Below are 115343 nucleotides of genomic sequence, written 5' to 3' on the forward strand. Positions count from 1 at the left end.
TGGGCGACCAGCAGCTTCATGAAGGTGTCCTTGTCGCCAAGATCCTTCTTGCTGGATGCCTGTTTCGTGGCTTCGGCCTTCTGGGCCGCGGCGGCTGCCTGCGCGGCGTCCGACGAGGCGCCGGAACCGCCGATTCCAGAGGTCGTCATTGACTTCTCCTGTCCCTTGGCAAGCTCAATCTAAGCTTCGGCCCGGGCGCGACATTGCTTAGCCACAAATTTGCGGGCCCGCCGATACCGGCGGGCCCGCAAGGAACAATCTTCGATTTTTTCGCGCCCGAACGCCAACCCTCAGGGCGCCAGCGACAGGCTGAGCTTGCCCTTGCCGTACCGGTTGACCTCGACCATCAGGTCCAGCCGGCGGCCGAGGGCGAGCAGCACCGCGCGGGCGTCGCCCGGCAGTTCCATGCCCGGGTAGATCACCTGGTAGAGCTTGACGTGCGGCGCGCCCTCCTTGTTGAGCAGGCTGGTGAAGATGTTGCACAGCTCGAAGACGTTCTCCGCCAGGTTCGGGAAGAGCTGCTTCTCGTCGATGCTGTCCTCCGCCGCACCGGCCGGCAGCAGGCCGAGCGCGGCACCGGCGTTCGCCGCCAGGCTCAGCTGCATGCCCATGGCCGCATAGATCTTCTGACCGGCGTCGGTGAAGATCGCGACCGTGGCGGTCCGGATCTCCTCCGCGCTGAGCGGGTCACCGGGGCTGACGGTCACCTCACGGCCGAGGAGGTCCTCGAACAGGTTGCGTACGGCTAAAGAGCCAGGAAGAACCGAGACGTCAGACATGTCGCAATCATCCCAAAATAGGAGCGAAAACTTCGTCGAATCGCTCAGCGGTGAAGGGCTTGACGATGAAGAACGCCGAGCCGGAGGCTTCGGCGGCCGTCTTCATCTCGGGCGTGCACTCCGAGGTGACGAAACCGAATTTGACGTTGTTACCGGCCGCCCGGAGCTGCCGTAGCACCTCGATACCGGTCATACCGGGCATATTCCAGTCAGAGATGACCAGATCCGGCTTCTCCGCCGTGGTCTTGTCGAAGGCCTCCTGGCCATCGGCCGCCTCGACCAGGTCATGGTCGCCGAACCCGGCCTGCCGCAGGGTACGGACAACGATCTGCCGCATCACCCGGCTGTCATCGGCGATGAGGATCTTCATGCACCCTCCTCCTTCGTGTCGGTGCTGCTCTGCCACATCGAAATGGACACCGGCTCGCCTTCCCAGAGTCCATAGACGCCGCTGATGCGTTCGGTGTTCGGATAACGCGCCGAGCTCTCCGGCGCGAGCACCACTTGCGGGAGCGACAACTGCGCTCCCGCCGGAAGCATCGCCTTGACGTTGCCGCCCACGATGTTCGCCAGTTCGCCCAGGGTGTCGGAGATGTCCTCCTCGCTGACCTCCTCCAGCTCCATGGCCAGGAAGGCGGCCGCGGCGCGCTTGGCGGCGGCCCGGGAGGACGCGTACACGACGTGCCCGCTCCACGACCCGGTGATCGACACTGACGAATGCACCTCGGAGGGCTGATTCTCGTCGTACGTCTGCATCAGGGGGCTGACACCCTCCGGGTCGAGGTACGCCTCCCAAACCTGCTCCACCATCTCAGCGAGGTCGTTCTCGTCCACCTCGACTTCGACACTCATGAGTTCGCTCCGGTCGGCACGAGGCCCAGCAGGGCCAGTTTTTCGATCATGGCGCCCTCGGTGAAGGGCTTGATCACATATTCGTGAGCGCCCGCGGCGAGCGCCCGGACGATCTGGCTCTGTTCGCTCTCGGTAGTGACCATCACCAGGGTCATCTCCCGCAGCCGGGGTTCCGCCCGGACCTTCATGACGAACTCGAGCCCGTTCATGTTGGGCATGTTCCAGTCGATGAGGGCCAGCGCGGGCACCTCGGTCATGTCAGCGAGCAGGTCGAGCGCCTCCTTGCCGTCACCGGCCTCCACCGCCTCGAAGTTGAGCTTCGTGACGATGCGCTTGAGGATCATGCGCATCGCGCGCGAATCGTCGATCACCATGGCGCGCATCGGCGTCATCCCCTCCTTCCGGCGCCCGCGGGCACCGCGTTACGGACTCGGTAGGCGGACGTGCGGCCCGCGGCCACCCGCTCGTAGTTGTCGTCGATCCCGATCGTGGTCTCGGCCGCGCCGAGGAAGAGCCAGCCGTCCGGCCGCAGGATCTTCGCGGCGTTCTGCAGCACCTGCCGCTTGGTGGCGACGTCGAAATAGATCAGGACATTGCGCAGGAAGATCACGTCGAACGGCTGCATCGGCGGGAACGGCGCGGTCAGGCTCATGTGCTTGAACGAGACGCTCTTGCGCAGTGCCGGGATGACCCGCCAGTGCGCACCGGCCCGCTCGAAGTACTGCACCAGCTGGGTGGCCGGCAGACCGCGGTTCACCTCGACCTGGCTGTACTCGGCCTTCTGCGCCCGCTCGACCATCGCGGTGGAGATGTCGGTGCCCTGGATCTCGTACGACCAACCGGCCGGCAGCGCCTCCTGCAGCGTGATCGCCAGACTGTACGCCTCCTGGCCGCTGGAGCTGGCCGCCGACCAGAAGCGCAGCTTGCGGGCGCTGGCCCGGGACTTGATTAGCTCCGGCAGCACCACGTCGGTGAGCGCCGAGAACGGCTCCCGGTCCCGGAAGAACGAGGTCTCGTTGGTGGTGAGCGCGTCGATGATCTTCCGCTGGTGCTGCGGGTTCGGGCGCTTCTGCAGATCCGCGATGAAGTCGTTGACGTTCGGCGCCCCGACCGCGCGTGCCACCGGGATCAACCGGGCCTCGACCAGGTATTCCTTGCCGGGCGCCAGCACGATGGACGCCTCTCGCCGCACCAGGTTGGCGACGAACGTGAACTCCGCCTGGGACAGGGTCATCGGACCACCGCCGCGGACCGGCCCATCCGTACCCGGTTCAACAGCGCACCGGCGATCCGGTCCAGCGGCAGCACCTCGTCCGCCAGACCCGCGCCGACCACGGCGCCGGGCATGCCCCAGACCACCGAACTCGCCTCGTCCTGCGCCAGGATCTCGCAGCCCGCGTCGCGTAGCACTTTCGCACCACCCCGTCCGTCTTGTCCCATTCCAGTGAGCACCGCGGCGAAAGCGGTGCTGCCGTACAGCGCCGCCACCGACCGGAACATCACGTCCACGGCGGGGCGGCAGGAGTTCTCTTGCGGTGCGTTGCTGAGCTGGGTCAGCGTCGAGGTACCGCGCCGGTTGAAGACCAGATGCCGGTCACCAGGGGCGATGTAGACCGTGCCGGCGGCGAGCTCCATCCCGTCACCGGCCTCCACCACCTTCAGCGGGATGCTGCGGTCCAGCCGCTCGGCGAACATCTTGGTGAAGACCGGGGGCATGTGCTGGGTGATCACCACCGGCACCGGCAGGTCGCCCGGGAGACCGAGCAGCACCTTGGTGAGCGCGTCCGGGCCGCCGGTGGACGAGCCGATCGCCAGGATGTCGATCCGGCCCTGCGGACCGCGGCGGGCCGGCACCGGGGGGCGGGCCGGGACCGGGCCGGCGGTGGCCGGGCGGGCGAGGCCGGCCGGCGGCAGTCCGGGGCGTCCCGGCACCGGACCCGCGCCGGGCCGCAGACCGGCCGCCGGAGCGGGACCCCGGGGCGGCGCGCCCGGTGGCGGGCGGCGGCGACCGCCGAGCGCCTGGATCTTCGGTACGAGCTGCTCCCGCACCGCCGCTATCGACTCCTTCACCGACCCGACGTTGCTCGGCTTGGTGACGTAGTCGGTGGCACCCGCGGAGAGCGCCTCGAGGGTCGCCGTGGCACCCGCGGCGGACAGCGTGCTGAACATGATCACCGGCAGCTGGGCGTGCCGTTTCCGCAGCTCACGAACGGCTTCGATACCGTCCATCTCCGGCATCTCGATGTCCATGGTGATCACGTCGGGCTTGAGCTGGTCGATCTTGGCCTGCGCCAGCAGGCCGTTCGCCGCGGTGCCGACCACCTGGATGCCCGGCGCCTCCCCGAGAGCGTCGACGATCAGCCGACGGACCACCACGGAATCGTCGACGACGAGAACCGAGATCATTCGACCACTCCCTTCAACCGAGCCAGGCCGGACCGAGCGCCGCCACGACCGGTGCGAGCAACCGGTGCGCCGTCGCGGTGTCCAGCAGATCGCGGACGACCAGCGCCTGAACGGCGCCGCTGAGCATGTTCCAGACCCCACCGGCCCGATCGGCCAGCGGAATCCCGGCCGTGTCCACCGCCTGCACCAGCAGCATCTGCGCTGCGGCGGCGGTGCGGACCCGGTCCGACAGGTACGCCGCCCAGGACGCCGAGTGCACGGCGGGCGACCATCCGGCGGTGTTGCGCCGGGCGTCGTCGGCTGCCGTCGAAACCCGCTCCCGATCCTCCGGACGCAGCGTGCGCAGCCGGTCGAGCAGGGCGGAGACGGTGTAGTGGTGCGGGCCCAGATCGATCGGGGCACCCGCTGGCAACTTCTTCATCGCCGACACCCAGCCGGCGCCGAGGCGCCGGCGGCTGTCGTCGTCCAGCACCTCACGCAGGTAGCAGCCGACCGCCGCGTCGCAGAGCAGCGCGGTGGCGGAGGCCGCCTCCTCGGTCTGCCGCGCCTCGCGGCCGGTGCCCTCCCAGGTCCACGACATCACGTCGTAGCGCAGGCAGGTGAGCAGCGCGTCGACCGAGCCGATCGGCGCGCGCTCGACAAGGGCCAGATTGCCCGCCGGGTCGTCCTTCGACATGCCCTTGAGGTTGGGCATCCGGCGCGCGGCGCTCTCCACCTCCACCCAGAGCGGGCCCCGGACACCCTCGTCCGGGAGCCGCTCGGCGAGCACGGGCAGATCGGCGCGCTGCAGGCGCAGCCCGCGCAGCAGGACGTCGGCCGCCGCCGACCCGCCCTGCAGGCGGGTCAGGTCGAAGCCCAGGACGGGGGCACTGACCAGGCTGTACATCAGTTCGTGGCGCGGTACGTGTCGACCGCCTGATTGACGTCGAGAGCCAGCATCAGGCGCCCGTCCAGCTTGAACGTGCCGACCACCAGCTCCCGGGTCGGCCCGCTGAGCGTGTCCGGCGGTGGCTCGAAGGTCTCGTCGTCCAGATCGACCACCTCTCCGATCTTGTCCACCAGCAGGGACACCGGTTCCCCGTCGCCGCGCAGGATCACGTTCATCACCGGACCCTGCAGCGCCTGCCGGGCCAGCCCCAGCTGGACCCGCAGGTCGACCGCCGCGATCACCTGGCCGCGCAGGTTGAACAGGCCACCGACGGCCGGCGGCGCGAGCGGCACCGGGGTGTACTCGTTGTACGAGAGCACCTCCTGCACCGTGTGCACCTCCACCCCGAAGAGCTGGCCGTCCACCTCGAAGGTGGCGAACTGGCGACTCGCCATGTCAGGCCTCCACCAACATCTCGTCGGACGCGTCGGTGTAGAAGTTCGGGTCGGCCGCCAGGATGGCCCGGCGCACGTCGAGCAGCTCGGTGACCCGTTGCTGGATCACCGCGGTGCCGACCAGGCCGTCCTCCTCGGCGTCCCGGCGGGCCGTCGTCGAGTTCTCGGCGATGTCCACGATCCGGTCGACCACCAGCGCCACGCTCCGTCCGCCCTCGCTGTAGACGACCACCGACACGGTGTCGCCCTCCAGCTCCTCGCCGTACGCCCCGAGCAGGTGCGACAAGCGCACCAGCGGGAGGATCTGCCCGCGGTACTGGACCACCTCGCGGGAGCCGGCGTGCTCGATCCGGTCCCGCGGGAACTCCTCGAGCCGGGTCACGGTGTCCAGCGGGATCGCCACCCGGCGCTCGCCGACGGCGGTGACCAGCAGGCGTTCGGTGCTGCCGGTGCCGGCGCCGCGCTTCTCCGCGACGTTCTCGCGTTCCGAGTCGACGGCCAGGTGCGAGCGGCGGGCCAGCGAGGAGACGTCCAGGATCAGGCCCACCTTGCCGTCGCCCAGGATGGTCGCGCCGGCGTACAGGCCGATGTCCTTGAACCTGGTGTTCAGGGCCTTGACCACGACCTCCTCGGTGTTCAGCACCCGGTCCACGACCAGGCCGAACCGCCGGCCGTCGGCCTGCAGCACCATGATGTAGACGCCCTGGTCGCCGCCGACCTCCAGGCCGAGCGCGCGGTCCAGGCGGACCAGCGGGAGCAGCTTGCCGCGCAGCCGGTAGACCGGCGCGCCCGAGGCGTACTCGACCTTGGTGGTCTGCCCGTCCACGAAGACCAGCTCGAGCACCGCGACCTGGGGGACCACGTACCGCTGGTCGCCGCAGTCGACGGTGAGCGCCTGGATGATGGCCAGGGTCAGCGGGATGGTGAGGCGCCAGACAGTGCCCTCGCCGGGCGTCGAGTCGACGCTCACCGCGCCACCGATGTTCTCGATGTTGGTCTTCACCACGTCCATGCCGACGCCGCGGCCGGAGACGTTGGTGACCTTGGCGGCGGTGGAGAAGCCGGGCTGGAAGACCATCGCCATGATGTCGCGCTTGTCCATGTTCGGCACCTGCTCCGGCCGGAGCAGCCCGTTCTCCACGGCCTTCTGCGCGATCCGCTCCACGTTCAGGCCGGCGCCGTCGTCGGCCACCTCGACCGCGACGTGCCCACCCTCGTGGTACGCGCGCAGCGTCAGGGTGCCCTCCGGGTTCTTGCCCGCGGCGATCCGGCGCTCCGGGTCCTCGATGCCGTGGTCGACAGCGTTGCGCACCAGGTGGGTCAGCGGGTCCTTGACCGCCTCCAGCAGGCTCCGGTCGAGCTCGGTCTCCTTGCCCTCCATCACCAGCTGGACCTGCTTGCCGAGCGAGTTGCTCAGGTCCCGGATGACTCGGGGCAGCTTGGACCAGATGTGCTCGATGGGCTGCATCCGGGTCTTCATGATGCCCTCTTGCAGCTCACTGGTGATCATGCCGAGCCGCTGGGCGCTGCGCACCAGACCGGAGTCACCGATCTCCATCACGCCGCGGACCAGCTGGTTACGGGCCAGGACCAGCTCACCGACCATGTTCATCAGGGTGTCCAGCAGGTCGACGTCGACCCGGATGGCGCTGTCCGCGATGCTCCGCTTCGGGGCCTGCGACTGCAGCGCCTCGTTGACCGCGGCCGGCTGCGTCTTGCCCTCCTCGAGCAGGATCGTGCCGAGCTTGCGCTCGTCGCCCTCGATCTGCTGCTGCAGCGCCGAGGTGACGTCGCCGGGCTGTGCCGCGCCGGCCTCGACCAGGATCTGGCCGAGCGGCTGCCGCTGCTCGGCGACCGGCTCCGGGGCCGGTCGGGTGGCGGCCGGCGCCTCCTCGACGGAGACCGGCGCCTCGGCCTCGGCGGCCGGTGCCTCGGCCGCCGGGGCGGCGGCCGGAGCGGGCGCGGCGGCGCCGTCGGCCGGCGCGTCCATCTGCGCCTTGATCCGGACGATCATGCTCTCGATGTCGACCTCGTCCTCGGTGCCCTTCTCCTCGATCGAGGAGAGCAGCGAGCGGACGCCGTCGATGCAGAGCAACAGAACGGTGATGGTCTCCGGGGTGACCGGCTGGACGCCGTCCCGCAACCGGGACAGCAGCGACTCACCGGCGTGGGCCAGCTTCTCCAGCCGGGAGAAGGCCAGGAACCCGCTGGTGCCCTTGATCGTGTGAATCGCCCGGAAGATACGCGAGATCAGGTCGCGTGAGCCCGGCTCCTGCTCGAGGCTCACGAGGTCCCGGTCGATCTGGTCCAGGTTCTCGTGGGACTCCATGAGGAATTCGCCGACGATCTCGCCAAGGTCTTCCACGTCAAATCCTCCTGCTCGGCTTCACAGCCCTCATCGACCCCTCCGCGCGCCAACTGAGAAAGACTCGCCCGGTACGCCGGGATGAACCCTTTTTCCGACCCGGTCCCGTGGTGCGCGGGTTAGCCGGTGTTGCGGAATCCGGCCGAGTGCGGGGCGAGGTCCAGGGTGTGGCCGGCATCGGTCGCGAGACGTCCGCACACCGGTGTCGCAGGTGGGCGGCTCGCGGACGCCGCCACCCACACCCTGGGCCAGGCCGCGGCGCCGGTCGGGTTCCGAAACACGGGCTAGGCCTCTCCGCCCGGGCGCCGGTAGCGGTAGCCGAAGCCGCGGACCGACTCGATGGGCGACTCGTCCGGATCGGACCAGCCGAGCTTGCGCCGCAGCCGCAGCACCGCGAACTTGACCCGTTCCTGACCGATGCCTGTCGGGTCGTCCCAGGCCTGGGTCAGCAGCTGGTTCGGCGAGAGCACCGCGCCGGCATGCCGCACCAGCGCGTTGAGCAGGCGGAATTCGGTCGGCGTGAGCCGCTTCTCCTCGCCCTTGACATAGACGCGACGCTTCGTCGGGTCCAGGTGCACCAGTCCGTCGTCGTAGATCTGGCTGGCCCAGCTGTTCTGGCCGCTGGACGACCGGCGCAGCAGTGCCTCCACCCGGGCCAGCAGCTCGTTGTTGGCGAACGGTTTGGTCAGGTAGTCGTCGGCGCCGCCGCGCAGGCCGCGGACCTTCTCGGCCTCCTGGCCGTGCGCGGTGAGCACCAGCACCGGCACGTCGGAGACGTCCCGGAGCCGTTCCAGCACCTGCCAGCCGTCCATCTCCGGCAGGCCGACGTCGAGCACCACCAGGTCGGGATGCTCGGCGTACGCCTCCTTGAGGCCGGAACGGCCGTCCGCGGCATGCGCGACCTCGTACCCGGCCCGGCTGAACAGCAGCCGCAGAGCGAGTGCGATGTCCGGGTCGTCCTCGACCACGAGTAGGCGACTCATCGTGTGCTCACCCTGCCCCCAACCCGTGCTCGCACCCGATTTCGGGCACGGTCGATCCCCACGCGCGACGACGCGCCGGGAAGTCGATGTCTTGCCTGGCACCGCCCACGCGACCGCGGACGGGAGAAATTCAACGGCGCAAAAACACCATAGCGTGATGTCATCGCCTATTTACGGACAGTGACAGTTTAGCGGGCAAAGGCCCGGCACACCGGCGGGTCCACAAGGATCAGCGGGCAAGATCCGCAGGCCGCCGCCGGGCCGCCATCCCTTCAGCTTGTCATTTCCGGTACGGCATTTCCGCCGTTCCGGGAAAGATGTGACACGGCGCGAAGTAAGGGGTCCGATATCCCTGGTGGACGAATCGCGTCCACCCGGATCCGAGAGGAAACCCGTGTTCGACAAGGTGGTACGCCGTGCGTCCGTGCTCGCGGCCGCGCCCGCGCTGCTCGCCCTGCCCGCCGCGCTGTTCGCACTCCCGCACGCGGTGCACGCCCAGGGACCGGTGATCCCCGGCCGGCCCGCCCCGGCGGTGATCCGTACCCATCCGGCGCCGCCGGCCACGTCACCCGGTCCGGCGACGGCACCGGGCACCCCGGCCGGGCGGATCACCCCGAACATCGCCGCGGCACCCGCCGGCGCGGCCACCCCGGATCCGGAGAAGGCCCGCGCCCGCACGCTGATGCATCAGGTCATCCGGCTGACCAACCGGGAGCGGGCACGGAACGGCTGTCCCCGCCTCGGGGTCGACCACGAGCTGATCCTGGCGTCGGTGGCACAGTCCTACTACATGGCCCGGACCCGGCTGTTCAGCCATGTCTGGCGGGACGGCTCGACGTTCGCGATGCGCGCCCAGCGGGCCGGTTACCGGGCACCGGCCGGGGAGAACATCGCCTGGGGATACCCGACCGCGGGCGAGGTGATGGCCGCCTGGATGGCCAGCCCCGGGCACCGGGCCAACATCCTCAACTGCGGGGCGAAGTCGATCGGCGCGGCCATCGTCTACGCCGCCGACGGCACGCCGTACTACACCCAGGTGTTCGGCTGGCGCTGAACCGGTTCGCCGGTCAGAGCGCGCAGCCGATCAGCACCGGCTCCGGATGCAGCTCGACGCCGAACCGGTCACGCACCCCGTCCCGGATGGTCCGGGCCAGGTCCAGCAGCGCGGCGGTGTCGCCGGTGCCGCGGTTGGTCAGCGCCAGCGTGTGCTTGCCGGAGATGGCCACCCCGTCGCCGGCGAAGCCTTTCGGGAAGCCGGCGTGCTCGATCAGCCAGGCCGCCGGGATCTTCACCGTCCCGTCCGTGCCCGGCCAGTGCGGCAGCTCGCCGCGGGCCGCTGTCAGCTCGGCGAAGAAGGCCGCCGAGACCACCGGGTTGGTGAAGAACGAGCCGACCGACCAGGTGTCCCGGTCCTCCGGGTCGAGCACCATGCCCTTGCCGGCGCGCAGCTTGAGCACCGTCTGCCGGGCCTGCTCGACGGGCACCCGGTCACCGGTCTCGACGCCCAGCTGGCGGGCCAGCTCGGCGTACCGGATCGGGGCCGACAACCCGTCCACGGCCAGCCGGAAGTCGACGGCGGTGACCAGGTAGCGGTCGTTGTGCTTGAACACGCTCGAGCGATACCCGAACCGGCACTCGTGCGGGGTCATCACGAGTTGCTCGTCCTCGATCCGGTCGTACGCGTGCACCGCCTCGATGGTGTGCGCGACCTCCTGGCCGTAGGCGCCGACGTTCTGGATCGGGGTGGCGCCGGCCGCTCCCGGGATACCGGACAGGCACTCGACGCCGGACCAGCCGCGCTCCACGGCGTACCCGACGAACTGGTCCCAGGGCTCGCCGGAGGCGACCCTGACCAGCACCTCGCCGGCCTCCTCGGCGACCACCTCGATCCCGCCGTTGCGCAGCAGCAGGACCTCGCCGGCGAAGCCGGCATCACCGATCACCACGTTGCTGCCGCCGGCCAGGACCAGCAGCGGGCGCCCCTGCGCGGTGGCTCGCCGCACCGCGGCGACCGCCTCGCCGGTGTCGGCAGCGGTGGTCACCGTGCCGGCCGGCCCGCCGAGGCGTAGCGTCGTGTACGCCGCCAGCATTCGGTCCGCGATCGGGGATGTGTCAGTCACGACGTTCACCCTAAGCTCATCGGGCAGAGTGATTCACCGGCGGTCCGGCCGAGCGGGAGACGACTGCGATGAACAGGTTGCACGCGACGAAGGACTTCTGGCTGGCGGCGCTGCGCGCCGACGGCCCGGCCCTGTGGGACGCCGTCGCCGAGACCGGCCCAGCCGTCCCGGTGCCGGGCATCCCCGACTGGACCACCGCCGACCTGGCCCACCACGTCACCGGCACGCTGCGCTGGGTGCGCGCCACGGTGGCCCGCGGGGTGACAGCCGTCCCCGACGTGGCGCCCGGCGACGACGCCCGGCCAGACTGGGACGAGGCGCTCGATCAGCTGCGGCGCGAGCTGACCGGCACCATCGAGACCCTGGAGGCGCTCGATCCGGACTTCCCGGCGTGGAACTGGGCGCCGCAACCGAAACGCGCGGTGTTCTGGGACCGGCGGATCGCGCACGAGATCTCGGTGCACCGGTGGGACGCCGAGGCGGCGGCCGGCCGGCCCACCCCGATCGAGACCAAGCTGGCCACCGACGGGGTGGCCGAGATCCTGGACACCTGGCTGCCGGCCGGCAAGCGGCTGGGGCCGACCGACCTGCACGGCGTGGTGCACCTGGTCGGGACCGACGCCGAGACCGAGTGGTTCGTCCGGCTCCGCGGCGCGGGGATCGCGCTGCTGGACACCGGCACGATCCTGGACACCGACGATCACCATGCCCGCGCCAAGGCGATGGGCACGGCGAGTGACCTGCAGTTGGCCCTGATGGGACGGAAACGCCCGGACCAGTTGGCGATCAGCGGCGATCCACGCCTGATCCAGGCTCTACGAACCGGTTAACACCCGCTCGTAACTCCACACCTCCGCGATGTGCCGCCGATGGGCGGGCAGGCGATTTCTCGACGCCCGTGGTTTTCGCGGGGACCGAGAGATCGCCTGTCCGCCCATCGGCCACAAGGCAAATCGCCACGGAGCGAAGCGGAGCCAATCGGTATAGTGAACCGGTTAAGTTCACGGATCAAGGAAGCGGTGAAGACATGACGGCAACCGTCACGTCCACGTCGGCGCAGCCGGCGCGCGCGGGGATCACCTTCCCCGACGGCTTCGTCTGGGGCGCGGCCACGGCCTCGTACCAGATCGAGGGGGCGGCTCGGGAGGACGGTCGCGGCCCGTCCATCTGGGACACCTTCAGCCGTACGCCCGGGAAGGTGTACGCCGGCCACACCGGTGACATCGCGTGCGACCACTACCACCGGTACGTCGAGGACGTGGCGCTGATGGCCGACCTCGGCCTGGCGTCGTACCGATTCTCGGTCGCCTGGCCGCGCGTCCGCCCGGACGGCACCGGCCCGGTCAACCTCAAGGGCCTCGACTTCTACGACCGGCTCACCGACGAGCTGCTCGGCAAGGGCATCGACCCGGTCGTCACCCTCTACCACTGGGACCTCCCGCAGACGCTCGAGGACCGGGGCGGCTGGGCCAGCCGGGAGACCGCCGAGGCGTTCGGCGAGTACGCCGAGATCGTCTACCGCAAGCTGGGTGACCGGGTGGGCACCTGGACCACCCTGAACGAGCCGTGGTGCTCGGCCTACCTCGGTTACGGCTCCGGCATCCACGCCCCCGGCGTGCAGGACCCGGCGAAGGCCCTGGCCGCCGTGCACCACCTGAACCTCGGCCACGGCCTGGCGGTGCAGGCGCTGCGGGCGGCCGGCGCGCAGCGGGTCAGCATCACGCTGAACCCGTGCGAGGTCTACCCGGTGGACCCGGACAGCCCGGCCGACCGGGACGCCGCCCGGCTGATCGACGGGCTGGCCAACCGGATCTTCTTCGACCCGCTGCTGCGCGGCGAGTACCCGGCCGACGTCCTCGAGCACATCGCCCGGCTGACCGACCTGTCCTACCTCAAGGACGGCGACCTGGCAATCATCAACCAGCCGATCGACGTGCTGGGCATCAACTTCTACAACCCGGCGTACGTCTCGGCGAAGCCCGGCGCGCCCGGCGACCTGTCCTACCCGGGCAGCGAGGGCATCGCGTTCCGCCCGCCGGTCGGCCCGGTCACCGACATGAACTGGCCGATCGAGCCGGCCAGCCTCACCCGGCTGCTCACCCGCATCCACCGCGACTACCCGGGCACCCCGCTGATGATCACCGAGAACGGCGCGGCGTTCCCGGACGGCCCGGGCCCGACCGGCGAGGTGGCCGACACCCGCCGGATCGACTACGTGGACGGCCACCTGCGGGCCTGCCACGACGCGCTGGCCGCCGGAGTCGATCTGCGGGGATACTTCCTCTGGTCACTGATGGACAACTTCGAATGGGCCGAGGGCTACGCGAAGCGTTTCGGTATCGTGCACGTCGACTACACGACGCAGCAGCGGGTGCTCAAGAACAGCGCGAAGTGGTACCGCGAGGTGATCAAGCGCAACGGGCTTTCGTAAGGAGCGATTTGTGACGACGCGGGAGCGGCCCACCCTGGAAGCGGTGGCCCGGCGCGCCGGGGTGTCCCGGGCAACCGTCTCCCGCGTCGTCAACGGTTCCACGACGGTGGCCGCCACCATCCGGGAGGCGGTCAACCGGGCCGTCGACGAGCTGGGTTACGTGCCCAATCAGGCCGCCCGCAGCCTGGTCACCCAGCGGACCGACTCGGTCGCGCTGATCCTGCCGGAGACGGCGAACCGGGTCTTCTCCGACGACCTGTTCTTCCCGGCCATCATCCGCGGCGTCGGCATGGAGCTGGAGGCGGCCGACAAGCAGCTGGTCCTGATGATGACCGGCTCGGAGGCCGGCCACCACCGGGTGGAGCGCTACGCGGTCGCCGGCCACGTCGACGGCGTCGTGTTCGCCTCGATCCACGGCGCCGACCCGCTGCCCGGCACCCTGGCCCGCCGCGGCATCCCGGTGATCTGCAGCGGCCGCCCGATGACCGCCGAGCCCCCGGTCCCCTACGTCGACGTCGACCACGCCGGCGGTGTCGCGGCCGCGGTCCGCCACCTGATCGCCACCGGCCGCCGCCGGATCGCCACCATCGCCGGCCCGCAGGACATGGTCGCCGGCATCGAGCGCCTCGCCGGCTACACCGCCACCCTGCGCGCCGCCGGCCTCCCCGAGCTGGTCGTCACCGGCGACTTCACCCGCGAGTCGGGCATCACCGGCATGCGCGCCCTGCTGGCACGGGACCCGTCCCTGGACGCGGTCTTCGTCGCCTCCGACCTGATGGCCCACGGCGCGCTGATGGCCCTGCGCGAGGCCGGCCGGGAGGTCCCCGCCGACGTCGCGGTCATCGGCTTCGACGACTTCGAGATCAGCCGTTACAGCGACCCGCCGCTGACCACGGTCCGCCAGCCGATCGGCGAGATGGGCCGCACCCTGGCCCGCCAGATGCTGCTCCTGATCACCGGCGACGAGATCCCGGAGTCGGTGGTCCTCCCCACCGAGCTGATCGTCCGCGACTCCGCCTGACCCCGCTCGCTCGCGGCGCCGCACTCCGGCCGCGGTCGCTCTCCCCGAGGTCCGCTTCACCCTCACGGCCCGCTTCGCACCCCTTCCGGTACGCCCGGATCGCCCCGCCTAACCCACCCGCTCGATCAGTGTTGCCGCCAACGCGGCAGGCACCCCGTCAACCGAGCTGATCCGTCGACGCCCCGAGCCGTCGCAGCGATCTCGACCCGCGGGCAGAGCCATTCCGGCCGCGGGTTAACCGGCTGAAACGAGTGCCTGCCAGCCCACGACTGACGGGTGTGAACTTGGGTTTCGGTGACCACCCGCGGACCGTGCAGGGGCCGGTGATCGTTCTGGACGCGCAGCGGCCAGATCGCCGGCCCCGGCCCGCGCGGGAGCATGCGATCCGTACCCGAGCGGACGCGCGTAAATGAAGATCTTGAAGTTGATCCTCAGCACCCCGGGCAGGTCGGACGCGGCCGGATCAAAGGGATGCTGTCGTGGTGATTTCGATGGGTTTGCCGAGGGCGCGGCGGGCCAGCAACGTGGCGCCGGCGATCGCGGCGGGCATCAGGAAGATCGCGCCGAGCGGGATCAGGAACGCGCAGAAGACCGCGCCACCGAATCCCAGCGTCAGCGGAACGTTGGCGGCCAGGACCGCGCGGCGGTGCCGGAGGCGCCGGCCACGGCGCTGGAACGGGACGCCGGTGAGCTCCAGGGCGAGCAGCCAGCCGCCGACGGCGCCGGCCAGCACCGGGACGACGGTCTGGCCGACGACCGGGACGAAGCCGAGCAGGAAGAGCGGCACGCCGGCCAGGATGCTGAGGCCGATCAGCCGCAGCGAGTCGGCCAGGCTGCGGCGCAACGAGCTCCAGAACCCGACCTCGACGGCCTCCGGGACGCCGCCGAAGCGGTCCTCGACCAGCTCGGAGATCTTCTCGTAGAACGGGTCGCCGATCAGCAGGGTGACGGCGGTGAAGGTGAGGATGCCCAGCAGCAGGGTCAGCCCGAGCAGCCCGGCGCCGGCCAGCACCTCGACGAAGTCACGCCAGAAGCCGGACCAGTCGTCGGCGAACCAGGTGACCCGCTCGGCGAGGCTCGGCAGGAAGCGGATCAGGACGACCAGCCCGATCGTGTAGAGCACGCCGGCGAGCAGCGCCGGGAGCAGGCCCAGGCCGAGCAGTCGGGGGCTGCGCAGCACCAGGCCGAGGCCGCGGCCGAGCAGGCCCACCCCGGCGGCGAACTGGCGAACCGCGCTCAGCGGCCGCTTCGGATCTTCCGTCACGCTCCGGCAGCTTAGTCGTGCCCGTCGATCAGGGGGCCGGGGGTGCGCTCGACGCCGACGTGGTGTCGGTGCTCGGCGGGACGCTGTCCGACGGGGTCGGGGTGGGTTCCGGCGGGCCGGTGATCTGGGTCGGGGTGGGCACCGGCGGGGTGCTCAGGATCGGCGGCGGCGACGAGGTCGCGGCGGCGGCCGAGGGCGTCGCGGAGGCGGGCACCGTGACCGTCTGGGTGATCACGGTGCTGCTGACGACCACGATCGAGGACGGCGCACCGCCCGCGGGCCGGGCCGGGTGGCCGTCCGGGGACTGCCTGGTGTGCGGCGGGGCCACGCCGAGCGCGTCGCTGCCGCCGGTGCCGCCGATCTCCGCGGACGCGACGCTGTGCGCCTTGGGGGTGCCCAGCGCCCAGCCGACCACGACGGCGAAGGGCAGGCCGACCGCGAGAACCCCGATAAAAACGGATTTAGGAGACAACAGCACGCCGAGAACACCGCACCACAGCGGAAAAAGTTACGGCTTTCGGACATAAAGGCCTTCTTTGCGTACGCCATGAGCACCCGCCCGTCCGCCGCCGGCCCAGCGGGGTCACGTCCAGCGGTCGCTCCCGGTCTCGCTGTCCGGCGCCTGCTCGCGGCCCGTCGTCAGCGGGGTGGTTCGAGCCGGGAGGCGGGGTGGTTCGGATCCGGGAGGCGGGGTAGTTCGGACCCGGGACGCGGGGCTGTGCAAGCCGGGAGGCGGGGCTGTGCAAGCCGGGAGGCGGGCTGTGCAAGCCATCAGCGCGTCGTGCGAATCAGCCCTCAGCCGGTCCACTCGGCCCTCAGCCGGTCCACTCGGCCCTCAGACCGTCCACTCGACCTCAGCCCGTCAATTGCCGCCCAACCCTCAGCCCATCGGCTCTCAGCCAGCCAGCCAGGCCGGGACGAGCCATCAAGCGAGGCCACGCGCGCGACCGAAACCCCTGGCAGCCGCCGCTCCCGATATCCACAGTCACGCGTTGTCCACAGCGCCCTCCGCCAACCCCTCCGCTTTCCCGGCACACTGCTCAGCGGAGGCCTGCCCCCAGGGAGGGCGGGGCCGTGCGAGCGGCGGGACCGCGTGGATTCAGCCGTTCAGGAAGGTGGAGACCCGGTCGCGGAGTTCGTTGCGGTTGGTCCACAGCACGGCCGGGCGGTCGTAGATCTCCAGTTCGGCGCCGAGGAGATCGGCCAGCCGCTCGGCCCACGCCGCCGGGTGGATCTCGTCGCCCTGGCAGCCGAGCACCAGGGCGCGGCCGCGGAACGCCTTGAGCAGCGACTCGTCGGGCACCGCTGGGCTGGACCAGAGGCTGCCCAGTTCGGCGGCGAGGCCGTCGCGCTGCAGCTGGTCGACCCGCTGGCGCAGGTAGCTCCAACCGGCCGGGGTGTTGCGCACCGAGGGGGGCAACTCCGCCTCGACGGCGTCGGCGATCATCGCGGCCTCGCCGGACTCGACCGAGGCGAGCAGCCGGTCCAGGCGCTGGGCAGCGGCCGGCGGGCGACGGCCGTCCAGCGGGGCGGGCAGATAGAGCACGACTCGTTCGAAGCGGTCCGGGGTCTCGGTGAGCAGCCGGCACAGCGCGCCGGCGCCCATGCTGACCCCGACGGCCCGGGTCGCGCCGGCCAGGTCGGCCACGCCGCGCAGGTCGCCCGCCAGGTCGCCGAAGTGCCACGGGCCGGGTGGCGCGTCGGAGCGGCCGTGGCCGCGGAACTGGAAGAACACCCGGCGGCCGGCCACCCCGCTGCCGAGCGGGCGGGTACCGGCGATGTCCCCGGCCAGGCCGTGGGCGAACACTGTCATCGGCTCACCGGCGCCGGTGATCAGCTGCTCCACGCGTACGCCGGAAGGGAGAGTGACCAGCTCGGTCGCCGGACCCGGCAGCGTCGGGCGACCGGACCGCGGCCCGGTCCGATCGACGCGCTGCAGGCGCGGCCCGCCGTCCGGCGGGGGCGGCCCGAAGCGAGCCCTCACCAAAAGCCCTTGCCGTCCGCGATGTCCTTGAGGCCGGGCCGCACGTCGAGCAGGTAGATCAGTGCCGCACCGATCCCGATCAGGCCGAAGATGCCCAGGCCGAGAGTGCTGTGGGTCAGGTAGGTGAGCACGATGCACACGCCGAGGACCGCGGCCCAGGCGCCCTTGGGCAGGGTGCCGAGTGCCTGGAAGCCCGCGCCACGCTGGGTCAGGCAGTGCACGAAGGCGACCGTTTCCAGGATCAGGGCGATCAGCAGGATCGCGATCTGGACGTAGGTCTGGACGAGGAAGGCGAAGATCGGCGCGGAGAGTGCCATGCCGGAGAGTCTATGCCGCGGGCCCCGGCGTCGCCGGGGCCCGCGGATCATGTCGGGACGCTTACTCGGCCGGCTTCGGGGCCGGGACGGCCTTGGCCCGCTTGCGCGGCTTCGGCGCCGGGGTGGCCTCGACCGCCTTGGCCTCCTCGACCGTCGCCTCCGCGGCCTCCACGGCCTTCGGCGCCTCGGTGGTCTCGATGTCCGCGTTCACCACATCGGCGGACTCGACGATGCCGGTGCCGACGACCTTCTCGCCGCGGGCGACCAGGGCGACGTACGCCGCGACGGCGCGCTCCTGGGCGACCTGGGCGAGCGCGGTGGCGGCGGTCTGCGCGTTGCTGCGGATCGCGGCGAAGTCCGCGGTGGCCGCCTTGCTCTGCAGCTCGGTGGCCCGCTCGGCGGCCTTCTTCTGCAGCTCGCCGGCCTGCACGTTGGCGGTGCGCAGCGAGGCGACAGCGCGGTCGCTCAGCTCGGTCAGCACGGCCGGCAGCTTGCGCAGCTGCTGGTAGGCGAGGTCGCCGGCGCCGGCGGCGGCGTAGAGGGGGGCCGGGATCTTGGTCTTGGTCTGCTCGGTCATTTCGTCTCCTCGGCGATCGGGGCGGTCCGGGGCGCGCCGCTTTCTTCCGCGGGCGCGGGCTCCTCAACAACAGCGTTCCGAGCGTTCTCATTGCGGAACGTCTCGTAGATCTGCGACAGGGACTGCTTCTGCGCGATCGTGAGTTCCGGGTCGACCGCGATGGCGGCCAGCACACCCTGCTGGCCCTCGCCGTCGAGCAGTCCGGCCCGCAGGTACATCGCGGGCGTCGACACACGCAAGGCGCTGGCGATCTGCTGCAGCACCTCGGCGCTCGGCTTGCGGAGGCCACGCTCGATCTGGCTCAGGTAGGGGTTGCTCACCCCGGCCTTGTCGGCGAGCTGCCGCAGCGAGATCTTCGCGGTCTGCCTCAGGTCGCGGATGAACGTCCCGATGTCCTGCGGCAGATCCTTCGGTGTGGCCATGTCTCGAAGTTAGCGCGGGGTGCTAGCTCTTGCAAGCAAAACGCTTGCAAGAGCTAGCGTGAAACGCGTCACCAGACCGCGCGTACCTCGCCGACCTGGCGTCCGCCGCCGAGGATCGGCTCCTCCAGCACCGGTGGTTCGACGCCCAGCTTCCGCAGGGCGGACAGCAGCACCGGCACCCGGGCGCGGATCGCGCCGTCGGAGATCTTCACCGCGACGCCGCCGGCGCCCGGCAGCGCCGCCGCCGTCACCCCGTCCGCGCCCCGCTTCACCAGCAGGCCCGGCACCGCCCGCATCAGGATGGTGTCCTCCGACGCGGGACCCGCCACCAGCTCGGGATGGGCCCGCATCGCGTCCGCCACCCGGCGTTCCGGGGTGCCCGGCGCCGCCTCGACGAGCCGCAGGAACGCCCGGGCCAGCGCGACCGGCGAGATGGCCAGCACCGGCGCGCCGCAGCCGTCCACCCCGGCCGCCGCGATCGGCTCGCCGGCCAGGTCGCTGATCGTTTCGGCGAGCGCCACCTGCAGCGGATGCTTGGGATCGAGGTACGACTCCAGGTCCCACCCGTTCGCCACACAGGTCGCCAGCATCGCGGCGTGCTTGCCCGAGCAGTTCATCAGGATCGGCTCCGGCTCGCCGCCGGCCCGCAGGTACGCGTACCGCGCCGTCTCGCCCAGCGGCAGGTCGGCCGGGCAGCGCAGCGCCTCCGGGCCGAGCCCGGCCGCGGCCAGCATGGCGCGCACCCGATCCACGTGGAACGGCTCACCGTCGTGGCTGGCACCGGCCATGGCGAGGTCCGCGACCTCGCGCGGGACCAGTCCACTGCGCAGCATGCCGACGGCCTGCAGCGGCTTGTTCGACGACCGGGGGAAGATCGGGCTGACGGTGTCGCCCACGCCCGGCCGGTCGGAGAACGCGACGACGCCGTGGTGCACGCTCTCCACGAAACCGGAGCGCACCACCTCCGCGACGACAGTCACCGGGCCGGCACCCCCAGCAGCTCACGCGCCCGCACCGGGGTCAGCGGGGGTCGCTGGGCGAGCTGGGCGAAGCCGACGGCGCGGGCCACCAGCTGCATGTTCGACTCGACGGGACGACCCTTCGCGTACGTGACGGTGTCCTCCATGCCGACCCGCAGGTGCCCACCGGTCGACAGCGACGCCAGCATCACCGGGATGGTGGCCCGCCCGATCCCGGTCGCCGAGAACGTGGTGCCGGCCGGCAGATCGCGGATCACCTGCTCGCAGGCGACCAGTGCGGCCGCCGTACCGGGCATCCCGCCGGGCACGCCCATCACCAGGTCCAGGTGCACGTGCCCGCCGAACGGCAGCCCGTGCTTGCTGAGCAGCCGCTGCAGCGTGGTGAGCTGACCCAGGTCGAAGATCTCGTACTCCGGGACGATGCCCCGCTCCTGCATCCGCGTGTGCAGGTCGACGATGAAGTCCCAGCGGTTCAGGAACACGTCGTCACCGAAGTTGACGGTGCCCATGGTGCAGGAGGCCATCTCCGGGCCGGCGTCGAGCACGGCCAGCCGGTCGGCCTCCGGGTCGGTCACCGCGCCGCCCGAGGAGAGCTGAACGATCAGCCCGGTCGACTCGCGCAACGCGGCAACGGTGGCCCGCAGCCGCCCCTGATCCAGGGTCGGCCGGGCATCCGCGTCCCGGATGTGCACATGGATGATCGAAGCGCCCAGCGCCTCGCACTCTTTCGCGGTCACGACCAGCTCGTCCAGGGTCACTGGCAGAGCCGGAACGTCCGCCTTGCTGCTCTCCGCGCCGGTCGGGGCGACGGTGATCAAGGTCCCGGTCATGCCAGCATCCTGCCACGCCCCGGGCCGCGACTCCCGACGCGGAAAAAACCCGTTTCCGGTACGGCGGAAGCCGGCGCTCAGGCCTCGATCGCCGCCGCCGACTCCCCCACCGTCAGCCGGGCGTCGTCAGCCACGTTCCGCTTCAGCACCGCGAGCGCGATCATTCCCAGCTCGTGATGCCGCACCGCCGTCCCGACGAACCCGACCGCCCGCCCGTCCAGCTCGACCGGCGTGCCCCGCACCGGCGGATGATCGGTGGCGATGCCGTCCAGGTGCAGCAGCACCAGCCGGCGCGGCGGCCGCCCCAGGTGGTGCACCCGGGCGACGGTCTCCTGCCCGCGGTAGCAGCCCTTGTCCAGGTGCACCGCGGCGGCCATGAACTCGGCCTCGGCGGGGATGGTCTTGTGATCCGTCTCGTAGCCCAGGCGCGGCACCCGGGCGGCCACCCGGATCGCCTCGTAGGCCCAGAGCCCGGCCCGGGGCACGCCGAGTTTCTCGATCACCGACGTCTTCGCGTGCCGGGGCACCAGCAGGTCCACGCCGAGCGGGACGCGGCGCGCCAGGCCACCCTCGAACGGGCGTACCGAATAGATCGCCGTGGCCTCGGGCGGCACCGACCCGGCGGCGAACTTCGGACCCGGCACCGCGCCGATCCGGGGTGCCGCGAGATCCGGGAAGAGGTCCGCGGCTGCCGGGCCGACCACTGACAGCACGGCGATCTCCGAGGTCGCGTCGCGCGGCTCGACCCGGGTGAAGAAGCGCATCATCTCCAGGTACTTCAGCAGGCCCGCGCCGGCTCCAGGCTCGGTGTCCAGCCAGGCCGTCGTCCCGTCCTCGGTGACGAACGCGTGCTGCTCGACGTGGCCGTGCGGAGACAGCACCAGCAACTCACTGCCCTGGTTGGCGGCGAGGTCGGAGAGGTGCTGGGTGGTCAGCGTGTGCAACCAGCTGGCACGCTCCTCGCCCGGGACCGCGAGCACCTCCCGGTTCGACCGGTCGACCAGGCCGGCCGCCGTCTCCAGGAGCCGCTGCTCCTTCATCGGGTCACCGAAATGCGCGGGCACGCCCGCGTCGGCGGAACTCGGGTCGAGATCCTCGACCATGATCACGGTCACTCCGACTCCTTGCACTTGCCGCAGACCCCGAACAGCGAGACGTGCCCGACGTCGACCCGGAAATCCCGCTCGTCGCGCAGCCGGTCGCAGACCGGCAGCAGCACCGCCGGGTCCATCTCCTCGATCGAACCGCAGGAGCGGCAGACCAGGTGCACATGCTGGTCCTCGCCGGCCGGATGGTAGGTCGGCGATCCGTGCGAGAGATGGGTGTGGTTGACCAGGCCGAGCTCCTCGAGCAGCTCGAGTGTCCGGTACACGGTGGTGATGTTGACGCCGGCCACCCGCTCGCGAACCGCGTTGTGCACCGTCTCGGGGGTGGCGTGGCCGAGCTCGTGCACCGCCTCCAGGATCAGCTGGCGCTGCGGGGTGAGCCGCAGGCCGCGCTCGCGGAGCATGGCGGCAAGCGAAGTGGCGGACACCCCCCGAGCATAGTTCGCTACTTTCACGTTGATGAACGAGCGGATCCTGGTGTCCCCGGCCGATCTGATGGGCGACGGGGTGTTCGAGACGCTGCACCTGCGAGAGTCCGGGCCGTGGCTGCTCGACCAGCACCTCGACCGGCTGGCCCGGTCGGCCGCCCTGCTCGGCCTGCCACCACCGCCACCGGTCACACCCCCGGCCGGGCAGACCGGTGTGATGCGAATCATCTATACCCGCAACCTGTTCCACGTCGGCGTCTCCCCGATCCCGGACCAGGTGCTGCGCGAACGCCGGGACGGGATCCGGGTGCTCAGCGCCGGCCTCGGCGTGTCCGCCGGCCGGCAGCCCCCGTGGTCGCTGGCCACCGCCAAGTCACTGTCCTACGCGAGCAACTTCGCGGCCCGCCGCTGGGCCGCGCGGCAGGGCGCGGACGACGTCATCTGGACCTCGATCGAGGGGTACGCCCTGGAGGCCCCGACCGCCTCGATCGTCTGGCTGGCCGGCGAGGAACTGGGCACGGTCCCGTGGGAGCGGGCCGGCATCCTGCCCGGCATCACCGCGGCACACCTGCTGTCGCTGGCGCCGTCGGTGGGCCTGCGCCCGGCACCCCGCATGATCACGCTGCCGGAACTGGCCGAGGCCGACGCGATCTGGCTGGCGTCGTCGGTCCGCGGGCTCGCGGAGGTGGTCACGCTCGACGGCACGGTCCGCCCCCGGTCACCGTGGACCCCCCGGCTGCTGACCTTGCTCGGCTTCTGAACGCCGCTCGCGGCCGCCCTCCAAGACCCGAGCTGGCACTCACGGCCCTATCCCGCCCCCGGACACCACCACCACGACCAGCCCCGCGACCCGAGCTGGCACTCACAACCCCATCCCGACCCCGCACACCACCACCACAACCAGCCCCGCGACCCGAGCTGGCACTCACAACCCCATCCCGACCCCGCACACCACCACCACAACCAGCCCCGCGACCCGAGCTGGCACACACGACCCCATCCCGACCCCGCACACCACCACCACAACCAGCCGGGGTGGGTGTGCGGCGGGACCGGCGGGACCGGGCAGTGGGCGTACCGGAAATGTCGGACTGCAGCCGAAAGCGGATTGCGGACCGGGACCCGGCGCATATCCGATTCGACCGGGCCGCCCGCAGACCGTTACCGGCGGCCGCGACCGTGACCAGCGACCCCCTGGCCTGGCATCCAGACCGCGACCGACCGCGGACCCCTACCGGCCGGCTGGGCAGTAACCAGGCGACTCCCTCGGGAGTGAACGCACTGGGAAGACCGCGGGGAGCCAGGCTCCCCGCGGAAACGCCAAACACGGAACTACAAAACCGCGGACGCGAACCGCCGGAACTCAGCCGCCGACGCGCAACAACCGCGCCGACATGTGCGGCGTCAACGGGCTGTTGTCGATCGAGATCTCGTGCGCGTACAGCAGCGCCGCGTCCACGATCCCGAACAACCGATGCCCGCCCGTCACATGCAGCCCGGACGGCGTGTACGCCACCGCGTCCGTGCCCATCTCCAACCGGGTCGTCGCCGCCTTGCCCAGGTACAGCTCGGCGACCCCGTCCGGCCGGATCATCGTGGCTTCCATCTCGTCGCCCGGCCGCCCGTCGACCAGCACCGGCCGCCAGAAGCCCGACTCGGTCAGCGCCTGCCCGAGCGGCTGCGACTCGTCGTCGAGCAGCCAGGCCCGCGACTCGTAGCGCAAGAAGTCCCGCCCGTCGTGGCTGATCCGGATCTCCTGCGCGAAGTTGAAGTCCTCCTCCGCCGGGAATCCGCCCTGGCCCCGGCCCCGCCACAGACCGACGAACGGCAGCAGCCCGAGCAGCGACGGGTGCAGGTCGGGGCCGACCCGCAGGTCGTGGGTGTCCTCGTAGGGGTAGGGGTCGACCGGCGGGGCGTTCAGCCACGGCGGCGGGCCCAGTGGGTTGTCCTGCTCGCCGCTCACCAGCGCCCCCTCGAAATACGCATTGCCAAATAGCCGAAACCGCCCGCCAGCGCGCCCATCGCGGCGACCAGCAGGCTCACGAACCCGATCTCCGTAACCATGACCGGCCCATCTTATGCTGGCCGGTATGGCACGCTTGCTGGTCGTCAAGGCCACCGCCGGAGCCGACGCCCCGGAACGCTGCAACCAGGCGTTCAACGTGGCGACCACGGCCGCGACCGCCGGGGTCGACGTGTCGCTCTGGCTGACCGGCGAGTCCACCTGGTTCGCCCTGCCCGGCCGGGCCGCCGAGTTCGAGCTGCCGCACGCCGCGCCGCTGCCCGATCTGATCGAGGTGCTGCTGGAGGCCGGCCGGATCACCGCCTGCACGCAGTGCGCCGCCCGCCGCGGCATCGGCCCGGGTGACGTCCTGCCGGGCATCCGGATCGCCGGCGCCGCGGTCTTCGTCGAGGAGATCATGTCCGAGGGCGCCCAGGCCCTCGTCTACTGACGCTGCGCGTCAGGCACGGCACGGGGTGGTCACGCTGACTTGCAACCGCTCACCGCTCGCGTCCACCACGACCGATGCCGGCCCTTTCCGGTACGCCCATCCGGCCGCCCCCGACCACACCGGCGTCACCCCGTCGGGCACCCCGCGCGGCCGGCCCCCGCTCGCGCCGGCGGCCGCCCGGTAGGTGGCCGCCGTCCCGCCCGCCGGACATCCGATCTCCTGTACCGACACGCCGCTCCCGGCCACCCCGCCGAGCGCCGCCACGGTCTCCCCCAGCAGGGCCGGCACCGCCCCCGCCGGAGCCACCGGCGCCGCCGATGTCCCGGTCCGGTCCGGTTTCCCCGGGCGGCATCCGGTGTCCACCGACAGCGTCAGCACCTGGTCCGCCGCCTGTGCCTGCGCCTCGATGGCGATGAAGGCCCCGGCATCCGCGAGGAGTGACAGCCGCGTCCCGGCGCGCGTCGGCACCACGGCGGCCCGGTAACGCTCCGGCAGTGCCGCCGCCACCTCGTTCAGCGCGGTCCTGGCCTGTCCCTCGGGCACGTAGAGGAAGATGTCCTGCCCCGCGTCCGTCCCGTCCCGGACCGGCGTCAGCTCACAGGTCTCGGCGCGCGGCGCCCCGAGCCGGACCGCCCACGGCCCGTCCCCCGCCGCGGCCAGCAGCGTCCCGGTCGCCGCCCGCAGCGCCGGCATCGCCTCACCCAGGTCCTGCTGCTCCGGCACGGTCGCCGGGTCGTGACGCACCGACCACCAGGAGATCCCCGCCAGTACGACGATCCACCCGGCCACCACGGCAGCCGGCCACCGTCGTCTCCGCTTCCGCCCGGGCACGGTCACCGGCACCCCTGCGAAGTCCTCCGGCACCGTCACGGCAGCCATCGTGACACGCCCCCTCCCGCCCGCCTGAGCCGAGCGCTCCGGCCACCGGGAACCCCGGGGCGGCCGTGCCGTCGAAGCGGCCGTCGGGTCAGGCCGCGCCGGCCACCGTCGCGCGGTACTCGGGCGACTCCAGGAACCGCGCGATCACCTCGGCCGAACCGGGCGTGAACGGCCGCCCGAGCACCTCGTCCGCCGGCACGAAGACCATCGCCGCGCCCTCCCCGAGCACCACGTCCGCCTGGGTAGCCGTGGTCCGCCCGAAGAAGTAGTGCTTGATCCGCCCCTGCGCCGGCAACTCCTGCCGCTCGAAGAGCCTCAGCTCCCCCACCGCCCGGACCTGGGCCTCCTCCCACAGCTCCCGAGCCGCCGCCTGGACAGCCGTCTCCCCGTCCTCGATCGCCCCGCCGGGCAGCCCCCACACGCCGGGGTAGTACGGCGCCTTGTCATCCCGCAACTGCAGCAGCAGCGCCCCACCCGCCCCGACCAGGAACGTGCACGCGACCCGCATCACGCCGTCTCCTCGGCTTTCGCGAGACGGGTGAGGGCGCCCAGGGCGACCTCGGACCGCGTCGTGTACCAGAACGGCGGCAGTGACCTGCGCAGGAACGTGCCGTAGCTGCGGGCCGTCTCCAGCCTGGAGTCCAGGACCGCGACCACCCCCTTGTCCCCGGTCGAGCGGATCAGCCGGCCCACCCCCTGGGCGAGCCGCACCGCCGCGATCGGCACGCTCACCGAGGCGAAGCCGGAGCCCGGCCGGGCCGCGTCAGCCGCGGCGGCCCGGGCGGCGGCCAGCGGCTCGTCGGGGCGGGGGAACGGCAGCCGGTCGATCACCACGAGCTGGCAGGCGTCGCCGGGCACGTCGACGCCCTGCCAGAGCGACATCACGCCGAACAGGCAGCTGGACTTGTCCTCCCGGAACTTGCGGACCAGGATCGGCAGCGTCTCGTCGCCCTGCAGCAGGATCGGCAGGTCGGTCTTGGCGCGCAGCAGCTCGGCCGCCTGGCTTGCCGCTTTCCGTGAGGAGAACAGCCCGAGCGTGCGACCGCCGAGCGCCCGCACCAACTGGAGCAGCTCCTCGCCCGCCGCGTCGGGCAGCCCGGAGGCCATCGGGCGCGGCAGGTGCGCCGCGACGTACAGAATCCCTTGTTTCGGATAGTCGAAGGGGGAGCCGACGTCGAGCGACGTCCAGCCGTCGCCGGAGGCGGCCTCGGCGGCGGCGACCGGCAGGCCCAGCGAGCGGGCGACGGTGTCGAATCGGCCACCCAGGGTCAGCGTCGCCGAGGCGGCCACCACCGTGCGGTCCGAGTAGAGCGCCTGGGAGAGCGTGCCGTGCACGGACAGCGGGGCGACCACGAGCGCCCGCCGGCCGGCGCCGAGGTCGGATTTCTCCACCCAGGCGACGTCGAAGTCGTCCTCCTCCAGCAGCCGCTGGGCGGTCGTGGAGAGCTCGTCGAGGACCGCTTTGGCCTGCTGCTTGCGCACCGGGTCGGGGTCGTCGGACTTGATGTCGCCGATCGCGGTGAGCCCGGCCCGGGTGGCCGACTCGAGCAGGGTGACCGCCTGCCGGAGCGGGTCGGGCAGGCCGTCGGTGAGCCGGCCGGCCGGCACGTCGGCGAGGGCGACGGTGAGCGCGTCGGCCGCCTCGGCGAGTGACTCGGCGGCGGCCGGCGGGACCAGGGTGCGGGCGCGGCGGCCGGCCCGCTCGATCGCGTCCGGGGTGAGCTCGGCCTGCGAGGCGGACGAGACCCGCTCGGCCAGCTCGTGCGCCTCGTCGACGACCAGCAGCTTGTGCGGCGGGATGATGTGCCGCTCGGCGAGCATGTCGACGGCGAGCAGGCTGTGGTTGGTGACCACGATGTCGGCCTCGCGGGCGCGCACCCGGGACGCCTCGGCGAAGCACTCCTGCCCGTACGGACACTTGGCGGCGCCGACGCAGTCCCGGGCCGGCATGGAGACCGCCCGCCACGCGTTGTCGTCGACGCCCGGGTCGAGCTCGTCGCGGTCGCCGGTCTGGGTCTTGTCGGCCCACTTGCGGATCCGGACGACCTGCTTGCCGAGCCGGCCGGCCTCGCCCAGCCATTGGCCCGCCTTGGGCGCCGACGCGTCGTCGAAGAGCGTGTCGGTGGGCGCCTCGGCGTCGGCGTGCTCCAGCTTGGCCATGCAGAGGTAGTGGTGCCGGCCCTTGAGGACGGCGAAGGTCGGCTTGCGCCCGAGGACCGGCTCGACAGCGGCGGCCAGCCGGGGCAGGTCGTGCTCGACCAGCTGGTTCTGCAGGGCGAGGGTGGCCGTGGAGACCACCACGGGACCCTCCACGAGCAGCGCGGGGGTCAGGTAGCCGAGGCTCTTGCCGGTGCCCGTGCCGGCCTGGATCAGCAGGTGCGTCCGGTCCTTGATGGCCTTGTCGATCGCCTCGACCATGGCCTCCTGCCCCGGGCGGGAGGAACCCCCGGGAACGGCGCCGACCGCGGCGGCGAGAAGCTGTCCGGCGGTCGCCTTCTTCTTGGTAGCTGCGGGCACCCAGGAACCGTACCCGGCACCACCGACAGAACCGGTGCAACGTTAGGGTGCACCCATGCCGAGCGAGATGGTCCGGGTCATCTACACGAAGTACGACGGTTCGGCTCATCGTGACTATCCGGCCCGCCGACTGGCCGAGGACGACCTGGGCGTCTGGGTCGGCGTGACGCAGGGTACCGCGTCGGTCTACCACGGCCGCCCGTCCGTCGAGCAGATCCCGTTCGTCCTGCTCGTGCCGCATCACGCCTGGTGGACGGGCATGTTCAACCCGCCGCCGCGGACCAGCGAGGTCTACTGCGACATCACCACCCCGGCCCGCTGGGAGGGTGACACGGTGCACATCGTCGACCTGGACCTGGACGTGGTCCGCCGCCGCGAGACCGGCCTTGTCGAACTACGCGACGAGGACGAGTTCGACGAGCACCGGACCCTGTTCGGTTACCCGGAGGATCTGGTCGGCCATGCCAACGCGGCCGCCCGGCTGCTGATGGACCAGCTCGGCGACGGTACCGAGCCGTTCGCCACGCATTACCGCAAGCACCTGCTAGAGGTCACGCAGTAACACCTTCGCCGGGTTCTGCTGGGTGAAGACCCCGGTGATCCGCCCGCCGTCGACGGCGACGGTGACCACCGAGCACACCGGGGCGCCGCCCAGCCGCGCCCGCAGCAGCATCGCCGCGCCACCCTCGACGGTCACCGGCTCCACCATGACGTCGGTCATCTCGGCCATCCGATGGGTGAGCAGGCCGTGGAAGAGCCGGCCCACCTTCTCCGCCCCGAAGATCGGCCGCAACGCGCTGCGGACCACCCCGCCGCCGTCGCTGATCGCGACGACATCGGGGGCCAGGACCGCCGCCAGCGTACGGAAATCGCCGCTCTGTGCCGCCGTCAGGAACGCGGTCAGCACCCGCCGCTGCTCGGCCGGCCCGGCGGTGTGCCGGATCCCGCCGTCGGCCGCGGCCCGCCGGCCCCGCGAGGCGTGCTGCCGGGCCGCCGCCGGCGTGGTGTCCAGCACCGCCGCCACCTCCTCGAACGGCAGCCCGAACGCGTCGTGCAGCACGAACGCCACCCGCTGCTCGGGGGTGAGCCGTTCCAGGACGACGAGCAGCGCCATGCTGACCTGGTCGGCCTGCTCGGCGTGGACGGCCGGGTCGGCGTCCGGGTCGACGGCGAAGACCGGGAGCCACTCACCGGGGTAGGCGGTACGGCGTACCCGAGCCGAGTTGAGCTGGTCCAGGCAGATCCGTGAGGTGACAGTGGTCAGCCAGCCGCGCGCGTCCCGGATGCCGGGCTGCTGCGCGAAGCGCAGCCACGCCTCCTGCACGGCGTCCTCCGCCTCGGCCCGGTTGCCGAGGATCCGGAAGGCGACGGCCGTCAGGTACGACCGATGTGCCTCGAACTCGGGCGCGGCAGGCAACGGCATGGTCATATTCTGCGCGGCTTGCCCGGGCTCGGGTATCAGCTGTGCCACAGTATGAAACGGGATATTTCCGGTAAATAGGGTGGTGAGCGCACGTGCAGGACATGGCGACTCTCGCGGGCAGCCTGGCCGGACTCGCCGGTGCCGGCGGCGCGATGTCGATCGCCCTGGCCCGCCGGCCCCGACCCTGCCTGACCGCCGGGCACGCGCTGGTCCCGGACCGGCTCATCGATCCGCTGCCGATGGTGCTGCGGCTCGGGCTGGGCGGGATGACCGTCCGGGTCACCCCCGGCCCGCACGGCGAGCTGTTCCTCGGCCCCGGCGACCCGCAGCCCGGCCGCACCCTGCGCCGGCTCGTGCTGGCGCCGCTGTTCACCCGCGCACAGGCCAGCGCCGGCCGGCTGTGGAGCGACCAGCGGGCGCCGTTCCAGCTGGTGGTCGAGTTCGCCGGGCGCGGCCGGGACACCGAGTCGCTGCTGCGCGCGTACCGGATGCTGGACCAGCAGCTGCGTGACCACGCGCCGCTGCTCAGCCGCAGCGCCGGCGGGGAGCTGACGCCGGGCGTGGTGACGGTCACGGTGACCGGCATCGCCAACGCGCGGGAGTTGCTCGCCGCCCAGCCGGTGCGCCACGCGTTCGCCGAGGGCTCCTTCGACGACCTGACCACCGGCCCGGTCCCGCTGGAGCTCGTGCCGGTGCTCGCCGAGCCGTGGGCGTACCGGTTCGGCTGGGACGGCCGCGAGGCGATCACCGCCGAGGAGCGCCATCTGCTGCACGCGCTGGTCCAGGCCGCGCACGATCAGGGCCACCTGGTCCGGATCGGCGGCCTGCCGGGCGCGTCCCGGCGGGCCCGGCAGGCGATCTGGTCGGAACTGATCCACGCCGGGGTCGACGTGATCGCCGACGCCGACATCGCCGGACTGGCGAAGCATCTTCGCCGGTTTGGGACGGTGTCGAACGGGTGAACACCCGTGGACCGATAGCATGCCTGCGGAGATCAAGCGAGAAAAACCCGTCGATCGAGGTCCGTGCCGTGAAGTTCTCATTCCGCCCCGTCGAGGGCGTCTTCTACGACCTCTTCACCAAGGCCTCGTTGAACCTGGTGAAGGGCACCGAGCTGCTCAACGAGCTGGCTCTGCCCGGCGTCGACGTGCAGTCGGTCAGTGAACGGCTGAGCGATGTGGAGCACGACAGCGACGCGATCACCCACGAGCTGTACAAAAAGATCAACTCCACCTTCATCACGCCGTTCGACAGGGCCGACATCTATTCGCTCGGCTCGCAGCTGGACGACGTGATGGACCACCTGGAGGCGGTCGGCAACCTGCTCTACCTCTACGGGCTGACCGAGCTGCCGTCGCTGCCCCGGGAGATGCACGAGCTGATCAACGTGCTCGACCAGCAGGCGAAAATCACCTCCGAGGCGATGCCGCGGCTGCGCTCGATGAAGGGTCTCGAGGAGTACTGGATCGAGATCAACCGGCTGGAGAACGACGGCGACCGCGCCTACCGGATGCTGCTGGTCCGGCTCTTCTCCGGGGAGTACGACGCACTGACCGTCCTGAAGATGAAGGAGGTCGCCGACGAGCTGGAGGCGGCCTGCGACGCGTTCGAGCACGTGGCGAACACGGTCGAGACCATCGCGGTCAAGGAGTCGTAGGAACTTGTCTGCCGAACTCGTCGCCGTCCTGGCGGTGATCACCGCCGCGATGGTGTTCGACTACACCAACGGCTTCCACGACGCGGCCAACGCGATCGCGACCAGTGTCAGCACCCGCGCGCTCACCCCGCGGGTCGCGCTCGCGATGGCCGCCGTCGGCAACTTCATCGGCGCGCACCTGGGCACCAAGGTCGCCCAGACCGTCGGTGAGGGCCTGGTCAAGCTGCCGGTCGGCGTCCCCAGCCTGGGCATCGTCTTCGCCGGCGTGCTCGGCGCGATCGCCTGGAACCTGATCACCTGGTACTTCGGCCTGCCGTCCAGCTCGTCACACGCGCTCTTCGGCGGCCTGGTCGGCGCGACGACGGTGGCCAGCATCGGCACCGTCCAGTGGGCGAACATCGCGCACAAGGTCCTGATCCCGATGGTGCTCTCCCCGGTGGTCGGGCTGGTCCTCGGCTTCGTCGCGATGGTCGCGCTGATGTGGACGTTCCGGCGCGGCCACCCGGGCAAGCTGAACCGCGGGTTCCGCATGGCCCAGACCGTCTCCGCGGCGTTCATGGCGGTCGGGCACGGCACCCAGGACGCCGCGAAGACCATGGGCATCGTGGTCCTGGCGCTCTACACCGGCGGCTACCAGAGCACCACCACGGAGATACCGCAGTGGGTCTACTGGGCCTCGGCCACCATGCTGGCGGCCGGCACCTACACCGGCGGCTGGCGGATCATCCGCACGCTGGGCCGCAAAATCATCGACCTGGGTCCGTCCGAGGGCTTCGCCGCCGAGATGGTGGCCAGCTCGGTGCTCTACTTCAACGCCTGGGTTCTGAAGGCGCCGATCTCCACCACACACACCATCACCTCAGCGATCATGGGCGTCGGTGCCACCAAACGCCTCAGCGCGGTCCGCTGGAACGTGGCCGGCAACATCGTCATCGCCTGGGTCACGACGTTCCCCGCCGCGGCCTTCATCGCCTGCCTCCTGTACTTCGTGACCAGGCCGCTCTTCACCTAGCCCGGCCGCCGGTAACCGGTCGGCACCCTCAAGAGCTCGCTGACTCGGATCCGCGCTGATCACTGATCGTCGCTCCCGCCAGGGACCCTTCCGGGCCGGGCAGGACGCTGGCGCGTCCCGGACGCCCGGCCCGCAAGGGCGACGCCCGCGGGTGGCCCCGACCGCCAACCCCGAACCCGACCCCGCCCACCCCGGGGCTGGTCATGGTGGTGGCATCACCGCGCCGCACAGCACCACCACGGCCGGGCGGGATCGAGGCGGTGGATCAAGCGGGGTAGTAGACGCCCACCTGTTCGCGGATGGAGTCGAGGAGGTTCATGACCTCCAGCGTGGTGTTCTGCGAGACCAGCGGGCTCTCCAGCTCGCCGGCGGCCAGGCAGCGCTGGACCTCGGCCGCCTCGAACTGGTAGCCGCTGCCCGGGAAGTCGAACGCGAACGTCTCCGGCGCCTTGTCCGGGCGGCTGAGCGTGAACGAGCGGGGCACCATGAAGCCCGGCGGGATGTCGATCCGGCCGTCGGTGCCGGTGATCGAGGCGGCGTTGCGGCTGGCGCCGTTGATGCTGCAGGTCAGCGCGGCGACCGCGCCGGACTGGTAGCCGAGCAGCACGCCGGTGTGCTCGTCCACCCGCTCCGGGGTGAGGTGCGCCCAGGCCTGCACCGAGATCGGCAGCCCGAGGAAGAGATGGGCCAGGTGGATCGGGTAGACGCCGAGGTCGAGCAGTGCCCCGCCGCCCAGCTCCGGGGCACGCAGCCGGTGCTCGGCGGCGAACGGGCCCTGCAGCCCGAAGTCCGCGTGCACCGCGCTCACCCAGCCGATGGCGCCCTCCTCGACCAGTTCGGCGGCCTTGCGGATGGCCGGGTTGCAGCGCATCCACATGGCCTCCATGAGGAACACCCCGCGGGTCCGGGCGGCCGCGATCAGCTGGGCCGCTGACGCCAGGTCGAGCGTGATGGGCTTCTCCACCAGCACCGCCTTGCCGGCCTCGACGCACTCCAGCGCGCCGGCCAGGTGGAAGGCGTGCGGGGTGGCGACGTAGACCACGTCCACCTCGTCGTCGGCGGCCAGCGCGGTGTACGAACCGTGTGCGCGGGCGAACCCGAAGCGCTCCGCGAAGGCGTCGGCGGTGGCCTGGTTGCGGGAGCCGACCGCGGCCAGCTCGGCACCGGGCACCAGCGGGAGGTCGGCGGCGAAGGTGGCGGCGATTCCGCCGGGCCCGAGGATGCCCCAGCGAACGTTCTGTCCGGTCATGATCCATACGCTATCGCCCATCCGGTCCCCGGGGAGCCGCCTGAACGACCCGGACGGCGCCAGGACCGGCACGCGACCGAGCCGACGCCTGCCCCGAGACCCGCCCGAACGACCCGGAAGGTGGCACGATCGACCGGTGACCGAGCCGATGCCGCTACCACCCGCCATGATGAAGAGGGCCCGGGAGTTCACCGGCCCGCCCGCGCCGGCCCGCCCGGCCGCCACGGTAGTCCTGCTGAGACCGGCCGGCGCCGCCTTCCAGGTGTACGTGCTGCGCCGGAGGACCTCGATGGCGTTCGGTGGGGTGTACGCCTTCCCGGGCGGCGCCGTCGACCCGTCGGACCGGCCGGAGACGCTGCGCGACGACTGGGCCACCCGGCTCGGCCTGCCCGAGGAGCAGGCCCGGGCGGTGGTCGGCGCGGCGGCCCGGGAGCTGTTCGAGGAGGCCGGCGTGGTGCTGGCCGGCCCGGCCGCGGAACCGGACCGCACGGTGGCCGACGCCGACGACCCGACCTGGGAGTCGGACCGGGCCGCGGTGCTGCGCCGCGAGCTGACCATGGCCGACCTGCTGGCGCGCCGGGGCCTGCGGCTGCGCGACGACCTGCTGCTGCCGTGGGCCCGGTGGATCACCCCGGAGTTCGAGCCGAAAAGGTTCGACACCTGGTTCTTCGTGGCGCTGCTGCCGCAGTCGCAGGAGGCCCGGGACGTGTCCGGCGAGGCCGACCGCACCGCCTGGATCGATCCGCTGGACTCGGCCGGCCTGCCGATGCTGCCACCGACCCGGCACACCCTGAACCAGATCGCCGCGGCTGGCACCATCCCCGGCGTGGTGGCCGCCGCCGAGCACCGGGACGCCGCCAACCCGGTGATGCCCCGCATCGACGTCGCCCCGGACGGCACCGCCACGCTGAGTCTGTGACGCGGCGGAGCGCCGATCCCCGTACCGGAATCGGCGCTCCCGCCCAGCTCAGCCGAAGCGGCCGGTGATGTAGTCCTCGGTCTTCTTCTGGCTGGGGTTGCTGAAGATCTTCTGGGTGTCGTCGTACTCGATGAGGCGGCCGGGCTCGCCGGTCTTGTCGATCGAGAAGAACCCGGTCTTGTCGCTGACCCGGGCGGCCTGCTGCATGTTGTGCGTGACGATGATGATCGTGAAGCGGTCCTTCAGCTTGAACATCAGGTCCTCGATCGCCAGCGTCGAGATCGGGTCGAGCGCGGAGCACGGCTCGTCCATCAGCACGACCTGCGGCTCCACGGCGATCGTCCGGGCGATGCAGAGACGCTGCTGCTGACCGCCGGAGAGGCCGGCACCCGGCCGGGCCAGCCGGTCCTTGACCTCGTCCCAGAGGTTCGCCGCGCGCAGCGACTTCTCCGCGGCGTCGTCCAGGATCGACTTCTTCTTCACGCCGTTGAGCTTGAGGCCGGCGACGGTGTTCTCGTAGATCGACATGGTCGGGAACGGGTTCGGCCGCTGGAAGACCATGCCGATCATGCGACGCACGGCGGTGATGTCCACGTCCGGGTCGTAGATGTTCTGGTCGTCGATGGTGAGGCGCCCCTCGATCCGGGCGTTCGGCAGGACCTCGTGCATGCGGTTGATCGACCGGAGGAAGGTCGACTTGCCGCAGCCGGACGGGCCGATCAGGGCGGTGATGGTCTTCGGCTCCACGACCATCGAGACGTTGTCGATCGCCTTGAAGGAACCGTAGTAGGAGGAGACGTTGCTCGCCTCGATGCGCTTGGCCATGGTGGGGGAACCTCTTTTACCGGGTCAGTTTGTTGCGGCGGGCGAGCAGCTTGGCGCCGACGGTGAAGATCAGCACGAGCGCGACAAGCGTCAGCGCGGCGGTCCAGGCGCGAGCCGGCGCGAACTTCGAGGCGTCGCCGGCCTGCTGGAAGACGTAGAGCGCCAGCGAGGACTGGCCCCCGGAGAACGGGTTGGGGTTCTTCCGGGCGAGACCACCCGCCACCAGCAGCACCGGGGCCGTCTCGCCGGCCGCGCGGGCGATGGCGAGCATGACGCCGGTGACGATGCCGGGCGCCGCGGTCGGCAGAACGATCTTGAGGATCGTCTTCCACTGTGGGACGCCCAGCGCGTACGCGCCCTCCCGCAGTGGACCGGGCACCAGGCGCAGCATCTCCTCGGTGGACCGGACGATGGTCGGCAGCATCAGCACGGTCAGCGCCAGCGCGGCCGCGAACCCGGAGTACTCCGGGTTCCCGTCGTTGAACCACGGGCTGACGATCAGGACCCAGAAGGAGAGGATGAACAGGCCGGCGACGATCGACGGGATACCCGTCATCACGTCGACGAAGAACCGGACCGTGGTGGCGAACCGGCCGCGGCCGTACTCGACCAGGTAGATCGCGCCGAGCACGCCGAGCGGCACGGCGAGCAGGGTGGCGATGCCGACCTGCTCCAGGGTGCCGACGATGGCGTGGTAAGCGCCGCCGTTCGGGTCCCGGGCGCCGATGTTGGCCATCGTGGTGAAGAAGAAGTCGCTGTCGAGGCGCTCCACGCCCTTGGACAGCAGCGTCCAGACCACCGAGGCGAGCGGCAGGACCGCCAGCACGCAGGCGGTGTAGATGAGCGCCTGCCAGGTCCGGTTGCGGGCGGCCCGCCGGCCCTCCACCCGGCTGGCGGCCACGTTGAGCCCGACCAGGTAGAAGACACCGCCGAGGACGACGACCAGCACCCAGTTCCCGATGCCGGTGCCGAGCACCACGGCCGCCGACACCACGAGCGCGGCCACCGCGACCAGCACGTTGGACAGGACGGGGAAGGTCCGGCTGCGGATGTTGTCGGGCGTCATCACGACGTCCGGCATCTCACGGTCCAAAAGGCTCATGCGGCACTGTCCCGGAACTCACGGCGACGGTAGATGATCGCCCGCGCGGTCATGTTGACGACGAGCGTGATCGAGAACAGCACCAGGCCGGAGGCGATCAGGGCGCCCCGGCCGATGTCGGTCGCCTCGCCGAAGGAGTTGGCGATGTTCGCGGCGACCGAGTTGCCGCCGGTCTCGATCAGGTTGAACGAGATGTTCCAGGTGATGCCGAGGGTCAGCGCCAGCGCGATGGTCTCGCCGAGCGCGCGGCCCAGGCCGAGCATCACGGCGGCGATCACGCCGGGCTTGCCGTACGGCAGGACCGCGGTGCGGATCATCTCCCACTTGGTCGCGCCCAGGGCCAGCGCGGCCTCCTCGTTCATCCCCGGGGTCTGCTGGAAGACCTCGCGGGACAGGGAGGTCACGATGGGCAGCACCATGATCGCGAGGACCAGGCCACCGAGCATGATCGACTGCCCGAACGGGCCCTCGCCGCCGAAGATCGGCAACCAGCCGAAGTAGTGGTTGAGCCAGACCGAGAAGTCCCGTACCGGCTCCTGGAAGACGTCGCGGCCCCAGAGGCCGAAGACCACACTGGGCACCGCGGCGAGCAGGTCGATCGCGAAGCCCAGCGGGGTGGCCAGCCGCTTCGGCGCGTAGTGCGAGAGGAAGAGGGCGATGCCCAGCGCGATCGGCACCGCGACGACGAGCGCGATGATCGACGACAGCAGGGTGCCGAAGGCCAGGACCGAGATACCGAAGGCCGGGTTCGCCTCGTTCGGGGTCCAGCGGTTGTAGGTCAGAAAGTTCTCGGTGTTGGCCTGCAGGGCCGGAACCGCCTTGGAGACCAGGAAGACCGCGATCGCGACGATGATGACCAGCACCATCGCGCCGGCGGCCACCGAGAGGCCACGGAAACCGGTCTCCATGGAGAACCGGGCCTTCTTGGAGAGGGCACCGCCACCGCCGAAGGGGGGCTCTTCGTAACGGCCCGGTGACATGCCGGAACCGGCGCCCCGAGCGTGACGTCCAGTCACACCCAGGTCGCCGGCGGTGGCGTTCACCGAGCGAGAGGGAATGTCACCCATCTACGCGCTCGCTGTCGTCTCGGAGGGATTAACGAACCGGGGGGTTCAGGACAGCTTGTCGACCGACGCGGCGACCTTGGCGCGCACCGTCTCGGGCAGCGGCGCGTAGCCCAGGCTGCCGAGCTTCTGCTGGCCCTCGGCGCTGGCGGTGTACTTCAGGAAGCCCTGCACGGCCTTGCCCTTGGCGGCGTCCGCGTACTTGGTGCAGACGATCTCGTAGGTCGCCAGGACGATCGGGTAGGCGCCCGCCGTCTTGGTGTTGTAGTCGATGTCCAGCTTCAGGTCGTCGCCGGTGCCCTTGACGGTCGCGCCCTCGATCGCCTTGCCGGCGGCCTCGGGGGTCAGCTCGGTGTACTCACCGGCGCCGTTCTTGACCTTGGCCTTCTGCAGGCTGCTGTTCTCCGCGAAGGACAGCTCGACGTACGAGATGGTGTTCGGGGTGCTCTTGATCTTGGCCGCGACACCGTCCGACTTCGGCGCGCCGGTGCCACCCTTGGTGGCCGGCCACACCTTGGAGTGGTCGAAGGTCCAGTCCTTCTCGGCGGCCTTGCTGAGGTACTTGGTGAAGTTGTCGGTGGTGCCGGACTCGTCCGAGCGGTGCACCGCCTCGATGGTGGCGGACGGCAGCTTGGCGTCGGCGTTCTCCGCCTTGATCGCCGGGTCGTCCCACTTGGTGATGGTGCCGGCGAAGATCTTCGCGATGGTGGCGGCCGACAGCTGCAGGCCGTCGACGCCCTGCACGTTGTAGACCACCGCGATCGGGCCGGTGACCATCGGGAGGTTGAGCGCCGGCGAGGCGCACTTGGCGTCGGCCTGCGGCTGCTCGTCGTCCTTGAGGGCCGAGTCGGAACCGGCGAAGTCGGCGAGGCCGGAGATGAAGGCCTTCACGCCGGCGCCGGAGCCGGTGCCCTGGTAGTCGATCTTGGCGTCGGCGCACGCGGCGGTGTACGCCTTGATCCACTCGTCCATGGCGTTCTTCTGAGCGCTGGAGCCCTGAGCCGACAGGGTACCGCCGGCGCAGGTGCCCGCCGACGGAGCGGCGGCGCCCGTGTCCGACTTGGTGTCGGTGTTGTCGGAGCCGCACGCGGTGAGCGCGATGGTCGCAGTCAGAGCAATGCCGGCAACGAGACCGGACCGCTGGAACTTCACGGTTGTTGTCCCCTTCGGGTTTCAGTGCAGCCGGTCGCTCACCGGCCCGAAGGGAAAACTAAGAGTGCGAAGTGACCTGCGAACCGGTCGCAAATGAACTGGGAGTGAACACGTCTGGCCGTCGAGATGGCCGAGCACTGATTGCCAGTTGTCCGTTAAGTGAACCGCGCTCCCGCCATCCGATATGTCGGATAGGTATGCCCGGTCGTGACCTCAGCGAGATACCGGCTTGTCCTGGGCGTTACCAAGGGTGTGCGCGCCGCCACCATGAAGCACCGCCCGCCCTCACGATCGAGGACTGGCGGCGGGAGCGTTACGCCAGGGTTACCGACGGTAGTTGATGTCCGCCTGGTAGATCTCGAAGCCCAGCCGCCGGTACAGCGCCACGGCCGCCGAGTTCGACTCGTCGACATACAGCCCGGCCACGGTCAGCCCGGCGGCGGCCAGATACCGCAGCCCGGCCACGCTCAGCGCGGCACCGAGCCCGCGCCGGTGCCCGGACGGGTCCACCCCGAGCACGTAGATCTCGCCGAGCGCCGGGTCCGTGCCGGTCGCCGGGTGCACCTTGGTCCAGTGGAAGCCGAGCACGGTGTCCGCGATGTCCACGGCGAGCAGGAAACCGGCCGGGTCGAACCATGGCTCCGCCTCGCGCAGCCGCAGATCCTCGATCGTCCAGCGGCCCTGCTCCGGATGCTCGGCGAAGGCCTTCGCGTTCACCGCGAGCCAGTCCTGCTCGTCGGAGCCGGGCCGGAACCCGCGCACGGTGACGCCGTCCGGCAGCGGGATGTCGGGCAGCGGCTCGAGCAGGGACCGGCGCATCTGCCAGAGCACCCGCGCCCGGGTGAAGCCGTGCCGCTCGGCGAACGCGCGGGCGCCCGGGTCGTCCCCGTGCGCCCAGAAGCCGCGCGCCGCACCGCCGGCCGCGGCCAGCAGCGCGCTGCCGTGGCCCTGCCGCCGGTACGCCGGATGCACGACCAGCTCGCCGGCGCCGTCCTCGACGAACGCGTAGCCGGCGAGCGTGCCGTCCGGCGCGTGGGCGAACAGGTGCCGGCCGCCGCCGTTACGGACGCGCAGCTCCACGTCCTCGGACAGCGGGTACCGCGCGGCCTCGGCCAGCGCCAGGACGGCGGTGGCCTCGGCGGCGGACGGCCGCTCCGTCTCCCTGAGCAACGGATCTAGACCGGGAGTGAGACCGGGTTGTTGTCCGGCAGCTGGCGGCCGGACGGCGGGACCACGAACTTGTAGCCCACCTGGCGCACGGTGCCGATCATCGACTCGTACTCCGAGCCGAGTTTGGCCCGCAGGCGCCGCACGTGCACGTCGACGGTCCGGGTGCCGCCGAAGTAGTCGTAGCCCCAGACCTCGCGGAGCAGCTGGTCGCGGGTGAAGACCCGGCCCGGGTGCTGGGCGAGGAACTTGAGCAGCTCGAACTCCTTGTACGTCAGGTCGAGCGGCCGGCCCTTGAGCTTGGCGGCGTAGGTGTCCGGGTCGATGTTGAGCTCGCCGGCCCGGATCGAGCCACCGGCCCCGGCCGTCGCGTTGTTCAGCCGGCCGACGCTGAGCCGCAGCCGGGCCTCGACCTCGGCGGGACCCGCGCTGGCCAGGATCACGTCGTCGACGCCCCAGTCCGCGTTCAGCGCGATCAGGCCGGCCTCGGTGACCACCGCGATCAGCGGCACACCGATACCGGTGGCGTGCAGCATGCGGCAGGTGGCACGCGCCTCGGAGAGCTCGGATCGGGCGTCGACGAGCACCGCGTCGGGGCTCGGCCCGGACACCAGAGTGCGAACGTCGCGCGGAGCGGTACGAACCGAGTGGGGCAGCAGGTCCAGGGCGGGCAACACGGCGGAAGGCTCACCGGCACGTGCCGTCACCAACAGAAGGATCTCCACACTCACCTCCGTCCTCGCGGCTCGAAGGCCGCTCGGGTGACCCGGTCTGCGCAGCTCAGAGCTCCGCCACCGGAGAGACTGGGCCCGGCGTCACCGACGGGTGGGTTGCGGTTACCTTAACCGATACATCGGCACTCGCCACGGCTTCGCACCACCCAAGTGACGTAGTGAACCCCTGCTGGGTGGCTACGTAACGCGCCTTTTACAAAGTTGGGGCGCCAGGCGGGATTCTGGCACGATCGCTGTCGTGTTCCCCTCCATGCCGCAGGACGACCCCTGGGACGCCGACGCCTCCCGTGACGTCGCGCGCCTGCACCCGGGCCGGCCCAAAGCCGGCATGTACGGGGCCGTGCCGGACGACGAGCCCGAAGAGCGGCCCACCTCGGCGGATCCGGAGACGGACGACGAGGAGGAGTTCGAGGAGATCGAGGTCGTCCCGGTCCGGCCCAAGCTGTCGATGGCGATCGGCGGTTTCGGGGCGCTGGTCGGCGCGGCGCTGATCGCCGGGACGCTGACCACCGGGCCGGACAACCGGTCGGCGTACGCGATCATCCTCTTCGGTGTCCAGCTCCTCGGCCTGCTCGCCTGGACCATGGCGCTGAACCCGCCGGCCCGCTCGGCGACCGCCGCGATCAGCGGCGCCACCGGCCTGGTCGCGTGCTACGTCGCGGCCACCACCGCCGAGGCCGCGCTGCTGCCACTGCTCTACGTGGCGCTGGCCGGTTTCGTGGTGGCGCTGGGCGGCCAGCTGTTCCGGGCCGAGGACCGGCACCGGGTCGGCGACTCGTGGCGGACCACCCTGCTGATCGTGCTGGGTGTGGTGGCCTACGCGCTCCCGATCGTGCTGACCCGGCAGTCGCTCGGCTCGCAGGCCATCCTGGTCTGCGGCACCGGCGCCGGGCTGGCGCTGCTGATCTCCCGGCTGACCGACGCGGTGTTCCCGAAACCGCGGATCGCCGCCCAGGTGCCCCGCGGCGCGGCCGGCATCGTGCTGGGCGCGATGATCGGCACCTTCGTCACCGCGTGGCTGGGCAGTCAGCTGGTGTTCCCGTTCACCCCGGCCAAGGGTGCGGTGGCCGGCCTGATCGCGGCGGTCGCGGCGATCCTGGTCGACCTGGCGGTGAACTTCGGCGAGGCGGGTCGCCGGCTCGCCGGTGAGGCGCCGACGTTCTGGCTGGCCCGGCACATGACCGGTCCGCTCGGTGGGTTCGCGCTCACCTTCGCCGCGGCGTACCTCCTGCTGCACCTCTATCTCACCTGAACCTCTCGTTTCCCGGAGCCGTGGACGTGGGCATGTACGGTCCTCAACAGTCCACGAACCGGGAGGGCCCGTGACCGAGGAGCACCGCACCGACCAGCGCCCGCGCCGCCGCCGGGGCCGGGGCCTCCTGATCTTCGTCGGGGTGCTGCTGCTCCTGCTGCTGGCCGGCCTGGTGGTCGTCGACAGGTACGGCGCCTCGTACGCCGAGGGGGTCATCGGGGACAAGGTCGCCGAGCAGGTCCGCGCCCGCAAGGCCAGCAGCGACACCCCCGAGGTGGACATCAAGGGCGTCCCGTTCCTCACCCAGGTGGTGCGCGGCGAGTACCAGGAGATCCAGATCCAGCTGCCGAACTTCGCCGGCCCGACCGGCACCGGCGACCAGATCCACATGGACCTGCTGGACATCCACGCCAAGGACGTCCGGGCCCCGCTGGACGCCCTGCGCAGCGGCCAGGGCGACGTGGTGGCCGGCACCCTGACCGGCACCGGCACCATCGACTACCCCCAGCTGATCGACCTGATCGGGCAGAAGGGCCTGAAGCTCGCGGAGAAGGACGGCAACCTGGTCGGCTCGGCCACCGTGGCCGTGCTCGGGCAGCAGCTCGACCTGGCCGGCACCGCCAAGCTGTCGGTGGCCGACGGCGGCATCCGGGTCCGTTTCGCGAACGTGAAGGCGACGAATCTGCCGGACCTGCCCGGGATCCAGAGCGCCATCGACGCCTACGCCGGCCGGCTCGGCCTCGATCTGCCCGCACCGGAGCTCCCGCTGCAGCTCAAGGTCCGTTCGGTGAGCCCGGAGAAGGACGGCCTGCGGGTCACCTTCGGGGCCAACGAGGTGAACATCAACGCCGGGGGACTGTGACCCCCGCCTCGTCCCGGATCGTGGTCGGTACTGTTCCGGGCTCTGGAACCGCTGGTAGGGTCCGTTCCATGAGCCCGTTGCTCACGAAAAGGCGCGCGATCGACCTGTGTCGCGTGGCCGCGTGCCTGTGTCGCTCCGTCTGACTGACGGAGCCATGCGGTGCTGAGCACCCTCTCTCATTAGCCCAGGGCATCTCTCTGTCCGGCAGTGGCGCCGTCGCACAAACCAGCCCGTGATCCCACCAATTCTGGGTCCGCGCGGGGTGCGACCACACCTCCGTGCGCTGACTCACCCAATCACCCACACAGGGAGTGAAACGATGAGTCGCGACAACGCACTCGTATCGGCCGACTGGGCCGAGAAGAACCTGGACACCCCCGGCATCGTCTTCGTCGAGGTGGACGAGGACACCAGCGCTTACGACGGCGGCCACATCCCGGGCGCCATCAAGATCGACTGGAAGCGGGACCTGCAGGACCCGGTCCGCCGCGACTTCGTCAACCAGGAGCAGTTCTCCACGCTGCTGTCCGAGCGCGGGATCAGCAACGACGACACGGTGATCCTGTACGGCGGCAACAACAACTGGTTCGCGGCGTACGCGTACTGGTACTTCAAGCTCTACGGCCACGAGTCGGTCAAGCTGCTCGACGGTGGCCGCAAGAAGTGGGAGCTGGACGCTCGCGTCTACACCAAGGACGTGCCGGCCCGGGCCACGACCTCCTACCAGGCCAAGGCGCCGAACCTGGCGATCCGCGCGTTCCGCGACGAGGTCGTGCAGGCCATCGGCGTGCAGAACCTGGTCGACGTGCGCAGCCCCGACGAGTACGCCGGCCGCCTGCTCGCCCCCGCGCACCTGCCGCAGGAGCAGTCGCAGCGCGCCGGTCACATCCCGACCGCGATCAGCGTGCCGTGGAGCAAGGCCGCCAACGAGGACGGCACGTTCAAGTCCGACGAGGAACTCGCCAAGATCTACGGCGACGCGGGCCTGGACGGCAGCAAGGACACCATCGCGTACTGCCGGATCGGCGAGCGCTCCTCGCACACCTGGTTCGTGCTCAAGGAGCTGCTCGGCCAGGAGAACGTGAAGAACTACGACGGTTCCTGGACTGAGTACGGCTCGCTCATCGGCGTGCCGATCGCCCTCGGCGACGAGCCCGGAAAGGCCTGATCATCATGACTGTTCCCACCGCGAACGCCGCGGCCGCCGCCAACATCGCCGGTTGCGCTGCTCCCGACCAGTCCGCTCCCCTCCCCGCGAGCGTCGACCTGGAGAAGGAGACCGTCATCACCGGCCTGGTGCGGACCGCCGAGGGTGAGGCAGTGGGCGGCGCCTACGTCCGCCTGCTGGACGGCTCCGGCGAGTTCACCGCCGAGGTCGTCACCTCGCCGGAGGGCGTGTTCCGCTTCTTCGCCGCCCCGGGTTCCTGGACCCTGCGCGCCCTGAGCCGCTTCGGCAACGGCGAACTCGCCGTGGACGCCACCCGCGGCGTCAACGAGGTGGCCCTCAGCGTCGCCGCCGCCTGACCCACGCTCTGTCGCATCGGGGCGGGACTCCTCCGGGAGTCCCGCCCCTCGTGCTCTGCCCCGCCGGTCTCAGCCGCTGCTGCCGGCGGTGACCACCACCGCGTCCGGCGGGATCTCCGGGCGACGGCGGGACAGCCGCCGGACACCCGTGTTCATCACCGCGATCAGCGGCACCGCCACCAGCGCGCCGACGATCCCGGCCAGCACCACCCCGCAGGCGATCCCGATGATCACCGCCAGCGGATGGATCGCCACCGCCCGGCCCATGATCAGCGGTTGCAGCACGTGGCCCTCCAGCTGCTGCACCAGGATCACCGCGCCGAGCGTGATCAGCGCGACCACCCAGCCCTGGGTGACCAGCGCGACGAGCACCGCCACCGAGCCGGAGACGGCGGCCCCGACGATCGGGATGAACGCCCCCAGGAAGACCAGCGCGGCCAGCGGGAACGGGAACTGCACGTGCAGGATCACCAGCGCCAGCCCGATGCCGAGCGCGTCGATGAAGGCCACCAGCACGGTGGCCCGCACGTACGCCCCGAGCGTCGCCCAGGACGCGTCGCCGGCGTCCGCCATCGACCAGCGCGCGTTCACCGGGAACAGCCGGACGATGAACCGCCAGATCTTCCGCCCGTCCCGGAGGAAGAAGAACGTCGCGAACAGCACTAGCAGCAGCCCGGTGAGCAGCTCGAAGACGGTGGCGGCGGTGGAGATGCCGGTCGATGTGAGCGACGAGGTGTTGTCGTTCACCCAGTCCTGCGCGGAGTCGATGGCCTGGTCGACCTGCTTGTCGGAGAGGTGCAGCGGGCCGGTCCGCGCCCAGTCCTGGATCTGCCGGACACCGGCGCTGGCCTTCTCGGTCAGCTGCGGCACCCCGTCGATGAACTGGTTGACCACCAGGGTCAGCGTCCCGACCACCGCGCCCAGCCCGCCGACCAGCACCAGGAAGGTGGCCGCCGAGCGGGGCACGCGCAGCTTGAGCAGCCAGCCGACCGCCGGGCCGAGCAGCGCGGTGAGCAGCAGCGCGATGGCCAGCGGGACGACCACCACGTCGACCATGCCGATGAACTTCAGCCCGGCGTAACCGACCAGGCCGACGACGATCAGCCGCCAGCTCCAGGCCGCGGCGATCCGCAGCGAGTGCGGTACGTCCTCGTCGTCCAGGCTGCTGGTCGAGCCGTGCACCACGGCCGGCTCGGGCGGCGGCGGAGCGTACTCGTCCTCATCCGGCTCCGGCTCCCGTGGCGGCCGGGCGATACGCGCCATCCGGACCGTCTCCCGTCCCGTGTCGTAGGCCCTCTGCAGGTTTTCCCGGACACGTTGCAAGCGGTTCAACCGCCTACCCCCTCGCCCCTTCGGTTACGCCCCATCACGGTAGTCCGGTGCCGTTCCCGCCGTGCGCCCGCGACTCACCGGTCGCGATCGGGACCACGCGGAACGCCGTGCCGCGCGGCGGCGTACCGTCTGCATTCGTGAGTGCCGACACCGCCCGTACCGAGACCGGACTTCCGATCCGGATGCTGCACGACCGCGTCCTCGTCCGCCAGGACGGTGGGGAGGGCGAGCGCCGCTCCACCGCCGGCATCGTCATCCCGGCCACCGCCTCGATGGGACGGCGGCTGTCCTGGGCCACCGCTGTCGGCGTCGGGCCGAACGTCCGGTCGATAGTGGTGGGCGACCGGGTCCTGTTCGACCCGGACGACCGTTCCGAGGTCGAGCTGCACGGCAAGGAGTACGTGCTGCTCCGCGAGCGGGACGTGCACGCCGTCGCGGCCACCCGCGTCGAGTCGGACGGCACCGGCCTCTACTTGTAGGGCGGCGGCATCGGCGCGAACGGCGGCGGCCCGTAACCAGGCCCCTGGCCGGGCCCGTAACCCGGGCCGTAACCGGGACCGTAACCGCCCGGGTAGACCGGCATCGGCGGTGGCAGCCGCACCGGCACCGGCATCACCGGCTCGGCCGGCGGCGCCACGGCGCGCACCACCCCGTCCGGGAACGTGATCCGGTAACTCTGCCCGTCCCACCAGGCCGGCGGGGTCTGCGGGTCGCGCCCGGCGAAGACCGAGCGGTACCCGGTGACCGCCCCGAGCAGCTCCCGCTCCTCGGCCGCGGCCTTCGCCATCTCCACCTGGTCGCCGGCCAGCCCGCGCTGCATGCCGTCGCGGAGCAGCGCCAGCCGGGTCGCGGCGAACTGGAAGTTGCGCATCGCCTTGCCGCCGGGCGGGCCGGCCACCCGCTTGGCCCACTGCCGGGCCGAGTGCCGCCGGCCCAGGCTGCCCAGGGCGGCCACCTCCGGCGGCGCGAACCAGCCGGTGTGCACGTACTGGAACAGCACCCGCTCGGCGAGCCGGCCCTCCCAGCTGCGCAGCGCGATGGCGAAACCGACGACGGCGAAGAAGAACGGCACCATGAAGCCGAGATAGCCGTACAGCATGATCAGCGACTCGCCGGTGGCCGCGGAGAGCGTCGGCAGCAGGTTGAACGTGCCGTGCAGGATCATCGCCAGCAGCAGCCCGCCGATCGGAGCCAGCCAGCGCACGTTGCGGTCCGCGGAGCGCGCCGCGATGCCCAGGCCGATGCCGGTCATCGAGGTGAACAGCGGGTGCGCGAAGCCGGTGAACAGGATCCGGACGATGAAGATGGCGAACACGTTGGTCAGGCCGGTGGCCGGTCCGTATTCACTGGCGCCCGCGGCGTAACCGTGACCGCCCAGGTACAACACGTTCTCCACCATGGCGAAACCGAGCGCGGAGAGGCCGCAGTAGACGATGCCGTCGGTGATGCCGGACCACTCGGCGCGGCGCTTCCAGAACAGCAGGACCGGGCCGAGCGCTTTCATCGACTCCTCGATGAACGGCGCGACCAGCACCGCGACCAGCGCGTCCGGCAGGCCGATCTTGTCGAACAGCCAGGCCGCGCCGGTGTTGACGGCGAGCGCCGCGGCGGTCGCCACCGCGGCACCCCAGGCGAAACAGAAGATCAGGTACTTCACCGGCTCCGGCTCGTACCGATCCAGCCAGGCGAACGCGCTGGCCAGCAGCGGGACCGGCAGGATCGCCGCGGTCAGGCCGACGGCCAGGCCGGCCAGGCCGATGTTGTAACCCAGGAAGATCAGCATGCCGATGGCGGCCAGGGCGATCAGCGCGATCACCGAGGCGACCGGCAGCCAGCGGCGCCAGCCGGCCCGGCGGCCGGGAACCGGCGCCACGTGCCGCGTCGTCTCGGTCGGGAACGGCGGCACCGCGTCCGGCGAGACGGCCTCGGCGGTCACGTTGACCGGCGTGTACGCGGGCGCCACCCCGTCGGCCGGCCAGGACTGCGCCTCCGGAGGGGAGCTGGGGCGATTGACCGGGTCGGGTGACCCGGTCGGCGAGACGTCGGCCATGCCCGCCAGCGTAGTCACCACGAGCCTGCCCGGCGCCCCCGAGGACCGCCGATGCGATCACGTGGTCATCGATCAGCCGGCGTCCGCCTCCGGTGACGGACCGGGCGGCGGGCCGGGCGGCGGTGCCGGTGGCCGGGATCGGGCGGTGCGGTTCCGGGCGCCGCGCGGCCGTCCGCGCCAGCCCACGGCGTTCCGCACCTGCCGGGTGGCCTCGGCGTACTCCACCCCGGTGGCACGCAACAGGTCGGCCACCGAGGTACGGATCTGGGCCACCACCACGCCACCGGAGTAACCGACCCCGGTGTCGTACGCCCGCCCCGACTCGGCCGCCGCCCGCAACGCCCGCTCCCGGGTGGCCACCGGCTCGACCCCGCGCGCCCACTCCTGCCGCAGCAGGTCCACCGCGTCGCCCAGGTGCCGGACCGAGGCGGGCAGCACCTCGGGCACGCGTTCCCGGTCGCTCAGCGCGGTCTGCGCCCGGCGGATCATCACCCGCACGTTCCGCAGCGCGTAGGTCAACTGGGGAGCGCCGGCCACGTACTGCGCCAGGGCGCCCCGGCTGCGCCAGCGAGCGGGCGCGAACGCCACGTTCTCCCGGGCCGCGTCGATCGCCGTACGAAAGGCCTCGAACGTCCCCTCGGCGGACCGCAACCTGGTCAGCGCCGCCTCGATGACGTCCGGATCGCCCTCGGCGAGCCCCAGCGCCGCCTCGTGCAGCCCGGCGGTGAAGGCGCGCAGCGCCGGATCGGCGGCCCGGCGCACCACGCTGAGCGGGTTGATCGGCAGCAGCACGGTCATCACCGCCAGGCCGATCCCGCCGCCCACCAGCGCGTCGAAGAACCTGGTCCAGGGATGCCCGGTCTGCACCGTCAGCGTGGCGACCAGCACCGCCGAGGAGGCGGACTGCACGATCAGCGGCGGGCCACCGCCGACCGCCGTCGCCACCAGCACGGCCAACAGCACGATCAGCCCGATCTGCACCGGCCCGGTGCCGATCAGCAGGATGATCCCGTCGCCCAGACCGATACCGACGGCGACCCCGGCGACCAGCTCGGCCGTCCGCCGCATCCGCTGGCCGACCGAGGAGGCCAGCGTGATCACCGCGGCGATCGGGGCGAAGAACGGCGCCGGGCGGCCGATCAGATCATGTGCGACATACCACGCCAGGCCCGCGGCCAGGCCCGCTTGCAGGGCAAGCATCAGCCCGGCCCGGGCCCGCATGGCCACCGCGTCGGCCCGATCCTTCGCGACGCCGATCATGCGTGCTACCTCCGTGCCAGGATGGCCATCGTGACATCTTTGCCCGACCGATTCCGGGCGGCGGCGCGGGGCGCCGGCGCCACCGCGACCGACACCGATCTGGACTCCGCCGCAAACTACCTGCTCAGTCGCTGGACCGAGCCGCAACGCCACTATCACGACGTGACCCACCTGTCCGCGGTGCTGGACGTGGTGGACAAGTTCGCCGGACTGGCCCCGAACCCGGACCGGGTGCGGCTGGCCGCCTGGATGCACGACGCGGTCTACGACCCGCGGGCGCTGGGCGACGCGAACGAACGGGACAGCGCCGAGTTCGCCCACGGCCTGCTGCTCGAACTGGGCACGCCGGAAGAGGTCGCGGCCGAGGTAGCCCGCCTGGTCGGCCTGACCGCCGGGCACGCCACCGAGGAGAACGACCCGGACGGCGAGTTGCTCTGCGACGCCGACCTGGCGATCCTGGCCGCCGACGAGGACCGCTACGCCCGCTACACGATGGCGATCCGCCGCGAATACGCCCACGTCCCGGACGGCGACTTCCGCGCCGCGCGCTCCCGGGTCCTCCAGGAACTGCTGAAACTGCCGTCGATCTACCGCCTCGCCCCGATCCGCGACGAGTGGGAGACAGCCGCGCAGCGCAACCTCCAGGCGGAGTTGGAGCTGCTCGCGTAGCGGTCCCGTGCTGCTCGGTCGGCAGCGCCGCCGATCCACCTCCGAAAGGCCCGCACTCCAGCGATCAGAACCGGCCCGCGATCCGGCGTCAGCTCGATCAAGATCTTCCTGACTCGGATCCGCGCTGATCACCGATCGTCGCTCCCGCCAGGGACCCTTCCGGGCTTCGCAGGGCGCTGGCGCGCCCAGAACGCGAAACCCGGAAGGGCGACGTCCGCGGCCGCTCACGACCGCCAACCCAACCCCGAACCCCGCCCACTCCAGCCAGCCGGAAGCCCGGACCACGCCCCGTGACAACCCGAGCCGGCCCCACGGCGGCCTCCTGGCCCTCAGACACCACCACCACAACCAGCCACAACCAACGGCCTGGCACCCACGGTGGCCTCCCGAGCCCGAAGACCACCGTCACGACCAGCCAAGCCCAACGGGCTGGCACTCAGGGTCGTCTCCCGAGCCCGCACACCACCACCAATACCAGCCAAGCCCGACGAGACCGGATCAGCTGGCGCTCACGGTGGTATCAGCAGCCCGGACACCACCGCTCCGACCAGCCACGATCGACGAGACCGACCGGCTGGCACTCACGGTGGTATCCCGGCCCTGGAGAGCACCGTCACAACCAGCCAAGCCTGACGGGCTGGCACTCACGGTGGTATCAGAAGCCCGGACACCACCATCACGACCAGCCACGATCGACGAGACCGACCGGCTGGCACTCACGGTGGCATCCCGGCCCTGGAGAGCACCGTCACAACCAGCCAAGCCTGACGGGCTGGCACTCACGGTGGTATCAGAAGCCCGGACACCACCATCACGACCAGCCACGATCGACGGGACCGACCGGCTGGCACTCACGGTGGCATCCCGAGGCCGGACACCACCGTCACAACCAGCCGCGATCAACGGGCTGGGGCTCAGGGTGGCATCCCGACCGGGAGAGCACCGTCACGACCAGCCGCGACCGACGGGCTGGCGCTCAGGGTGGCATCCCGCGGCCGGAGAGCACCGTCACGACCAGCCAAGCGCGACGGGCTGGCGCTCAGGGTGGTATCCCGACGCCCGACACCACCGTCACGACCAGCCAAGCCCGACGGGCTGGCGCTCAGGGTGGCATCCCGAGGCCGGAGACCACCGTGACGACCAGCCGACGGGGTTGGGGGTTTGGGCGGGCTGCCGGTAGGGGCAGTTCGGCCCGGATGCGGCCTCGCGGTCGTGAGGTGACGGCGGCCTGGCGTCGAGGCACGGGACGGGGCTGTGCGGGTGGGGGCGGGGAGGGCGTACCGGAAAGGGTTTGAATCAGCTGGCGATCTTGCGTCGGGTCAGGTGTTTGGGGCGGCGGAGGCCGGCGGCTCGGAGGCGGGCGGTGAGTTCGCGGGAGGGCACCAGCGTGGCGCCGAGCCAGAGGGCGCTGCGGAAGCGGTGGGCCGGGATGTCGTAGTGGTCGCGGTCGAAGGCGCGACGGGGCGAGCCGAGCATTTCGGCGAAGGCGTGCAGCTCGGCCAGGGAGACGTCGCTGACCAGGTGTGACCAGAGGTGGCCACGGCCCGGCCAGCGAGGCTCGTCGACGAGGATCAAAGGTCGATCTCGAGGAGGTCGGAACTTCGGTCGCCGGGCGGATCGGAGTCGGGGTGCCGGTCGCCGAGGTCGGAGCCTCGGTCGCCCGCGCCTTCCCGCCGGTCGCCCGAGCCGGAGCGGCGGTCGCCCGAGCCGGAGCGGCGGTCGCTCGGGTCGGAACGGCGGTCGCTGGCCAGGCCGCGGACGTCTGGGGCGCCGACTCGGGCGGCGTCGGCCGTGCGGTCGTCGGGCATGGTCTGGGACTCGCGTTCGGCGGTGACGCGGGCCAGGTAGTGCTCGACCTCGCGGGTGCGGACGGTGTCGTCCCAGTCCAGCACTCGGCCCATGACGCGGGCGGCGTGCTCGGCCGACGCGGAGCCGCGGTGTGCCGTCTCGATCGAGATGCGGGTCCGGCGGGTCAGCACGTCGTCGAGGTGCAGGGCGCCCTCGGCGAGCGCGGCGTAGGCCACCTCGACGGCCAGGTACTCCGGGGCGCCGTCGAGCGGGACGGCCAGCTCCGGATCGGCGGCCATCATGGCGAGCAGGTGGACGGTCAGCGTGCCGTAACGCTCCAGCAGGTGCTCGACCACGCCGGTGGTGACGCCGTGCCGGCGGGCCGTGTCCTGCCGGTCGCGCCAGGCGGCGGCGTAACCGTCGGCGCCGAGCAGCGGCAGTTGGTCGGTGCGGGACTCGCGGAACGGGCCGCCCAGCCGGCGCACCGCGCGGTCGATCACGTCGGCGGCCATCACCCGGTAGGTGGTGTACTTGCCGCCGGCCACCAGCATCAGGCCGAGCATCGGCTCGACCACCGCGTGCTCGCGGGAGAGTTTGGAGGTGCTATCCGCCTCGCCGGAGAGCAGCGGCCGCAGCCCGGCGTAGACGCCCTCGATGTCGTCGGTGGTCAGCGGCCGGTCGAGCACCGTGTTCACCTGGTCGAGCAGGTAGCTGATGTCGCGCGCGGAGGCGGCCGGGTGGGACCGGTCGAGCTGCCAGTCGGTGTCCGTGGTGCCGATGATCCAGTGACCGCCCCAGGGCAGCACGAACAGCACCGAGGTCGCGGTACGCAGGATCAGCCCGGCCTCGCCGGTGATCGCCGAGCGGGGCACCACCAGGTGCACCCCCTTGGACGCGCGCACCTGGAAGCCGGGACGGACGCCGACGTCGTGCAGCATCTGCGACATGTCGTCGCTCCACACACCTGTCGCGGCGACCACCGTCCGGGCGCGGACCTCGAACTCCTCCGACCCGGGCGCCTCCAGATCCTTGACCCGGACGCCGACCACCTCGCGGGCCTCGCGCAAGAACCCGGTGACCCGGGCACTGGTCACCACGGCGGCGCCCTGGGCGGCCGCGGTACGGGCCAGGTTGACCACCAGGCGGGCGTCGTCCATCTGGCCGTCGTAGTACCGGATCGCGCCGGCGATCTTGTCGGCGCGCAGGCTGGGGAAGATGTGCCGGGCGCCGTCCCGGCTCAGGTGCCGGTGCAGCGGCATGCCCCGGCCGCCGCCGAAGACGCCGGCGAAGGCGTCGTACGCCGCCACCCCGAGCCCGTAGTAACCCCGCTGCCAGACTCGCTGGGCCGGGTTGCTGGCCGGCAGCGGCACCAGGATCGGCACCGGGCGGACCAGGTGCGGGGCGATCCGGGTGGCGAGCAGGCCGCGCTCGGTCAGCGCCTCGTGCACCAGGTGCAGCTCGAGCTGCTCCAGGTAACGCAGGCCGCCGTGGATCAGCTTGCTGGAGCGGCTGGAGGTGCCGGCGGCGAAGTCGCGCGCCTCGACCAGGGCCACCTTGAGCCCGCGGGAGGCGGCGTCGACCGCCGCGCCGGCGCCGGTGACCCCGCCACCGATCACCAGGACGTCGAACTGTTCGTCACGCAGGCGCCGCAGGTCGGCGGTCCGCCGGATCGGGGAGAGCCGGCCGGCCGAGTAGCGGGAGACGGAGGGATCACGCACCCGTCCCAGGTTAGACCCCGCCGGTGTCACCCCGGCGGAGGAATGTGGCCCGCCCCACACACGTCACTTCGCCACCCGTCCGGCGAGGGCGGTCAGCATCTCGTCGACCGAGGCGGCCGGGTCGGTGACCGGGAACTGGATCTCCCGGATCGTGCCGGCCGGATCGACCAGCATGGTGAGGCGCTTGAGCCGGTCGGTCCCGGCAGCCCGGAAGGTGGGCAGCCGGAGCGCCGTGGCGAGCCGGCCGTCGGCGTCGGAGAGCAGCTCGTACGGCAGCCCGGCGTGCGCGGCGAAGGCGCTCAGCTGGTCGGTGCGCTGGGTGCTGACACCGCGGATCCGGGCACCGGCCCGCGCGAACCGCTCGTGGCGGGCGGCGTAGGTGGTCGCCTCCAGGGTGCAGCCGCGGGTGCCCGGGATGTCCGCCCAGTGCGGCGGATAGCCCTGTGACTCCGGGGCGAAGGCGCCCGGGAAGCAGAACAGCACGGTCCAGGCGCCCGGCTCGGCGGGCGGCACCGGGACGTCGTCCTGCCGGGGCAGGGTGATCTCCGGCAGGGCCCGGCCGCGCAGGGCGTGGGCGCGGCGGTGCTCGGCGGTGCCGGCCGCCGCGGTGGCGGTGAGCGAGCCGTCGCCGAGCACGTAGCGGTCACCCCACTCCTGCAGGGAGAGCAACACCGGGAGCAGTCCCTCGCCCTTGGCGGTGAGCAGGTAGTCGTGGCGCGGCGGACGGTCGGTGTACCGCCTGCGGTGCAGGACGCCGTGCTCGACCAGGGCGGCGAGGCGCTCGGCCAGGGCGCGACGGCTCATCCCCAGCTCTTTCTGCAGCGCGTCGAAGCGGGTCACGCCACCGGCCACGTCCCGCACGATCAGGAACGTCCACCAGTCGGTCAGGACACCGAGGGCCTGGGTGATTCCGCAGTCCACGTCCTGCGGGTCGACTCGCCTCACGATCACCAACTATAGTGCGTTCCATTATGAAACTGACTACCTTCTGGCGCTGGTGGACCGCGGGGGCGACGAGTCAGCTGGGCTCGGCGGTGGGCTCGATCGCACTCCCGCTGACCGCGCTGACAGTGCTGCACGCGTCCGCCTTCCAGATGGGTCTGATCACCGCCGCGACCTACCTGGCCTACCTGCTGATCAGCCTGCCGGCCGGCGTGATCGTGAATCGCCTGCCGTTGCGCGGCGTCCAGGTCACCGCCGATCTGACCCGGGCGCTCGCGGTGGCCTCCATCCCGCTCGCCTGGTGGCGGGGCGCGCTCACGGTGCCCCAGCTGATCGTGGTCGCCCTGGTGGTCGGCTTCGCGGACGTGCTCTTCGACGTCGCCAACCAGACGTTCCTGCCGACGATCGTGCCCGCCGGCCAGTTGCAGGCGCGGAACAGCCTGAACTCCGGCACGCACGCGACCACCCAGCTCGGTGGCTCGGCACTGGGCGGGCTCGCGGTCCAGCTGCTCGGCCCGGTGCCGACGCTGTTCCTCGACGCGGTCAGCTACCTGTTCTCCGGCGCGCTGCTGGGCTCGCTTCCGGCGCGGCGCACCGAGGCCCCGGGCGGTGCTCGCACGCCGATGGCCGAGCTGATCCGCGAGGGGTGGCGCTACGTCATCCGGCACCCGATCATCGGCCCCGGCATGTGGGTGGCGACCTCGATCAACTTCGTCTGCGGCGGGCAGCTGGCGTTGTTCGCCTTCTACCTGGTCCGCGACCTGCACGCGCCGCCCGGCGTGGTCGGGGTGCTGCTGGCCGCCGAGGGGCTGGGCACCGTGGCCGGGGCGGCACTGACCACCCGCTTCACCACCCGCTTCGGGACCGCTCGCGGGCTGATCGTCGCCGGCTTCACCGGGGTGGCCGGCGCCCTGCTCATCCCGCTGGGCACCGGGACGGCCGGGTACCTGGCCTTCGCGGCCGGAAGTCTGATCTTCGCCGGCTCGGTGGTGGTGCTCAGCGTGACCACCCGGACCTACCGGATGGTGCACAGCCCGCCCGAGCTGCTCTCCCGGGTGATCGCCACGGTGAAGTTCGTGTCCTGGGGCGCGATCCCGATCGGCGGCCTGCTGGCCGGCGCGCTGGCCGGGCCGCTGGGCGCCCGGACCACCCTGCTGGTCTTCGGCGTGCTCACCCTCGGCTCGCCGCTGATCTTCTGGTTCTCCCCGGTGCGCGGCCTGCGTGACCTCACCGACGCCGGCCGGGAGAGGCAACCGGCCTGAGACACGGATCGGGCGGGCCGCTCTCGCGACCCGCCCGATCCGGTTTGTTACGGCTGGACTCAGAAGTCCATGTCGCCGCCGCCGGGGGCGCCGGCCGGGGCCGGGTTCTTCTCCGGCTTGTCGGCCACGACGGCCTCGGTGGTGAGGAACAGCGCGGCGATCGACGCGGCGTTCTGCAGCGCCGAGCGGGTCACCTTGGCCGGGTCGATGATGCCCGCGGCCAGCAGGTCGACGTACTCACCGTTCGCGGCGTTGAGGCCGTGACCGGGCTCCAGGTTGCGCACCTTCTCCACCACGACGCCGCCCTCGAGGCCGGCGTTCACGGCGATCTGACGCAGCGGGGCGTCGAGCGCGACCTTGACGATGTTGGCACCGGTGGCCTCGTCGCCGGACAGGTCCAGCTTGTCGAACGCGGTCTTGCCGGCCTGCACCAGCGCGACGCCACCACCCGGGACGATGCCCTCCTCGACGGCCGCCTTCGCGTTGCGAACGGCGTCCTCGATGCGGTGCTTGCGCTCCTTGAGCTCGACCTCGGTGGCCGCGCCGACCTTGATCACCGCAACACCGCCGGCCAGCTTGGCCAGGCGCTCCTGCAGCTTCTCACGGTCGTAGTCGGAGTCCGAGCGCTCGATCTCGGCGCGGATCTGGTTGACCCGGCCCTGGATCTGCTCGGCGTTACCGGCACCGTCGACGATGGTGGTCTCGTCCTTGGTGATGACGACCTTGCGGGCCTGGCCCAGCAGGGACAGGTCGGCGGCGTCCAGCTTGAGGCCGACCTCCTCGCTGATGACCGCGCCACCGGTGAGGATGGCGATGTCCTCCAGCATGGCCTTGCGACGGTCACCGAAGCCGGGGGCCTTGACGGCGACCGACTTGAAGGTGCCGCGGACCTTGTTGACGACCAGGGTGGCCAGGGCCTCACCCTCGACGTCCTCGGCGATGATGACCAGCGGCTTGCCGGACTGCATGACCTTCTCCAGGACCGGCAGCAGGTCCTTGACCGCGGAGATCTTGCTGTTCGCGATCAGGATGTAGGGGTCGTCGAAGACGGCCTCCATGCGCTCGGCGTCGGTCATGAAGTACGCCGAGATGTAGCCCTTGTCGAAGCGCATACCCTCGGTGAGCTCGAGCTCCAGGCCGAAGGTGTTGCTCTCCTCGACGGTGATGACGCCTTCCTTGCCGACCTTGTCCATGGCCTCGGCGATGATCTCGCCGACCGTGGTGTCACCGGCGGAGATGGACGCGGTGGAGGCGATCTGCTCCTTGGTCTCCACGTCCTTGGCGATCTGCGAGAGACCCTCGGAGACGCTGGCCACGGCCGCCTCGATGCCCCGCTTCAGGGCCATCGGGTTGGCACCGGCGGCCACGTTGCGCAGACCCTCGCGAACCAGGGCCTGGGCCAGGACGGTCGCCGTCGTCGTACCGTCACCGGCGACGTCGTCGGTCTTCTTGGCGACCTCCTTGACCAGCTCGGCGCCGATCTTCTCGTACGGGTCCTCGAGCTCGATCTCCTTGGCGATGGATACACCATCGTTGGTGATCGTGGGGGCGCCCCACTTCTTCTCGAGGACGACGTTGCGGCCCTTCGGGCCGAGGGTCACCTTGACCGCGTCGGCGAGCTGGTTCATGCCGCGCTCGAGGCCCCGACGAGCCTCCTCGTCGAATGCGATGATCTTGGCCATACGGCGTTGTCCTCCCGGACATCCGCGGTTCCGAGCCGGATGGGCCCGTCCCCGCACACTGAGGAAGTCTGTGGACGTCACCACCTGGCGATGTGACGTCCTCAGGCCGAGCCGGATAGCCCGCGACGACCGGTTTCGTGCCGCGGCGCCGATGGCGGCGACGCGACCGGAACCCCACCGTCCCGACCTGCTGGCACTCACGGGTCGCGAGTGCCAATCACTTGTTTAGCACTCTCCGGTACCGAGTGCAAGAAACCCCATCTTCCCGCGAAACCCCCGGGCCCGGCCCGGAATCCGGCTAAAGATCTTCATGTGCAGCTCAGGACGGTTTTGCGGCAAGACGGTTGCCGGTGCCCGCCGCTGCGAGTAATGAGGACGCATGGAGAACTGGACCGTGCGCCGGGTCACGCCCGGGGACGCCGGCCGGATGCGCGCCCTGCGACTCGAGATGCTCGCGGACAGCCCCCTCGCGTTCCTGGAGACCCTCGCCCAGGCCGCCGCCCGCCCGCACGAGGGCTACGCGCAGCGCCTGAGCATGTCGGCCGAGGGCCCGGAGCTGTCCCAGTTCATCGTCGACCCGGGTGACGGGCCGCTGCTGGGGCACGCCGGTGGCACCGCGATCCCGGACGAGCCGCTGGTCACGGTGGTCTTCTCGGTCTACCTGACCCCGGCGAGCCGCGGCGGCAAGCTGCTCGCCCAGCTGGTCGAGGCGGTGGCCGACTGGTCCACCGCAGCCGGGCGGCACGAGCTGATGCTCGAGGTGGTGGCGGGCAACGGGCGGGCGGTACGGGCGTACGAAAAACTGGGTTTCGAGGACACCGGGTTGCGTCTGCCGCATCCGACGGTGCCGGTCCTCACCCAGCTGCAGATGCGCCGGCGGATCTGATGTCACCCCGGCGCTGGCATGTCACCCGGACGGTGCTCACCGCCGCGAACGGGACCACCGGCGCCGGGCTGCTGCTCGCCCTCGCCACCCGCACCAGGATCCGCCGGGGCCGGGACGGCGTGCTGATCGCCGAGGGGTGGCGACTGCCGATGCCGCCGGCGTCCTGCTTCACGGTCGGCTCGGTGATCATCACCCGGCGCTCGGCGGAGTGGCTGCTGGCCGGGGAACGCGCCGCGCTGCTGGCGCACGAGAGCCGGCACGCCGGGCAGTACGCCGTGCTCGGCCCACTCTTCTGGCCGGCGTACTGGGTCGCTTGTGGCTGGTCCTACGTGGCGACCGGATCGTTCGGCGTGCGGAACTGGTTCGAACGCCATGCCGGGCTGCGCGACGGCGGTTATCCGGAAGATCTGCCGCTGCGCCCGTGGCTGCAACGGTTTCGCCGGTGAGGTTTGGTCGGGAGGACGGACGCACAACGCCTCCGGCATGAAGCCACTGGGTCAGCGTTGGGTCGTTGGGTCCCTCGGAGATTGTCGCCAAGCTCAGGTGAGGGGCCACTTACGGCGTCGCGTCCTCCCGCGACAAGCATCCTGCCGATCGGGAGATCGGCGCGCAAGTCCTCGGAGGAAGGAATATTCGACAACCGGCAGACTCGCGGTTACTTTCCGCTATCCCAGCAGGCCGGCTTCCCGCGCACCGCGCAGCGACGGCTTGATCCGGTGGGTCGGGCCGACCTCGGAGGCCACCGCGTCGAGCGTCTTCAGGCCCTCACCGGTGTTGTAGACGACGGTCTCCTTGGCCGGGTCCAGCCTGCCGCTGTCCACCAGTTTCTTGAGCACCGCGACGGTGGTGCCGCCGGCGGTCTCGGCGAAGACGCCGGTGGTCTCGGCGAGCAGCCGGATGCCGGCCCGGATCTCCTCGTCGTTCGCGTAGTCCATCCAGCCGCCGGTGCGGCGGACCGCCTCGATCGCGTACGGCCCGGCCGCCGGGTCACCGATGTTCAGCGACTTGGCGATGCCGGTGGGCTTCACCGGGGTGATCACGTCGGTGTCGTTGTGCAGCGCCACGGCGATCGGGTTGCAGCCCTGCGACTGCGCGCCGAACACGGTCCAGCCACCCTCGGGCGCCTCGGCCAGGCCGATCTCGACCAGCTCGCTGAACGCCTTGTCCACCTTGGTGAGCAGCTCGCCGGAGGCCATCGGGATGACCACCTGGGCCGGAATCCGCCAGCCGAGCTGCTCGGCGACCTCGTAACCCAGGGTCTTGGAGCCCTCGGCGTAGAACGGCCGCACGTTCACGTTCACGAACGCGGTGTCCTCGAACTCGTCGGTCTCCACCAGTTCGCTGCACAGCCGGTTGACGTCGTCGTAGGAGCCCTCGATGGCGACCAGCTCACCACCGTAGACCGCGGTGGTGACGACCTTGCCCTGCTCCAGGTCGGACGGGATGAAGACGATGCTCGGCACGCCGGCCCGGGCCGCGTGCGCGGCGACCGAGTTGGCCAGGTTGCCGGTGGAGGCGCAGGAGAACCGCTTGAAGCCCAGCTCCTTGGCCGCGGTCAGGGCCACCGAGACGACCCGGTCCTTGAACGAGTGGGTCGGGTTCTGCGAGTCGTCCTTGACCCAGAGCGGGGCGGTGATGCCCAGCCGCTCGGCCAGCGCCGGCGCGCTGACCAGGGGGGTCAGGCCGGGGTCGAGGGTCACCCGGGTGGCCGGGTCCTGGCCGGCCGGGAGCAGCGCGGCGTAGCGCCAGATGTTCTGCGGGCCCGCCTCGATCTCGGCCCGGGTCACCCGCGCGAGCGCCGCCTCGTCGTAGGCCACCTCGAGCGGGCCGAAACACTCGTAACAGGCGTGCTGCGCGGCCAGCGGGTACTCAGCGGAACACGCGCGGCAGATCAGGCCACGGGCGGGCGAGGTGGAGGTCGTGTTTCCGGGTGCGGTGACGGCAGACGTCATCGAGGCCTTCCTCTCATCTTTCCCCGGCGGCGACCTGCCGCTATGCGGGGACGGAATTAGCACCTGCCGCGCGCGGCCTCGTCCTCGAGACATACGCGGTGGTTGCCGGGGCTTCATCGGGCCGTTCCCTCTGCCCCTCTGGATGAGGTATTCAGTTGTTTCCCGAAGCTTACGACGAGATCGCGCAATCTCCACAGCGAGTTCCCGAGGTGTGAGCGACCTCCTTTGCCGCGCGCCCCTCTCATCGGCTTCGTCGGCTTCTTCGGCGCTTCGTCGGTTTCCTCATCGGCCGGGGTCGCCGTCAGACTCCTCATCCGCCTCGTCATCGGCCGGGATTGCGGACGACCTCCCCATCGACCTCGTCATCGACCTCCTCATCGGCCTCCTCATCGACCTCCTCATCGACCTCCTCATCGGCCGGGATTGTGGTCGGCTTTGAAGATCAACATCAGAATCCTGACTCGGGTCCGCGCTGATCACAGATCGTCGCTCCCGCCAGGGACCCTTCCGGGCTGAGCTGGCCGCTGCGCGTCCAGAACGCTCAGCCCGAAAGGGCGGCGTCCGTGGGTGGGGAAGACCTCGGCAGCACCAGTCAGCCGAGCGGGCCGACGCAGGAGAACTGGGTGGCGACCGGGCGGTAGCCGAGCCGGGTGTTGACCGCGAGCATCGGCAGGTTGGTCTCGTCGTTGCTGGTGAAGGCCCGGGCGACGCCGGCTGCCGCGGCGCGGGTGAGGGCGACGGTCTTGACCAGGCGGGCCAGGCCCCGGCCGCGGTGCGCCGGTGCGGTGGCGGTCATGTCCGACCAGACGCGGTCGCCGTCGCGGACCAGCAGGGAGAACGCGACGATCTCACCGGCGATCAGGGCGGCCGTGCTGATCTCGTGGTCCAGGCCCGGGTTCTGCCAGACGTCGTAGCACCACGTGGTGAAGGAGGGTGGCTGCGGCGGGACGTCGCCTGGCTCGTCGGCGGCGGCAGCGACGTCGGCGGCGTACAGGACTTCCGGGGTCGTCTCGCGGAGCGAGATCAAGCGGACGTCATCCAGCGTCGCGTCGGCTTTGCCAGGAGTCGGTCCGCGCGAGGCGTCCGGCGCCGGCGGATCGGCTCGTTCGGAAGCGGCCGCACCCGGTCCGGCGGGGGCTGCCAGATCGCCTCGCCTGGAAGCGGCCGCACCCAGTCCGACGGGCGCCGGTGGATCGACTCGTTCGGAAGCAGCCGCACCCAGTCCGGCGCGCGCTGCGAGATCGGCTCGTTCGGAAGCGGCCGCGCCCGGCCCGGCGGGCGGTGCCAGGTCGAGGACGGAGTAGCGCAGTTCGCGGAGCGGTTCGAAGCCGCGGCGCCGGGCGAACGGCAGTGCCTCCGGAGTGGCGGTCGCCGCCGCTCGACGGATCCCGGCCGCGCGCAGGTGTCCGGCTGCCGCGGCGAAGAGCGCGCTGCCGATGCCCCGCCCGCGCGCCGCCGGGTGCACCTGGAGCAGCGAGATCTGGCCGAAATCCGGTTCGGCCGTGCGCGCGTTGCGATAGGCCGAGACCCATCCGGCCACCTTGCCGTCCCGCTCGGCGACGAAGGCAGCCCAGTCCTCCCCCGGCGGCGGCTCGGCGATCATGAGCCTGGTGCGGGCCACGCCGCGCACCAGATAGGGATGGACCGTCGCGCTGAGGGCGACCACGGCAGCGGCGTCGTCCGGCTCCGCGGGTCGGATGCTGAAGTCGGCCATCAGCAGATCCTTCAAGCGCGAACCCGGCCGGTCAACGCCATTTCTGCGCGTCCCCGCCCTCGCTCCGCCCGCCCCCACGCTCTGCGCGTCCCCGCCTTCGCTCCACCCGCCCTCACCCCCGCCCTCGCTCTGCCAGACCCCGCGCTCTGCCCGTCCCCGCGCTCGAAAAGATCTTGTCGCGGGTGACAACCCCGGACGAGATCCACTCCGTCTCAGGGGCAGGACGCGCGAACACGGACGGGTCAGGAGGTGACGTCCTTGCGGGTGAAGCGATAGAAGGCGACCCCCCAGAAGACGACCGCGTAGAGGATGGCGGAGATCGCGCCCTTGGCCAGGTCCTCGGTCTGGACCGGGGTGGAGAGCAGCCCCAGCCACGCGTCGCTGTAGTGGGTGGGCAGGGCGTCGCGGATCGATCCGAGCGCGGTGATCTGGTCCAGGATGCTCGACAGGATCCAGAGCAGCACGGCACCGCCGACAGCGCCCAGCGCGGCGTCGGTCAGGACCGAGAGGAGGAAGGCGAGACCGGCCACCACCAGCAGCACCACCGCTAGGTAGGCGAGGATGCCGAGCAGCCGCAGCACGCCCTGGCCCGGCGGGATCTGAGCCGCGACGGTGCTGCCCAGCGGATGCCAGCCGTAACGCAGTGTCCCGACCAGCAGACCCGTGCCGGCCAGCAGGAACAGGGCGAGGAAGGAGTATCCCAGCGCCACGGCCAGCTTGACCGCGAGCAGCCGCGCCCGCGGGACCGGGATCGCCAACAGGTAGCGCAGGCTGCCCCAGCTCGCCTCGCTGGCCACGGTGTCCCCCGCGAACAGGGCGAAGACCACCACGAGCAGGAAGCCGGCCGAGACCGCCAGGCAGAACAGCGCGAAGTTCAGGCCGCCGGAGGTGGCCAGGTCGACGAGGCTGCTGAAGGCTCCGCCGCCGTTGCCGTTGTCGTCGTCACCGCCACCGCCGAACTCGAAGGCGGCCAGGATGATCAGCGGCAGCAGCACCATGAAGCCGAGGGCCAGCTGAGTGCGCCGGCGGGACGCCTGGCGACGGATCTCGGCGACGAGCGGCATCGTCCGCGACGGCCGATACCCCGCCGCCGCGTCGGTGCGCTTCGGCTCGGCGGGGGCTGGGCCGGCTTGGTGCGGGGCTGGCGTGCTCATCGGTCTCCACTTCCCCGGGAGTTGTCGCCCACCAGGGCCAGGAAGGCGTCCTCCAGGCGGCGGCGGGGCACCACCCGGTCGACGCCGACGCCGGCGCGGACCAGGGAGGCGACCACCTCGGCGCGTGGGGTGCCGTTCATGTCGACGATCAGGCCGGTGGCGCCGTCCGGGGTGACCGAGCGGACGCCCAGGCCGGTGAGGATCTCGGTGGCGACCGGGACGTCGGTGACGTCGATCGCCACCGACGGCGACTCACCGACGATCTCCTCGACCGGGCCCGCGGCGACGATGCGGCCCTTGTTCACCACCACGGCGTGCGTGCAGGTCTGCTCCACCTCGGCGAGCAGGTGGCTGGAGACCAGCACCGCGCGGCCGTCGGTGGCGTACCGCTGGAGCACCCGGCGCATCTCGGCGATCTGCGGCGGGTCGAGGCCGTCCGTCGGCTCGTCCAGCACCAGCAGCTCGGGCAGGCCGAGCATGGCCTGGGCGATGGCGAGCCGCTGGCGCATGCCGTGGCTGTAGTTCTTGGTCCGGCGGTGCACCGAGTCGCCCAGCCCGGCGATCTCCAGCGCCTCGTCGAAGCGGGCGTCGGCCCACGGGCGGCCGGTCGCTCGCCAGTACGCCCGCAGGTTCTCGTAACCGGACAGGTGTGGCAGGAAGCCGGGCCCCTCGACCAGCGCCCCGACCCGGGAGAGGATCTGCGCTCCGGGGACCAGCCGGTGCCCGAAGACGTGGATCTCGCCGGCCGTCGGGGTGGTCAGGCCCATCAGCACCCGCAGCGTGGTGGTCTTGCCGGCGCCGTTCGGGCCGAGCAGGCCGACGACCTGGCCGCGCTCGACGGTGAAGCCGATCTCCTCGACCGCCACGAACCCGTCCTGGTACGCCTTGCGCAGCCCGCTCACCACCAACGGCGTGTCCACCAGCTCGGCGTTCACCGTGGTGACCCGGCGACGGCGGCGCGCTCGGCGGACGAGCAGCAGGACGGCGAGGCCGAGCGCGAGCACCAGGATCAGCCCGCCCAGCGCGTACCAGTAAAGCGCCGCGGGCGACGCGATCGCCGTGCCCACCAGGGTCGGCAGCGTCAGCTGCCCGTCGATCGCCACGGTGTAGGTGGCCGGGGCGGCGGGGGTGAGGAACGCCTGGTCCGAGGTGGCCACCACGACCTGGAGCGTGTGCCCGGCCTCGAACTGCCTGACGATCGCCGGGAGGGTGACGGTCACCGGCCGCGCCTGGGCGATGTCTTTCGGCAGGCCGGTCAGCCGGACCGGGGCGACCAGGCCGGCGCTGAGCGTCGGCGCGCCGCTCTGGTCGAGGTCGTAGAGCTTGACGAAGACCACCGCCTCGCCGGTCGGTGAGGCGGCGCGCAGCCGGACGGTCGGCGCGCCGGCCACGTCGATCGAGCCGGCCAGCGGCGTGCTGGTGAAGGTGGCGTGCTGGCCCGGGACGTCGGTGGCGACGTTGCCGCTGAGCAGCGAACTGAGCCGGCCGCCGAGCCCGGGCAGCGAGGAGATCGCCGCCGGGTTGCCGTTCGGCGGGTTGGCGATCGGCTGGGCCGCGCCGCTGAGGGCGACGGTGGTGCCGCCGGTGCCGCCGAGGCCCGGGTACGCCCCGGTCGAGTACCCGTTGGTCACCAGGTCCCGGTCCATCGCGCTGAACCCGGCCACCCGCGACCAGGTGAAGTCGTCGCCGGGCGCGCTCCCCTCGCCCTTCACGTAGCGGTCGAGCCACTGCACCGTGAGGTACTCGACCCGGTCCTGATCGTTGCCGGGGCCGGCGCCGCCGTCGTGCCCGCCGGTGAACCAGGCGACCCGGACGGGCGTGCCGGTGGCGGCGATGCCCCGCGCGTTGGCGTCCGCCTCGGAGAGCGGGAAGAGCGTGTCGACAGCGCCCTGGATCAGCAGCGACGGCGCCTTGATCTGGTCCAGCACGGTGGCCGGGCTGGACTCGCGCAGCAGGGCGAGGGTGGTCGCGTCCGGCACGCCGGTGGTGGCCATCGACAGGTAGGCCCGGCAGACGTCGGCGGCGAACCGCCCGCAGGCCGGGTTGTCGCCGCCCGCGCTGGAGCCGAAGAAGGCGCCGGCCCAGCCCTTCTTGAACACCCCGGTGGCGCCGGTGGCGGCGGCCTGCGGGAGGAACGCGGCGGCCAGGTCGTGCCAGGTGATCGACGGGACGATCGCGTCGACCCGCGGGTCCCGCCCGGCCAGCAGCAGGGCGAGCGCGCCGCCGTAGGAGCCGCCGACCACGCCGACCCGGGGATCGCCGGCCGCGTCGGTGCGCACCTCGGGGCGCTCGGCCAGCCAGTCGAGCAGCCGCTGAGCGTCCTTGACCTCGTAGTCCGGGCTGTCCAGGTGGATCTCGCCGGTGCTGCGGCCGAAGCCCTGCGCGGTCCAGGTGAGCACCGCGTACCCCCGGGCGGCGAGGGACTCGGCGTCCGACCGTACCGAATCCTTGGACCCGCCGAAGCCGTGGGCGAGCAGCACCGCGGGCACCTTGCCGGAGCGCTCGCGCGGCAGCAGGAAACGCGCGTCCAGGTCGACCGGCTGGTCGCCGGCGGGGCCGGTGCGGACCGTGATCCGCAGGTCCCGGGCGGTCCAGGCGGCCCGCTCCGGCAGCACCGCCCAGATGGTCGCGGCGGCGAGCAGCACGAGCACCACCGCGGCGGTGACCGCCCGGCGCCGGGTCACCCGGGGTAACGCAGACATGGCGCCCAACCTAGCCGGGCGCTGCTGAGCAGCACCTGTGAAACCCGATCCGCCGCCGGGACGGCTAGCGTTGACGGTCTACGGTCCGTCCTGTCGATCAATCGGAGGCTTCCGCGGTGGCAGATGAGCTCACGCTGACCGTGACCCTGCGGCCGGCGGCCCTGGATGCCCGCCGCGGCATCGTCCGGCTGCACCCGGAGGTGATGGCCGCTCTCGCCCTGCGCCCGGGCGACCCGGTGCGGCTGGCCGGGACCCGGGTCACCGCCGGGATCGCCGCCAAGGCCTCGGCCGACGCCAGCCGGGCCCTGCTCTACGCCGACGACCTCACCCTGGGCAACCTCGGGATGCGCGACGGCGGGCAGGTCACCGTCGGTCCGATCCCGGTGACCGCGGCGCGCCGGGTGACATTGGCCGGGGCTCCGGAGATCGTCGCCGTGGTCTCCCCGGAGATGCTGCGGCTCGCGCTGCTCGGCAAGGTGGTCAGCGCCGGCGACGACGTGTCGCTGTTGCCGCAGGACGTGCTGCCCGAGGCCGGGAACCGGTCGCTGGTCGAGGCGGCCCGGCGCAGCCTGGCCAACCGGGTCGGTTACGCGTGGACCAGCACCCTGCTGACCGTCGTCGGGGTCGAGGACACCGACGCCGCCCTGGTCACCATGGACACCGTGGTGGCCTGGCAGGACGGGCCGGCGGCGAGCCCGGCCCGGCGGGTCACCGGCGCGACGGCCCCGGGCGAGGCGCCCGCCTCCACCGATCCCGACGTGCCGCCGCCGAGCCTCGACGACCTGCCCGGCCTGCGGTCCCAGGCCAAGGAGCTGGAGGAGTTGCTCGACCTCGGCTTCCACCACCGGGAGGTGCTCGCCAAGCTGGGCACCAGGGTCAGTCTCGGGGTGCTGGTCTCGGGACCCGCCGGGTCCGGCAAGTCCGCATTGGTGCGGGCCGTCGCGGCGACGGTCGGAGCCGAGGTACGCCAGGTCTGGGCCCCGGAGCTGGCCGCGCTCACCAACGACGCGGCCGCCCGGCGACTGCGCGCCCTCGCCGGCGAGGTGCGTGGCGGCAAGCCCGCGGTGCTGCTGATCTCGGACGTGGAGGCGCTCGCGCCCCGTGCCGAGCCGGGCCCGCTCGCGACGGTGTTCCGGCAGGTGCTCCTCGAGACGGTGGCCGCCGGTGCGGCGGTGGTCTGCACCACCAGCAAGCCGGAGGCGGTCGACCCGTCGCTGCGCTCTCCGGACCTGCTCGCCGTCCAGCTCACCGTGCCGCTGCCGGACGCCGCGATGCGCCGCGAGCAGCTGGGCGTGCTGACCAGGGGGATGCCGCTGGCCGAGGACGTACGCCTGGACGACGTGGCCGGGCGTACCCCCGGGTTCGTGGCGGCCGACCTGGGCGCGCTGGCCCGGGAGGCCGGGGTCCGGGCCGCGCTCCGGCAGAAGGTGGCGGACGCGCCGACCGTGACCATGGCCGACTTCGAGGCGGCGCTCGACGTGGTCCGGCCCACCTCGATGGCCGAGTCCACGCTGGAGGTCGCCAAGATCACCCTGGACGACGTCGGCGACCTGGCCGAGGTCAAGCAGGTGCTCACCGAGTCGGTGCTGTGGCCGCTGACCTATCCGGACACCTTCGCGCGGCTCGGCGTCTCCCCGCCCCGCGGGGTGCTGCTCTACGGGCCGCCCGGCTGCGGCAAGACGTACCTGGTCAAGGCGATCGCCGGGACCGGCAAGGCGAACGTGCTCTCGGTCAAGGGCGCCGAGCTGCTCAGCAAGTGGGTCGGCGACAGCGAGAAAGCGGTACGCGAGCTGTTCCGCCGGGCCCGGGAGGCGGCACCGACGCTGGTCTTCCTGGACGAGGTGGACGCGCTGGCGCCGGCCCGCGGCCAGGGCACCGACGGCGGCGTCACCGACCGGGTGGTCGCGGCGCTGCTCACCGAGCTGGACGGGGTCGAGGACCTGCGCAACGTCGTGGTGATCGGGGCGACCAACCGGCCCGACCTGATCGACCCGGCGCTGCTGCGGCCCGGCCGGCTGGAGCGGCTGATCTACGTGCCGCCGCCGGACGGGACGGCCCGGGCCGCGATCCTGCGGGCGTCGGCGCGGGCGGTGCCCCTGGACGAGTCGGTCGACCTGGACGCGCTCGGCGCGGAGCTGGACGGTTTCTCGGCTGCCGACTGCTCGGCGCTGATCCGGGAGGCGGCACTGGCCGCGATGCGCGACTCGCTGGAGGCGTCGACGGTCACCCCGGCGAACGTGCGCGCCGCCCGCGAACGGGTGCGCCCCTCGCTCGACGCGGCGCAGGTCGCCTGGCTGGAGGCGTACGCCGAAAAGCGTCAGGCCTGACAGCGGTCAGCGACGCCGGGTGCGGGCCCGGGCCGACCGCAGACGCCGCAGGCGGCCGATCAGGACCGGGTCCCGCTCGAGCGCTGCCGGATTGTCCAGCAGGGCGTTGAGCAGCTGGTAGTACCGGGTCGAGGAGAGGTCGAAGGTGTCCCGGATGGCCTGCTCCTTGGCCCCGGCGTGCTTCCACCACTTCGCCTCGAAGGCGAGGATCTGCTCGTCCCGCTCGGTGAGCGCGGGCGCGGCCGTGGTGGCCGGCTCCGGGGCCCGCGGGGCGGGAATGTGCTGCTGCTCCTCGACCGGCTGGTCACCGGTCGGTTCGGCGGCGGGCTGCATGGCACTCCCTGACGGCACGGATCGGCTTGCTCGGATGTCTACGCGGGGATCATCAGCATAATGGCGGCCGGCGATCCCCGCGTACGCTACCTCAGGTGATGTCTCGCTTACGGATTGTCATCATGGCGGCACCCACAATGATGAGCGCCACCGTGGCGAACAGCCCGCCGGCCATCTGCCAGGTGATGGTGAACGTCGGCTGTTCGCAACCGTTGGTGGCGGAATAGTCACACGGCGCGTTGTAGTCGACCACTTCGTAGGACTTGAGCATCCATCCGCCGATCCAGGCCGGCAGCAGATATGCCTCGTAGAATTTCGCCCGCGCCAGCTCGAGCACGATGCCCAGGCCGAACTGGAAGATCACGATGACGCCGATCGCCGCGCCCAGCGCCGCCGCGGTGTGCCGGCCGATCGAGGCGACGCCGAAACCGATCGCGCCGGCCACCAGCACCAGGGCGAGCCCGCGCAGCCCGGTCAGGCCGATCGACTGCCAGGCGCCCGGGGTCACCCGCTCGGTGGTCCCGCGCAGCGTCGCGATCAGCCAGAACAGCCCGGTCCACACCGCTCCGGACAGCACGCTCAGCCCGAACAGCCAGCTCAGCAGCGCGACCAGCTTGGTGGACAGGACCCGCAGCCGCTGCGGCCGCCAGAGCAGCAGATTCATCATGCCGCCGCTGTTCCACTCGGCACCCACGAAGGACGCCCCGATGATGAACGCGACGAGCGCCAGCATGGCCGCCCAGGCGACCACCAGCACGCCGAAGTCCTCCCGGAAGTCGAACGGGGGCGTCAGGAACTGATCGGACGAGATGTCCTCGCGGGCCGGCCCGCTGATGTTGTCGCAGTCGCCGCCGAAGTTCGACGGGTTCTGCCGGCACTCCTGCCGAGCCTGCTCGGCGAACTGCAGCTGTTCCTGGTAATCCCGATCGGCCGCCGCCTCGGCCGCGGCCCGCGTCTTCGCCGTGGTCTTCTCGTGCGTGTACGCCGTGCCGCCGGCCAGCAGACCCAGCACGACCAGCGCGATCAGCACGAAGAACTTGGTGAAGCGCCGCTTGGTCAGCCGGCGCATCTCCGCCCGATAAAGGCTCACTGACCCCACCCGCTCCGCGTCGCCGCCACCTGGTCCACCTGCCGGTTCGCCCCATCGACCGGCGCGGTGCCGGTCAGCTCGAGGAAGACGTCCTCCAGGTCCGCCGAGACCGGGGTCAGCTCGGAGACGTAGATCTGCCGATCCGCCAGCAGCTTGGTGATCTGAGCCGGATTACTGGCGTTCCCCACCGTGAAGTGATCTTTCTCCAGGGTGATCTGCGCACCCGCGGCGCGCAGCAGCTCGGTCGCGCCGAGCAGGTCCACGCCCGGCTCCAGGCGCACCTTGACCGTCGTCGAGGTGTGGCTGGCCAGCACGTCGGAGACCGACCCGGCGGCCACCCGCCGACCGGCCGCGATGATCGTCACCGAGTCGCAGATCAGCTGGATCTCGCCGAGGATGTGGCTGGACAGCAGCACTGTCATCCCGGAGGCGGCCAGGTCCCTCATCAGCGTGCGCATCTCCCGGATGCCGCCCGGGTCCAGGCCGTTCGCCGGCTCGTCGAGGATCAGCAGCTTCGGCTCCTTGAGCAGCGCGGACGCCACCGCGAGACGCTGCTTCATGCCGAGCGAGTAGGTCTTCACCCGCTCCTTGGACCGGTCCCGCAGGCCGACGAGCTCGAGCACCGCCGGCACCCGGAGACGGTTCACGCCACCCGCGTCGGCGAGCAGCGACAGCGTGGTCTCCGCGGTGAAGTTGCCGAAGAACTGCGGGCTCTCCACGATCGCACCGACCAGGCCGGACACCTCTGGCAGGTGCCGGGGCACCTCTCGGCCCAGGATCGCCATCCGGCCATCGTTCGGCTTGATCAGGCCGAGCAGCGTACGCAGGGTGGTCGTCTTGCCGGAGCCGTTCGGACCGAGGAAGCCGTGCACCTGCCCGGCCTCCACCACCATGTCGAAGCCGTCCAGCGCCTTCCGGACACCCTTGCGGCCGCGATACGTCTTCCGCAGCCCTGATATCTCGAGTACGGCGGTCATCGCCGCACCCTAAGTGATCGACGCTCGTTTTTCAGGCACAGATCACTTCGACCCCGGCCTCCCGGAAGGCCGCGATCGTCGCGGGGGTGGCACCGGAGTCGGTCACCAGGGTCTCCACCTGGGTGATCGGGCAGATCCGGGCGAACGCGTGACTGCCCAGCTTCGACGAGTCGGCGATCACCACGACCCGCTTGGCCCGGGCCACCATCAGGCTGTTCATCGCCGCCTCGCCCTCGTGGTGCGAGGCGGCGCCCAGCTCCACGTCCAGCGCGTCGACGCCGAGCAGCGCGATGTCCAGCGTCACCTCCTTGAGCAGCGCCCCGCCGAGCGGGCCGACCACCTCGAAGGACTGCGGGCGCACCACGCCACCGGCCACCACGATCTTCATCCGGGAACGGAGCAGCAGTTCGTTGGCGATGTTCAGGGCGTTGGTGACCACGGTGAGCTGGGAACCCTCACCGACGGCGTTCAGGTCCGGCCGTACCGCCAGGGCCCGGGCCACCTCGGTGATCGTGGTGCCGCCGTTCAGGCCCACCACGGCACCCGGGCTGACCAGTTGGGCGGCAGCTTCGCCGATCCGCTGCTTCTCCGCCGAATGCTTGGCGCTCTTGTAGCGCAACGGCAGGTCGTAGGAGACACCGTTGGCCACCGCACCGCCCCGGGTGCGAGTGATCATCTGCTGCTGAGCGAGCTGATCGAAGTCCCGCCGGATGGTCGCCTGGGAGACGTCCAGGCGCTCGGCGGCCTCCTCGACGGTCACCCGGCCGCTCTCCGTGAGTAGCTCCAGCAGGGCATTCCACCGCGCGTACCGGTCCACCCGACACTCCCCGATGCACGTTTCATGGTAAGTGTGTGCACATTAGTGCGCGAAAGGCGGGGAAGCAAAGCGAGCCGCTGCGCGGTACTTGCCCCCGCGCCAGGCCCATGAGCACAATAACGCGCGAAATACCCGGGTACCGAGCTTGAATGCGCAGCACAACCGCTGAGGATGAGCCATGACGCACGTAAAGGCGGAGATCGCCAGCCAACCGGACTGCTGGCGGCAAGCGGCCAAACTGGCCTCGTCGCCGGGACTGCCGGCCCGCGGTGAGCGCGTCGCCGTGGTCGGCTGCGGCACCTCCTGGTTCATGGCCAAGTCCTACGCGGTGCTGCGGGAGCAGGCCGGGCACGGCGAGACCGACGCCTTCCAGGCCTCCGACTTCCCGTACGGGCGCCGCTACGACCGGCTGATCGCGATCACCCGATCCGGTACCACCACCGAGACCCTGGACGTGATGCGCGCCGTCGGCGAGCAGACCCCGGTCACCGTGATCACCGCCGACCCGGCGCAGCCGGCCGTCGACGTGGCCGGGCACGCCGTGGTGCTGGACTTCGCCGACGAGCAGTCGGTGGTGCAGACCCGGTTCGCCACCAGCACGCTCGCCCTGCTCCGGGCGCACCTGGGCCAGGACATGGACACCGTGGCGATGGACGCCGAGGTGGCCGTGCGGCTGCCGCTGCCGGTGCACCCGGCGCTCACCGACCAGATCACCTTCCTGGGCCGCGGCTGGACCGTCGGGCTGGCCGAGGAGGCCGCCCTGAAGTGCCGGGAGACGGCCGGGTTCTGGACCGAGTCGTACCCGGCGATGGACTACCGGCACGGCCCGATCTCGATCGCCGGCCCGCGCCGGGTGGTGTGGGCGTTCGGCGAGGTGCCGCCCGGCCTGGCCGACGAGGTCGAGGCGCGCGGCGCCGCCTTCGTGCACAGCCGGCACCACGGCGGGTACGCCTCGCTGGGCCGCTGGGTCGGCGGGCGCGCCCCGCTCGACCCGATGGCCGACCTGGTCCTCGCGCAGCGGGTGGCGGTGCTGCTGGCCACCACCCAGGGCCTGGACCCGGACAACCCGAGCGGCCTGTCCCGCTCCATCGTGCTGCCCGACTCGCTGTCGTGAGCGACACCGTCGTCATCGCCCTCGACGTCGGCGGCACCGGGATGAAGTGCGCCCTGGTCCGCCCGGACGGCGTGGTGCACCACGAGGAACGCCACCCGACCCTGGCCGCCCGGGGCCCGGCCGCGGTCACCGAGAACATCCTGTCGGTCGCCGAGGGACTGGCCGGCAGGGCGCGGGCGGACGGGCTCACCCCGGTGGCGGCCGGCATCGCGGTGCCCGGGGTGGTCGACGAGACCACCGGGGTGGCGGTCTGGTCGGCGAACGTGGGCTTCCGCGACGTACCGTTGCGCGACCTCGCCGCCGGCCGCCTGGGCCTGCCCGCGGCCCTCGGCCACGACGTGCGGGTCGGCGCCCTCGCCGAGGCCCGCCTCGGCGCCGGGCGCGGCCGGCGGCACGTGCTGTTCGTGGCGATCGGCACCGGCATCGCCGGTGGCCTGGTGGTGGACGGCTCCGGCTACTCCGGCGCGCACGGCGCGGCCGGCGAGATCGGACACGTCACGGTCCGGGCCGGCGGCACCCCGTGCGGCTGCGGCCTGCGCGGCTGCCTGGAGGCGGAGGCCTCGGCCAAGGCGATCGGGCGCCGGTACGCCGAGCTGTCCGGCAACCCCGACGCCACCGCCTTCGACGTGGCCACCCGGGCCGCGGCCGGCGAGGAACTGGCCGGGCAGGTGTGGCGGGACGCGGTCGAGGCGCTCGCCGACGGCCTGCTCACCGCGCAGGCGCTCTACGACGTCGGCGTGGTGGTGCTCGGCGGCGGGCTGGCCGAGGCCGGCGACCGGCTGCTGCTGCCGGTCCGCGACGCGTTCGCCAGGCGGGTCACCTTCCACCGCACCCCCGAGATCGTCCGGGCCGAGCTGGGCGACACCGCCGGCTGCCTGGGCGCCGCCCTGCTCGCCCTCGACTCCCTGGGGACCCCCGCATGACCCGCATCTCCGGCCGGATCGTCACCCCGTCCGCGATCGTCACCGGTCACCTCGACATCGCCGACGGCCTGATCACCGCGATCACCCCGGACGACACGGCCGGCGACGACGTGATCGTGCCCGGCTTCATCGACCTGCACTGTCACGGCGGCGGCGGGCACACGTTCACCACCGGTGACCCGGCGGCGGCCCGCGGCGCGGCGGCGTTCCACCGCTCGCACGGCACCACCACGATGCTGGCCAGCCTGGTCAGCTCGCCGTTCGAACTGATGCGCTCGGCGACTCTGGCCTACAAGCCGCTGGTCGACGAGGGGGTCCTGGCCGGGATCCACTTCGAGGGGCCGTACCTCTCCGCCACCCGCTGCGGCGCGCAGAACCCGGCATACCTGCGCGACCCGGTGCCCGCCGAGATCACCGAAGTGATCAAAATCGGCGAGGGCAGCGTGCGGATGATGACCGTAGCCCCCGAACTCGACGGCGCCCTGGCCGCGATCAGCCAGCTTCGCGACGCCGGCGTGCTGGCCGCCATCGGGCACACCGACGCCTCCTACGAGCAGGTGCACGCCGGCGTCGCGGCCGGCGCGACGGTGGCGACCCACCTCTTCAACGGCATGCGCCCGGTGCACCACCGCGAGCCGGGCCCGATCGTCGGCCTGCTCTCCTCGACCGCGACCGTCGAACTGATCGCCGACAACATCCACCTGCACCCCGGCGCGCTGGCCTTCGCCGCCGGGACCGCCGGCCCGGCCCGGGCCGTCCTGATCACCGACGCGATGGACGCCACCGGCATGCCCGACGGCGAATACGACCTCGGTGGCCAGGCCGTCGTGGTAGCCGACCGCGTCGCCCGCCTGGCCCGCGACGGCGCGATCGCCGGCAGCACCCTGACCATGGACGTGGCCCTGCGCAACGCGGTCGCCGCCGGCCTGCCCCTGCAGTCCGCGGTAGCGATGTCCGCGACGACACCGGCCCGCTTGCTGGGCCTCACCGACCGCGGCGCCCTGGAACCGGGCCTGCGCGCCGACGTTGTCCTGCTGGATGCGGATTTGTCGCTCAAGCAGGTATTTGCCGCCTGAGTCGGCAAGCTGGCACACGATCTTTATTTGCGCAGGTCCGCTGGGGTGCGGATCGCATGCTCCCGCGCGGGCCGAGGCCGGCGATCTGGCCGCTGCGCGTCCATAGCGATCGCCGCCCTCTGCACGGCCCGCGGGTGGTCACCGAAACCCTGCCAACCCGCACCGCCGCACGACCCGCACCGCGCTGTCCGCACCGGTGCGCCATCCGTACAGCCGCGCCTCGTGCACCCCGCTCTGCCCGCACCGCTGCGCCACCCGCACAGCCACACCCTGCGCCGCTGCAACCTCGCACGGCCGCGCCACCTGCCCCACGCCACCTGCACAGCCCACCGCCGGACCCACGCACCTGCACAGCCGCGCTGCTAAGACTGCGGCGCCACCCGCACCGCCGCGCCACCCGCACCCCCGCACCACCCGTACCCCCGCATCACCTGCGTAGCCGCACCGCCGCGCAACCCGCGCCTTATCCACAACTGCCCGCTTGTCCACAGCCCGCCTCGTCGCGCCCCTCGAAATTCGCCACACTGTCCAAGGAAGGTCCCCCTTTGGGAGGGTGGGCTGCGAGCGCGGCCCGGTGACTGTGGGGCCGCCGAGCGCAGGAACCGCCGCACGCAGAAACCGCCGCACGCAGAAACCGCCGCACGCAGAAACCGCCGCACGCAGAAACCGCCGCACGCAGAACGCTCGACCGCAGGTCAGCCCACCGCGGGGCCCCGACCGCACCACTCTCCCCCATGCAGGAGTCCGATCGCAGGATCCACCGACCTGAGCGCCCTGTAAGAGCGAGCGACCCGCTGGAGGCGGGCCGGTCGGAGCGGCAGGTGGGGGCGGCCGGATAGAAGCGGCAGGTGGCCGGTAGAAATGGCGGGTCATGAACGGCGCGCCGGAAGCGGTCACCTCGGAGTGGCGGGTTGCAGCTGCTGCTCGAAGCGGGAGCAGGCACGTCTAGCGGCTCGAGAGCCAACCCGCCCCGCCAACCCTCAGGACACGGTCTGGGAATGTCCCGGCGCTAGGTGCACATAGGGTGCCCCGGTCGGAGCCGGCCCCTGCTCACCCAGAAAATTGCCCAGCATGGTGACCCCGAGCGAGTTCAGGGCACCGTCGTGCACCCCGATCGCCCGCTCCGGCTTGACCTCGCGGACCCAGTCGATCAGATCGGCGACCCGGGACCACGGGCCGTGCACCGGCAGGAGCAGGGTGCGCACCGCGACATCAGGCACGGTGAGCGCGTCGCCGGGGTGGAAGACCGCCTCGTCGATCAGGTAGCCGACGTTCGGCACGCGCGGGATGTCCGGGTGCAGTTCGGCGTGCCAGCGGCCGTAGGCGCGGATCTCGAACCCGTTCGCGGTGAAGGTGTCGCCCTCGCCGACCACGTGTACCCGCGCCGGATCACCGTCGAAGGCCCGGGCCACCGACTCGTTGGTCCACACCCGCAGGGCTGGGTTCGCCGCCAGCGCCGCCGCCAGCTTCTCCGGGCTGAAGTGGTCGAAGTGCTCATGCGTGATCAAAACCGCGTCGGCCCCGGCCAGCGCGTCCTCCGAGGTGAGCCCGCCCGGGTCGATCACCAGCCGGCGGCCGTCGCGCTCCAGCCGCACGCAGGCATGGCCGAACTTGGTCAGTTCCATGTGACCCTCCAGGTCTCGTCCGGCGCCACGCACCACGGCGCCATTTGTACAACAGTGTTGTACAACAGTGTTGTACATTATGGCCATGGCCGTGAGCAACGAACCCGATCTACCGGACGTCGCCGAGCAACTGCGGCAGGCGATCGGCAGGCTGGTGCGCACCACCCGGGCGCACGCCGACTCGCTGCCGCGCACGCACGCCGAGACGATGGGCTATCTCAGCCGCGAGGGTCCACGCACCATCGGCGAGTTGGCCGCGCTGCGCCGGGTCAGCCACCAGAGCATGAGCCGCACCATCGGCGAGCTGGAGAAACTCGGGTTCGTCAGCCGCGCCCCCAACCCGGCCGACGCCCGCGGTTTTGTGATCACCCTGACCGCACCGGGCGAGGAGGCGCTCGACCACGACCGAGCCGCCCGCCGGGAGTGGGTCGCCTCCCGCATAGCCAGCAGCCTCACCCCGGACGAGCAGCGCCTGCTCGCCGCGATCCCCGCCCTGCTCGACCGGCTCTCCGGCACCGCCGGCCGGTGACGGGTCAGCGAGAGGCCGAGAAGGCGGGACCGTTCCAGCCGCGCGGGGCGGGCAGGGGGATCCGGTCCCACGGGATGCGGTCGAGGAGGCGGGCCAGGAGGAGGCCGAGCAGCAGCCCGGCGATCGAGTCGGTGAGCCAGTGGAAACCGGTGTAGACGGTGGTGACGAAGACGATCGCGACCGGCAGGACCCGGATGGCGAAGAACTCCCACCCAGTCAGGGCTCGGCCCAGCAGGGCAGCCGCCAGGATCGCGAAGACCGCGTACCAGACCAGCGAGTTGCCCAGGTGCCCGGACGGGTAGCTCATGCTCAGCTTGCCGCTGGCCACCGCATTGAACATCTCGACCTTGTCCGGGCCGGTGTATCGCGGCGCGGCCCGGTCGAAAAAGATCTTCATCGGCCCGATCGTCAGAAATGTCACGACGTAGGCGGCGATGCCCGGCAGGGCCGCCCGCAGCGAGTGCGTCCGCCGCACGAGCAGCCCGGTCAGGATCAGTGCCACCGGGGTGAGCACCTGACCGCCCTGCCCCAGATAGTTGAGCGCCCGCGCGGTCCAGTACGGCACCGCCGGCTGATGTGCCAGCGACCACGCGGCCACCCGCTCGTCGAGCCCCAGCAGGTGGCCGTCGATCAACGCCACGGTCAGTGCCCCGAACGCCGCGAGCAGCAGAAGGTCGGGCCACCAGGACAGGACGCGGCGTTGGATCATTCGTAGAAGTTAAAGGTACGCGCGCAACTTCGTGGCCAGCAGGTCACCACGAACCCCCGAATTGGGGCAACCGCCGAAGTGGTGCAGCGCCACCACCTTGTTGGTCTTGCGGGACAGCACCGGCGAGCCGGACGAGCCGCCGGCCGTGTCACAGAAGTACGAGACGTCGGAGTGCGCGGCGTACCCGGTGTAGTCCGGGTTGTCGACAGCGCAGTTGCCGGCCTTCTCCCCCTTGGCCCCGGCGATCCGGGTCGGCTCGCCGGCCGGGTGCTGCGGCACGTAGAGCTCGGTCCCCTTGGCCGGCCGCGCGGTGTCCAGCGTGAGGTAGCCGAATTTCGCCACGTCGTCGAAGCCGTCGACGCTGAACAGCGTGTAGTCCAGCACGTGGTCGGTGGAGACCACCTGGTCACCCCACACCTTGGTCGGCTTGAACACGTCGTCGCCACGGCACTTGGCGCACTGGTAGTTGAACCACACCTCGGTGTCGTACGCCTCCTCCGAGGTGGTCAGGCAGTGGTTGTTGGTGAGCATCCGGTTCTTCGGGCCGACCCGCCAGCCGGTGCACAGCTCGGTCCCGTTGATTAGCAGCCGGGCGATCGCCTTCGACTTGATGTAGGCGACCGGGTCCGCGGACTGGTAGCAGACCGCGTCGATGGAGGTGTCGCTGCCGCAGACCGACTCCTCGCGGCCGGTCCGGCCGGTCCGGCCGCCGGCCGGCTCGGGGACCCGGGCCTGTTCGGTACGACTGAACCCCCGCGCCACCCGGTCCACCCGCACACCCAGCCCCTCCAGGGCGGTACGCAGCCCGAGCGGGTCCAGCGCCCGATGGATCTCGACGATCGCGGTGTCCCCCGTGATCGACATCGCCCATTTACCACCATTTTTCGCCGCATAGCGGTAGGACTCGGTGCCGTCCGCGCTGGAGACGGTGACATAGTCCCCCGGCAGCATGGCCATCCGGGCGAAGTGCAGCTTGACGTAGGACGCCCCCGGATACCGGAAGGTCTGCCGCGACGGCCCGGCCAGGTAGCCGAGCAGCTTGCCGACGTGGAGCAGCTCTCCCACCCGCTGCCGCACGGGCGCCACCCCGGCCGACTCCAGGACACGCTCCGCACGTGCCGGAGATTTGTCCGTTTTGTGGGAGGATTCCGGGGCGGGTGAGGCGGATGTGGCGCGGACGGCGGACGGCGAGGCGGTGGGCGAGGCCCGACGCGGCGCCGGCGGATCAGCCGACCGCACGGCGACCGTCGCGCCCGACGGCAGCGCGGCCGCCACCGGCGTACGCGGCACCCCGGGCGCCTGCTGCCAGGTCCCGACCGGACCGTCGTCGCCGTGCTTCGCCGTCATCGCGCCGGCCACCCCGGCCAGCACGAGGGCGGCGCATGCTCCGACGACGATCGCTGTCTTGCGTCGCATGCCACTCCCGGGTACGTCGTAGGCGTTTTCGCACCTGTGTAACGAGCCACCTACGAGCACGACGCGGAGCCGGACCGGGCACACTTGGTCGGTGCGCATCACCTCCGCCCTCATCGACCCCGCGCTGCTGGACCTGCCGTGGCACGTGCCGCTGGAGGACTGGCCGGCGGATCACCTGGTCGCCCTGCCGCAGGGCATCTCCCGGCACGTCGTGCGCTTCGTCAAGCTCAACGACGTGGTCTACGCGATGAAGGAGACCAGGGAGCGGATCGCGGAGAAGGAGTACGACCTGCTCCGCGCGCTGGAGCGGATCGACTTCCCGGCCGTGCAGGCGGTCGCCATCGCCACCGACCGGCAGACCCTGGCGGGCGAGCCGCTGGAGACCGTGCTGGTCACCAGGCACCTCCAGTTCTCGCTGCCCTATCGCGCGCTGTTCTCCCGGGTGCTCCGGCCGGACACCATGAACCGGCTGCTCGACGCCCTCGCCGCGCTCGTCGTCCGGATGCACCTGACCGGCTTTTCCTGGGGCGACTGCTCGCTCTCCAACACGCTGTTCCGCCGGGACGCGGGCGCCTTCGCCGCCTACCTGGTGGACGCCGAGACCGGGAACCTCTACCCGAAACTCTCCGAGGGCCAGCGCAGCGAGGACATCGAGATCCTCCGGCTGAACATCTTCGGCGAGTGCCTCGACCTGCAGGCCGCCGAGCTGCTGCACGAGTCGATCGACCCGGAGAAGGTGGTCGACGACATCGTCGGGCGCTACGAGCGGCTGTGGCACGAGGTGACCTATGAGCAGGAGGTCGCCAGGGACGCCCGGCACCACATCGAGCGCCGCATCCGCCGGCTCAACGAGATGGGCTTCGACGTCGCCGAGGTGTCCATGTCGACGGTGGACGACGGCTACCGGGTGCGTCCCAAGGTCGTCGACGCCGGTTACCACACCCGCCGGCTGATGCGCCTGACCGGCCTCGACGCCGAGGAGAACCAGGCCCGGCAGCTGCTCAACGACCTGGACACCTACCGCGCGGAGAGCGCGCTGACCGACGAGCAGCAGGCCGCGCACCGATGGCTGACCGAGGTCTTCGAGCCGGTGGTCCGCGCCGTCCCGCCCGCGCTGCGGCGGAAACTGGAGCCGCAGGAGATCTTCTCCCAGATCATCCAGCACAAGTGGCTGCTCTCCGAGCGCGCCGGCCGCGACGTCGGGATGGCCCCGGCGGTCCAGTCGTACCTGACCGAGGTGCTGGTCAACAAGCCGGACGAGCAGGCGGTGCTCGGCGTCGACGCCGACGAGCTGTCGGTCTAGGTCCGCTTCGGCGATTCCGGTCAGAGCCTCTTCCGGTACGCCGGGAGCGCGCTGCCCGGCGTACCGGAAATCGGCCGCCGCGAGCCGCGGCGGCCCGTGACCGGCGAGCGGGGTCAGGGTTTCGATCTCTCGACCAGGGCTCGCAGCGCGCGCTGGCGGGCGACGACCAGGATCCGGTCGCCGGGGGCGAGCACCCGTCGCGGGTCCGGCCGCCAGTCCATCCACTCCTCGCCGGTCGAGGCGCCGGACATGCCGATCACCCGGGCCTGGCCGGGGTGGTCGACGTCGCTCAGCAGCGCACCGTCCAGAGTCGACGCCTCCCGCACGGTGACCGTGCCGACCAGCAGCACGTGCCGGTCGACCGGGATGCTGGCGTGCACGTTGCGGTCCAGCAGGGCGGCGGCGAACACCGGGGCGCAGAGCCGGGACACGCTGCGCGACGCGGTGATGTCGAACGCCGACTCGATCCGCTGGGCGAAGTCGTCGTCGAAGAGCCGCAGCACCACCCGCAGGTCCTCGCGGATGCCGCGGGCGTGCAGCGCCGCCTGCAGGTTCACCGGGTCGTTGGTGGAGACCACGACGAGCGCCCGGCAGGTGGCTATCGACGCGGCCTGCAACGTCTCCTCGCGGGAGGCGTCGCCGACGATCACCGGTACGCCGCGCCGCTGCGCCGATTTCACCCCGCGGGCGTCGGCGTGCCGGTCGATGGCGACCACCCGGACGCCCAGGTCGTGCAGCTGGCGCAGCACCTGGGTGCCGACGTTGCCGAGCCCGACCAGCACGATGTGATCGCGCAGCGCCCCGGCGAGCCGGCCCTGGCTGAGCGCCAGCCGGGCGTTCACCATGCCGTCCACCACCGCCGCGGTGATCAGCGGCAACAGCGCCAGGCCGGCGATGGTCAGCACCAGCTGGGCGGCCTGCGCGACAGCGTTGCGCTGGTCCTCCACATCGGACGCGCCGACCGCTGTCATCAGCGTGACGTAGATCGACTGCCAGAGGTCGTGCCGGGTGTCGTCCCAGGCGTTCAGCACCGCGCCGGCCAGCACCGTGGTGATCAGCGTGATCAGCACCGCGACGCCGAGCTTGCGGTTCAGCGCGGCGCGCAGCGCCCGGCCGAAGGCGGCCAGCGGGCGACGCCGGCGGCCGGCCCGGGCCAGCAGCCGGCGGGTGACGTCCTCGCCGGGCGGGCCGGTGGCCTCGGCCAGCACCAGGTCGTCCGGCCGCGCGGCGCCCGGCGGCGGCTCGGCCGGCAGCACCGCCACCGCACCGTCGTCGCCGCTGGCCAGGGTCGCCATCACGGTGCGGTCCGGCACATCGCCGCGGTGGGCGACATAGAGGGTACGGCCACCGTGCCGGAAGTGGGTGGGCGCGACCTCGCCGAGCGCCGCCGCCACGAACGCGGGCGCTGCCATCTCGGCGTCGGAGAGCACCACGTGGTCGGGGAAGATCCGGCCCACGCTGCCGGCCAGCCCGGTGTTGAACATCCGGACCACCACCCGCAGTTTCTCCTCGACCTCCCGGGCGCACAGGGCGGCGTGCAGGTTGACCATGTCGTCCGGCATGACCAGGGCCAGGGCGGTGGCGCCGGTCAGCCCGGCCGCCCGGAACGCGCGCTCGTCCAGCCGGTCGGCCTGGCGCAGCTCGACACCGCGCTCCTCGAGCACCTTCAGGTCGGGCACGTCGGCCCGCAGCTTGGGCGGAGTGATCACGGTGAGCCGAATCCGATGGCGGGAATTCGCCACCTCTTCGGCAAGCGTCCAGACGAGTGCGTCGGCGCCACAGACGACCAGGTGGGGACGGGTATCAGCGGCAGAACCGGGCGACGCACTCACGGTGCTGAATCGTAGTCAGCCGTTACCGCCTGGTGGGGCCCTCCGTTGCCCCATCCGACACCATTCGTCCGAGTTGGTGGGTATTTCCAGCAAACCCATCGTCCGAAGTGGTCTGGAGAAGATCAGTGCGTAAGTTGTGGTATGCCGGAGCCGGAATGATCGCCGGTGGATTCCTCCTGTTCGGGGCCGCGCCCGCGCAGGCGGACGACACGTCACCGGACCCGATCAGCTCCGTGGCGCCGTACGCCGACCCGCTGGGCGACGTGCTGGCCAAGACCAACGGCCTGCGCCTGTCCAGCCCGGTCGGCACCGACCCGCTGGGCCGGGCGCCGCTGGTCACCGTGGACCAGGACGGCCAGCGACTGTTCCCGATCCGGCCAGGTCAGAACGACATCGCCGGTCACTCGCTGAGCAAGGCCCAGCGGCCGGCCCGGCAGGAGTCCGGCGACACCGACCGGCGCGCCCTGCCGGCCGCCGACGTGATCGGCGGCAGCTTCCACAACAGCCCCGGCGACCGGTTCGCCGGCTCGCTCCAGGGCGTCCCGTTCACCGACGCGAACACCGGCGCGGCCCGCCTGCCGCTGCTCGGCCGGCTCCCGATCGTCGGCGGCCTGCTGCCCGACGGCAGCCGCACCATGATGGGCGGCAGCCCGGCCCTGGAGAGCGCGTCGAGCGAGTACCCGCTGCTCGACGACCTGGACGGCGACCTCTCGGTGCGCGGCCTGCCGAAGCGCCTCCCGAACTCGAACCGGGCCGCGCTGGCCGGGCTGCCGCTCGGCGGCTCCCCGGTCACCCCGGCCGACCTGCTCCCGGAGGCGGCACCGACCGCGTCGCCCTACGCGTCGGCACCGGCCCGCCCGGGCCTGGCGTCGCCGCCGGCCGCCGTCGCCCCGTCGGAGGCGCCCGCGTCCGAGCTGCCCGCGTCCGAGGCGCCCGCCTCGGTCGCGCCGTCGGCTTCGGTCGCGCCGCCGGTCGCCGTCACGCCCTCGGCCCCGGTCACGCCGTACACCAAGGCGGCCGGGCCGCGGTCCAAGGCCGGCGACCCGCGGTCCAAGGTGGACGACCCGCGCCTGCTCGAAGAGCCGCTCGACCGCAACTGATCGCCAGGCGTCGCGCCGCGTGCCACCCGACGGGACCGATCACGACCACGTCGCATCCCGCCGATCCGGCTGATCCCGGTCGCGGCACCTGCCGCCGATCCGGCTGATCCCGGGCGCGGCGCGCACCGCCGATCCGGCCGATAGCGGCCGCGGTCCCGGCTGCGGCCGAGCCGATGATCCACAGTTTCACCCCCGCCGGTCAGGGAAGAATCCGGATATGCAGACTTTTCTGCCATATCCGGATTTCCTGGCGAGCGCGCGGGTACTGGACCAGAAGCGGCTCGGCAAACAGCGGGTGGAGACCATCCAGGTGCTGCGCGGTCTCACCGTCGCCGACTACGGCTGGCGGCATCACCCCGCCGTGCAGATGTGGCGCGGTTACGAGGAAGCCCTGGTCCGCTACGGCCTGGCCATGTGCGAGGTGTGGACCTCGACCGGCCGCGCCGACACCTGCGCCGGCACCCTGGTCGACGACCTGCGCGCGGCCAAGGGCATCACCATGGTCCGCACCCAGGAGCAACTCGCCCGGGTGGTCGGCCTGCCCTCCTGGCTCGGCGACCCGGACCTGCACCGCAGCCACCAGTCCGCACTGCTCCGCAAGGACCCGGCGACCTATCGCCCGATCTTCGGCGACGTCCCGGACGACCTCCCGTACGTCTGGCCGGTGGCCACCCCCGCCTAGCGTCCGGGGGTGCGGGGAGAGGCCCCGGGTCAGCCGAGCAGATCCCAGCTGAGCATCCGGAACGACGTCTCGTCGGACGCGCCGGCCGACCGGTAGGTGGCCAGCGCGGCCACGTTGTCGTTCTCGGTGGCCACCCACATCCCGTAGCACCCGTTCTCGCGGGCCAGTGCGGCCAGCGCGGCGACCAGCGCCGTCCCGATCCCCTGCAGCCGGGCGACCGGCGCCACCCCGAGCTCGTAGATCAGCATCTCGGTGCCCTTGTCCGGATGGGTGGTCTCCACCCCCGAGATCATCCCGACCGGGCGGTCCGCGTCGTCGTAGGCGAACAGCAGGTGATGCGTCGGGTCGTGCAGGAAGCGGCGGGTCGCCTCGTCGAGCAACGGCGCGTCGAAGAGATCAGCCCCGCGAAGCACCTCGTCGGCGGCGGTCACACGTTCGATCCGCATGCCCGCCACCTTAGCTCCCGCCGCACCCGGCCCCCGCCGCGCAGCGTGATCGGCAAGCCCCCGCTCGGTAGCATGACGGCCGACACCACGACGGCGGAGGCGACGAGATGCCAGTTCCGGGTGACGGCTCCGACGAGTCCGCTGCCGCCAATCAAGATCAAGACCGGTTACGGTACGCGATGGGCACCGCCGCCGCGGCCACCCCGGCGCCCACCCCGTCCACCGCGCCGCACGAGCCCCCGCCGCGCACCGACACCAGCGCCGACCCGGCGGGCCGGCCGTCGGCAGCCGACGAGCCGTCGATCCGTTTCGCCCAGCCGGTCGACCCGTGGGCCGAGGCCGAGGCGGCGGCCCGGGCGGCCGGCAGCCCGCCGCCGTACTCGATGGCGCCCCCGACGGCGGCGACCACTGCCGGGGCGGCCTGGCCGCCGGCTACTCCGGCCCGGGGCGGCGGCGGACCGTCGTACCGTAAATCGTTCTGGATCTTCGGTGGTGCCGCCGCGGCCGCTACCGTCGCGCTCGCCGTGGCCGCCGGCTACCTGTTCTGGCCCGGTTTCCGGGCCCTGGACTTCCACGACCTGGAGGACGTCGCCCGGCTGGATCCGGCCGTGCCGATCACCTCGGGCTGGGCGGATACCGCGGTGCGCGGCGACCGGGCCTACTTCGCCGGCACCAGCGAGTCGGGCGAGGCGGTGGTGACCGCCTACAACCTCGCGGCCGGCAAGGAGATCTGGAAGAGCACCGAGGCCGGCACGGCGCGCGCCTGGTCCCGGCTCTGGGCACTGCCGGAGGCCGCGGTGCTGCTCTCCGAGCCGGACTACACCACCAGCACCGCTCGCCTGGTCGTGCTGGACGGCCGGACCGGCGCGGTGCGCTGGGAGAAAACGCTCGACAGCTCGGACGACACCGTACGGTTCGCCTCCGACATCGTGCTGGTCGAGGACCACCACGCCAAGACGCTGCGCGGTTACGCGCTGACCACCGGCGACGAACGCTGGCACGCCGACGACCCGGACGGCACCACGCAGAGCGGGCTGATCACCGTGACCGTGCCGGACGACCTGGACGGGCCGTCCGGCACCCTGGGCAGCGTGGCCGCACCGGACCTGAGCGACAAGGACCGGGTGGTGCAGGTGTTCAGCGACCGCTCGGCCCGGGTGATCGACGCGCACGACGGGCGGATCGGCGCGTCCCGCCCGGACGTCGCCTACGGCAGCGACGCGATGGTCGCGCACGACGGCCGCCTCTTCGTCGAGGAGTCCAGCAGTCACCGGCTGCTCGCCTACGACCTGACGAGCTTCGGCGGCGAGGAGCCGCAGCTGCTCTACACCGCCAAGAAGGACGGCACGGTGACCGGGCTGGCGCCCTGCGGCGACGACCGGATCTGCTTCATCGAGACGGTGTCCTACGCCTACGAGAAATCCGAGGTGGTGGCCGCCGACCTGCAGCAGCACAAGGAGGCGTGGCGCCGCACCACGCCGAAGGTCAAGGCGCTGATCCCGGTCGGGGACGCGGTGCTGGCCGTCGGCGACGAGTCGAACACCCTCTACGACGCCGACGGCAAGCCGGAATGGGAGGGCGTGCCGGGGGCCGCTGCCCGGCTCGACGGCGGCAACGTGCTGCGCTTCTCGGACGAGCCGTCCGCGTCGGTCGGCGACCGGTACCTGGAGGGCGTCCATCTCGGCGACAAGAAGGCGCCGATCGGGGCTCTGCAGGACGTGCGCAGCAGCAGCTGCTCGTGGAACACCTCGGTGGTGGCCTGCGTCGGCGAGAAAGACTTCGTGATCAAGCGGTTCGCCGGCTGAGTTACGGTCTGCCGGGCTGGTTCTCCTGGTGGTGTCACGGTCCGTGACACCACCAGGAGAACCAGCCCGGGACAACATGCGGAAGGGCCGCCCGGATCACCGGACGGCCCTTCTCAACGCTCAGCGCTGCATCAGACGCGCTGGCTCATCGCTCGGCGCTGGTCAGACGCGCTGGCTCATCGCTCGGCGCTGGTCAGACGCGCTGGCTCATCGCTCGGCGCTGGTCAGACGCGCTGGGTCAGATGCGCTGGCCGGAGCCGGCGTGGAAGACGTGCAGCGCGTTCGCCTGCGGCTTGATGTAGACGGTCTCGCCCATGTGCGGCATGTTGCGACGCTCGGTCCGCACCACGAACCGCTCCGAACCACCGCCCACCTCGGCGTGGCCGTAGACGTTCGCGTCCGAGCCGAGGTCCTCGACCAGGTCCACGACGATCGGCAGCGCGTCGACCGACTCGGTCACGATGTCCGCGGCCTCCGGACGGAAGCCGACGGTCACCTTGCCGTCGCCGCTCTGCGCCGCGGCCACCTGCTCCCGGGTCAGCGGGATGGTCAGCGAACCGAAGACGCCACCCGCCTCGGTCAGCGGAACGGTCTTGATGTTCATGGCCGGGGAGCCCATGAAGCCGGCCACGAAGACGTTGCCGGGGGTGTCGTAGAGCGCCCGCGGGGTGTCCACCTGCTGCAGCACGCCGTCCAGCATGACCGCGACCCGGTGACCCATGGTCATGGCCTCGACCTGGTCGTGGGTGACGTAGACGGTGGTGACGCCCAGCTTGGCCTGCAGCGTGGCGATCTGCGAACGGGTCTGGACGCGGAGCTTGGCGTCGAGGTTCGACAGCGGCTCGTCCATGAGGAACACCTGCGGCTGACGCACGATCGCGCGACCCATGGCGACACGCTGACGCTGACCACCGGAGAGCGCCTTCGGCTTGCGGGTCAGGTACTCCTCGAGCTGGAGCAGGCCGGCGGCCTCCTTGACCGCGCGGTCGATCTCCGCCTTCGGGGTCTTGCGCAGCTTCAGGGCGAACGCCATGTTCTCGTACACCGTCATGTGCGGGTACAGCGCGTAGTTCTGGAACACCATCGCGATGTCCCGGGACTTCGGCGGGAGGTGCGTGACGTCCTTGTCGTTGATCAGGATCTGACCACGGTCGACGTCCTCCAGGCCGGCGAGCATGCGCAGGCTGGTGGACTTGCCGCAACCGGAGGGGCCGACCAGGACGAGGAACTCGCCGTCGCCGATCTCCAGGTTCAGCTCGTTGACCGCGGGGCGCTCAGAACCCGGGTAGATCCGGGAGGCCTTCGCGTAGGTGACGGTAGCCACGGTGAATCGACTTCCTTTCCACCGGCAGGAACGTGCCGGACGATCCGAGTAGAAGGAACAGCCCAGCCACCGTATTTGTTTTTCACCCACCTGCCAAGATGGCGATTACATAACGGGACGTTATGCTGATGTCCGTCGCCTCCATAGCTCAGCTGGCCAGAGCACCCGTCTTGTAAACGGGAGGTCGTCGGTTCGAGCCCGACTGGGGGCTCCGGTGGCGGGGTCCCGTGTCCGCGGAGTGCGCGGACCGGGGCCTCCTCGCATGCTGGCCGGGGGGGCCGAGCCCCCCGCACCCCCCGCGTTACGGTGGGGACGGGGCTGCGGCGGTCACGGTTACCTCGGGGCGCGGTGAGCAAGCCCGGCGCGGTCGCGGGTCGCCGGGCTATCGCCTTGTAGGTCTGCTGAGCCGGGCTGCCGATCGAGCGGGCGTCCCAACCGCCGCCATCTGCACCCGGCCGCCATCTCGGGGCGGGCGCTGTCTCGGGACGGGCGCTGTCTCGGGGCGGGCGTACTCGGACGGCGGTCTGTCGTCGCTGAGCCCGGGCCTCTCGGTCACGCTCGTCGGCGGGGCCGGCCTTTCGGACGTGGTGGTCCGGCGCATGCTCCATGGCGCGAAAAGAACTGGGGTCAATTGTCAGCCGGCGGGCGGCGAGGGCGAACGATGTCATCGCGGGAAGCCGCCGTTCGGTTGATCCATAAAGGACGTTGCCGACTGTGTTCACATTCGAGTGACGATTGTCATTATCGGCGACGATAAGTGTCGCTGATCGGCTCGTTCCGGTACGTTCCCGCATGAGGTCAAGGACAGTCCACGGGGGGCTTCCGTCAGCCGTTGTTCGTGGACGACGGCCGGCATCTCGCAGCTTCACACATTCGCCGTCAGCCTCGCGCATGAGTCGCCGTGGCCGGCTTTTCTTGTGTACGCGAGCGGCACCCTTCGCTGACAGCGACAGGAGAAGGGAGCCGGGCGGCTGTCGCGCCGCCACCCGGGAATGCGCCCGTCCGCCGTACGGCGAGCCGTGGCCAACGGCGTGACGATCCACACTCGCGCCCCCGCGGATCCCAGCGATTCCGGGCCGAGATGTGGCCGACTTTCCACATGGTACGGACGGCACATCGCGCCGGTCCATTTTGTTCATCCGGGCTGTGGCGGGCCGGTCGCGACACCATTCGCGCCGGCCGAGGCCACAGAACAACCATGCCCATCATCAGGAGTGTCCATGCGGGTTACACCCCGTTTGTTGATGTTCGGTCTGCTGACCAGTTCGCTGCTTTCGGCGGCCGCCACCCCGGCCACCGCGGCCCCGGCGGGAAATGCCGAAACACCTCTCGTCGAGGGGTTCGAGTACCCGCTGCAGGAGGCCATTCCGGGGATCACGCTGTCCCGTGGTAACGGCCGCATCCAGCTGGTCGACTGCGCGAACGGTGGCGCCGGCCTGCTACGCGTCCGGAGTTCGGTGCGCGAGGAGGAATTCTGTTTCGACGTCAAGGGGCCCGGCGGCTACTTGGCGCTGGAGCTGCGCCAGACCTATCAGCTGCGCGGTGACGATCAGAACCACGTCGAGGCGACGGTCACTGTCAACAATGTCGAGCAGCCGGAGGTGACGGTACCCGACCGGAGCTGGGTGACCCTGCCGGTGAAGGCCGGCGACGGCGGCAACACCCTTGTCGAGTTGCGCTCGAAGGACGAGGCGCCGGCGAACAACGCCGCACCGGCCGGTCCGGTCCCGTTCGCGGCGAAGGTGAACGTCGGCGACCCCGCCGACGGTGGCCGCAGTTGTTCCGCGGTGCTGGTGCACCCGTCGTGGGTGATGACGACGAAGCAGTGTCTCGCCGGTGCGCTGACGCCGGAGGGCGCTCTCCAACGCGCCACGACGGTGACGGTCGGCCGTGCGGACGTCTCCGGCTCCGGCCCTGGATACGTGGGCAGCGCCGGGGCGGTCGTCCAGCATCCGGATCGGGACGTGGTGCTGGTCCGGGCCCGGTTCGAAGCCGGCGTCAAGCCGGTCACGGTGCCGGACGCGCCGGTCGGCCTGGACGGCACGCTGGAAGCTGTCGGCTTCGGCCGTACGGCCAGCACGTGGGTGCCGGACCAGGCCCACTCCACCGATGTCACGGTCACCCCGGCGACCGACACGACTCTTCAGGTCGCCGGCACGGCGCCGGAGGCCACGTTCTGTCAGGGTGACGCCGGTGGGCCGGTGCTGCGTCGCACCGGCGACCGGGTGGACGTGGTCGCCCTTCTCGACGCGGGCGGTCAGAAGGGCTGCCTCGCCGCGGCCGCGGACGCCACCGCCGGCGCGGTCGCGACCCGGGTGGACGGCCTGGGCGACTGGGTCCGGCGGAGCATCAGCGAGGTCTCGCTTCTGGGCGTCCACGGCGTGGACGGCGGTCGCTTCACCGAGCGGGACGGCCTGATCGGGGTCAGCGAGCTGAGCGGAAAGCTCTGGCTCTACCCGGGAAGCCCGACGCCGGGCGTCCTGGACATGCCCATCATGATGGGCACGGGCGGCTGGAACGGCATGGCCGAGGTGACCGTCGGCGACTTCACCGGCGACGGCAAGGACGACGTCGCCGCCGTCGAGAAGTCCACCGGCAAGCTGTGGATGTACCCCGGTGTGGCCGGCCCCGCCCTGGGCTCGCGCGTGCTGATGGGCTCCGGCGGCTGGAACGGCATGGCCGAACTGATCGCCGGCGACTTCACCGGCGACGGCAAGGACGACGTCGCCGCCGTCGAGAAGTCCACCGGCAAGCTGTGGCTCTACCCGAGGACCGGCTCGGCAGTGCTGGGATCACGCGTGGTGATGGGCACGGGCGGCTGGAACGGCATGAAGCACCTCACCGCCGGCGACTACAACGGTGACGGCCGTGCCGACGTGGTCGCTGTGGAGACGTCGTCCGGCAAGCTGTGGCTCTACCCGCGTACGACCGCGTCGGGCGTGCTGGGTGCCCGGGTGCTGAAGGGCTCGGGCGGCTGGAACGACGCCTGGGAGATCGCCCCCGGCGACTTCAACTACGACGGGCACGCCGACCTGTACGTCGAGCTGCACCACTCCCTGCCGTCGGGCCAGATCGGCAGCCCGCCGCTGCCGCAGAGCCTGCTGTATCCCGGACCGAACCTGTCCGGCCCGGTGACGCTGCGCATGCTGCCGTCCAACGTCGACAACTAGTCGATCCGGGGAACGCCGGCCGGCTTCGCCGTCGCCCGTCACGGGCCCCGGCGCCGGCCGGCGTTCCTTCTCCGCCAACCCACTTCATCTCGGATCCGGGGGATTCGTGTTCAACAGGCGTGGTCACAAGACCGGAAGACGCCGACGGCAGACGTTGACAGCTCTGCTCTCGGTACAAACTCTGCTGGCGGGCCTGCTCGCGACGCCGGCACAGGCGGACGACACCGTCGGGGTGGTGACCTCCGAGGAACGTGCGTACGCGATCGATCTGATGCGGTCGGGCGGTCCGTTCGTCGCGGAGGCGGCTCGGGCGGCGTTGCTGGGCTCGGACGCGGACCTCCAGCGATTCTTCGACCAGGAGTGGAACCGGGCGCAGATCCACGACGATCGCCTCCAGATCGGCGAGCTGATGGCGCTCGGCGGCCCCACCGTCACGGATGCCGGAAACGCCGCTCTGGACAGCACGGATCCCGCGGTTGCCGGAGAGTTCCTGGACACCGGCTTCGACGCGGCGTGGGTCCACGACGAGCGGATCCGAGCGGGTGAGGCGGTCAACACCGGCGGCCCCACCGTGGTGGACGAGGGTACCCGCGCGCTGGACGCCGGTGACGATGCGGTCTTCGAGTTTCTCACCACCGGGCTGAAGAGCGCCCGCGAGCACGATGATCGCATTGCCGTCGGCGAGATCATCAAGGTCGGTGGCCCGGCGGTGCAGGCCGCCGGCAACACCGCGCTGGACGGCACCATCGAGGATGTCCGCGAGTTCCTGGCCAAGGGCCAGTACACCGCGCAGGCACGCGACGAAGAGATCGCCACCCTCGCGCAGCTGGCCGAACGGGCCCGCCTGGCACGTCAGGAGGCGCAACGCGCCTCCGCGACAGTCAAGCTGCTGACGCAGAAGACCGCCAAGCAGGCTGTCGCCGCCAAGGCCGCGGCGAACACCGCGGTGCACGAGGCAGCCGCGGCCAAGGGTTCGGCCAAGGCCGCTGCCGCCGCCGCGGGGCGAGCGGCGGAGGCCGCGAGGCAGGCCGCGGCGGCGATGCGGCAAGCGATCGCTGCCGCTCGGGCGGCGAACCAGGCGGCCCGGGTCGCCGCGAATGCCGCGGCGGCGGCGTCGGCGGCAGCCGTGCGAGCCGCGTCCGCGGCATCGCGAGCCCACGACAAGGCGAACGCCGCACTGGCGAACAAGAACAACGCCCACGATGCCCGGCTGGCGGCCGACGATGCCTCCGCCGCCGCGCAGACCGCCGACGACGCCGGCGAGTCGGTCCGGCAGGCTGTTGTCGCGCTCAGCGACGCACTGGACGCGTTGGGCTCACTGCTGGACGCGGCCCTCAACGCCTCGCAGGCGGCAGACGCAGCCGACGCGGCGAGCAGCGACTCGCAGGAGGCGCAGGCGCAAGCGGCCAAGGCGCGGCGGGCGGCCCAGCAGGCCCGCATGTACGCCCAGCAGGCCCGTCAGGCGATGCAGGCCGCCCAGAAGTTCGCCGGCCGGGCGAAGACCGCCGCCGAGCAGGCACGCACGGCGGCCAAGGCCGCCGCCGATCATGCCCGCAAGGCGGCCACCGCGGCGAAGGACGCCGCCGATCACGCCGGGCAGGCGACCAACCTGGCCAAGCAGGCCAGATTGCAGGCCACCGCCGCCGACACCGCGGCGAAGACCGCCACCGACGCCAGCACCCGGGCGGCTGACGTCGAACGAGCCGCGCGCGAACTCGACGCCGAGCAACTGCGGCTCGATACCGAAGAGGCGATGCAGGCCGCGCACGGTGCCGCCGAGGAGGAGGCCGCCGCACCCCAGCGCGTCCCCGACTCGACGCCGCAGCTCGCTCGAGTGGACGCCGAGACGACCCGGCTGCTCACCGAGGCCACCGCGGCGGGCGCGCCCGCCGACGTCGTCCTCGGCAGCGGCCGGCGCGCCGCGATGCGGCTGATGGACTCGGGCGGGTCGTGGACCCAGACCGCCGCCCGGCGGGCTCTCGCCGGTGGCGAGGCCGAGATCCGTGACTTCCTCACCACCGGCCGGTTCCAGGCCGCCGACCAGGACGACCGCGAACGCGTCGCCTCGATCTCCGAGTCCACCGACCGGCCCGCGCAACGCGACGCCGCGGAGAAGGCGCTGGCCGGAACGCATGACGACGTCGTCGCGTTCCTCGCCACCCAGAATTACCCGGGTAAGGCGCACGACGACCGGATGGCGGTCGGCGCCCTCGTCGAGTCCGGTGGGCCGACGATGAAGGACGCCGGCAACAAGGCGCTCGACGGGACCCCGCAGGACGCCGCCGAGTTCCTGCGCACCGGTCAGTACATCGCCGCCGAGCACGACACCCGGATCGCGGTGGGCGAGATCGCCCGCACCGGCGGTCCCGAGGTGCAGGCCGCCGCGAACATCGCGTTGGAGGGCACCGCCGCGCAGCGGACGGCGTTCCTGGAGGTCGGCCAGTTCAAGGCGGCCCAGCGTGATCAGGTCGCCGCCGTGCACGCCGCCACCGCCGCCCGCTACGTCGCGGACGCCGCCAGGTCCGCGGCCCTCGCCCGCCAGGACGCGGCGGACGCCGCCTACCAGGCCGCGAACGCCGAACACGACGCCGCCAAGGCGCAAGCCAGCAAGAAGCTCGCCGACGCCGCGTCCAAGGAGGCCACCGCCCAGGCCACCAACGCCGCCGCGTCGTACCAGCAGGCGAAGAGGTCCGCCGACCAGGCCGAGGCGTCAGCCCGAACCGCCCGCAACGCCGCGGCCCAGGCCGCCAAGTCCGCGGCGGCCGCCCAGTCGTCGGCGAACGAGGCAACGAACGCGGCTTTCCGCGCCGCCCGCTCGGCACAGAGCGCCCGCGAATCCGCCGACGTGGCCTACCAGGCCGCCATCGACGCCGGCAAGGACACCCGCGCCGCGTTCGAGTCGGCCGGGAAGGCCTGGAACTCGGCCATCGGCAAGGAGGCCGCCGCCGCCAAGGCCGCCCGCGACCAGAAGGCACAGCAGGGCAAGGACGCGACGCAGCGCATCCTTCTCTGCCAGGATCCCAAGTACAAGCTCTACTTCGGTGACTGCGCCGATCAGGGTGACACCCTCAACGACGGCGCCGACTGCCCCAGCGAGATCGCGTTCGGCACCGAGCGCTACTGCGACGGCGAGAAGCAGGTCTACGAGGACTGGCACCAGCGCGACCTGCGCACCGTGACCCAGATGCAGGAGGCGCTGAACTACTGCGGCATGTTCGAGAGCCCGGTGGCCTTCGTCTGCGACCTCTTCAACGCCGCCGCCTCCGCGATGCAGGGCGACTGGGAAGGCGCCGCGACCAGCGGCATCGCCGCGATTCCCGGCCCGGGCGAGATCGCCAACGCCAAACGCGCCCTGGAGCTGGCCCGCCAACTGGAGAACCAGCGTCGGAAGAAGGGCTGCAAGGTCGGCCGGACGGGCAACAGTTTCGCGCCTCGCACTCCGGTCCTGCTCGTCGGCGGCAAGCGCAAGTTCATCCGCGACATCCGGGTCGGCGACCGAGTCCTCGCCACGGATCTCCTCACCGGCGCCACCGTCGCGAAACCCGTCATCGCCCTGCACCACAACTTCGACTCCGGCCTCACCGACGTCAGGGTCAAGACCGCCCACGGCCGGCCGGCGACCATCAAGACCACCCGGCACCATCCCTTCTGGGACGACACGAACCAGCGATGGGTGGATGCCGGCGAGCTGACGGCGGGAACACGGCTCCACACCCCGGACGGCGAGCCGGCCGAGGTCACCGGGATCCGGCCGCGCACCGGCAGCCGGTACATGGACAACCTCACCATCGAAGGCATTCACACCTACTACGTGATCGCCGGGGTCGCACCGGTCCTGGTGCACAACGAGGACGGCCCGCCGGGGTTCATCACCGACGAGGTCGAGAAGATCAAGGCCGGTCGCGGGACGCGCCGGCAGAACCCCGATCACTCGAACGATGTCTTCGGGGGTTACGGCGTACCCGACAAGGTGGCGAAGAAGTGGAAGAATTCGCAGATCTACAACGTCACCGGGAAGCCGGAGTACCGGATCCTCGTCAACCCTTACGGCGATGTCGGGTACACCAAGGAAGGTAAACTGAAATACAAGAAGACGATCATCGTGCCGAATGTCAAGATGCCGGCGAGCACCATCGCACCCGGCGTGACTTACCTCGGCGGTGGTTGCGATTAACCACGAGGGAACGGTCTGACCGTGGATTTCTCGGAACGCCTCCGACGGCTGTCGTCCGCCGGCATCGAGGTGATCGAACTCTTCTCCGCCGATGACGGTCGCGTCACTCCGGTGTCCGTCGCCTCAGCCGTGACGAGCTGCGGCGCGGACAGTGGACGGGTGGATCGCGCCATCGACGACGCGGATCCCGACCGCATCGTCGAGGGAAACGCCGCCTGGGCGGAACTCGCTCAGCAGTTCTCGCTGTCCGGCAGCGACGGAACATTCCTGCTCGCTATCGATACCGCCGGCGGCGAGGACAGTTCCTACGAATGGTTCCGGGTCCGACTCACCGACCAGTGGGATTTGATGGGCCGAGGTGCCGCGGAGGGCGTACTCGGCGGGGGTTGGGGCATTCCTGAATTCCGGATGCACTCCCTTGACGGCGAGGTGCTGCTGGCGGCGAGCTGGTACGAGACCTGCTTCAGCGTCCTGGCCGTTCCCCGGCCGTACCGGGCGGCCGTTCTCCGGGGCGAGGCCGAATATCTGCTGACCCGCCGGCCTTCCGCCGGTCGCGAGGCCCTCTTGCGACGCTGGTTGGCGCGGGGAGCGGGATAGGCGAACCGCGAGACACGCTGACGTTCCGGCCGTTGCCGGACACGAGAACAGGGGCCCGGCATCGCTGCCGGGCCCCTGTTGCGATCTCGTACGAGAATCAGCCGTGCACGCGCCGCCGGGCGACCTCGGCCAGCGTCACCGCTGCGGCCACGCTGGCGTTCAGCGACTCGACCTCGGAGGCCATCGGGATGCTCACGCGCAGGTCGCAGGTCTCGCCGACCAGGCGGGAGAGACCCCGGCCCTCGGAACCGACCACCACGATCAGCGGGCCGATGGCGGCTTCCAGCTGGTAGAGGTCGGTTTCGCCGTCGGCGTCCAGGCCGATCGCGGTGAAGCCCTGTTTCTGGGCCGCCTTGATCGCTCGGGTGAGGTTGACGACCTGGGAGACCGGCACCCGGGCGGCCGCGCCGGCGCTGGTGCGCCAGGCGGTCGCGGTGATGCCGGCGGCCCGCCGCTCGGTCATGAAGACGCCGTGCCCGCCGAACGCGGCCACCGACCGGATCACCGCGCCCACGTTGCGCGGGTCGGTGATCCCGTCCAGGGCGACCAGCAGCGGCGCGGTCTGCTCCAGCGCCGCGGCCACCAGGTCGTCGAACTCCTCGTAGGCGAACGGCGGCACCTGCAGGCCGATGCCCTGGTGCAGCACGCCACCGGTCATCCGGTCCAGCTCGGCGCGGCTGATCTCCAGGATCGGGATGCCCCGGTCGCCGGAGGTGCGGACCGCCTCGGCGACCCGCTCGTCGATGTCGATGCCCTGCGCCACGTAGAGCGCGGTGGCCGGCACCAGCGTGCGCAGCGCCTCGACCACCGGGTTACGGCCGAGCAGCAGCTCGGGGCCTTCCTTGGTGGGGTTGGACCGGCGCCCGGGCGCGACCCGCGGGCCACGCGGCCCGGCCGCGCCGCCACGGCCGCGGGTGGTCTGGGTACGGGTGATGCCGGGGGCACGACCGCCGCTGCGACCCCAGGTGGTGTCCTTGGTACCGGGCTGGCCGACCTTGGGCGTCCGGCCCTCGGCGGCCGCCGCCCGGCGCTCCTTCTCCTGCTTGCGCGCGGTCTTCTCGGGCAGTTTCTCGGTGCCCGAGTACCCCTTGTGCCACGGCCGCTCGTCGGCCGGCAGCGTCTTGCCCCGCCCCTTGAGCCCGGAGCGGTTCTTGCCGCCGGAGCCGGCCGGGGCGCCTTTCTTGGAGGTCGCGCGCTTGCTCGCGTTCTGTGAATTACCCGGCATCAGTGCTGCTCTCCTACCGTCCAGCGCGGACCGGCCGGAGTGTCCTCCACCTGAATACCCGCGTTCTTGAGCTGGTCCCGCACCTGATCGGCGGCCGCCCAGTCCTTCCTTGTGCGGGCCTGCGCCCGCTGTTCCAGAGCCAGCGCGACAAGCGAGTCGACGACCGGCTTCAGGTCGTTGCCGCTCTCCGCGCCACCCCAGGCGTCGTCGAGCGGGTCGAGGCCGAGCACCCCGAGCATGGCCCGGACCGCTGTCAGCGCGCCCCGGATGGCCGGCTCGTCGCCGGCGGCCAGCGCGGTGTTGCCCTCCCGGATGGTGTCGTGCACCACCGCGAGCGCGGCCGAGGTGTTCAAGTCGTCGTTCATCGCCTCGGCGAACGCCGGCGGCACCGCCTTGGGCCGGCCGGGACCGACCACCTCGGCGGCCCGGTGCACGAAGCCCTCGATCCGCTGGTACGCCACAGCGGCCTCGCGCAGCGCCTCGTCGGAGTAGTCGATCCGGGACCGGTAGTGCGGGCTGCCCAGGTAATAGCGCAGCTCGACCGGACGGATCCCGGTGGCCACCAGGGTGGGCAGGTCGATCACGTTGCCCAGCGACTTGCTCATCTTGGACTTGCCCAGGTTGAGCAGGGCGTGGTGCACCCAGAACCGGGCGAAGCCGAAGCCGGCCGCCTTGGACTGGGCCACCTCGTTCTCGTGGTGCGGGAAGGTCAGGTCGAGGCCGCCACCGTGGATGTCGAACTCGTCGCCGAGGTAGCGCCGGGCCATCGCGGAGCACTCGATGTGCCAGCCCGGCCGGCCCCGGCCCCACGGCGACGGCCAGTACGCGTCCTGCGGTTCGTCCGGTTTCACGCCTTTCCACAGCGCGAAGTCGCGATGGTCGCGCTTGTCCCGCTCCAGCGCCTCGCCGCCGGCCCGCATGTCGTCGGGTTTCTGGCCGGACAGCGCGCCGTACTCCGGATAGGAGAGCACGTCGAAGTAGACGTCGCCGTTGGCGGCCACCGAGGGGTAGGCATGACCGCGCTCGATCAGCTCGGCGATCAGGTCGTGCATCTCGGTGATGTGCCCGGTGGCCAGCGGCTCGTAGGTGGGCGGGAGAACGTTGAGGGTGCGGTAGTCCCGGTCCAGCAGCAACCGGTTCTCGAAGGCGATGGCCCAGTAGGGCCGGCCCTGCTCGAGTGATTTCTGCAGGATCTTGTCATCCACGTCGGTGACGTTGCGGATGAACGTCACCTCCAGGCCGGTGTGCAGCAGCCAGCGGCGCAGCACGTCGTAGTTCACGGCGGAACGGAGGTGGCCGATGTGGGGAGAGGACTGCACGGTGACGCCACACAGGTAGATCCCCACCTGACCGGGCGTCATCGGGACGAAGTCCCGGACCGATCGGGTCGCGGTGTCGTACAAGCGCAGAGTCACCGTACAAGGGTACCGACCGGGGCGATCGGATTAACCGCCCCGGTCGTCCGACTTCTCCACACCCTTTTCGGGTGTTGCGGCGAAGCCGCCTCGGCTTGCTCAACGCCCTTTCGGGTGTTGCGGCGAAGCCGCCTCGGCTAGCTCAGCGGCCGCCGACCGCCGCGTACGCGTCGACGATGCCGTAACCGTAGAACCCGTTGAAGTTCGTCCCGCCCTCACAGAGCGCGTCGAACTCCGCCGACCGGCCCTCCTGCGCGTAGCTCTGCAGGCGCGGCGTCGGGCAGGCGTGCTCGTCCGCCGTGCGGTACAGGATCTGCTCGACCAGCGACGGCGGCAGCGTCTTGCCGCCTCGGTGGAAGTCCGGGATGCCGTACCGGCTGACGATCAGGGCGCCGACACCCGCCGCGTGCGGCGAGGCCATCGACGTGCCCTGCAGGTACGTGTAGTAACCGCACTTGCCGGCCTTGGTGCAGTCCTTGAACACCGAGCCCTGGCCGGCCGCGGTGATGTTGCCGTCCGCGTCGACCAGGCCCTCCTCCTTCAGCACCTTGAGCGGGTAGCTGGAGAGGATCTCGTTGCCGACGGTCTGGTAGGTGTCGGTGCCGAAGCCGTCGCGGTACCAGCCGCCGGGCGCCGAGACCGAGATCTGCTCGGTGCCGTAGTTGGAGAAGTCCGACTTCTTGCCCGACGGGCCGAGCGAGGACACGCCGATCACGTGCGGGCCCTCGGCCGGCAGGTCCCAGCAGGACGCGTTGTCGATCGGCCGGGAGTACGGGTCGCCCCCGTAGTCCGGGCTGGAGACGTCGGTACGCGGCTTGCCCAGGTCCTCGTGGTTGTTGCCGAGCGCGCCGAAGAGCGTGACGCCGTGGGCGTGCGCGTAGTTCAGCGCCCGCTTCATGCCCGTGATGATCGCCTGCTGCTCGGCCTGCGCCTGCGGGCTGTCCGCCGGGTTGGCGGTGCAGTTGTAGAGCCACGGGTCGACGTAGAACGACATGTTGACCACGTCGATGCCGTGGTCACCGGCGTACGTCAGGGCGTTGACCACCGGGTCGAGGAAGAAGAAGCCGGAGTCCTGGCCGCCCTTGAGCTCGACCAGGGTGACGCCCGGCGCGACACCGGAGATGCCGCTGCCGTTGAGCGCGGCGCCGATGGTGCCGGCCACGTGCGTGCCATGCCCGCCGTCGTCGGTGCCGACCGGGTCGAGGCAGCCCGCCACCTCGCACTCGCCGTCGATGCCGACGATGTCGGGCGCGAAGTTGCGGGACAGCCGGGTGCTGAAGTGGGCGCCGAGGTCCGGGTTCGAGGCGTCCAGGCCGGTGTCCAGCACGCCGACCGTCACACCCCGGTCACCGGACTCGATCTTGCGGGCCTTGTCCGCCTTGACCATGGCCAGGCCCCACAGCTTGTCGTCCAGCGGGTCGGCCTTGGCCGGGCCGTGGCCCTTGCCGCCGCGCGACTTGAGGCCCCGCTCCACCTTCTCCAGGCCGTTCGGCGCGTAGCCGATGGCCTTGCGCTCGGTCGCCCCGACGAGTTCGGCGGAGGCCGTCGCCTTGCTCTGGAACGTGGCGTCGGTCGAGGTAACCCGGTACACCCCGACGGCGTCGTTGGCACTGACCACGGTGCCGCCGGCCGCCTTGATCGCGGCCTGGGCATCCGACGCGGAGACCCCCTCGGCGGCGACGACCGTGTAGTCGGTCGCCGCCGTCGGCTCCGCCTGAGCGGATCCTGGGACGGTCGTAAGGAACGCCAGACCCGTCAAGGTGACGACGGCTCCGACAGTGAGGCGTCTTCTCATGAAGTGCGCTCCTCGTGAGAGTTGGATCCCCGCATCACATCGAGAAAGGTCGCTCGGCGCAAGGTCACCGACCGGCCAATTTACGGGCGTGTCATCTTCAGAACATCAAGCGCCTGATCCAGCTGTTCCTCGGTTAAGGTGCCCGCGCTGACGTGGCCGCGCTCGATGACCACCTCGCGGATCGTCCGGTTGGTGGCGAGTGCCTGCTTCGCGATGGCGGCCGCCTCGTCGTACCCGAGGAACCGGTTGAGCGGGGTGACGATCGACGGGGAGCCCTCGGCGTACCCTCGCGCGATCTCCTCGTTCGCTGCCAGGCCGGCCACACAGCGGTCGGCGAGCTGGCGGGCGGCCGCGGCCAGCAGCCGGATCGACTCCAACAGGTTGCGGGCCATCACCGGCAGCATCACGTTCAGCTCGAAGTCGCCCTGGGTGCCGGCGAAGGCGACCGTCGCGTCGTTGCCGATCACCTGGGCGCAGACCTGCCGGACCGCCTCGGGCACCACCGGGTTCACCTTGCCCGGCATGATCGACGAACCCGGCTGCAGGTCGGGCAGGCGCAGCTCGCGCAGCCCGGCCCGGGGTCCGGAGCCCATCCAGCGGATGTCGTTGGCGATCTTGTAGAGGCCCACCGCCACCACCCGCAGCTGCCCGGACGCCTCGACCAGCGCGTCCCGGGCGCCCTGCGCCTCGAAGTGGTCGCGGGCCTCGCTCAACGGCAGCCCGGTCTCCTGCCGGAGCAGCTCGATCACCGCCGGCGCGAAGCCGGGCGGGGTGTTCACCCCGGTACCCACGGCGGTCCCGCCCAAGGGCAGCTCGCCGAGCCGGGGCAGGGTGGCGGTCAGCCGCTCGACGCCGTTGGCGACCTGCTGGGCGTACCCGGAGAACTCCTGACCCAGGGTGACCGGGGTGGCGTCCATCAGGTGGGTACGACCGCTCTTGACCACGCCGGACCACTCGCCGGCCTTGGCCCGCAGGGCGCCGGCCAGGTGCTCCAGCGCCGGGACCAGGTCGTCGCGGACCGCCTCGGTGGCGGCCAGGTGGATCGACGACGGGAACACGTCGTTGCTCGACTGGGACGCGTTGACGTGGTCGTTCGGGTGGACCGGCCGGTCGGCGGCGCGGGACGCCAGGGTGGCGATCACCTCGTTGGCGTTCATGTTCGACGAGGTGCCCGAGCCGGTCTGGAACACGTCGACCGGGAACTGGTCGTCGTAGCCGCCGGCGGCGACGTGCGCCGCGGCGGTGGCGATCGCCTCGGCCAGCTCCTTGTCCAGCACGCCCAGCTCGGCGTTGGCCCGGGCGGCGGCGCCCTTGATCCGGGCCAGCGCGCGGATGTGCGCCAGCTCCAGGCCGCGCCCGGAGATCGGGAAGTTCTCCACCGCCCGCTGGGTCTGTGCCCGCCAGAGGGCGTCGGCGGGAACCCGCACCTCGCCCATCGTGTCGCGTTCGATCCGGTAACCGCTCTCGTCAGAAGTCACCCGGCCATCCTCTCTCGCGGATCAGTCCACCGCTGCGATCTCCTCGGTCACACCCATCCGCTCGAAGGTCTCCCGGGCCTGCGCCCGGAGGCGGTCCGCCTCCGGATCACCCGGGTCCAGGCAGTCCGCCAGTCCCAGCTGCGCCCGGGCCGTCCAGTACGGGATCCGTCCCGCCGCGGCGACCCGCAGCGCCTCGGTGAACATCGCCCGCGCCCCGGCCCGGTCACCGAGACGCCGCAGGGTGACCGCGTATCCGTGGCGGAACCCGGCCTGGTGCCGGGAGTCGTTGAGCCGGACGCTGATCTCCACGGCCCGGCGGTGCTCGCCCAGCGCCTCGGCGTACCGGCCCTCGTCGCGCAGTAGCCGGGCCCGGTCGTTGTGCGCGTCACCGGTCGTCGACTGGTAGCCGGTACGCCGGGTCACCCACAGGGCCATGTCGATGTAGTGGTGCGCGGCGGCGGCGCTGAGCGTGCCCAGCCGGTAGCGCAGCCGTTGCAGGGTCAGCAGGGTCCCGGCGAGCTGCCCGTCCTCCCGGTTCTCGATGGTGGAGAGGAGCCGGCGCCGGGCGTAGTGCAGCGCCTGCTCCGGCCGGCCCAGCGCGGCGAAGATGTCGGCGGCGATGGCCAGCGTGGAGCTCGCCGAGCCGAGGTCACCGAAGCGGGTGTGCAGCCGGATCACCGTCTGCACCGTCTCCAGGGCCTCGGCGAGCCGGCCCTGGCTCAGGTAGATGGTGCCCAGGTTGCTGTACCCGACCGACGTCGCGTCGATCTCGCCCAGTTCCTCGCGCAGCCGGATGGAGAGCAGCAGGTACTCCTCCGCCTTGTCGGTCTGGCCGGCCCGGCCGTACACCGAGGCCAGGTAGTTGGCGGTGGTGGCGATCGCCGAGCGGCTCCCGGACGCCTGGGCGGCGGCCAGGGCGAGCAGTTGCAGCCGCCGGGTGTCGTCCATGTAGCCGCGATAGAACATCTGGTGCCAGACGGCCCGGGGGATCTGCCAGGCGTAGTCGGTCCGGCCCGCCGCCTCGACGTACGCGACGAGGTTCGGGCGCTCCCGCTCCAGCCGAGCGATCGGATCCCCGGCCACCAGGTCGGGCCGGGCCGCCACCGGCGCGCCGAGGTCCCGGGTCAGGATCGCCCGGTGGCTGGGGATGGTCGCGGCGATCGCGGCGTGCAACTGGAAGTCGAGGACCGCGGTGAGGGCGGCGGCCCGGTCACCGGCCGGCAGCTCGGCGGCGAGCATCCCGGCGTACTCGCGCATCAGGTCGTGCAGCCGGAACACGCCCGGCTCCGGCTCCTCGACCAGGTGGACGTCGACCAGGTCGTCGAGCATCTCCTCGGCGGTGTCCCGGGCCAGGTCGGCGAGGGCGGCGACGGCGAGCGCGTCGAAGTCGGCGCCCGGATGGACCCCGAGCAGCCGGAACACCCGCTGCAGCGGAGGGCGCAGCTGGCCGTAGGTGAGGGCGAAGGCGCCGGTCACCGTACGGTCCTCGGCGGCCAGCTCGGGCAGCGCCGCCTCGCTCAGCCGCCGCAGCAGGTCGGCCACCCGCCATCGGGGGCGGTGCGCCAGCCGGGCCCCGGCCAGCCGGATGGCCAGCGGCAGCAGCCCGCAGCGCCGGACCACCTCGGCGGCCGCCTCGGGCTCGGCGCGCACCCGCTCCCCGGCGATCTGCTCCAGCAGCGCCACCGCCTCGTCCGGCGCGAGCACCGGCAGTGATTCCACCCGCGCCCCGTCCAGCCCGGCCAGCCGGCGCCGGCTGGTGACCAGGGCCAGGCTGCCCGGCGCGGTGGGCAGCAGGTCGGCGATCTGGCTGCTGGACGCGGCGTTGTCCAGCACCACCAGCAGGCGCCGCCGGGCGGTCTCGGTCCGCCAGCAGGCCACCCGCTGCATCGGCTCCAGGGGGATGTCCTCGGCGGGCAGGCCGAGCTGGCGGAGCAGGATGAGCAGCGCGGCGGCCGGCTCAACCGGGTCCCGCTCGCTGTGTCCCTGCAGGTCGACGAAAAGGTGCGCGTCCGGGTAGCGGTCACCGACCAGCGCGGCCAGGTGCAGGGCCAGCGTGGTCTTGCCGCTGCCGGCCATCCCGTCGATCACCGCGACCAGCGGGCCGGACTCGTCGCCGGCCAGCCGCCTGGACAGCAGCCGGTCGATCTGCTCGCGCCGCCCGGTGAAGTCGCCGACCGTCCGCGGCAGGCAGCGCACCGGGACGGCCGCCCGCGACTCCGGACCGGCACCGGCCGCGGTCTCTCCCTTGAGGATCTCCCGGTGGCGTCCCTGCAGCTCCTCGCCGGGTTCGATGCCGAGCTCGTCGGCCAGCAGCTGGCGGGCCCGGCGGAACTCGGTGAGCGCGTCGGCCTGCCGCCCGGAGCGGGCCAGGGCCAGCATCAGCTGCCCGCGCATCCGCTCGCGCAGCGGGAACCGCTCGACCATGGCGCTCAGCTCGCCGGCCAGCTCGCGTTCCCGGCCGGCGGCCAGCTCCAGGTCGGCCCAGTCCTCGACGGCGAGCGCGTACCGCTCGTCGAGAACCGTCGCGGCCTGGCGGATCACCGGGGCGTCCAGCTCGGCGCAGGCCGGGCCGCGGCGCAGCGCCAGCGCTCGCCGGTACGCCTCCGCGTCCCCGTTCGCGCGCGCCTTCGCCACCGTCCGGGCGAAGACCTCGGCGTCGAGCTCGTCCGGTCCGACCCGAATGCCGTAGCCTGCCCGATCGGTGAGGATCACCCCGACTGGTAGGATCCGCCGCAAACGCGATATGCATGACTGCAACTGACCGCGGGCGGTGGCCGGCGGAGTGCGGCCCCAGAGCGCGTCGATGAGTTCGCCGGTGCCGACGATCCGATTCGGATCGAGCAGCAGCATCGCCAGCACGATCCGGTCACGCCCGGCAGTCACGGCCACCGGCTGTCCGGCCACAGTTACTGACAGTGGCCCCAAAATGCGATAGCGCATAGTAGCCATCCGTTCCCCCGTGCCAGCCATCGAGACTAGCCGACACGTGAGAGTGGATCGACAGTGGAACGAGAGCGCCCTGGCGCAGAGTGAGGTCCAGCGCCGTTCCATCGCCGATGCTTACCCATCGCCCCCAGAACGCGGTGGGACGGCCAAAGGTCTGGATACACGGGGGCGTTCAGCCCGTCCACGGGTCGCCGTGGGCGGGCTGTTCGCATCTCGCCGATCACCCTCGGTTGGACGCGGGTGCGAACGGAACGTACCGTCGGTTCCGCCGTGCCCCCCCGACCGCGAAGGATCCAGATGCGACCCGCCATCCTGGCCGTGCTCGCCGGCGTCCTGTTCACCGCCGCCGCCTGCGACAGCGACGCACCCGTGTACGAGACGGGAGCAGCGCCGGCCCCGGCGACCAGCACCACCCTCCCGCCGCCCCCGGACTACTCGGCCGACACCGCGAAGGTGTGCGCGCGGCTCGACAAGGTCTTCGACGGCGAGCTGGACGACTTCGGCGCCGCGCTCGGCAAGATGATCGCCTACAAGGAGGCGAAGAAGGCCGCCGAGGCGACCAAGGCGGAGAAGGCGGCGGCCGCCGAGCTGCGGTCGGCCGGCGCCCAGATCCGCAAGGAGACCGCCGGCGCCCAGGACCCGGAGTTTAAGGCGGCCGGCGAGACCTCGGCCCGCAAGCTCGAGGCCAGCGCCACCGACCGCGCCTACCTCAAGCGCGTCAAAACCCCCGCCGACCTGGACAAAACCCTCAAACCCCAGTTCGCCGAGTGGCTCAGCCCGGTAGCCGGCTTCTGCTGATTCCAACCCTTTCCGGTACGCCCTCCCCGCCCCCACCCGCACAGCCCCGTCCCGTGCCTCGACGCCAGGCCGCCTTCACCTCACGACCGCGAGGCCGCATCCGGGCCGAACTGCCCCTACCGGCAGCCCGCCCAAACCCCCCAACCCCGTCGGCTGGCCGTCACGGTGGTCTCCAGCCCCGCGACACCACCCGCAGCACCAGCCCGTCGCGCTTGGCTGGTCGTCACGGTGGTGTCCGGACCCGGGACACCACCCCGAGCACCAGCCCGTCGATCGCGGCTGGTCGTGACGGTGCTCTCCGGACCCGGGATGCCACCCTCAGCACCAGCCCGTCGGTCGCGGCTGGCCGTCACGGTGGTCTCCAGCCCCGCGACACCACCCTCAGCACCAGCCCGTCGCGCTTGGCTAGTCGTCACGGTGGTCTCCAGCCCCGCGACACCACCGTGAGTGCCAGCCCGTCGATCGCGGCTGGTCGTGACGGTGCTCTCCGGGTCCGGGATGCCACCCTCAGCACCAGCCCGACCGGACCCACCACCCCGGCTGGCCGTCACGGTGCTCTCCAGCCCCGCGACACCACCCTGAGCGCCAGCCCGTCGCGCTTGGCTGGTCGTGACGGTGCTCTCCGGGCCCGGGATGCCACCCTGGGCGCCAGCCCGTCGATCGCGGCTGGCCGTCACGGTGGTCTCCAGCCCCGCGACACCACCCTCAGCACCAGCCCGTCGCGCTTGGCTGGTCGTCACGGTGGTGTCCGGACCCGGGAAACCACCCTCAGCACCAGCCCGTCGCGCTTGGCTGGTCGTCACGGTGGTGTCCGGACCCGGGAAACCACCCTCAGCACCAGCCCGTCGCGCTTGGCTGGTCGTCACGGTGGTGTCCGGACCCGGGAAACCACCCTCAGCACCAGCCCGTCGCGCTTGGCTGGTCGTCACGGTGGTGTCCGGACCCGGGAAACCACCCTCAGCACCAGCCCGACCGGACTTACCGATCGCGGCTGGCCGTGACGGTGGTATCCGGGCGCGGGACACCACCCTGAGCACCAGCCGATCGGTCTTGCCGGTCGCGGCTGGCGCCCGCGGTGGTATCCGGGCGCGGGAGACCACCGTGGGTGCCAGCCGGGGAGTGGGCGGGGTTGTGGGTTGGCGGTCGTGGCCAGCCACGGGCGTCGCCCTGGAGGGTCGGGCGTTTTGGACGCGCCAGCGTCCTGCCCGGCCCGGAAGGGTCCCTGGCGGGAGCGACGATCAGTGATCAGCGCGGATCCGAGTCAGCAAGATCTTGAATGTGATCTTCAGTTTTCGACGCATGTCGATACGCGAAGACCACTGCTTGCCGATGCCGCGAAGATCACCGCTTGCCGGGGCCGAGAAGATCACCGCTTGCCGGGGCCGCGAAGATCACCGCTAACCGGTGCCGGAAGCTCAGCGTTTGCCGATGCTCAGGACCGGCTTGGTGACCGCCTCGAAGAAGTCGTTGCCCTTGTCGTCGACGACGATGAAGGCCGGGAAGTCCTCGACCTCGATCTTCCAGACCGCCTCCATGCCGAGCTCGGGGAACTCGAGCACCTCGACGTGCCGGATGCAGTCCTGCGCGAGCCGGGCCGCCGGGCCGCCGATCGAGCCGAGGTAGAAGCCGCCGTAGGTCTTGCAGGCGTTGGTCACCTGCTGGGACCGGTTGCCCTTGGCCAGCATCACCATCGAGCCACCCGCGGCCTGGAATTTCTCCACATAGGAGTCCATCCGGCCGGCCGTGGTCGGGCCGAACGAGCCGGACGCGTAACCCTCCGGGGTCTTCGCCGGGCCGGCGTAGTAGACCGCGTGATCACGCAGGTACTGCGGCATCGGCTCGCCGGCGTCCAGCCGCTCGGCGATCTTGGCGTGGGCGATGTCCCGGGCCACCACCAGCGGACCGGTCAGCGACAGCCGGGTCTTCACCGGGTACTTGCTGAGCTCGGCGCGGATCTCGGCCATCGGCCGGTTCAGGTCGATCTTGACGACCTGCTCCGACTCCAGGTGGTCGTCGGTGACGTCCGGCAGGAAGCGGGCCGGGTCGGTCTCCAGCCGCTCCAGCCAGACGCCGGACGGAGTGATCTTGGCGACCGCCTGCCGGTCCGCCGAGCAGGAGACCGCGATGGCGACCGGGCAGGACGCGCCGTGCCGGGGCAGCCGGACCACCCGCACGTCGTGGCAGAAGTACCGGCCGCCGAACTGCGCGCCGATCCCGAAGTCGCGGGTCAGCTCCAGGACCGCGGCCTCCAGCTCGAGGTCACGGAAGCCGTGCGCCGCCATGGTGCCGGCGATGGGCAGGTTGTCCAGGTACTTCGCGCTGGCCAGCTTGGCGGTCTTGAGCGCGTGCTCGGCGCTGGTGCCGCCGATCACGATGGCCAGGTGGTACGGCGGGCAGGCGGAGGTGCCGATCAGCCGCAGTTTCTCGTCCAGGAACTGCATCATCCGCTGCGGGTTGAGCAGCGCTTTCGTCTCCTGGTACAGGTACGACTTGTTGGCCGAGCCGCCGCCCTTGGCCATGAAGAGGAACTTGTACGCGTCCGGGTGCCCGTTCGGGTCCTCGGCGTAGAGCTCGATCTGGGCCGGCAGGTTCGTCCCGGTGTTCCTCTCGTCCCACATGGTGAGCGGAGCGAGCTGCGAGTACCGCAGGTTGAGCCGGGTGTACGCCTGGTAGACGCCGAGCGCGATGGCCTCCTCGTCGCGCCCGTCGGTGAGCACGTGCCGGCCGCGCTTGCCCATCACGATCGCGGTGCCGGTGTCCTGGCACATCGGCAGCACGCCGCCGGCCGCGATGTTCGCGTTGCGCAGCAGGTCGAGGGCGACGAACCGGTCGTTCGGCGACGCTTTCGGGTCATCGATGATCGCGCGCAGCTGGGCCAGGTGCGCCGGCCGCAGGTAGTGCGCGATGTCGTGCATCGCCTCGGCGGTGAGCACGGTCAGCGCGGACGGCTCGACGGTCAGGAAGCGGCGCCCGCCCGGCCCCTCCACAACGTCCACGCCCTCGTCCGTGACCAGGCGATACTCGGTCGAATCGTCGCCGGTCGGCAAGAGCGGCGAGTAGGTGAAAGCGGCGCCTCTGCTCATGAGCGGCAAGCCTAGGCCAGCCGGGGTGGGCGGTGCGAACCCGCACCCGGCAAACGTGCCTGTCGGCGTGTCAGCGGTAGGGCAAATAGGCCATGTCGCGACCGGAAACCAAGATCAAACCTTGGGCGCCGACGGTGAACACCTTCGCATCCGTCCGCACATCGGCACGTATCGCACCATTAGCCGGATTCAGTGCGGTCACCCGACCGGACGAGACCACTATCACCGCGTGCGGGGTCACCGCCGCGCCCGCCTTGGCCCGGCCGTCCTGCCGCCACACCGCCTTGCCCTTGCCGAACGACCACCCGCGCAACGTGTCGCCGTCCCGGACCACCGCGTACCTGTCGTCGACGGCGAGCACCTCGGCGGCCTTGTCGCCGTACCAGAGGATCCGCCCGTCGGCTCCGTTGATCAGCTCCTGCCGGCCGTACGGATCGACGCCGAGCAGCACGTCGTACCCGCCGGCCGGGTCCCGGTCCTGCTGGCAGTCGCTCGCCGCGGTCCGCAGGTTGAGCCCGTCCCGCTTCCACACCACCCGGTTGCCCGGCGGGGCGGTGGCCACCACGCCGTAGTAGCAGGTGCCGTCCCTGGCGGTGCCGCTGACCGTGAGCACCCGGCCGCCGACCACCGCGATCCGCTGGTCCGCCCCGGCCTTCGCGGTCTGCACCAGCCGGCCGGTGGCGGTGTCGATCACCCGGACCCGATCGCCGTCCGGCAGGCCGAGCAGGCCGGGCATCACCGCCGGGCCGGCCGCGTCGTCGTCCACGTCATCGGTGCCGAGCCGGCGGGCGTCCGGCAGGTCGGGGTTGGCGGCGTGCAGCACGAAGCCGATCCCGCCGGTGGCCACCGACCAGAGCTGGGTGCCGGCCCGCGGGTCCCACGCGGTGAGCCGGCAGTTGCCGCCGCCCGAGCAGCGCAGGTCGACGATCCCGTTCCGGTACGTCCAGACCGCCGTCGCCTCGGTGTCAGCCCGGCGCACCGTGCCGGTCCGCGGGTCGAGCACCTGGTACCCCTTGGTGAGCAGCCGCCCGGTGACCACCACGGCGTCGGCACCCTGCCCGGCCGGCGCGGCCCAGTCCGCGTCGGTCTGCCACATCCGCACCGCCGTGCTCAGGTTGTACGCCTCGACCGAGGTGCGGTACTCGACGATCACCGACTCGCCGGCCACCGAGACGCTCTGCGGGGAGCCGCCGAGCCGCTGCTGCCACGTGGTGCCCGGCGCGACCGGCGAACTCGTGTTGACCCACTCCCAGAGCTTCGGGAACGGGTTCCACACCCCGGTCGTGGCCAGCACGGTGACCGTGACGGCAGCGACCAGCGTGACTCCCTTGACGGTGCCCGAGGCCATGCCGGAACCCTAATGACCTCGATCCACCGACCCCGCGAGCGCAGAAAGTCCGTGTCATGGGCTTATATAACAGTTGCCGCCTTTGTCAACGGGACCGTCCGGTACGGAATCAGCTCGGCCAGCGCGATGATCGTGTGCGCCCGGCGGATCCCCTCGTAGCCGACGATCTTGTCGATCACCCGCTGCAGGTCGGCGTTGGAGCGGGCCACGATCCGGCACAGGATGTCACCGCTCCCGGTGATCGTGTGCGCCTCCAGCACCTCCGGGATCTCGGCCAGGTGGCTCGCCACGGCGTCGTGCCCGTACCGCTGGCTGATCTCCAGGGTCACGAAGCTCATCACCCCGAACCCGATCATGGCCGGGACGACCTCCGGCCCGAAGCCCTTGATCGCGCCGCGGGTGGTGAGCTTGTCGAGGCGGGCCTGGACCGTGCCGCGGGCCACCGACAGGCGGCGGGACAGCTCCAGCACGCCGATCCGCGGCTCGGCGGCGAGCAATTCGACCAGGTGCGCATCCAGCTCGTCGAGCTGAACAAATTGCTCGGTCAACTCCGGCCTCCCCTCTACTGATTGCACAGAATGACCAGGCGAAAAACAGACTGTTGCCTAGGGGTGTGACCCGAGTCAATTCTCAGCCCATGAGCTCGCTGACCAAGGAGAAAGACGTCTTCCCGGTGAAAGGCGTCGACCACCTGCGCTTCCTCGTGGGCAACGCCCGGCAGGCCGCCCACTTCTACTCCACCGCGTTCGGGATGCGTTGCGTCGCCTACCGCGGTCCGGAGCAGGGCTACCGTGACCACGCCGAGTACGTGCTGGTCAGCGGCGGCGCCAAGTTCGTGCTCACCGGCATGGTGCACGCCGGCGCGCCCGGCGCCGAGCACGTGACCAAGCACGGTGACGGCATCTCGGACATCGCCCTGGAGGTGCCGGACGTCGACGCGGCGTACCAGCACGCCACGTCGGCCGGCGCGCGCGGCGTGACCGAGCCGTACGACGTCAAGGACGAGCACGGCACGGTCCGGATGGCGGCGATCGCCTCGTACGGCGACACCGTGCACACGCTGATCGACCGCTCCGGCTACGACGGGCCGTTCCTGCCCGGCTTCGTGACCCGCGACCCGATCGTGGCGGTCCGCCCGAAGCGCTTCTTCCAGGCCATCGACCACGTGGTCGGCAACGTCGAGCTGGGCAAGATGGACGAGTGGGTGGAGTTCTACCGCAAGGTGATGGGCTTCACCAACATGGCGGAGTTCATCGGCGACGACATCGCCACCGACTACTCCGCGCTGATGTCCAAGGTCGTCGCGGACGGCACCCGTAAGGTCAAGTTCCCGCTCAACGAGCCGGCCATCTCGCAGCGCAAGTCGCAGATCGACGAGTACCTGGAGTTCTACGGCGGTCCCGGCGCCCAGCACGTCGCGCTGGCCACCAACGACATCCTGACCACCGTCGACGCGATGCGCGGAGCGGGCGTGGAGTTCCTGAACACGCCGGACTCGTACTACGACGACCCGGAGCTGCGGGCCCGGATCGGTCAGGTGCGGGTGCCGATCGAGGAGCTGAAGAAGCGCCGGATCCTGGTGGACCGGGACGAGGACGGTTACCTGTTGCAGATCTTCACGGCCCCGGTGCAGGACCGGCCCACCGTATTCTTCGAGTTGATCGAGCGGCACGGCTCCCTCGGTTTCGGCAAGGGCAACTTCAAGGCGCTCTTCGAGGCCATCGAGCGGGAGCAGGAGCGGCGCGGCAACCTGTGACGTGACCACCTGCGCGCAGGGAACCGTCAGGCATACGTGGTAAAGGTTTGCGCATGAGTTCCCTTCCCGCGGGTTGGTACAAGGACCCGGCCGACACCAGCACCCAGCGCTACTGGGACGGTGAGGGCTGGCTCGGCAAGGCCATCCCGGCTGACGCGGTGCCGCCGGACGGGCCGCCCCCGGTGGAGGCGGAACCCCCCGCGGCACCGCCACCGGCGGTCGCGCCCCAGCCACAGCACTACGCCACGCCCCAGCCGCCGCCCGCCCACCCGGCCTACGGTCCGCCGCCACCGGGCTGGCAGCAGCCGCCACCGCCACCGGGCTGGCAGCAGCCGCCACCCCCGCAGGGCTGGCAGCAGCCGCCGCCCGGATGGCAGCAGCCCCCGCCCGGGTGGCAACAGCCGCCACCGGGGTGGCAGCAGCCACCGCCGCCGCCCCCGCAGGGCTGGCAGCAGCCGCCACCCGGATGGCAACAGCCGCCACCCGGGTGGCAGCAGGCACCTCCGAAGGCCTGGCCGTACCCGCAGCCGCCGCACGCCTACGCGATGCCGATCCCGGAGGCGCGCCCGCACGGCATGCCGCTGGCCGGGCTGGGCCAGCGCCTGCTCGCCCGGCTGATCGACATCGCCGTCGTGCTGGTGCTGAACATCGTGGTCAACGGCTGGTTCGTCTACCAGTGGTGGCAGGATTTCCGGCCGATCTACACGCACTACGTGGACCAGGTGATGGCCGGCACCGAGCCGGACATGCTGGAGCCGACCGGCCGGATGCAGACCCTGCAGATGACGGTCATCGTGATCGCCACCCTGCTCTGGCTGCTCTACGAGGCCCCGGCGATCAGCGGCCGCGGGCAGACGCTCGGCAAGATGCTGATGGGCATCAAGGTGGTCGGGCTGGACAGCACCCAGCCGATCGGGTTCCGCCGCGCGTTCTCCCGCTGGGCCCAGCTCGGCATGTGGACACTGTTCTGGTGGTGCCTGGTCGGGCTGGTGGTCCAGTTCCTGGACTCGCTCTCCCCCACGTTCGACCCGCGCCTGCGGCAGGCCTGGCACGACAAGGCGGCGTCCACCGTCGTCGTCGCCGTCCCGCGGGGCGCCCAACAGACCGTCGAGGCCGCGCCGCGCGGCGACATCCCAGGAGGACCCGAATGACCCGGCTGACCCGCGCCGACCTGGACGCGCTGCCCGCGTACGTGCCCGGTCGCAACGTCGCCGACCTGGCCCGTGAGCTGGGCATCGCCGAGGCGATCAAGTTGGCCAGCAACGAGGTGCCGTACGGCCCGCTGCCCGGCGTGGTGGAGGCGGTCACCGAGGCGGCCCAGCAGATGCACAGGTACCCGGACATGGGCGTGCTGGCACTGCGGGACGCGCTCGCCACCCGTCTCGGGGTGGCCGCCGAGCGGGTGGTGACCGGCTGCGGCTCGGTGGCTCTGGCCGAGATCCTGGTGAAAGCCACCTGCCTGCCCGGCGACGAGGTGCTCTACGCGTGGCGGTCGTTCGAGGCGTACCCGATCATCGCGGCCGGCGCCGGCGCCACCAGCGTCCGGGTGCCGAACGCGCCGGACCACGGGCACGACCTGGCCGCGATGGCCGCCGCGATCACCGACCGCACCCGGCTGGTCTTCGTCTGCAACCCGAACAACCCGACCGGCACCGCCCTGCGGAAAGCCGAGCTGGACCGGTTCCTCGCGGCGGTGCCCTCCGACGTGCTGGTGGTGCTCGACGAGGCGTACCGGGAGTTGGTCACCGACCCGGCGGTGCCGGACGGCCTGGACACCTACGGCGACCGCGCCAACATCGTGGTGCTGCGCACCATGAGCAAGGCCTGGGGCCTGGCCGGCATGCGGATGGGTTACCTGATCGCCCAGCCCGAGGTGGCCGCCGCGGTGCGCAAGGTGCTCACCCCGTTCTCCAGCAGCCTGGTGGCGCAGGCCGCGGCACTCGCCGCGCTGCGGCAGGAGGCCGAGGTGGTCCGGCGCTGTGCCCTGATCACCGCCGAGCGCCAGCGGGTCACCGAGGCGCTGCGGAAACTCTCCGTCGACGTGCCGGACAGCCAGGCCAACTTCGTCTGGTTGCCGATCGGCGACCGGACCGCGGCGTTCGCCGGCGCCTGCGAGGCGCGCGGGGTGATCGTGCGCGGCTTCCACCCGGACGGCGTGCGCGTCACCATCGGCACCCCGGAGGAGAACGACGCCTTCCTCGCCGCCGCGGAGGCGGCGCTGGCGTCCTGAGCCCGGCCTCGCCGGTGCGAGGCAGCGCCTGGCCGGTCCGCGAATCCGCCGCGGGCCGGCCAGGCTTTCCTTGCGGCCGGTGGTGACATTACGTCGTCATCCGCACGGTTTGCGGCGCGCCGCGAACATTGACCCCTAACGGGTCATCGCCGCCGCCTCGGCCGCTACCCGATGGTGCTCGTCGGCGCTGATCCGGGCCGGGAACACCCGCGGCGAGAACAGCACCGCCATCCCGGCCGCCACCGCCAGCACCGCGGCCAGCAGCGGCAGCCGACCCAGGGCGCCGGCCGTGACCAGGCGCTCGCCGACGAAGGCGCCGCCGCCGATGCCGATCTGGAACGCCACCACGTAGACCGCCGAGGCGGCGTCCCGGGCATGCGGCGCGACGCGCAGCGGCACCGCGCCGAGGACCGCCGGGACGGCCGTGAAGGCGCCACCCCAGACCAGCGTGGCGACGATCGCCAGGGCCGTCCCGAGCACCGGCGCGAGCGACGCCACCGACACCGCCTGCGCGGCGAGCAGGATCAGCAGCAGCGGGCCGGGGCGCCGGTCGATGTGCCGCCCGACCAGATAGGTGGTGAGCAGCCCGGCCCCGCCGTACCCGAGCAGCAGCGCGCTCAGCCCGGCCCCGTCCAGCCCGGCGTCCCGGCGGATCAGCGGGGCGATGTAGGTGTACGCCGCGAAGTGCCCGACCACCAGCAGCGTGGTCACCGCGCACAGCCGGGCCACCCGGCCGTCCCGCAGGATCCGCACCGCGTTGCCCAGCTGCCGCCCGGCGCCGGCCGCCCGGTCCCGGGGCAGCGGCGGCAGTGCCGGCAGCACCGTGAGCAGCAGTACCACGCAGATCACCCCGCCGACCGCCATCGACCCGATCGCGAACCGCCAGCCCAGCCACTGCCCGAGCGCGGTACCCAGCGGGACGCCCAGCACGATGGCCAGCGAGTTGCCCAGCGAGGTCAGCGCGGTGGCCCGGCCGATCTGGTCCGGTGGGGCGAGCCGGGCCACGATCGGCCCGAGCACCGACCAGAACACGCCGTGCGCCAGCGCGCAGAGCAGCCGGGATCCGGCCAGCACCGGAAACGTCGGGGCGAACGTCGCGGCCGCCTGGGAGACGGCGAAAATCGCTACCGTGACGGCGATCAGCAGGTTCCGGGGGACGCGCATGGTGACGGCGGTGAGCGGGATGGTGCTCAGCGCGGCGACCACCGCGTAACTGGTCATCAGCAGGCCCACCCGGGCCTCGCTGACGTGCAGATCGGCAGCGATCTGCGGAAGCAGCCCGATCGGCAGGGTCTCGGCGGCGACGTAGAAGAACGCTGATGCCCCGATGACGGCCAGCGCGGAGCGGTGGAAACTCACCCCCGAACAATAAGCTTCACGGCAGAGCATAAAAAGGGGAACGGCTGTGACGACGCGCTCCATCGAGCTGCTCCGGGTGGTTCACCAGGACCCCGGCGTGACCCGAGCCGCCGCGGCCCGGCGGCTCGGCGTGGGCACCGGCGCGGCCACCGAGCTGGTCACCAAGCTGAGCCGGGCGATGCTGCTGACGCAGGGGCCGGCCGCGCCGAGCGGCACCCGGGGCCGGCCGACGACGGTGCTGCTGCCGCACCCGGGTGGCCCGCTCGCCCTGGCCGTCGCGATCACCCACGAGGCCTGGCGGGTCGAGGCGGTCGAGCTGGGCGGCGCGAGCGTCACGGCGCTGTCCGGAAGGCACGCGGGAGCCACCTGGGCCGAGGTCCGCGACGCGGTCCGGGCCGCGCTCCACGAGCTCCGTCTCCGGTACGGCGACCGCCCCCGCGCCGTGGGCGTCTCGGTCCCCGGCACCGTCTCCCGCGACCACCGCCTGGAGGCCGTCGGCGTCGGCTGGCACGACGTCGACCTCACCGAGCTCTGGCCGGACGCCGAGATCTTCACGGCCGGCAACGACGCCACCCTGGCCGCCACCGCCGAATCCCACCGGGGTGCCGCGGCCGGCGCCGCCCTGGCCCTGCACCTGCGCATCGAGGCCGGCCTGGGCGGCGCCGTGGTGGAGGGCGGCCGCCCGCTGATCGGCGCGCGCGGGGCGGCCGGCGAGTTCGGGCACATGCCGTTCGGCGATCCGGCGGTCCGCTGTCCGTGCGGGGCCCGCGGCTGCTGGGGCATCGCCGTCGACGGGCACGAACTGGCCCGCCTGCTGGGCGAGCCGGTGCCGGTCGACCCGATCACCTACGCCCGCCGGCTGATCACCGCGGCCGCCGCCGGGCCCGGCCGGGAGCTGACCGCGGTGCGGGCCATCGCCGCGACCCTGGGCCGCGGCGTCGCCGGCCTGGTCAACGCCCTGGACGCGGACCTGGTCACGCTCGGCGGCCTGGGCGCCGACCTGCTCGCCACCGTCCCGGAGGAGATCGCCACCGCCTACCGCGACGGCCTGATGTCCATCCACCGCGACGCGCCGCCGCCGGTCGTACCGGCCGCCCTCGGTGACCTCGGCCCGATCGCCGGCGCCGCCGAGGAGGCCTGGTCCGCCCTCCTGCCCCGACTCGCTTGATCCGCTCCGGGCGCCAAGTGACGCGGGCCGGACACGGCACCGCGCGCGGCCCGGGTCGTTGGTCCTGGCGAGCGGCCGGACGACCGGCTGCGGGGATCACACGGCGGGAGTGGGCACCATGCGTCTTTCAGTGATCGTCCCCTGCTACAACGAGGAGGACGTCATTGATCTCTTCGATGTGCGGGTGCGCGCCACGCTGACCGAGCTCGCCGTCGACCACGAGCTGTGTTACGTGGATGACGGCAGCTCGGACGGGACGCTGCGGCGCCTGCGCGCGCTCGCC

The 115343-nt window shown here is 71.6% G+C and carries 103 protein-coding genes, 1 tRNA gene, 1 pseudogene and 1 riboswitch (2 of these 106 only partly in view); of the genes and pseudogenes, 40 read left to right on the plus strand and 65 right to left on the minus strand.

Annotated features, from left to right (window positions below; translation table 11 throughout):
- The 11 genes from Actob_RS41315 to Actob_RS41365 form a co-directional block, all read right to left on the minus strand.
- Positions 1–149: the beginning of a flagellar hook assembly protein FlgD gene (locus Actob_RS41315; protein WP_284917402.1), read on the minus strand. Its footprint begins 295 nt before the window's first position; 149 of the gene's 444 nt are visible here — the first part of the coding sequence; its start codon is at positions 147–149; its stop codon lies off the left edge, out of view.
- A gap of 141 nt (positions 150–290) precedes the next feature.
- Positions 291–779: a hypothetical protein gene (locus Actob_RS41320; RefSeq protein WP_284917403.1), complete on the minus strand. Its 489-nt coding sequence runs from the start codon at positions 777–779 to the stop codon at positions 291–293.
- A 7-nt stretch (positions 780–786) separates the two neighbouring features.
- Positions 787–1149 carry a response regulator gene (locus Actob_RS41325; protein WP_203743354.1) on the minus strand — a complete coding sequence of 121 codons (363 nt, stop codon included), beginning with the start codon at positions 1147–1149 and terminating at the stop codon, positions 787–789.
- Positions 1146–1631, minus strand: coding sequence for a chemotaxis protein CheX (locus tag Actob_RS41330; protein WP_284917404.1), 486 nt, complete (start codon positions 1629–1631; stop codon positions 1146–1148). Before Actob_RS41330 ends, Actob_RS41325 begins: the two co-directional genes overlap by 4 nt.
- Positions 1628–2023 (minus strand): response regulator, encoded by a 396-nt coding sequence (locus Actob_RS41335; RefSeq protein WP_284917405.1) that lies wholly within the window; start codon positions 2021–2023, stop codon positions 1628–1630. The genes Actob_RS41330 and Actob_RS41335 overlap by 4 nt, the downstream gene beginning before the upstream one ends.
- Positions 2020–2865: a CheR family methyltransferase gene (locus Actob_RS41340; protein WP_284917406.1), complete on the minus strand. Its 846-nt coding sequence runs from the start codon at positions 2863–2865 to the stop codon at positions 2020–2022. Before Actob_RS41340 ends, Actob_RS41335 begins: the two co-directional genes overlap by 4 nt.
- On the minus strand, positions 2862–4037 hold the full coding sequence (locus Actob_RS41345) for a protein-glutamate methylesterase/protein-glutamine glutaminase (RefSeq protein ID WP_284917407.1): 1176 nt from the start codon (positions 4035–4037) through the stop codon (positions 2862–2864). The genes Actob_RS41340 and Actob_RS41345 overlap by 4 nt, the downstream gene beginning before the upstream one ends.
- Positions 4038–4050: 13 nt before the next feature.
- On the minus strand, positions 4051–4923 hold the full coding sequence (locus tag Actob_RS41350) for a hypothetical protein (RefSeq protein WP_284917408.1): 873 nt from the start codon (positions 4921–4923) through the stop codon (positions 4051–4053).
- Positions 4923–5360, minus strand: coding sequence for a chemotaxis protein CheW (locus Actob_RS41355; protein ID WP_093619555.1), 438 nt, complete (start codon positions 5358–5360; stop codon positions 4923–4925). Before Actob_RS41355 ends, Actob_RS41350 begins: the two co-directional genes overlap by 1 nt.
- Position 5361: 1 nt before the next feature.
- On the minus strand, positions 5362–7725 hold the full coding sequence (locus Actob_RS41360) for a chemotaxis protein CheA (protein ID WP_284917409.1): 2364 nt from the start codon (positions 7723–7725) through the stop codon (positions 5362–5364).
- 284 nt (positions 7726–8009) lie between these two features.
- Positions 8010–8708 carry a response regulator transcription factor gene (locus Actob_RS41365; RefSeq protein WP_185038054.1) on the minus strand — a complete coding sequence of 233 codons (699 nt, stop codon included), beginning with the start codon at positions 8706–8708 and terminating at the stop codon, positions 8010–8012.
- 394 nt (positions 8709–9102) lie between these two features.
- Between Actob_RS41365 and Actob_RS41370 the strand changes: the two genes are divergently transcribed.
- The gene (locus Actob_RS41370; protein ID WP_284917410.1) at positions 9103–9762 is read left to right on the plus strand and encodes a CAP domain-containing protein; all 660 of its coding nucleotides are present in this window, start codon (positions 9103–9105) and stop codon (positions 9760–9762) included.
- Between the two features lie 13 nt (positions 9763–9775).
- Here Actob_RS41370 and Actob_RS41375 read toward each other — a convergent pair whose 3' ends face one another.
- Positions 9776–10798, minus strand: coding sequence for a UDP-N-acetylmuramate dehydrogenase (locus Actob_RS41375; RefSeq protein ID WP_284922504.1), 1023 nt, complete (start codon positions 10796–10798; stop codon positions 9776–9778).
- A 98-nt stretch (positions 10799–10896) separates the two neighbouring features.
- Here Actob_RS41375 and Actob_RS41380 point away from each other — a divergent pair, with 98 nt between their 5' ends.
- The 3 genes from Actob_RS41380 to Actob_RS41390 all read left to right on the plus strand — a co-directional run bounded on the left by Actob_RS41380 (position 10897) and on the right by Actob_RS41390 (position 14280).
- Positions 10897–11658, plus strand: coding sequence for a maleylpyruvate isomerase family mycothiol-dependent enzyme (locus tag Actob_RS41380; RefSeq protein ID WP_284917411.1), 762 nt, complete (start codon positions 10897–10899; stop codon positions 11656–11658).
- A 197-nt stretch (positions 11659–11855) separates the two neighbouring features.
- Positions 11856–13259, plus strand: a complete 1404-nt coding sequence (locus Actob_RS41385) for a GH1 family beta-glucosidase (protein WP_284917412.1) — start codon at positions 11856–11858, stop codon at positions 13257–13259.
- Positions 13260–13269: 10 nt separating this feature from the next.
- Complete coding sequence (locus Actob_RS41390; RefSeq protein ID WP_284917413.1) at positions 13270–14280, plus strand: LacI family DNA-binding transcriptional regulator; 1011 nt, start codon at positions 13270–13272, stop codon at positions 14278–14280.
- A gap of 463 nt (positions 14281–14743) precedes the next feature.
- On the opposite strand, the gene Actob_RS41395 is transcribed toward Actob_RS41390, so the two are convergent.
- The 10 genes and pseudogenes from Actob_RS41395 to Actob_RS41440 all read right to left on the minus strand — a co-directional run bounded on the left by Actob_RS41395 (position 14744) and on the right by Actob_RS41440 (position 22188).
- Positions 14744–15544 carry an EI24 domain-containing protein gene (locus tag Actob_RS41395; RefSeq protein WP_284917414.1) on the minus strand — a complete coding sequence of 267 codons (801 nt, stop codon included), beginning with the start codon at positions 15542–15544 and terminating at the stop codon, positions 14744–14746.
- 28 nt (positions 15545–15572) lie between these two features.
- Complete coding sequence (locus Actob_RS41400; protein ID WP_284917415.1) at positions 15573–16022, minus strand: hypothetical protein; 450 nt, start codon at positions 16020–16022, stop codon at positions 15573–15575.
- Positions 16023–16643: 621 nt separating this feature from the next.
- The gene (locus Actob_RS41405) at positions 16644–17528 is read right to left on the minus strand and encodes an alpha/beta fold hydrolase (RefSeq protein ID WP_284917416.1); all 885 of its coding nucleotides are present in this window, start codon (positions 17526–17528) and stop codon (positions 16644–16646) included.
- Complete coding sequence (locus Actob_RS41410; RefSeq protein ID WP_284917417.1) at positions 17525–17845, minus strand: DUF2516 family protein; 321 nt, start codon at positions 17843–17845, stop codon at positions 17525–17527. Before Actob_RS41410 ends, Actob_RS41405 begins: the two co-directional genes overlap by 4 nt.
- 61 nt (positions 17846–17906) lie before the next feature.
- The gene (locus Actob_RS41415) at positions 17907–18422 is read right to left on the minus strand and encodes a hypothetical protein (protein WP_284917418.1); all 516 of its coding nucleotides are present in this window, start codon (positions 18420–18422) and stop codon (positions 17907–17909) included.
- Between the two features lie 70 nt (positions 18423–18492).
- A pseudogene (locus Actob_RS41420) lies at positions 18493–18844 on the minus strand (helix-turn-helix domain-containing protein); the annotation flags it as partial.
- Between the two features lie 68 nt (positions 18845–18912).
- On the minus strand, positions 18913–19824 hold the full coding sequence (locus Actob_RS41425) for an asparaginase (RefSeq protein ID WP_284917420.1): 912 nt from the start codon (positions 19822–19824) through the stop codon (positions 18913–18915).
- A complete protein-coding gene (locus Actob_RS41430; protein ID WP_284917421.1) occupies positions 19821–20654 on the minus strand; it encodes a BKACE family enzyme in 834 nt (277 codons plus the stop codon). Before Actob_RS41430 ends, Actob_RS41425 begins: the two co-directional genes overlap by 4 nt.
- A 77-nt stretch (positions 20655–20731) precedes the next feature.
- On the minus strand, positions 20732–21757 hold the full coding sequence (gene ygfZ / locus Actob_RS41435) for a CAF17-like 4Fe-4S cluster assembly/insertion protein YgfZ (RefSeq protein WP_284922505.1): 1026 nt from the start codon (positions 21755–21757) through the stop codon (positions 20732–20734).
- An 8-nt stretch (positions 21758–21765) separates the two neighbouring features.
- Positions 21766–22188 (minus strand): Fur family transcriptional regulator, encoded by a 423-nt coding sequence (locus tag Actob_RS41440; protein ID WP_284917422.1) that lies wholly within the window; start codon positions 22186–22188, stop codon positions 21766–21768.
- Positions 22189–22219: 31 nt separating this feature from the next.
- On the opposite strand from Actob_RS41440, the gene Actob_RS41445 reads away from it, so the two are divergent.
- Positions 22220–22948, plus strand: coding sequence for an aminotransferase class IV (locus Actob_RS41445; RefSeq protein WP_284917423.1), 729 nt, complete (start codon positions 22220–22222; stop codon positions 22946–22948).
- Positions 22949–23551: 603 nt separating this feature from the next.
- Here the strand turns inward: Actob_RS41445 and Actob_RS41450 are convergent.
- Together Actob_RS41450 and mtfM are read right to left on the minus strand one after the other, a co-directional pair.
- Positions 23552–24151 (minus strand): FABP family protein, encoded by a 600-nt coding sequence (locus tag Actob_RS41450; RefSeq protein WP_284917424.1) that lies wholly within the window; start codon positions 24149–24151, stop codon positions 23552–23554.
- A complete protein-coding gene (gene mtfM, locus Actob_RS41455; protein WP_268248667.1) occupies positions 24148–24252 on the minus strand; it encodes a small membrane protein MtfM in 105 nt (34 codons plus the stop codon). The genes Actob_RS41450 and mtfM overlap by 4 nt, the downstream gene beginning before the upstream one ends.
- 14 nt (positions 24253–24266) lie before the next feature.
- Here mtfM and Actob_RS41460 point away from each other — a divergent pair, with 14 nt between their 5' ends.
- Complete coding sequence (locus Actob_RS41460) at positions 24267–24641, plus strand: DsrE family protein (RefSeq protein WP_284917425.1); 375 nt, start codon at positions 24267–24269, stop codon at positions 24639–24641.
- A 9-nt stretch (positions 24642–24650) separates the two neighbouring features.
- On the opposite strand, the gene Actob_RS41465 is transcribed toward Actob_RS41460, so the two are convergent.
- The 3 genes from Actob_RS41465 to Actob_RS41475 form a co-directional block, all read right to left on the minus strand.
- Positions 24651–25511: a hypothetical protein gene (locus Actob_RS41465; RefSeq protein WP_284917426.1), complete on the minus strand. Its 861-nt coding sequence runs from the start codon at positions 25509–25511 to the stop codon at positions 24651–24653.
- 97 nt (positions 25512–25608) lie between these two features.
- Entirely contained in the window at positions 25609–26028 is a 420-nt protein-coding gene (locus Actob_RS41470) for an NUDIX hydrolase (protein WP_284922506.1), read from the minus strand.
- The gene (locus tag Actob_RS41475; protein WP_284922507.1) at positions 26028–27938 is read right to left on the minus strand and encodes an ATP-dependent DNA helicase; all 1911 of its coding nucleotides are present in this window, start codon (positions 27936–27938) and stop codon (positions 26028–26030) included. Before Actob_RS41475 ends, Actob_RS41470 begins: the two co-directional genes overlap by 1 nt.
- Before the next feature lie 154 nt (positions 27939–28092).
- Here Actob_RS41475 and Actob_RS41480 point away from each other — a divergent pair, with 154 nt between their 5' ends.
- The gene (locus Actob_RS41480; protein WP_284917427.1) at positions 28093–28599 is read left to right on the plus strand and encodes a DUF402 domain-containing protein; all 507 of its coding nucleotides are present in this window, start codon (positions 28093–28095) and stop codon (positions 28597–28599) included.
- On the opposite strand, the gene sigJ is transcribed toward Actob_RS41480, so the two are convergent.
- The gene (gene sigJ, locus Actob_RS41485) at positions 28582–29460 is read right to left on the minus strand and encodes an RNA polymerase sigma factor SigJ (protein WP_284917428.1); all 879 of its coding nucleotides are present in this window, start codon (positions 29458–29460) and stop codon (positions 28582–28584) included. The genes Actob_RS41480 and sigJ overlap by 18 nt on opposite strands.
- Before the next feature lie 101 nt (positions 29461–29561).
- Between sigJ and Actob_RS41490 the strand changes: the two genes are divergently transcribed.
- The 3 genes from Actob_RS41490 to Actob_RS41500 all read left to right on the plus strand — a co-directional run bounded on the left by Actob_RS41490 (position 29562) and on the right by Actob_RS41500 (position 32129).
- Positions 29562–30422, plus strand: a complete 861-nt coding sequence (locus Actob_RS41490) for a PI-PLC domain-containing protein (protein WP_284917429.1) — start codon at positions 29562–29564, stop codon at positions 30420–30422.
- A gap of 68 nt (positions 30423–30490) precedes the next feature.
- Positions 30491–31117 (plus strand): DUF47 domain-containing protein, encoded by a 627-nt coding sequence (locus Actob_RS41495; protein ID WP_284917430.1) that lies wholly within the window; start codon positions 30491–30493, stop codon positions 31115–31117.
- A 4-nt stretch (positions 31118–31121) separates the two neighbouring features.
- A complete protein-coding gene (locus tag Actob_RS41500) occupies positions 31122–32129 on the plus strand; it encodes an inorganic phosphate transporter (protein ID WP_284917431.1) in 1008 nt (335 codons plus the stop codon).
- Positions 32130–32394: 265 nt separating this feature from the next.
- On the opposite strand, the gene Actob_RS41505 is transcribed toward Actob_RS41500, so the two are convergent.
- Positions 32395–33378 (minus strand): Gfo/Idh/MocA family protein, encoded by a 984-nt coding sequence (locus tag Actob_RS41505; RefSeq protein ID WP_284917432.1) that lies wholly within the window; start codon positions 33376–33378, stop codon positions 32395–32397.
- A gap of 148 nt (positions 33379–33526) precedes the next feature.
- Here Actob_RS41505 and Actob_RS41510 point away from each other — a divergent pair, with 148 nt between their 5' ends.
- Positions 33527–34297, plus strand: a complete 771-nt coding sequence (locus tag Actob_RS41510; RefSeq protein ID WP_407653746.1) for an NUDIX hydrolase — start codon at positions 33527–33529, stop codon at positions 34295–34297.
- A 48-nt stretch (positions 34298–34345) separates the two neighbouring features.
- Here the strand turns inward: Actob_RS41510 and pstB are convergent, their stop codons facing one another.
- The 6 genes from pstB to Actob_RS41540 form a co-directional block, all read right to left on the minus strand.
- Entirely contained in the window at positions 34346–35122 is a 777-nt protein-coding gene (gene pstB / locus Actob_RS41515) for a phosphate ABC transporter ATP-binding protein PstB (RefSeq protein ID WP_284917433.1), read from the minus strand.
- Between the two features lie 16 nt (positions 35123–35138).
- A complete protein-coding gene (gene pstA / locus Actob_RS41520) occupies positions 35139–36188 on the minus strand; it encodes a phosphate ABC transporter permease PstA (RefSeq protein WP_407653747.1) in 1050 nt (349 codons plus the stop codon).
- A gap of 32 nt (positions 36189–36220) precedes the next feature.
- Positions 36221–37291 (minus strand): phosphate ABC transporter permease subunit PstC, encoded by a 1071-nt coding sequence (gene pstC, locus Actob_RS41525; protein ID WP_284917435.1) that lies wholly within the window; start codon positions 37289–37291, stop codon positions 36221–36223.
- A gap of 45 nt (positions 37292–37336) precedes the next feature.
- The gene (gene pstS / locus Actob_RS41530; protein WP_284917436.1) at positions 37337–38440 is read right to left on the minus strand and encodes a phosphate ABC transporter substrate-binding protein PstS; all 1104 of its coding nucleotides are present in this window, start codon (positions 38438–38440) and stop codon (positions 37337–37339) included.
- Between the two features lie 324 nt (positions 38441–38764).
- Positions 38765–39610, minus strand: a complete 846-nt coding sequence (gene mshD, locus Actob_RS41535; RefSeq protein ID WP_284917437.1) for a mycothiol synthase — start codon at positions 39608–39610, stop codon at positions 38765–38767.
- A 5-nt stretch (positions 39611–39615) separates the two neighbouring features.
- A complete protein-coding gene (locus Actob_RS41540) occupies positions 39616–40332 on the minus strand; it encodes a winged helix-turn-helix transcriptional regulator (RefSeq protein ID WP_284917438.1) in 717 nt (238 codons plus the stop codon).
- Positions 40333–40579: 247 nt separating this feature from the next.
- On the opposite strand from Actob_RS41540, the gene Actob_RS41545 reads away from it, so the two are divergent.
- The 5 genes from Actob_RS41545 (at position 40580) to Actob_RS41560 (ending at position 43979) form a co-directional block, all read left to right on the plus strand.
- On the plus strand, positions 40580–41593 hold the full coding sequence (locus Actob_RS41545; protein ID WP_284917439.1) for a hypothetical protein: 1014 nt from the start codon (positions 40580–40582) through the stop codon (positions 41591–41593).
- A gap of 70 nt (positions 41594–41663) precedes the next feature.
- On the plus strand, positions 41664–42455 hold the full coding sequence (locus Actob_RS41550; protein ID WP_284917440.1) for an LmeA family phospholipid-binding protein: 792 nt from the start codon (positions 41664–41666) through the stop codon (positions 42453–42455).
- Positions 42456–42523: 68 nt separating this feature from the next.
- A complete protein-coding gene (locus tag Actob_RS44185; protein ID WP_311775359.1) occupies positions 42524–42598 on the plus strand; it encodes an Ms5788A family Cys-rich leader peptide in 75 nt (24 codons plus the stop codon).
- Between the two features lie 176 nt (positions 42599–42774).
- Entirely contained in the window at positions 42775–43623 is an 849-nt protein-coding gene (locus tag Actob_RS41555) for a sulfurtransferase (protein ID WP_284917441.1), read from the plus strand.
- A gap of 5 nt (positions 43624–43628) precedes the next feature.
- Entirely contained in the window at positions 43629–43979 is a 351-nt protein-coding gene (locus Actob_RS41560; protein WP_284917442.1) for a DUF1416 domain-containing protein, read from the plus strand.
- 69 nt (positions 43980–44048) lie between these two features.
- Here the strand turns inward: Actob_RS41560 and Actob_RS41565 are convergent, their stop codons facing one another.
- Positions 44049–45242, minus strand: coding sequence for an AI-2E family transporter (locus tag Actob_RS41565; protein WP_284917443.1), 1194 nt, complete (start codon positions 45240–45242; stop codon positions 44049–44051).
- Between the two features lie 251 nt (positions 45243–45493).
- Between Actob_RS41565 and Actob_RS41570 the strand changes: the two genes are divergently transcribed.
- A complete protein-coding gene (locus Actob_RS41570; RefSeq protein WP_185046288.1) occupies positions 45494–45790 on the plus strand; it encodes a GroES family chaperonin in 297 nt (98 codons plus the stop codon).
- Here the strand turns inward: Actob_RS41570 and Actob_RS41575 are convergent.
- Both Actob_RS41575 and Actob_RS41580 read right to left on the minus strand, forming a co-directional pair.
- Positions 45781–47361, minus strand: a complete 1581-nt coding sequence (locus tag Actob_RS41575; protein ID WP_284917444.1) for a PrsW family intramembrane metalloprotease — start codon at positions 47359–47361, stop codon at positions 45781–45783. The two genes, Actob_RS41570 and Actob_RS41575, sit on opposite strands and share 10 nt — an antisense overlap.
- Positions 47362–47433: 72 nt before the next feature.
- Complete coding sequence (locus Actob_RS41580) at positions 47434–48621, minus strand: FUSC family protein (protein WP_284917445.1); 1188 nt, start codon at positions 48619–48621, stop codon at positions 47434–47436.
- Between the two features lie 30 nt (positions 48622–48651).
- Between Actob_RS41580 and Actob_RS41585 the strand changes: the two genes are divergently transcribed.
- Positions 48652–49290 carry an HD domain-containing protein gene (locus Actob_RS41585; RefSeq protein ID WP_407653504.1) on the plus strand — a complete coding sequence of 213 codons (639 nt, stop codon included), beginning with the start codon at positions 48652–48654 and terminating at the stop codon, positions 49288–49290.
- 1296 nt (positions 49291–50586) lie between these two features.
- Here the strand turns inward: Actob_RS41585 and Actob_RS41590 are convergent.
- The 3 genes from Actob_RS41590 to Actob_RS41600 form a co-directional block, all read right to left on the minus strand.
- Entirely contained in the window at positions 50587–50865 is a 279-nt protein-coding gene (locus tag Actob_RS41590; RefSeq protein ID WP_284917447.1) for a DUF4031 domain-containing protein, read from the minus strand.
- A complete protein-coding gene (locus Actob_RS41595) occupies positions 50862–52796 on the minus strand; it encodes a glycerol-3-phosphate dehydrogenase/oxidase (protein WP_284917448.1) in 1935 nt (644 codons plus the stop codon). The genes Actob_RS41590 and Actob_RS41595 overlap by 4 nt, the downstream gene beginning before the upstream one ends.
- Positions 52797–52859: 63 nt before the next feature.
- Positions 52860–53741, minus strand: coding sequence for a winged helix-turn-helix transcriptional regulator (locus tag Actob_RS41600; protein WP_284917449.1), 882 nt, complete (start codon positions 53739–53741; stop codon positions 52860–52862).
- A 26-nt stretch (positions 53742–53767) separates the two neighbouring features.
- On the opposite strand from Actob_RS41600, the gene Actob_RS41605 reads away from it, so the two are divergent.
- On the plus strand, positions 53768–55000 hold the full coding sequence (locus Actob_RS41605) for an MFS transporter (protein WP_284917450.1): 1233 nt from the start codon (positions 53768–53770) through the stop codon (positions 54998–55000).
- Positions 55001–55059: 59 nt separating this feature from the next.
- On the opposite strand, the gene groL is transcribed toward Actob_RS41605, so the two are convergent.
- On the minus strand, positions 55060–56682 hold the full coding sequence (groL, locus tag Actob_RS41610) for a chaperonin GroEL (RefSeq protein WP_284917451.1): 1623 nt from the start codon (positions 56680–56682) through the stop codon (positions 55060–55062).
- Positions 56683–57061: 379 nt separating this feature from the next.
- Between groL and Actob_RS41615 the strand changes: the two genes are divergently transcribed.
- Both Actob_RS41615 and Actob_RS41620 read left to right on the plus strand, forming a co-directional pair.
- Positions 57062–57568, plus strand: a complete 507-nt coding sequence (locus tag Actob_RS41615) for a GNAT family N-acetyltransferase (RefSeq protein WP_284917452.1) — start codon at positions 57062–57064, stop codon at positions 57566–57568.
- Positions 57568–58014, plus strand: a complete 447-nt coding sequence (locus Actob_RS41620) for a hypothetical protein (protein ID WP_284917453.1) — start codon at positions 57568–57570, stop codon at positions 58012–58014. The genes Actob_RS41615 and Actob_RS41620 overlap by 1 nt, the downstream gene beginning before the upstream one ends.
- A 219-nt stretch (positions 58015–58233) precedes the next feature.
- On the opposite strand, the gene thrC is transcribed toward Actob_RS41620, so the two are convergent.
- From thrC to Actob_RS41640, 4 genes are all read right to left on the minus strand, one after another.
- The gene (gene thrC / locus Actob_RS41625) at positions 58234–59520 is read right to left on the minus strand and encodes a threonine synthase (RefSeq protein ID WP_284917454.1); all 1287 of its coding nucleotides are present in this window, start codon (positions 59518–59520) and stop codon (positions 58234–58236) included.
- A gap of 10 nt (positions 59521–59530) precedes the next feature.
- Positions 59531–59669: riboswitch (SAM riboswitch) on the minus strand.
- 443 nt (positions 59670–60112) lie between these two features.
- Entirely contained in the window at positions 60113–61234 is a 1122-nt protein-coding gene (locus tag Actob_RS41630) for a GNAT family N-acetyltransferase (protein ID WP_284917455.1), read from the minus strand.
- A gap of 242 nt (positions 61235–61476) precedes the next feature.
- Positions 61477–62388: an ABC transporter permease gene (locus tag Actob_RS41635; protein WP_284917456.1), complete on the minus strand. Its 912-nt coding sequence runs from the start codon at positions 62386–62388 to the stop codon at positions 61477–61479.
- Complete coding sequence (locus Actob_RS41640) at positions 62385–65090, minus strand: alpha/beta fold hydrolase (RefSeq protein WP_284917457.1); 2706 nt, start codon at positions 65088–65090, stop codon at positions 62385–62387. The genes Actob_RS41635 and Actob_RS41640 overlap by 4 nt, the downstream gene beginning before the upstream one ends.
- 116 nt (positions 65091–65206) lie before the next feature.
- Between Actob_RS41640 and Actob_RS41645 the strand changes: the two genes are divergently transcribed.
- Positions 65207–67417 carry an AAA family ATPase gene (locus tag Actob_RS41645; RefSeq protein WP_284917458.1) on the plus strand — a complete coding sequence of 737 codons (2211 nt, stop codon included), beginning with the start codon at positions 65207–65209 and terminating at the stop codon, positions 67415–67417.
- Between the two features lie 6 nt (positions 67418–67423).
- Here Actob_RS41645 and Actob_RS41650 read toward each other — a convergent pair whose 3' ends face one another.
- The 4 genes from Actob_RS41650 to Actob_RS41665 are packed head-to-tail and all read right to left on the minus strand — an operon-like array spanning position 67424 to position 70634.
- Entirely contained in the window at positions 67424–67825 is a 402-nt protein-coding gene (locus tag Actob_RS41650; RefSeq protein ID WP_284922509.1) for a DUF3263 domain-containing protein, read from the minus strand.
- Positions 67826–67841: 16 nt separating this feature from the next.
- On the minus strand, positions 67842–68840 hold the full coding sequence (locus Actob_RS41655; protein ID WP_284917459.1) for an ABC transporter permease subunit: 999 nt from the start codon (positions 68838–68840) through the stop codon (positions 67842–67844).
- Positions 68837–69817: an ABC transporter ATP-binding protein gene (locus tag Actob_RS41660; RefSeq protein ID WP_284917460.1), complete on the minus strand. Its 981-nt coding sequence runs from the start codon at positions 69815–69817 to the stop codon at positions 68837–68839. The genes Actob_RS41655 and Actob_RS41660 overlap by 4 nt, the downstream gene beginning before the upstream one ends.
- A 31-nt stretch (positions 69818–69848) precedes the next feature.
- Entirely contained in the window at positions 69849–70634 is a 786-nt protein-coding gene (locus tag Actob_RS41665; RefSeq protein WP_284917461.1) for a DeoR/GlpR family DNA-binding transcription regulator, read from the minus strand.
- A 178-nt stretch (positions 70635–70812) separates the two neighbouring features.
- On the opposite strand from Actob_RS41665, the gene Actob_RS41670 reads away from it, so the two are divergent.
- Genes Actob_RS41670 through nagA form a run of 3 tightly spaced genes read left to right on the plus strand, consistent with a single transcriptional unit; the run spans position 70813 to position 73747 of the window.
- On the plus strand, positions 70813–71748 hold the full coding sequence (locus Actob_RS41670; protein ID WP_284917462.1) for an SIS domain-containing protein: 936 nt from the start codon (positions 70813–70815) through the stop codon (positions 71746–71748).
- Positions 71749–71789: 41 nt separating this feature from the next.
- Complete coding sequence (locus tag Actob_RS41675) at positions 71790–72671, plus strand: ROK family protein (RefSeq protein ID WP_284922510.1); 882 nt, start codon at positions 71790–71792, stop codon at positions 72669–72671.
- Positions 72668–73747 (plus strand): N-acetylglucosamine-6-phosphate deacetylase, encoded by a 1080-nt coding sequence (nagA, locus tag Actob_RS41680; protein ID WP_284917463.1) that lies wholly within the window; start codon positions 72668–72670, stop codon positions 73745–73747. Before Actob_RS41675 ends, nagA begins: the two co-directional genes overlap by 4 nt.
- A 980-nt stretch (positions 73748–74727) precedes the next feature.
- Here the strand turns inward: nagA and Actob_RS41685 are convergent.
- Positions 74728–75372, minus strand: a complete 645-nt coding sequence (locus Actob_RS41685; RefSeq protein WP_284917464.1) for an MBL fold metallo-hydrolase — start codon at positions 75370–75372, stop codon at positions 74728–74730.
- Positions 75373–75457: 85 nt separating this feature from the next.
- Between Actob_RS41685 and Actob_RS41690 the strand changes: the two genes are divergently transcribed.
- Positions 75458–75901 carry a MarR family winged helix-turn-helix transcriptional regulator gene (locus Actob_RS41690; protein WP_284917465.1) on the plus strand — a complete coding sequence of 148 codons (444 nt, stop codon included), beginning with the start codon at positions 75458–75460 and terminating at the stop codon, positions 75899–75901.
- A 4-nt stretch (positions 75902–75905) separates the two neighbouring features.
- On the opposite strand, the gene Actob_RS41695 is transcribed toward Actob_RS41690, so the two are convergent.
- Both Actob_RS41695 and Actob_RS41700 read right to left on the minus strand, forming a co-directional pair.
- Entirely contained in the window at positions 75906–76610 is a 705-nt protein-coding gene (locus Actob_RS41695; protein ID WP_284917466.1) for a phosphatase PAP2 family protein, read from the minus strand.
- 9 nt (positions 76611–76619) lie between these two features.
- Positions 76620–78026: a trypsin-like peptidase domain-containing protein gene (locus Actob_RS41700; protein ID WP_284917467.1), complete on the minus strand. Its 1407-nt coding sequence runs from the start codon at positions 78024–78026 to the stop codon at positions 76620–76622.
- A 91-nt stretch (positions 78027–78117) separates the two neighbouring features.
- Here Actob_RS41700 and Actob_RS41705 point away from each other — a divergent pair, with 91 nt between their 5' ends.
- On the plus strand, positions 78118–79329 hold the full coding sequence (locus tag Actob_RS41705) for a DUF4032 domain-containing protein (protein ID WP_284917468.1): 1212 nt from the start codon (positions 78118–78120) through the stop codon (positions 79327–79329).
- Between the two features lie 113 nt (positions 79330–79442).
- Here the strand turns inward: Actob_RS41705 and Actob_RS41710 are convergent, their stop codons facing one another.
- Positions 79443–81161, minus strand: a complete 1719-nt coding sequence (locus tag Actob_RS41710; RefSeq protein ID WP_284917469.1) for an NAD-binding protein — start codon at positions 81159–81161, stop codon at positions 79443–79445.
- A 125-nt stretch (positions 81162–81286) separates the two neighbouring features.
- Here Actob_RS41710 and Actob_RS41715 point away from each other — a divergent pair, with 125 nt between their 5' ends.
- Together Actob_RS41715 and Actob_RS41720 are read left to right on the plus strand one after the other, a co-directional pair.
- On the plus strand, positions 81287–82261 hold the full coding sequence (locus Actob_RS41715; RefSeq protein ID WP_284917470.1) for a hypothetical protein: 975 nt from the start codon (positions 81287–81289) through the stop codon (positions 82259–82261).
- A gap of 217 nt (positions 82262–82478) precedes the next feature.
- Entirely contained in the window at positions 82479–82943 is a 465-nt protein-coding gene (locus Actob_RS41720) for an MSMEG_6728 family protein (protein ID WP_284917471.1), read from the plus strand.
- Positions 82944–82972: 29 nt separating this feature from the next.
- On the opposite strand, the gene Actob_RS41725 is transcribed toward Actob_RS41720, so the two are convergent.
- Positions 82973–83389, minus strand: a complete 417-nt coding sequence (locus Actob_RS41725; RefSeq protein ID WP_284917472.1) for a GNAT family N-acetyltransferase — start codon at positions 83387–83389, stop codon at positions 82973–82975.
- 107 nt (positions 83390–83496) lie between these two features.
- Here Actob_RS41725 and Actob_RS41730 point away from each other — a divergent pair, with 107 nt between their 5' ends.
- Positions 83497–85194, plus strand: coding sequence for an outer membrane protein assembly factor BamB family protein (locus Actob_RS41730; protein WP_284917473.1), 1698 nt, complete (start codon positions 83497–83499; stop codon positions 85192–85194).
- 238 nt (positions 85195–85432) lie between these two features.
- On the opposite strand, the gene Actob_RS41735 is transcribed toward Actob_RS41730, so the two are convergent.
- Positions 85433–86518 (minus strand): ABC transporter ATP-binding protein, encoded by a 1086-nt coding sequence (locus tag Actob_RS41735; RefSeq protein WP_284917474.1) that lies wholly within the window; start codon positions 86516–86518, stop codon positions 85433–85435.
- 137 nt (positions 86519–86655) lie between these two features.
- On the opposite strand from Actob_RS41735, the gene Actob_RS41740 reads away from it, so the two are divergent.
- From Actob_RS41740 to Actob_RS41755, 4 genes are all read left to right on the plus strand, one after another.
- A tRNA-Thr gene (locus tag Actob_RS41740) sits at positions 86656–86729 on the plus strand.
- A 1009-nt stretch (positions 86730–87738) separates the two neighbouring features.
- Positions 87739–89688 (plus strand): FG-GAP-like repeat-containing protein, encoded by a 1950-nt coding sequence (locus tag Actob_RS41745; protein ID WP_284917475.1) that lies wholly within the window; start codon positions 87739–87741, stop codon positions 89686–89688.
- Positions 89689–89842: 154 nt separating this feature from the next.
- Complete coding sequence (locus tag Actob_RS41750; protein ID WP_284917476.1) at positions 89843–93862, plus strand: polymorphic toxin-type HINT domain-containing protein; 4020 nt, start codon at positions 89843–89845, stop codon at positions 93860–93862.
- Between the two features lie 21 nt (positions 93863–93883).
- Complete coding sequence (locus Actob_RS41755; protein ID WP_284917477.1) at positions 93884–94459, plus strand: hypothetical protein; 576 nt, start codon at positions 93884–93886, stop codon at positions 94457–94459.
- 97 nt (positions 94460–94556) lie between these two features.
- Here Actob_RS41755 and rlmB read toward each other — a convergent pair whose 3' ends face one another.
- From rlmB to Actob_RS41780, 5 genes are all read right to left on the minus strand, one after another.
- A complete protein-coding gene (gene rlmB / locus Actob_RS41760; RefSeq protein WP_284917478.1) occupies positions 94557–95684 on the minus strand; it encodes a 23S rRNA (guanosine(2251)-2'-O)-methyltransferase RlmB in 1128 nt (375 codons plus the stop codon).
- Entirely contained in the window at positions 95684–97099 is a 1416-nt protein-coding gene (gene cysS, locus Actob_RS41765) for a cysteine--tRNA ligase (RefSeq protein WP_284917479.1), read from the minus strand. Before cysS ends, rlmB begins: the two co-directional genes overlap by 1 nt.
- Positions 97100–97241: 142 nt before the next feature.
- Positions 97242–98894, minus strand: a complete 1653-nt coding sequence (locus Actob_RS41770; protein WP_284917480.1) for a S8 family serine peptidase — start codon at positions 98892–98894, stop codon at positions 97242–97244.
- 80 nt (positions 98895–98974) lie between these two features.
- Positions 98975–100330, minus strand: a complete 1356-nt coding sequence (locus Actob_RS41775) for a class II fumarate hydratase (protein ID WP_407653748.1) — start codon at positions 100328–100330, stop codon at positions 98975–98977.
- Between the two features lie 63 nt (positions 100331–100393).
- The gene (locus Actob_RS41780) at positions 100394–103255 is read right to left on the minus strand and encodes an AfsR/SARP family transcriptional regulator (protein WP_284917482.1); all 2862 of its coding nucleotides are present in this window, start codon (positions 103253–103255) and stop codon (positions 100394–100396) included.
- 360 nt (positions 103256–103615) lie between these two features.
- On the opposite strand from Actob_RS41780, the gene Actob_RS41785 reads away from it, so the two are divergent.
- Positions 103616–104116, plus strand: coding sequence for a hypothetical protein (locus tag Actob_RS41785; protein WP_284917483.1), 501 nt, complete (start codon positions 103616–103618; stop codon positions 104114–104116).
- 1415 nt (positions 104117–105531) lie between these two features.
- Here Actob_RS41785 and Actob_RS41790 read toward each other — a convergent pair.
- The 3 genes from Actob_RS41790 to Actob_RS41800 form a co-directional block, all read right to left on the minus strand.
- Entirely contained in the window at positions 105532–107199 is a 1668-nt protein-coding gene (locus Actob_RS41790) for a fumarate hydratase (RefSeq protein WP_284917484.1), read from the minus strand.
- 70 nt (positions 107200–107269) lie between these two features.
- Positions 107270–108547, minus strand: coding sequence for a PQQ-binding-like beta-propeller repeat protein (locus Actob_RS41795; protein WP_284917485.1), 1278 nt, complete (start codon positions 108545–108547; stop codon positions 107270–107272).
- A gap of 62 nt (positions 108548–108609) precedes the next feature.
- Positions 108610–109095: an Lrp/AsnC family transcriptional regulator gene (locus Actob_RS41800; protein WP_284917486.1), complete on the minus strand. Its 486-nt coding sequence runs from the start codon at positions 109093–109095 to the stop codon at positions 108610–108612.
- Positions 109096–109184: 89 nt separating this feature from the next.
- On the opposite strand from Actob_RS41800, the gene hppD reads away from it, so the two are divergent.
- From hppD to hisC, 3 genes are read left to right on the plus strand one after another with little or no spacing between them, the layout of a single operon-like run.
- The gene (hppD, locus tag Actob_RS41805) at positions 109185–110303 is read left to right on the plus strand and encodes a 4-hydroxyphenylpyruvate dioxygenase (RefSeq protein ID WP_284917487.1); all 1119 of its coding nucleotides are present in this window, start codon (positions 109185–109187) and stop codon (positions 110301–110303) included.
- Positions 110304–110356: 53 nt separating this feature from the next.
- Entirely contained in the window at positions 110357–111454 is a 1098-nt protein-coding gene (locus tag Actob_RS41810) for an RDD family protein (RefSeq protein WP_284917488.1), read from the plus strand.
- Positions 111451–112533, plus strand: coding sequence for a histidinol-phosphate transaminase (hisC, locus tag Actob_RS41815; RefSeq protein ID WP_284917489.1), 1083 nt, complete (start codon positions 111451–111453; stop codon positions 112531–112533). The genes Actob_RS41810 and hisC overlap by 4 nt, the downstream gene beginning before the upstream one ends.
- A gap of 135 nt (positions 112534–112668) precedes the next feature.
- Here the strand turns inward: hisC and Actob_RS41820 are convergent, their stop codons facing one another.
- Positions 112669–113892 (minus strand): MFS transporter, encoded by a 1224-nt coding sequence (locus Actob_RS41820; RefSeq protein ID WP_284917490.1) that lies wholly within the window; start codon positions 113890–113892, stop codon positions 112669–112671.
- A 46-nt stretch (positions 113893–113938) separates the two neighbouring features.
- Between Actob_RS41820 and Actob_RS41825 the strand changes: the two genes are divergently transcribed.
- Together Actob_RS41825 and Actob_RS41830 are read left to right on the plus strand one after the other, a co-directional pair.
- Positions 113939–115060: an ROK family protein gene (locus Actob_RS41825; protein ID WP_284917491.1), complete on the plus strand. Its 1122-nt coding sequence runs from the start codon at positions 113939–113941 to the stop codon at positions 115058–115060.
- Between the two features lie 109 nt (positions 115061–115169).
- Positions 115170–115343, plus strand: partial view of a glycosyltransferase family 2 protein gene (locus tag Actob_RS41830; protein ID WP_328518405.1) — the 5' end (the start) only. Its footprint extends 873 nt past the window's final position; the window shows 174 of its 1047 coding nt (coding positions 1–174); its start codon is at positions 115170–115172; the stop codon falls past the right edge of the window.

Source organism: Actinoplanes oblitus (assembly GCF_030252345.1).
Classification (GTDB): Bacteria; Actinomycetota; Actinomycetes; order Mycobacteriales; family Micromonosporaceae; genus Actinoplanes; species Actinoplanes oblitus.

Excerpts from the sequence above, each read along its gene's own strand:
- Actob_RS41320 (WP_284917403.1), bottom strand. The coding sequence starts at position 779 with ATGTCTGACGTCTCGGTTCTTCCTGGCTCTTTAGCCGTACGCAACCTG.
- Actob_RS41325 (WP_203743354.1), bottom strand. The coding sequence starts at position 1,149 with ATGAAGATCCTCATCGCCGATGACAGCCGGGTGATGCGGCAGATCGTT.
- Actob_RS41330 (WP_284917404.1), bottom strand. The coding sequence starts at position 1,631 with ATGAGTGTCGAAGTCGAGGTGGACGAGAACGACCTCGCTGAGATGGTG.
- Actob_RS41335 (WP_284917405.1), bottom strand. The coding sequence starts at position 2,023 with ATGACGCCGATGCGCGCCATGGTGATCGACGATTCGCGCGCGATGCGC.
- Actob_RS41340 (WP_284917406.1), bottom strand. The coding sequence starts at position 2,865 with ATGACCCTGTCCCAGGCGGAGTTCACGTTCGTCGCCAACCTGGTGCGG.
- Actob_RS41345 (WP_284917407.1), bottom strand. The coding sequence starts at position 4,037 with ATGATCTCGGTTCTCGTCGTCGACGATTCCGTGGTGGTCCGTCGGCTG.
- Actob_RS41350 (WP_284917408.1), bottom strand. The coding sequence starts at position 4,923 with ATGTACAGCCTGGTCAGTGCCCCCGTCCTGGGCTTCGACCTGACCCGC.
- Actob_RS41355 (WP_093619555.1), bottom strand. The coding sequence starts at position 5,360 with ATGGCGAGTCGCCAGTTCGCCACCTTCGAGGTGGACGGCCAGCTCTTC.
- Actob_RS41365 (WP_185038054.1), bottom strand. The coding sequence starts at position 8,708 with ATGAGTCGCCTACTCGTGGTCGAGGACGACCCGGACATCGCACTCGCT.
- Actob_RS41375 (WP_284922504.1), bottom strand. The coding sequence starts at position 10,798 with ATGCTGGCGGCGTACACGACGCTACGCCTCGGCGGGCCGGCCGGCACG.
- Actob_RS41380 (WP_284917411.1), top strand. The coding sequence starts at position 10,897 with ATGAACAGGTTGCACGCGACGAAGGACTTCTGGCTGGCGGCGCTGCGC.
- Actob_RS41385 (WP_284917412.1), top strand. The coding sequence starts at position 11,856 with ATGACGGCAACCGTCACGTCCACGTCGGCGCAGCCGGCGCGCGCGGGG.
- Actob_RS41410 (WP_284917417.1), bottom strand. The coding sequence starts at position 17,845 with ATGGCACTCTCCGCGCCGATCTTCGCCTTCCTCGTCCAGACCTACGTC.
- Actob_RS41415 (WP_284917418.1), bottom strand. The coding sequence starts at position 18,422 with ATGACCGAGCAGACCAAGACCAAGATCCCGGCCCCCCTCTACGCCGCC.
- Actob_RS41430 (WP_284917421.1), bottom strand. The coding sequence starts at position 20,654 with ATGACCGGGACCTTGATCACCGTCGCCCCGACCGGCGCGGAGAGCAGC.
- ygfZ (WP_284922505.1), bottom strand. The coding sequence starts at position 21,757 with ATGGTCGAGGATCTCGACCCGAGTTCCGCCGACGCGGGCGTGCCCGCG.
- Actob_RS41445 (WP_284917423.1), top strand. The coding sequence starts at position 22,220 with ATGAACGAGCGGATCCTGGTGTCCCCGGCCGATCTGATGGGCGACGGG.
- mtfM (WP_268248667.1), bottom strand. The coding sequence starts at position 24,252 with ATGGTTACGGAGATCGGGTTCGTGAGCCTGCTGGTCGCCGCGATGGGC.
- Actob_RS41460 (WP_284917425.1), top strand. The coding sequence starts at position 24,267 with ATGCTGGCCGGTATGGCACGCTTGCTGGTCGTCAAGGCCACCGCCGGA.
- Actob_RS41470 (WP_284922506.1), bottom strand. The coding sequence starts at position 26,028 with ATGCGGGTCGCGTGCACGTTCCTGGTCGGGGCGGGTGGGGCGCTGCTG.
- Actob_RS41475 (WP_284922507.1), bottom strand. The coding sequence starts at position 27,938 with ATGGTCGAGGCGATCGACAAGGCCATCAAGGACCGGACGCACCTGCTG.
- Actob_RS41480 (WP_284917427.1), top strand. The coding sequence starts at position 28,093 with ATGCCGAGCGAGATGGTCCGGGTCATCTACACGAAGTACGACGGTTCG.
- sigJ (WP_284917428.1), bottom strand. The coding sequence starts at position 29,460 with ATGCCGTTGCCTGCCGCGCCCGAGTTCGAGGCACATCGGTCGTACCTG.
- Actob_RS41490 (WP_284917429.1), top strand. The coding sequence starts at position 29,562 with ATGGCGACTCTCGCGGGCAGCCTGGCCGGACTCGCCGGTGCCGGCGGC.
- Actob_RS41505 (WP_284917432.1), bottom strand. The coding sequence starts at position 33,378 with ATGACCGGACAGAACGTTCGCTGGGGCATCCTCGGGCCCGGCGGAATC.
- Actob_RS41510 (WP_407653746.1), top strand. The coding sequence starts at position 33,527 with ATGCCGCTACCACCCGCCATGATGAAGAGGGCCCGGGAGTTCACCGGC.
- pstB (WP_284917433.1), bottom strand. The coding sequence starts at position 35,122 with ATGGCCAAGCGCATCGAGGCGAGCAACGTCTCCTCCTACTACGGTTCC.
- pstA (WP_407653747.1), bottom strand. The coding sequence starts at position 36,188 with ATGACGCCCGACAACATCCGCAGCCGGACCTTCCCCGTCCTGTCCAAC.
- pstC (WP_284917435.1), bottom strand. The coding sequence starts at position 37,291 with ATGGGTGACATTCCCTCTCGCTCGGTGAACGCCACCGCCGGCGACCTG.
- Actob_RS41555 (WP_284917441.1), top strand. The coding sequence starts at position 42,775 with ATGAGTCGCGACAACGCACTCGTATCGGCCGACTGGGCCGAGAAGAAC.
- Actob_RS41560 (WP_284917442.1), top strand. The coding sequence starts at position 43,629 with ATGACTGTTCCCACCGCGAACGCCGCGGCCGCCGCCAACATCGCCGGT.
- Actob_RS41565 (WP_284917443.1), bottom strand. The coding sequence starts at position 45,242 with ATGGCGCGTATCGCCCGGCCGCCACGGGAGCCGGAGCCGGATGAGGAC.
- Actob_RS41570 (WP_185046288.1), top strand. The coding sequence starts at position 45,494 with ATGCTGCACGACCGCGTCCTCGTCCGCCAGGACGGTGGGGAGGGCGAG.
- Actob_RS41575 (WP_284917444.1), bottom strand. The coding sequence starts at position 47,361 with ATGGCCGACGTCTCGCCGACCGGGTCACCCGACCCGGTCAATCGCCCC.
- Actob_RS41580 (WP_284917445.1), bottom strand. The coding sequence starts at position 48,621 with ATGATCGGCGTCGCGAAGGATCGGGCCGACGCGGTGGCCATGCGGGCC.
- Actob_RS41605 (WP_284917450.1), top strand. The coding sequence starts at position 53,768 with ATGAAACTGACTACCTTCTGGCGCTGGTGGACCGCGGGGGCGACGAGT.
- groL (WP_284917451.1), bottom strand. The coding sequence starts at position 56,682 with ATGGCCAAGATCATCGCATTCGACGAGGAGGCTCGTCGGGGCCTCGAG.
- Actob_RS41615 (WP_284917452.1), top strand. The coding sequence starts at position 57,062 with ATGGAGAACTGGACCGTGCGCCGGGTCACGCCCGGGGACGCCGGCCGG.
- Actob_RS41620 (WP_284917453.1), top strand. The coding sequence starts at position 57,568 with ATGTCACCCCGGCGCTGGCATGTCACCCGGACGGTGCTCACCGCCGCG.
- thrC (WP_284917454.1), bottom strand. The coding sequence starts at position 59,520 with ATGACGTCTGCCGTCACCGCACCCGGAAACACGACCTCCACCTCGCCC.
- Actob_RS41630 (WP_284917455.1), bottom strand. The coding sequence starts at position 61,234 with ATGGCCGACTTCAGCATCCGACCCGCGGAGCCGGACGACGCCGCTGCC.
- Actob_RS41635 (WP_284917456.1), bottom strand. The coding sequence starts at position 62,388 with ATGAGCACGCCAGCCCCGCACCAAGCCGGCCCAGCCCCCGCCGAGCCG.
- Actob_RS41640 (WP_284917457.1), bottom strand. The coding sequence starts at position 65,090 with ATGTCTGCGTTACCCCGGGTGACCCGGCGCCGGGCGGTCACCGCCGCG.
- Actob_RS41660 (WP_284917460.1), bottom strand. The coding sequence starts at position 69,817 with ATGACCGCCGTACTCGAGATATCAGGGCTGCGGAAGACGTATCGCGGC.
- Actob_RS41670 (WP_284917462.1), top strand. The coding sequence starts at position 70,813 with ATGACGCACGTAAAGGCGGAGATCGCCAGCCAACCGGACTGCTGGCGG.
- Actob_RS41675 (WP_284922510.1), top strand. The coding sequence starts at position 71,790 with ATGAAGTGCGCCCTGGTCCGCCCGGACGGCGTGGTGCACCACGAGGAA.
- nagA (WP_284917463.1), top strand. The coding sequence starts at position 72,668 with ATGACCCGCATCTCCGGCCGGATCGTCACCCCGTCCGCGATCGTCACC.
- Actob_RS41685 (WP_284917464.1), bottom strand. The coding sequence starts at position 75,372 with ATGGAACTGACCAAGTTCGGCCATGCCTGCGTGCGGCTGGAGCGCGAC.
- Actob_RS41690 (WP_284917465.1), top strand. The coding sequence starts at position 75,458 with ATGGCCGTGAGCAACGAACCCGATCTACCGGACGTCGCCGAGCAACTG.
- Actob_RS41695 (WP_284917466.1), bottom strand. The coding sequence starts at position 76,610 with ATGATCCAACGCCGCGTCCTGTCCTGGTGGCCCGACCTTCTGCTGCTC.
- Actob_RS41700 (WP_284917467.1), bottom strand. The coding sequence starts at position 78,026 with ATGCGACGCAAGACAGCGATCGTCGTCGGAGCATGCGCCGCCCTCGTG.
- Actob_RS41720 (WP_284917471.1), top strand. The coding sequence starts at position 82,479 with ATGCAGACTTTTCTGCCATATCCGGATTTCCTGGCGAGCGCGCGGGTA.
- Actob_RS41725 (WP_284917472.1), bottom strand. The coding sequence starts at position 83,389 with ATGCGGATCGAACGTGTGACCGCCGCCGACGAGGTGCTTCGCGGGGCT.
- Actob_RS41730 (WP_284917473.1), top strand. The coding sequence starts at position 83,497 with ATGCCAGTTCCGGGTGACGGCTCCGACGAGTCCGCTGCCGCCAATCAA.
- Actob_RS41745 (WP_284917475.1), top strand. The coding sequence starts at position 87,739 with ATGCGGGTTACACCCCGTTTGTTGATGTTCGGTCTGCTGACCAGTTCG.
- rlmB (WP_284917478.1), bottom strand. The coding sequence starts at position 95,684 with ATGCCGGGTAATTCACAGAACGCGAGCAAGCGCGCGACCTCCAAGAAA.
- Actob_RS41770 (WP_284917480.1), bottom strand. The coding sequence starts at position 98,894 with ATGAGAAGACGCCTCACTGTCGGAGCCGTCGTCACCTTGACGGGTCTG.
- Actob_RS41775 (WP_407653748.1), bottom strand. The coding sequence starts at position 100,330 with ATGGGCGAGGTGCGGGTTCCCGCCGACGCCCTCTGGCGGGCACAGACC.
- Actob_RS41785 (WP_284917483.1), top strand. The coding sequence starts at position 103,616 with ATGCGACCCGCCATCCTGGCCGTGCTCGCCGGCGTCCTGTTCACCGCC.
- Actob_RS41790 (WP_284917484.1), bottom strand. The coding sequence starts at position 107,199 with ATGAGCAGAGGCGCCGCTTTCACCTACTCGCCGCTCTTGCCGACCGGC.
- Actob_RS41795 (WP_284917485.1), bottom strand. The coding sequence starts at position 108,547 with ATGGCCTCGGGCACCGTCAAGGGAGTCACGCTGGTCGCTGCCGTCACG.
- hppD (WP_284917487.1), top strand. The coding sequence starts at position 109,185 with ATGAGCTCGCTGACCAAGGAGAAAGACGTCTTCCCGGTGAAAGGCGTC.
- Actob_RS41810 (WP_284917488.1), top strand. The coding sequence starts at position 110,357 with ATGAGTTCCCTTCCCGCGGGTTGGTACAAGGACCCGGCCGACACCAGC.
- hisC (WP_284917489.1), top strand. The coding sequence starts at position 111,451 with ATGACCCGGCTGACCCGCGCCGACCTGGACGCGCTGCCCGCGTACGTG.